The 114,577-nt window shown below is 65.5% G+C and carries 104 protein-coding genes (2 of these 104 running past the window's edge); 26 read left to right on the forward strand and 78 right to left on the reverse strand.

Features of this window, described 5'->3' with window-relative positions:
* The 3 genes from glpK to FDN03_RS03345 all read right to left on the reverse strand — a co-directional run.
* Positions 1 to 1,421: the 5' portion of a glycerol kinase GlpK gene (glpK, locus tag FDN03_RS03335; protein WP_138174057.1), read on the reverse strand. 103 nt of this gene lie to the left of the window's left edge; only the first 1,421 of its 1,524 coding nucleotides appear in the window; the start codon lies at positions 1,419 to 1,421; its stop codon lies beyond the left edge, outside the window.
* Between the two features lie 154 nt (positions 1,422 to 1,575).
* Positions 1,576 to 2,304 carry an MIP/aquaporin family protein gene (locus FDN03_RS03340; protein WP_138174281.1) on the reverse strand — a complete coding sequence of 243 codons (729 nt, stop codon included), beginning with the start codon at positions 2,302 to 2,304 and terminating at the stop codon, positions 1,576 to 1,578.
* Between the two features lie 51 nt (positions 2,305 to 2,355).
* Positions 2,356 to 4,035 carry a glycerol-3-phosphate dehydrogenase/oxidase gene (locus FDN03_RS03345; protein WP_138174283.1) on the reverse strand — a complete coding sequence of 560 codons (1,680 nt, stop codon included), beginning with the start codon at positions 4,033 to 4,035 and terminating at the stop codon, positions 2,356 to 2,358.
* Positions 4,036 to 4,204: 169 nt separating this feature from the next.
* On the opposite strand from FDN03_RS03345, the gene FDN03_RS03350 reads away from it, so the two are divergent.
* Both FDN03_RS03350 and FDN03_RS03355 read left to right on the forward strand, forming a co-directional pair.
* Entirely contained in the window at positions 4,205 to 5,152 is a 948-nt protein-coding gene (locus tag FDN03_RS03350; protein WP_349291704.1) for a sugar-binding domain-containing protein, read from the forward strand.
* Positions 5,153 to 5,161: 9 nt separating this feature from the next.
* Positions 5,162 to 6,028, forward strand: a complete 867-nt coding sequence (locus tag FDN03_RS03355; RefSeq protein WP_138174059.1) for an alpha/beta hydrolase — start codon at positions 5,162 to 5,164, stop codon at positions 6,026 to 6,028.
* A gap of 27 nt (positions 6,029 to 6,055) precedes the next feature.
* Here the strand turns inward: FDN03_RS03355 and FDN03_RS03360 are convergent, their stop codons facing one another.
* The 27 genes from FDN03_RS03360 to FDN03_RS03490 all read right to left on the reverse strand — a co-directional run bounded on the left by FDN03_RS03360 (position 6,056) and on the right by FDN03_RS03490 (position 34,036).
* Positions 6,056 to 8,020, reverse strand: a complete 1,965-nt coding sequence (locus FDN03_RS03360; RefSeq protein ID WP_138174061.1) for a primosomal protein PriA — start codon at positions 8,018 to 8,020, stop codon at positions 6,056 to 6,058.
* A gap of 12 nt (positions 8,021 to 8,032) precedes the next feature.
* The gene (metK, locus tag FDN03_RS03365; protein ID WP_138174063.1) at positions 8,033 to 9,238 is read right to left on the reverse strand and encodes a methionine adenosyltransferase; all 1,206 of its coding nucleotides are present in this window, start codon (positions 9,236 to 9,238) and stop codon (positions 8,033 to 8,035) included.
* Positions 9,239 to 9,339: 101 nt separating this feature from the next.
* The gene (gene coaBC / locus FDN03_RS03370; protein ID WP_138174065.1) at positions 9,340 to 10,542 is read right to left on the reverse strand and encodes a bifunctional phosphopantothenoylcysteine decarboxylase/phosphopantothenate--cysteine ligase CoaBC; all 1,203 of its coding nucleotides are present in this window, start codon (positions 10,540 to 10,542) and stop codon (positions 9,340 to 9,342) included.
* 99 nt (positions 10,543 to 10,641) lie between these two features.
* Positions 10,642 to 10,899, reverse strand: a complete 258-nt coding sequence (gene rpoZ / locus FDN03_RS03375) for a DNA-directed RNA polymerase subunit omega (RefSeq protein WP_054821784.1) — start codon at positions 10,897 to 10,899, stop codon at positions 10,642 to 10,644.
* Positions 10,900 to 10,909: 10 nt separating this feature from the next.
* Entirely contained in the window at positions 10,910 to 11,473 is a 564-nt protein-coding gene (gene gmk / locus FDN03_RS03380; RefSeq protein ID WP_054821783.1) for a guanylate kinase, read from the reverse strand.
* 3 nt (positions 11,474 to 11,476) lie between these two features.
* Positions 11,477 to 11,812 (reverse strand): integration host factor, actinobacterial type, encoded by a 336-nt coding sequence (mihF, locus tag FDN03_RS03385; RefSeq protein WP_054821782.1) that lies wholly within the window; start codon positions 11,810 to 11,812, stop codon positions 11,477 to 11,479.
* Positions 11,813 to 11,945: 133 nt separating this feature from the next.
* Complete coding sequence (gene pyrF, locus FDN03_RS03390; protein WP_138174287.1) at positions 11,946 to 12,779, reverse strand: orotidine-5'-phosphate decarboxylase; 834 nt, start codon at positions 12,777 to 12,779, stop codon at positions 11,946 to 11,948.
* Positions 12,780 to 12,816: 37 nt separating this feature from the next.
* Positions 12,817 to 16,095 carry a carbamoyl-phosphate synthase large subunit gene (gene carB / locus FDN03_RS03395; RefSeq protein ID WP_138174067.1) on the reverse strand — a complete coding sequence of 1,093 codons (3,279 nt, stop codon included), beginning with the start codon at positions 16,093 to 16,095 and terminating at the stop codon, positions 12,817 to 12,819.
* Positions 16,095 to 17,264 carry a glutamine-hydrolyzing carbamoyl-phosphate synthase small subunit gene (carA, locus tag FDN03_RS03400; RefSeq protein ID WP_138174069.1) on the reverse strand — a complete coding sequence of 390 codons (1,170 nt, stop codon included), beginning with the start codon at positions 17,262 to 17,264 and terminating at the stop codon, positions 16,095 to 16,097. The genes carB and carA overlap by 1 nt, the downstream gene beginning before the upstream one ends.
* Positions 17,264 to 17,776 (reverse strand): hypothetical protein, encoded by a 513-nt coding sequence (locus FDN03_RS03405; protein ID WP_249354255.1) that lies wholly within the window; start codon positions 17,774 to 17,776, stop codon positions 17,264 to 17,266. Before FDN03_RS03405 ends, carA begins: the two co-directional genes overlap by 1 nt.
* Positions 17,773 to 19,074 carry a dihydroorotase gene (locus FDN03_RS03410; RefSeq protein WP_138174071.1) on the reverse strand — a complete coding sequence of 434 codons (1,302 nt, stop codon included), beginning with the start codon at positions 19,072 to 19,074 and terminating at the stop codon, positions 17,773 to 17,775. The genes FDN03_RS03405 and FDN03_RS03410 overlap by 4 nt, the downstream gene beginning before the upstream one ends.
* 4 nt (positions 19,075 to 19,078) lie before the next feature.
* Positions 19,079 to 20,050 carry an aspartate carbamoyltransferase catalytic subunit gene (locus tag FDN03_RS03415; RefSeq protein ID WP_138174073.1) on the reverse strand — a complete coding sequence of 324 codons (972 nt, stop codon included), beginning with the start codon at positions 20,048 to 20,050 and terminating at the stop codon, positions 19,079 to 19,081.
* Positions 20,047 to 20,619, reverse strand: coding sequence for a bifunctional pyr operon transcriptional regulator/uracil phosphoribosyltransferase PyrR (gene pyrR, locus FDN03_RS03420; RefSeq protein WP_138174075.1), 573 nt, complete (start codon positions 20,617 to 20,619; stop codon positions 20,047 to 20,049). The genes FDN03_RS03415 and pyrR overlap by 4 nt, the downstream gene beginning before the upstream one ends.
* Before the next feature lie 383 nt (positions 20,620 to 21,002).
* On the reverse strand, positions 21,003 to 21,413 hold the full coding sequence (gene nusB, locus FDN03_RS03425; RefSeq protein ID WP_138174077.1) for a transcription antitermination factor NusB: 411 nt from the start codon (positions 21,411 to 21,413) through the stop codon (positions 21,003 to 21,005).
* A complete protein-coding gene (gene efp, locus FDN03_RS03430) occupies positions 21,413 to 21,973 on the reverse strand; it encodes an elongation factor P (protein ID WP_138174079.1) in 561 nt (186 codons plus the stop codon). The genes nusB and efp overlap by 1 nt, the downstream gene beginning before the upstream one ends.
* Positions 21,974 to 22,064: 91 nt before the next feature.
* Entirely contained in the window at positions 22,065 to 22,607 is a 543-nt protein-coding gene (locus FDN03_RS03435) for a hypothetical protein (protein WP_054821479.1), read from the reverse strand.
* Between the two features lie 3 nt (positions 22,608 to 22,610).
* Positions 22,611 to 23,702 carry a 3-dehydroquinate synthase gene (gene aroB / locus FDN03_RS03440; protein ID WP_138174081.1) on the reverse strand — a complete coding sequence of 364 codons (1,092 nt, stop codon included), beginning with the start codon at positions 23,700 to 23,702 and terminating at the stop codon, positions 22,611 to 22,613.
* A 61-nt stretch (positions 23,703 to 23,763) separates the two neighbouring features.
* Positions 23,764 to 24,261 (reverse strand): shikimate kinase, encoded by a 498-nt coding sequence (locus tag FDN03_RS03445; protein ID WP_138174083.1) that lies wholly within the window; start codon positions 24,259 to 24,261, stop codon positions 23,764 to 23,766.
* A complete protein-coding gene (aroC, locus tag FDN03_RS03450) occupies positions 24,262 to 25,461 on the reverse strand; it encodes a chorismate synthase (protein WP_138174085.1) in 1,200 nt (399 codons plus the stop codon). It lies immediately after the preceding gene.
* A gap of 29 nt (positions 25,462 to 25,490) precedes the next feature.
* Positions 25,491 to 26,303, reverse strand: coding sequence for a shikimate dehydrogenase (locus tag FDN03_RS03455; RefSeq protein WP_138174087.1), 813 nt, complete (start codon positions 26,301 to 26,303; stop codon positions 25,491 to 25,493).
* A 51-nt stretch (positions 26,304 to 26,354) separates the two neighbouring features.
* The gene (mltG, locus tag FDN03_RS03460) at positions 26,355 to 27,779 is read right to left on the reverse strand and encodes an endolytic transglycosylase MltG (RefSeq protein WP_138174089.1); all 1,425 of its coding nucleotides are present in this window, start codon (positions 27,777 to 27,779) and stop codon (positions 26,355 to 26,357) included.
* 35 nt (positions 27,780 to 27,814) lie between these two features.
* A complete protein-coding gene (gene ruvX / locus FDN03_RS03465) occupies positions 27,815 to 28,366 on the reverse strand; it encodes a Holliday junction resolvase RuvX (RefSeq protein ID WP_138174091.1) in 552 nt (183 codons plus the stop codon).
* Positions 28,359 to 31,049: an alanine--tRNA ligase gene (gene alaS / locus FDN03_RS03470; protein ID WP_138174093.1), complete on the reverse strand. Its 2,691-nt coding sequence runs from the start codon at positions 31,047 to 31,049 to the stop codon at positions 28,359 to 28,361. Before alaS ends, ruvX begins: the two co-directional genes overlap by 8 nt.
* Positions 31,046 to 31,279, reverse strand: a complete 234-nt coding sequence (locus tag FDN03_RS03475; RefSeq protein WP_054821640.1) for a hypothetical protein — start codon at positions 31,277 to 31,279, stop codon at positions 31,046 to 31,048. The genes alaS and FDN03_RS03475 overlap by 4 nt, the downstream gene beginning before the upstream one ends.
* Before the next feature lie 9 nt (positions 31,280 to 31,288).
* A complete protein-coding gene (locus FDN03_RS03480) occupies positions 31,289 to 31,660 on the reverse strand; it encodes a DUF948 domain-containing protein (protein WP_054821639.1) in 372 nt (123 codons plus the stop codon).
* Between the two features lie 133 nt (positions 31,661 to 31,793).
* Entirely contained in the window at positions 31,794 to 32,417 is a 624-nt protein-coding gene (gene rpsD / locus FDN03_RS03485; protein ID WP_138174096.1) for a 30S ribosomal protein S4, read from the reverse strand.
* Positions 32,418 to 32,674: 257 nt separating this feature from the next.
* Positions 32,675 to 34,036: a replication-associated recombination protein A gene (locus FDN03_RS03490; RefSeq protein WP_249354257.1), complete on the reverse strand. Its 1,362-nt coding sequence runs from the start codon at positions 34,034 to 34,036 to the stop codon at positions 32,675 to 32,677.
* Positions 34,037 to 34,186: 150 nt separating this feature from the next.
* Here FDN03_RS03490 and dtd point away from each other — a divergent pair, with 150 nt between their 5' ends.
* Positions 34,187 to 34,624 (forward strand): D-aminoacyl-tRNA deacylase, encoded by a 438-nt coding sequence (dtd, locus tag FDN03_RS03495; RefSeq protein WP_138174099.1) that lies wholly within the window; start codon positions 34,187 to 34,189, stop codon positions 34,622 to 34,624.
* A gap of 240 nt (positions 34,625 to 34,864) precedes the next feature.
* Positions 34,865 to 36,628 carry an HNH endonuclease signature motif containing protein gene (locus FDN03_RS03500; protein ID WP_138174102.1) on the forward strand — a complete coding sequence of 588 codons (1,764 nt, stop codon included), beginning with the start codon at positions 34,865 to 34,867 and terminating at the stop codon, positions 36,626 to 36,628.
* Between the two features lie 72 nt (positions 36,629 to 36,700).
* On the opposite strand, the gene FDN03_RS03505 is transcribed toward FDN03_RS03500, so the two are convergent.
* The 4 genes from FDN03_RS03505 to hisS all read right to left on the reverse strand — a co-directional run bounded on the left by FDN03_RS03505 (position 36,701) and on the right by hisS (position 41,460).
* Positions 36,701 to 37,069 (reverse strand): PadR family transcriptional regulator, encoded by a 369-nt coding sequence (locus tag FDN03_RS03505; RefSeq protein ID WP_138174105.1) that lies wholly within the window; start codon positions 37,067 to 37,069, stop codon positions 36,701 to 36,703.
* Positions 37,062 to 38,216, reverse strand: a complete 1,155-nt coding sequence (locus FDN03_RS03510; protein WP_138174108.1) for a hypothetical protein — start codon at positions 38,214 to 38,216, stop codon at positions 37,062 to 37,064. The genes FDN03_RS03505 and FDN03_RS03510 overlap by 8 nt, the downstream gene beginning before the upstream one ends.
* Positions 38,217 to 38,248: 32 nt before the next feature.
* A complete protein-coding gene (aspS, locus tag FDN03_RS03515; protein WP_171021114.1) occupies positions 38,249 to 40,021 on the reverse strand; it encodes an aspartate--tRNA ligase in 1,773 nt (590 codons plus the stop codon).
* A gap of 110 nt (positions 40,022 to 40,131) precedes the next feature.
* Positions 40,132 to 41,460, reverse strand: coding sequence for a histidine--tRNA ligase (gene hisS / locus FDN03_RS03520; protein ID WP_138174111.1), 1,329 nt, complete (start codon positions 41,458 to 41,460; stop codon positions 40,132 to 40,134).
* A gap of 142 nt (positions 41,461 to 41,602) precedes the next feature.
* On the opposite strand from hisS, the gene FDN03_RS03525 reads away from it, so the two are divergent.
* On the forward strand, positions 41,603 to 43,021 hold the full coding sequence (locus FDN03_RS03525; protein ID WP_138174114.1) for a DUF349 domain-containing protein: 1,419 nt from the start codon (positions 41,603 to 41,605) through the stop codon (positions 43,019 to 43,021).
* A 162-nt stretch (positions 43,022 to 43,183) separates the two neighbouring features.
* A complete protein-coding gene (locus tag FDN03_RS03530) occupies positions 43,184 to 43,789 on the forward strand; it encodes a hypothetical protein (RefSeq protein ID WP_138174116.1) in 606 nt (201 codons plus the stop codon).
* A gap of 40 nt (positions 43,790 to 43,829) precedes the next feature.
* Here the strand turns inward: FDN03_RS03530 and FDN03_RS03535 are convergent, their stop codons facing one another.
* From FDN03_RS03535 to pdxT, 9 genes are all read right to left on the reverse strand, one after another.
* Positions 43,830 to 46,094 (reverse strand): bifunctional (p)ppGpp synthetase/guanosine-3',5'-bis(diphosphate) 3'-pyrophosphohydrolase, encoded by a 2,265-nt coding sequence (locus tag FDN03_RS03535; RefSeq protein WP_138174118.1) that lies wholly within the window; start codon positions 46,092 to 46,094, stop codon positions 43,830 to 43,832.
* A 227-nt stretch (positions 46,095 to 46,321) separates the two neighbouring features.
* Complete coding sequence (gene secF / locus FDN03_RS03540) at positions 46,322 to 47,293, reverse strand: protein translocase subunit SecF (protein ID WP_138174120.1); 972 nt, start codon at positions 47,291 to 47,293, stop codon at positions 46,322 to 46,324.
* Positions 47,286 to 48,983 (reverse strand): protein translocase subunit SecD, encoded by a 1,698-nt coding sequence (gene secD, locus FDN03_RS03545; RefSeq protein WP_138174122.1) that lies wholly within the window; start codon positions 48,981 to 48,983, stop codon positions 47,286 to 47,288. Before secD ends, secF begins: the two co-directional genes overlap by 8 nt.
* Positions 48,984 to 49,041: 58 nt before the next feature.
* Positions 49,042 to 49,422 (reverse strand): preprotein translocase subunit YajC, encoded by a 381-nt coding sequence (gene yajC, locus FDN03_RS03550; protein ID WP_171021115.1) that lies wholly within the window; start codon positions 49,420 to 49,422, stop codon positions 49,042 to 49,044.
* A gap of 139 nt (positions 49,423 to 49,561) precedes the next feature.
* Positions 49,562 to 50,611 carry a Holliday junction branch migration DNA helicase RuvB gene (ruvB, locus tag FDN03_RS03555; protein WP_138174126.1) on the reverse strand — a complete coding sequence of 350 codons (1,050 nt, stop codon included), beginning with the start codon at positions 50,609 to 50,611 and terminating at the stop codon, positions 49,562 to 49,564.
* 21 nt (positions 50,612 to 50,632) lie between these two features.
* Positions 50,633 to 51,253 (reverse strand): Holliday junction branch migration protein RuvA, encoded by a 621-nt coding sequence (gene ruvA, locus FDN03_RS03560; protein ID WP_138174128.1) that lies wholly within the window; start codon positions 51,251 to 51,253, stop codon positions 50,633 to 50,635.
* Positions 51,254 to 51,314: 61 nt separating this feature from the next.
* Positions 51,315 to 51,911 carry a crossover junction endodeoxyribonuclease RuvC gene (ruvC, locus tag FDN03_RS03565; RefSeq protein WP_138174130.1) on the reverse strand — a complete coding sequence of 199 codons (597 nt, stop codon included), beginning with the start codon at positions 51,909 to 51,911 and terminating at the stop codon, positions 51,315 to 51,317.
* A 14-nt stretch (positions 51,912 to 51,925) separates the two neighbouring features.
* On the reverse strand, positions 51,926 to 52,684 hold the full coding sequence (locus tag FDN03_RS03570; protein ID WP_138174132.1) for a YebC/PmpR family DNA-binding transcriptional regulator: 759 nt from the start codon (positions 52,682 to 52,684) through the stop codon (positions 51,926 to 51,928).
* Between the two features lie 4 nt (positions 52,685 to 52,688).
* Complete coding sequence (gene pdxT, locus FDN03_RS03575; RefSeq protein ID WP_138174134.1) at positions 52,689 to 53,300, reverse strand: pyridoxal 5'-phosphate synthase glutaminase subunit PdxT; 612 nt, start codon at positions 53,298 to 53,300, stop codon at positions 52,689 to 52,691.
* A gap of 239 nt (positions 53,301 to 53,539) precedes the next feature.
* Between pdxT and FDN03_RS03580 the strand changes: the two genes are divergently transcribed.
* A complete protein-coding gene (locus FDN03_RS03580) occupies positions 53,540 to 54,382 on the forward strand; it encodes an aldo/keto reductase (protein WP_138174136.1) in 843 nt (280 codons plus the stop codon).
* Positions 54,383 to 54,514: 132 nt separating this feature from the next.
* Here FDN03_RS03580 and FDN03_RS03585 read toward each other — a convergent pair whose 3' ends face one another.
* Positions 54,515 to 55,684 carry a CapA family protein gene (locus FDN03_RS03585; RefSeq protein WP_138174138.1) on the reverse strand — a complete coding sequence of 390 codons (1,170 nt, stop codon included), beginning with the start codon at positions 55,682 to 55,684 and terminating at the stop codon, positions 54,515 to 54,517.
* 89 nt (positions 55,685 to 55,773) lie between these two features.
* Here FDN03_RS03585 and FDN03_RS03590 point away from each other — a divergent pair, with 89 nt between their 5' ends.
* Together FDN03_RS03590 and FDN03_RS03595 are read left to right on the forward strand one after the other, a co-directional pair.
* Positions 55,774 to 57,786 carry a M3 family metallopeptidase gene (locus FDN03_RS03590; RefSeq protein WP_138174140.1) on the forward strand — a complete coding sequence of 671 codons (2,013 nt, stop codon included), beginning with the start codon at positions 55,774 to 55,776 and terminating at the stop codon, positions 57,784 to 57,786.
* Positions 57,787 to 57,788: 2 nt separating this feature from the next.
* The gene (locus FDN03_RS03595) at positions 57,789 to 58,550 is read left to right on the forward strand and encodes a GNAT family N-acetyltransferase (RefSeq protein ID WP_138174142.1); all 762 of its coding nucleotides are present in this window, start codon (positions 57,789 to 57,791) and stop codon (positions 58,548 to 58,550) included.
* 54 nt (positions 58,551 to 58,604) lie between these two features.
* Here FDN03_RS03595 and FDN03_RS03600 read toward each other — a convergent pair whose 3' ends face one another.
* Entirely contained in the window at positions 58,605 to 59,162 is a 558-nt protein-coding gene (locus FDN03_RS03600) for a dihydrofolate reductase family protein (protein WP_138174144.1), read from the reverse strand.
* Positions 59,163 to 59,980: 818 nt separating this feature from the next.
* On the opposite strand from FDN03_RS03600, the gene FDN03_RS16725 reads away from it, so the two are divergent.
* The gene (locus FDN03_RS16725) at positions 59,981 to 60,229 is read left to right on the forward strand and encodes an alpha/beta hydrolase (RefSeq protein ID WP_249354259.1); all 249 of its coding nucleotides are present in this window, start codon (positions 59,981 to 59,983) and stop codon (positions 60,227 to 60,229) included.
* Positions 60,230 to 60,975: 746 nt separating this feature from the next.
* Here FDN03_RS16725 and pdxS read toward each other — a convergent pair.
* From pdxS to FDN03_RS03625, 4 genes are all read right to left on the reverse strand, one after another.
* Entirely contained in the window at positions 60,976 to 61,884 is a 909-nt protein-coding gene (gene pdxS, locus FDN03_RS03610) for a pyridoxal 5'-phosphate synthase lyase subunit PdxS (RefSeq protein ID WP_138174148.1), read from the reverse strand.
* Positions 61,885 to 62,238: 354 nt separating this feature from the next.
* The gene (locus FDN03_RS03615; protein ID WP_138174150.1) at positions 62,239 to 62,796 is read right to left on the reverse strand and encodes an HIT domain-containing protein; all 558 of its coding nucleotides are present in this window, start codon (positions 62,794 to 62,796) and stop codon (positions 62,239 to 62,241) included.
* 117 nt (positions 62,797 to 62,913) lie between these two features.
* Positions 62,914 to 64,926 (reverse strand): threonine--tRNA ligase, encoded by a 2,013-nt coding sequence (gene thrS / locus FDN03_RS03620; protein WP_138174152.1) that lies wholly within the window; start codon positions 64,924 to 64,926, stop codon positions 62,914 to 62,916.
* Between the two features lie 108 nt (positions 64,927 to 65,034).
* On the reverse strand, positions 65,035 to 65,682 hold the full coding sequence (locus FDN03_RS03625; protein ID WP_138174154.1) for a helix-turn-helix domain-containing protein: 648 nt from the start codon (positions 65,680 to 65,682) through the stop codon (positions 65,035 to 65,037).
* A 79-nt stretch (positions 65,683 to 65,761) separates the two neighbouring features.
* Between FDN03_RS03625 and FDN03_RS03630 the strand changes: the two genes are divergently transcribed.
* Together FDN03_RS03630 and FDN03_RS03635 are read left to right on the forward strand one after the other, a co-directional pair.
* Positions 65,762 to 67,240 carry an MFS transporter gene (locus FDN03_RS03630; RefSeq protein WP_138174156.1) on the forward strand — a complete coding sequence of 493 codons (1,479 nt, stop codon included), beginning with the start codon at positions 65,762 to 65,764 and terminating at the stop codon, positions 67,238 to 67,240.
* Between the two features lie 282 nt (positions 67,241 to 67,522).
* Positions 67,523 to 67,963, forward strand: a complete 441-nt coding sequence (locus FDN03_RS03635) for a VOC family protein (protein ID WP_138174158.1) — start codon at positions 67,523 to 67,525, stop codon at positions 67,961 to 67,963.
* Positions 67,964 to 68,087: 124 nt separating this feature from the next.
* Here FDN03_RS03635 and FDN03_RS03640 read toward each other — a convergent pair whose 3' ends face one another.
* Positions 68,088 to 68,474 carry a hypothetical protein gene (locus FDN03_RS03640; RefSeq protein ID WP_138174160.1) on the reverse strand — a complete coding sequence of 129 codons (387 nt, stop codon included), beginning with the start codon at positions 68,472 to 68,474 and terminating at the stop codon, positions 68,088 to 68,090.
* A 620-nt stretch (positions 68,475 to 69,094) separates the two neighbouring features.
* Here FDN03_RS03640 and FDN03_RS03650 point away from each other — a divergent pair.
* Positions 69,095 to 69,781: an HAD family hydrolase gene (locus FDN03_RS03650; RefSeq protein ID WP_138174162.1), complete on the forward strand. Its 687-nt coding sequence runs from the start codon at positions 69,095 to 69,097 to the stop codon at positions 69,779 to 69,781.
* Positions 69,782 to 69,823: 42 nt separating this feature from the next.
* On the opposite strand, the gene dnaE is transcribed toward FDN03_RS03650, so the two are convergent.
* The 11 genes from dnaE to FDN03_RS03705 form a co-directional block, all read right to left on the reverse strand.
* Positions 69,824 to 73,267 (reverse strand): DNA polymerase III subunit alpha, encoded by a 3,444-nt coding sequence (dnaE, locus tag FDN03_RS03655; protein ID WP_138174164.1) that lies wholly within the window; start codon positions 73,265 to 73,267, stop codon positions 69,824 to 69,826.
* Between the two features lie 103 nt (positions 73,268 to 73,370).
* On the reverse strand, positions 73,371 to 73,679 hold the full coding sequence (locus tag FDN03_RS03660) for a DUF6504 family protein (RefSeq protein ID WP_246049871.1): 309 nt from the start codon (positions 73,677 to 73,679) through the stop codon (positions 73,371 to 73,373).
* Positions 73,680 to 73,849: 170 nt separating this feature from the next.
* Complete coding sequence (locus tag FDN03_RS03665) at positions 73,850 to 75,208, reverse strand: MFS transporter (RefSeq protein WP_138174166.1); 1,359 nt, start codon at positions 75,206 to 75,208, stop codon at positions 73,850 to 73,852.
* Between the two features lie 293 nt (positions 75,209 to 75,501).
* Complete coding sequence (locus FDN03_RS03670) at positions 75,502 to 77,295, reverse strand: FAD-dependent oxidoreductase (RefSeq protein WP_249354261.1); 1,794 nt, start codon at positions 77,293 to 77,295, stop codon at positions 75,502 to 75,504.
* 61 nt (positions 77,296 to 77,356) lie between these two features.
* The gene (locus FDN03_RS03675) at positions 77,357 to 78,166 is read right to left on the reverse strand and encodes an aldo/keto reductase (RefSeq protein WP_249354263.1); all 810 of its coding nucleotides are present in this window, start codon (positions 78,164 to 78,166) and stop codon (positions 77,357 to 77,359) included.
* A 48-nt stretch (positions 78,167 to 78,214) separates the two neighbouring features.
* Positions 78,215 to 79,054, reverse strand: coding sequence for a TIM barrel protein (locus FDN03_RS03680; protein WP_212743858.1), 840 nt, complete (start codon positions 79,052 to 79,054; stop codon positions 78,215 to 78,217).
* 32 nt (positions 79,055 to 79,086) lie between these two features.
* Entirely contained in the window at positions 79,087 to 80,226 is a 1,140-nt protein-coding gene (locus FDN03_RS03685) for a Gfo/Idh/MocA family oxidoreductase (protein ID WP_138174170.1), read from the reverse strand.
* 82 nt (positions 80,227 to 80,308) lie between these two features.
* Complete coding sequence (locus FDN03_RS03690; RefSeq protein ID WP_138174172.1) at positions 80,309 to 81,205, reverse strand: shikimate dehydrogenase; 897 nt, start codon at positions 81,203 to 81,205, stop codon at positions 80,309 to 80,311.
* Positions 81,205 to 82,566, reverse strand: coding sequence for an MFS transporter (locus FDN03_RS03695; RefSeq protein WP_212743859.1), 1,362 nt, complete (start codon positions 82,564 to 82,566; stop codon positions 81,205 to 81,207). Before FDN03_RS03695 ends, FDN03_RS03690 begins: the two co-directional genes overlap by 1 nt.
* Positions 82,567 to 82,673: 107 nt before the next feature.
* Positions 82,674 to 83,567 carry a LysR family transcriptional regulator gene (locus FDN03_RS03700; RefSeq protein ID WP_138174174.1) on the reverse strand — a complete coding sequence of 298 codons (894 nt, stop codon included), beginning with the start codon at positions 83,565 to 83,567 and terminating at the stop codon, positions 82,674 to 82,676.
* Positions 83,568 to 83,594: 27 nt separating this feature from the next.
* Entirely contained in the window at positions 83,595 to 85,361 is a 1,767-nt protein-coding gene (locus FDN03_RS03705) for an FAD-dependent oxidoreductase (RefSeq protein WP_138174176.1), read from the reverse strand.
* A gap of 329 nt (positions 85,362 to 85,690) precedes the next feature.
* Here FDN03_RS03705 and FDN03_RS03710 point away from each other — a divergent pair, with 329 nt between their 5' ends.
* The 4 genes from FDN03_RS03710 (at position 85,691) to FDN03_RS03725 (ending at position 88,452) form a co-directional block, all read left to right on the forward strand.
* Positions 85,691 to 86,131 (forward strand): hypothetical protein, encoded by a 441-nt coding sequence (locus FDN03_RS03710; protein WP_138174178.1) that lies wholly within the window; start codon positions 85,691 to 85,693, stop codon positions 86,129 to 86,131.
* Positions 86,132 to 86,310: 179 nt separating this feature from the next.
* Positions 86,311 to 87,396: an S-(hydroxymethyl)mycothiol dehydrogenase gene (locus FDN03_RS03715; protein WP_138174180.1), complete on the forward strand. Its 1,086-nt coding sequence runs from the start codon at positions 86,311 to 86,313 to the stop codon at positions 87,394 to 87,396.
* A complete protein-coding gene (locus FDN03_RS03720; protein ID WP_138174182.1) occupies positions 87,396 to 88,025 on the forward strand; it encodes an MBL fold metallo-hydrolase in 630 nt (209 codons plus the stop codon). Before FDN03_RS03715 ends, FDN03_RS03720 begins: the two co-directional genes overlap by 1 nt.
* Before the next feature lie 151 nt (positions 88,026 to 88,176).
* Positions 88,177 to 88,452 (forward strand): hypothetical protein, encoded by a 276-nt coding sequence (locus FDN03_RS03725; protein WP_138174184.1) that lies wholly within the window; start codon positions 88,177 to 88,179, stop codon positions 88,450 to 88,452.
* 40 nt (positions 88,453 to 88,492) lie between these two features.
* Here FDN03_RS03725 and FDN03_RS03730 read toward each other — a convergent pair whose 3' ends face one another.
* Complete coding sequence (locus FDN03_RS03730) at positions 88,493 to 89,224, reverse strand: SOS response-associated peptidase (protein WP_138174186.1); 732 nt, start codon at positions 89,222 to 89,224, stop codon at positions 88,493 to 88,495.
* Between the two features lie 1,510 nt (positions 89,225 to 90,734).
* Here FDN03_RS03730 and FDN03_RS03740 point away from each other — a divergent pair.
* Positions 90,735 to 91,238, forward strand: coding sequence for a hypothetical protein (locus FDN03_RS03740; protein WP_138174190.1), 504 nt, complete (start codon positions 90,735 to 90,737; stop codon positions 91,236 to 91,238).
* A 754-nt stretch (positions 91,239 to 91,992) separates the two neighbouring features.
* Positions 91,993 to 92,265, forward strand: a complete 273-nt coding sequence (locus FDN03_RS03745) for a mycoredoxin (RefSeq protein WP_138174192.1) — start codon at positions 91,993 to 91,995, stop codon at positions 92,263 to 92,265.
* Positions 92,266 to 92,375: 110 nt separating this feature from the next.
* Here FDN03_RS03745 and FDN03_RS03750 read toward each other — a convergent pair whose 3' ends face one another.
* Positions 92,376 to 93,131, reverse strand: a complete 756-nt coding sequence (locus tag FDN03_RS03750) for a lipoate--protein ligase family protein (RefSeq protein ID WP_246049462.1) — start codon at positions 93,129 to 93,131, stop codon at positions 92,376 to 92,378.
* Positions 93,132 to 93,233: 102 nt separating this feature from the next.
* Between FDN03_RS03750 and FDN03_RS03755 the strand changes: the two genes are divergently transcribed.
* Positions 93,234 to 93,857, forward strand: a complete 624-nt coding sequence (locus FDN03_RS03755; RefSeq protein ID WP_138174194.1) for a uridine kinase — start codon at positions 93,234 to 93,236, stop codon at positions 93,855 to 93,857.
* Here the strand turns inward: FDN03_RS03755 and FDN03_RS03760 are convergent.
* Positions 93,854 to 94,672: a thioesterase family protein gene (locus tag FDN03_RS03760; RefSeq protein ID WP_138174196.1), complete on the reverse strand. Its 819-nt coding sequence runs from the start codon at positions 94,670 to 94,672 to the stop codon at positions 93,854 to 93,856. The two genes, FDN03_RS03755 and FDN03_RS03760, sit on opposite strands and share 4 nt — an antisense overlap.
* Positions 94,673 to 94,737: 65 nt before the next feature.
* Entirely contained in the window at positions 94,738 to 95,316 is a 579-nt protein-coding gene (locus FDN03_RS03765) for an XRE family transcriptional regulator (protein ID WP_138174198.1), read from the reverse strand.
* Positions 95,317 to 95,397: 81 nt separating this feature from the next.
* On the opposite strand from FDN03_RS03765, the gene FDN03_RS03770 reads away from it, so the two are divergent.
* Both FDN03_RS03770 and FDN03_RS03775 read left to right on the forward strand, forming a co-directional pair.
* Positions 95,398 to 96,342, forward strand: a complete 945-nt coding sequence (locus FDN03_RS03770; RefSeq protein ID WP_138174200.1) for an NAD(P)/FAD-dependent oxidoreductase — start codon at positions 95,398 to 95,400, stop codon at positions 96,340 to 96,342.
* A 659-nt stretch (positions 96,343 to 97,001) separates the two neighbouring features.
* The gene (locus FDN03_RS03775) at positions 97,002 to 97,205 is read left to right on the forward strand and encodes a cold-shock protein (RefSeq protein ID WP_138174202.1); all 204 of its coding nucleotides are present in this window, start codon (positions 97,002 to 97,004) and stop codon (positions 97,203 to 97,205) included.
* A 49-nt stretch (positions 97,206 to 97,254) separates the two neighbouring features.
* On the opposite strand, the gene FDN03_RS03780 is transcribed toward FDN03_RS03775, so the two are convergent.
* The 11 genes from FDN03_RS03780 to FDN03_RS03830 form a co-directional block, all read right to left on the reverse strand.
* The gene (locus FDN03_RS03780) at positions 97,255 to 98,487 is read right to left on the reverse strand and encodes an FAD-dependent oxidoreductase (protein ID WP_138174203.1); all 1,233 of its coding nucleotides are present in this window, start codon (positions 98,485 to 98,487) and stop codon (positions 97,255 to 97,257) included.
* A 90-nt stretch (positions 98,488 to 98,577) separates the two neighbouring features.
* On the reverse strand, positions 98,578 to 99,822 hold the full coding sequence (locus FDN03_RS03785) for an MFS transporter (RefSeq protein WP_249354265.1): 1,245 nt from the start codon (positions 99,820 to 99,822) through the stop codon (positions 98,578 to 98,580).
* Positions 99,823 to 100,154: 332 nt separating this feature from the next.
* Positions 100,155 to 101,129 (reverse strand): class 1b ribonucleoside-diphosphate reductase subunit beta, encoded by a 975-nt coding sequence (gene nrdF, locus FDN03_RS03790; protein ID WP_138174207.1) that lies wholly within the window; start codon positions 101,127 to 101,129, stop codon positions 100,155 to 100,157.
* Positions 101,130 to 101,318: 189 nt separating this feature from the next.
* A complete protein-coding gene (nrdE, locus tag FDN03_RS03795) occupies positions 101,319 to 103,457 on the reverse strand; it encodes a class 1b ribonucleoside-diphosphate reductase subunit alpha (RefSeq protein ID WP_138174209.1) in 2,139 nt (712 codons plus the stop codon).
* On the reverse strand, positions 103,457 to 103,906 hold the full coding sequence (nrdI, locus tag FDN03_RS03800) for a class Ib ribonucleoside-diphosphate reductase assembly flavoprotein NrdI (protein WP_246049467.1): 450 nt from the start codon (positions 103,904 to 103,906) through the stop codon (positions 103,457 to 103,459). The genes nrdE and nrdI overlap by 1 nt, the downstream gene beginning before the upstream one ends.
* A gap of 96 nt (positions 103,907 to 104,002) precedes the next feature.
* The gene (gene nrdH / locus FDN03_RS03805; RefSeq protein WP_054820723.1) at positions 104,003 to 104,233 is read right to left on the reverse strand and encodes a glutaredoxin-like protein NrdH; all 231 of its coding nucleotides are present in this window, start codon (positions 104,231 to 104,233) and stop codon (positions 104,003 to 104,005) included.
* Between the two features lie 612 nt (positions 104,234 to 104,845).
* A complete protein-coding gene (locus FDN03_RS03810; RefSeq protein ID WP_138174211.1) occupies positions 104,846 to 105,646 on the reverse strand; it encodes a PfkB family carbohydrate kinase in 801 nt (266 codons plus the stop codon).
* Positions 105,643 to 106,395 carry a YggS family pyridoxal phosphate-dependent enzyme gene (locus FDN03_RS03815; RefSeq protein WP_138174213.1) on the reverse strand — a complete coding sequence of 251 codons (753 nt, stop codon included), beginning with the start codon at positions 106,393 to 106,395 and terminating at the stop codon, positions 105,643 to 105,645. The genes FDN03_RS03810 and FDN03_RS03815 overlap by 4 nt, the downstream gene beginning before the upstream one ends.
* 108 nt (positions 106,396 to 106,503) lie before the next feature.
* Positions 106,504 to 107,739 (reverse strand): NAD(P)/FAD-dependent oxidoreductase, encoded by a 1,236-nt coding sequence (locus FDN03_RS03820; RefSeq protein WP_138174215.1) that lies wholly within the window; start codon positions 107,737 to 107,739, stop codon positions 106,504 to 106,506.
* A gap of 51 nt (positions 107,740 to 107,790) precedes the next feature.
* Positions 107,791 to 109,515, reverse strand: a complete 1,725-nt coding sequence (gene poxB, locus FDN03_RS03825) for a ubiquinone-dependent pyruvate dehydrogenase (protein ID WP_138174217.1) — start codon at positions 109,513 to 109,515, stop codon at positions 107,791 to 107,793.
* 165 nt (positions 109,516 to 109,680) lie between these two features.
* Positions 109,681 to 110,460 (reverse strand): YggS family pyridoxal phosphate-dependent enzyme, encoded by a 780-nt coding sequence (locus FDN03_RS03830; protein ID WP_138174219.1) that lies wholly within the window; start codon positions 110,458 to 110,460, stop codon positions 109,681 to 109,683.
* Positions 110,461 to 110,636: 176 nt separating this feature from the next.
* On the opposite strand from FDN03_RS03830, the gene FDN03_RS03835 reads away from it, so the two are divergent.
* Positions 110,637 to 111,242 carry a DUF2249 domain-containing protein gene (locus tag FDN03_RS03835; RefSeq protein WP_249354267.1) on the forward strand — a complete coding sequence of 202 codons (606 nt, stop codon included), beginning with the start codon at positions 110,637 to 110,639 and terminating at the stop codon, positions 111,240 to 111,242.
* Between the two features lie 24 nt (positions 111,243 to 111,266).
* On the opposite strand, the gene FDN03_RS03840 is transcribed toward FDN03_RS03835, so the two are convergent.
* Positions 111,267 to 112,355: a PLP-dependent cysteine synthase family protein gene (locus FDN03_RS03840; protein WP_138174223.1), complete on the reverse strand. Its 1,089-nt coding sequence runs from the start codon at positions 112,353 to 112,355 to the stop codon at positions 111,267 to 111,269.
* Positions 112,356 to 112,486: 131 nt separating this feature from the next.
* Here FDN03_RS03840 and FDN03_RS03845 point away from each other — a divergent pair, with 131 nt between their 5' ends.
* Positions 112,487 to 113,284, forward strand: a complete 798-nt coding sequence (locus FDN03_RS03845) for a hypothetical protein (RefSeq protein WP_138174225.1) — start codon at positions 112,487 to 112,489, stop codon at positions 113,282 to 113,284.
* Between the two features lie 204 nt (positions 113,285 to 113,488).
* A complete protein-coding gene (locus FDN03_RS03850) occupies positions 113,489 to 113,845 on the forward strand; it encodes a hypothetical protein (protein WP_054820735.1) in 357 nt (118 codons plus the stop codon).
* 59 nt (positions 113,846 to 113,904) lie between these two features.
* On the opposite strand, the gene FDN03_RS03855 is transcribed toward FDN03_RS03850, so the two are convergent.
* Positions 113,905 to 114,144, reverse strand: coding sequence for an AsnC family protein (locus FDN03_RS03855; protein WP_138174227.1), 240 nt, complete (start codon positions 114,142 to 114,144; stop codon positions 113,905 to 113,907).
* A gap of 175 nt (positions 114,145 to 114,319) precedes the next feature.
* Between FDN03_RS03855 and FDN03_RS03860 the strand changes: the two genes are divergently transcribed.
* On the forward strand, positions 114,320 to 114,577 hold the 5' end (the start) of the coding sequence (locus FDN03_RS03860; RefSeq protein ID WP_138174229.1) for an ATP-binding cassette domain-containing protein. Its footprint extends 1,425 nt past the window's final position; only the first 258 of its 1,683 coding nucleotides appear in the window; the start codon lies at positions 114,320 to 114,322; its stop codon lies off the right edge, out of view.

The raw sequence follows: 114,577 nt of genomic DNA on the forward strand, positions 1-114,577 counted from the left end.
TCCCAGCGCTTGTCCTCGGACCAGTTCGACTCCAGCTCGCCCAGGTCCTTCCAGTAGCCCACGGCCAGCCCGGCCGCGTAGGCGGCACCCAGGGCGGTGGTTTCGGTGACCTTTGGACGCACCACCGGCACCCCGAGGATGTCGGCCTGGAACTGCATCAGGTTCTCGTTGGCGACCATCCCGCCATCGACCTTCAGCTCGGTCAGCGGGTCCGCGGCGTCGGCGTTCACCGCGTCCAGCACCTCACGGGTCTGGAAGGCGGTGGACTCCAGGGCCGCGCGGGCCAGGTGGTGCTTGTTTGCGTAGCGGGTCAGGCCCACGATCGCCCCACGGGCCTCGGAGCGCCAGTAGGGGGCGAACAGCCCGGAGAACGCCGGGACAATGTAGACCCCGCCGTTGTCCTCGACCTGGGCGGCCAAATCCTCGATCTCGGCGCTGGTGGCGATCATCCCGATGTTGTCGCGCAGCCACTGCACCAGCGAGCCGGCCACCGCGATGGAGCCTTCCAGCGCGTACACCGGCTCGGCGTCGCCCAGCTGGTAGGCCATGGTGGTCAGCAGCCCGTTGGAGGACTTGACGATCTCATTGCCGGTGTTGAAGATCAGGAAGCAGCCGGTGCCGTAGGTGTTCTTCGCCGAGCCGGGGGTGAAGGCGGCCTGCCCGAAGGTGGCGGCCTGCTGGTCGCCCAAGATGCCGGCCACCGGGGTTTCGCGCAACAGCTGGTTGGTGTGCACGGTGCCGTAGACCTCGGAGGAGGAGCGGATCTCGGGCAGCATCGAGGCCGGGACCCCGAAGTCGGCCAGGATCTGCTCATCCCAGGCGCGGGTGCGCAGGTCCATGAACAGGGTGCGTGAGGCGTTGGTGACGTCGGTGACGTGCACGCCGCCGTCGGTGCCGCCGGTCAGGTTCCACAGCACCCAGGTGTCGGTGGTGCCAAAGAGCAGGTCCCCGGCCTCGGCGCGCTGGCGGGCGTTGTCCACGTTGTCCAGGATCCACTTGATCTTGGTGCCGGCGAAGTAGGTGGCCAGGGGCAGGCCGACCTTGTCCTTGTAGCGGTCCACTCCCCCGTCGGCGGCCAGGTCGTCGACGATCTGCTGGGTGCGGGTGTCCTGCCAGACGATCGCGTTGTACACCGGCTCACCGGTGTTCTTGTCCCACACCACGGTGGTTTCACGCTGGTTGGTGATGCCCACCGCCTCGATGTCGTGGCGGGTCAGGTTCGCCTTGGACAGGGCCTGGCCGATCACTTCGCGCACGTTGTTCCAGATTTCGGCGGCGTCGTGCTCCACCCATCCGGCCTGCGGGAAGATCTGCTCGTGTTCCAGCTGGCCCACGGAGATGACCTCACCGGCGTGGTTGAACACGATCGCCCGGGAACTGGTGGTTCCCTGGTCGATGGCGATGACGTACTTCGAGCTCATGGTTCACTCTCTTTTCGCTAAAAAAACTACGTTGTTCTTTCCTCGATGCCCGGCCCCCTCGGGTGAGGGGGCCGGGCAGTGGGGTCACGGCCGCGGCCGGTGCGGGCACCTGCCTGAGACCAGCTTGTGTGATCCCCGCTAATAGCTCAAGGTTCTAGAACAGCGCGGCGGCACCAAGACCGCCCAGGACACCGCCGATGAGCGGTCCGGCAACCGGGACCCAGGAGTAGGCCCAGTCCGATGATCCCTTGCCCGGGATCGGCAGCAGGGCGTGCGCCAGGCGCGGACCGAGGTCACGCGCCGGGTTGATCGCGTACCCGGTGGGCCCGCCCAGCGAGGCGCCGATGGCGACCACGATCAGCGCGACCGCCAGCGGGCCCAGCCCGTGGGGTGTCTTGCCGAAGCCGTTGATCACGAACACCAGCACGAAGGTGGCGATGATCTCGGTGACCATGTTCCAGGGGTAGGAGCGGATGGCCCCTCCGGTGGCGAAGACGCCCAGCTTGCTGCCGCCGTCGACGGGTTCATCGAAGTGCTTCTTGTAGGCCAGCCAGGTGCCCACGGCGCCGAGCACGGCACCGATCATCTGGGCGGCGAAGTACAGCAGCATGTTCGCCACGGTCTTGTCCACGCCCGGTGCCAGCTCGGTGGCATCGGCGTTGACCATCAAACCGACGGTGACCGCCGGGTTCAGGTGGGCGCCGGAAGCGGCGGCCACCCAGACACCGGCGAAGACCGCCAGTCCCCAACCGAAACAGATCGTCAGCCAGCCCGCGGCGTGGCCCAACGTCCCCTTCAGATTCACATTGGCCACCACGCCGGTGCCCAATAGCAGCAGAATGAATGTGCCGGTGAGTTCGGCAAGAAATATATTCGGAGTCAACACTGACCTTCCTGGGGTGGACGCCGGCGGCCCACTGCCGCCGGCCACTGATTAGGTGAGAATCACCTCGTGGTGGGTTCGCAGCACCGAGAGCGCATGATTGATCTCGGCGTCGGTTTGGACCCCATCCCAGCCCATGGGCACGGCGAGGCTGCTTGCCACCTCGTGCACCAATTCATTGGTCACCAGGCCGCGGAAGGCCAGGTTGGTGCGGCGGATGAACACGTCGATCAGGCGACCGACCTGCTCCTGCTCGGCCAGGTAGGCCAGCTCCTCGTGGGAGAGCTGGTCGCTGTGCTCCAGCAGGTGCTCATCCTCGCCGACGATGTCCAGCACCGCGTCGGCGCGGGTGCCGTAGCGTTCGAGCAGCACGCGCAGCCGTTCGCGTCCGGCCCGGTGCTCGCGGGCGGCGTACCAGGCATCCAGTTCGCCCTCGTTCATCGGGAAGTTCCGTCCGCCGCCGATCGGCACCCCGACGGTGCTCTGGCGCTGCTCGGCGCGCAGGAAGTTCAGCACCTTGCCGCCCAGGTTCTCACCCAGCGCGCGGAAGGTGGTCCACTTCCCGCCGATCAGCGAGAGCATCATGGTCTTGTCGGTCAGGCGGGTTTCCTTCACCTGGTAGTCGCGCGAGACGAACCCGGGGGCGGTGTCATCGTGGTTCGGCAGCGGGCGCACCCCGGAGAAGCGGTAGACGATGTCCTGGCGGTCGACCTTGATGTTCGGGAAGACGTGGTGGATCAGTTCGAAGAAATAGTCCACTTCCTCCTCGGTGCACACCGCCGGTTCACGCATGTCGTGCTCCAGGTCGGTGGTGCCCACCAGCACGCGGCCAAGCATCGGGTAGATCAGCACGATGCGCCCGTCTTCGTGTTCGAAGAAGATTTCCCGGCCCCCGGTGGCGGCCAGCAGCTCGGGGTGGTCCAGCACGATGTGCGAGCCCTTGGTGCCGCCGGTCCACTTGGTCTCCCGGCCCAGGTCCTCGTTGGTCAGGTCCACCCAGGCGCCGGTGGCGTTCACGAGCACGTCGGCCTCGAACTCGAACTGCTCCCCGCTCAGCTCGTCGCGCAGCTGCGCCTTGCCGTCCTTGAAGCCGGTCAGCGAGGTGTAGTTGGTGGCGCGGGCCTGCGGGTTGGCGGCCAGCCCGTCGCGCAGCACGTCCAGGGTCAGGCGCTCGGGGTTGTGCACCGAGGCGTCAAAGTAGGTGGCGGTGTACTTCACGTCCTGGCGCAGCGCCGGCAGGTCCTTGCGCGCGTTGCGTCCGGCCTTGAAGCTGTGCCACGGGGTGTTGCGTCCGCCGATGCCGGCGAACACGTCGTACATGATCAGCCCGGCCTTGATCAGCGCCGCACCGCGTTCGGTGGGCTTGCCCGACTTGTGGGTCAGGAAGCGCATCGGCGCGGAGAGGATGCCGGAGAAGGTGGAGAAGATCGGGATGGTGGTCTGCAGCGGCTTGACGTAGTGGGGGGCGATCTGCAGCAGCGAGTTGCGTTCCTGCACGGACTCGTGCACCAGGCGGAACTCCCCGTTTTCCAGGTAGCGGATGCCGCCGTGGATCATGTGCGAGCTGGCGCCGGAGGCGCCCTGGCTGTAGTCCCCGCGCTCGATCAGCGCAACGTCGATTCCCTGCATGGCAAGGTAGCGGAACGTCGCCACCCCGTTGATGCCTCCGCCGACCACCAGTACCTGCGCATTCGGCCGTTGGCGCAGTAGTTTCAGCTGGTCCCGTTGCACGGTCACCGCCCCCTTGTATCTCAACCTTTGGTCTTTATACGGTTAGTCTTGTCACGCAGGAACAAACAGGTCAAATGATTTGCACAAGTGTGCGAAAAAGGTGGTTTCGATGCAGGAATCGGTGCGCGGCACGGCACGGGCACGGCCCAAATCTGACACATCCGTGCAAGTGGACCCAAAGTCCCGCGATGCCCTGCGGGCCGCGCACCTGTATTACGTGCAGGATATGAAGATGGAGAGCATCGCCCGGGAGCTGGGCACCTCGCGCTCCACCGTCTCCCGGCTGCTCTCCTTCGCCAAGCGCACCGGCATGGTCTCGGTGGAGATCAACCCGGCGGCGAACATGTCGGTGATGGCCGCCGCCCAGCTCTCGGACCTGTATGGGATCTCGGTGCAGGTCGTGCCCACCGACGGGTCCCTGGATGACACCCAGGTGCTGCAGCGGGTCTCCGCGCACGCCGCCTACGTGCTGGGCAACATGGTCTCCTCCTCCATGACCGTGGGGGTGGCGTGGGGTTCGACGATGCAGGCGCTCTCCGCGGCGCTGGGCAGCCACCCCACCCATGACACGGTGATCGTGCAGCTGAACGGGGCGGCGAACCCGAACACCAGCGGGGTCGGCTACGCCAGCGAGATCCTCACCCGCTTCGGCCAGGCGTTCACCGCCCGGGTCGAGCAGTTCCCGGTCCCGGCGTTCTTTGACCGCGCCGCCACCCGGGAGGCGATGTGGCAGGAGACCTCGGTGCGCCGGGTGCTGAAGGTGCAAAGCGAAATGAAACTGGCGGTCTTCTCCCTGGGTGCGGCCAACGCCGCGGTCGCCTCCCAGGTGTACCGCGGCGGCTATCTCAGCGAGGCGGAGAACGCCCAGCTGCGCGAAATCGGGGTGGTCGGGGACGTGGCCACCGTGTTCTTCGACGCCGCCGGGCGCAGCCAGGACATTGAGATCAACAACCGCTCCACCGGCCCCAGCCTGGCCGCGCTGCGCGCGGTGCCGCGCCGGTTGTGCGTGGTGGCCGGACGCAGCAAGATTCCGGCGGTGCGCGGGGCTTTGGCCGGTGGCTTAATCACCGACCTGATCATCGATGAGGGAGCGGCCCTGGCCCTGCTCGGTGGGTAGCATTAACCCATGCGCCTTCGTGATGAACTGATCTCCACCCACCACCATTGGCACTCCACCATGAAGGTCTTCACCTACCCGGCCAGCACCGACACCCCGGCCGGGGTGATCCTGGCGGTGCACGGCTTCCGCGGGGACCACCACGGCCTGGCCCGGATCACCGAGCTGCTGCCCGAGTACACGTTCATCGTCCCGGACCTGCCCGGGTTCGGGGCCTCCAGCCCCATGGACACCGAACACGACGTGGAGGGCTACGCCCGGGTGCTCGATGACTTGGCCAGCGAGCTGCAGCTGGGCGGGCACGTGATCCTGCTGGGGCATTCCTTCGGATCCCTGGTGGCCGCGAAGCTGGCCACGCTGCGGGTCTTTTCCTCGCTGATCCTGCTCAACCCGATCTCCGAGCCGCCCCTGGAGTCCTCCCAGCGGCTGATCGCCGCCGGTGCCGGGGTCTTCTACGAGGCCTGCGCGAAGCTGCCGGCCGGGGTGGGTGAGCGGATCCTGCGCTCGGGGCTGATCACCGATGCGATGAGCTGGTTCATGACCAAGAGCCGGGATCCGCAGCTGCGCCGCTATGTGCGGGACCAGCACCGCGCCTACTTCTCCGGCTTCCACAACCGCCAAACCCTCTCCCAGGCCTACCGGGCCTCGATCAGCCACACGGTGCAGCAGTGGGCGCCGCGGATCGCCGAACCGGTGCTGATGGTCGGCGGGGAGGACGATGAGATGGGCAGCCCCGACACCCAGGAGCAGCTGCGCGCCAGCTTCCCGCAGGCGGTGCTGGTGATGCTGGAGAACGTGGGACACCTGATCCACTACGAAAAGCCGGAGGAGACCGCCTGGGCGATCCGCGAATTCCTCGCCGGGCGGCTGCGCTAACCGCACCGGCCCACAGGCCAGGCGGGTTTAGAGCACTTCGTCCGGGTCCACCCGGACGGTGACCAGCGGGTCCTTCGCCGCGGACATGCTCGCGCGCAGGCCCCGCAGCGCGGCGGTCACCGCCGGGCCCTGGGCGTAGGAGAAGAACAGCACGTAGCGGTGTTCGCGGGTCTGCTCATCAATGCTCGGCCCGTGCACGGTCACCGGCAGCTGCAGCTGCCCGATGAAGCGTTCGGCGCCCGGACCGGTGACGATCGCCGAGCGCACCGCCGGGGGCAGGCCGATCTCATGGCGTTCGGCCAGCTCGCGTTCGGCAAAGCCGGCCGGGTCCCACCGCACCAGCGCGTTGCCGGCCGGGCTCGGGTTGCCGGTGAGCACCACCACCCCGTCGGGCCGGGCCAGCGCGGCGGCGGTGAACCAGCGGCTGATCACCTCCTCGGCGTTGCGCAGGGAATCGTGGGCCAGCATCTTATCCGCATCCAGCAGCAGCACCGCACCGTAGCCTGCGGCGGCGACCGGCTCCACCCCGGGGGTGGCGACCACCAGGGCCGGCTTGTCCGGGACCTGGCGCACCGGCTTGGCGCCGGTGGAGGAGATCACCGGCACCTTCGCGAACGCCTGGCCCAGCTCCTCGGCGGTGCGTTCGGCCCCGATCGATACCGCCCGCAGCCGCGGTGAGCCGCAGTTCGCGCAGCGGTGGTCGCGGTAGTAGGTGCCGCACCAGCGGCAGTTGACCGCGCCACCGGCCCCGCCCAGCTGCAGCGGGCCCTGGCAGTGCGGGCAGCGGGCGAAGCTGCGGCAGTCCTGGCAGGCCAGCGCCGGCATGAACCCGGTGCGGGCCACCTGCACCAGCACCGGCGCGCTTTCCAGGGCCCGGCTGGCCTCCCGCCAGGCCAGCGACGGGATGCGGGCGCGGGCCAGCACCGGGTCCCGCTCGAGCTCGAAGTCGGTGGTGGTCGCCGCGACCCGGGCCACCTGGCGGCGCAGCAGGTCGCGCGGCAGCTTCAGCTCCTGCGCCCAGCCGGTGTCCACCAGGCGCTGGGCCTCCACGGAGCGCGACGGGGAGGCGATCAGCAGCGAACACCCGGTGTGCTGGCTGCGCAGCAGCGCCACCTCCCGGCTGTGCTGGTAGGGGGCGCGCAGTTCGCGGTGGGACTGGTCCCCGTCCTGCCACAGGATCACCAGCTCCAGGTCCGGGATGTGGCACAGCGCCGCGGAGCGGGTGCCGATCACCACCGGCACGCGCCCGCAAATGGCGCGCAGGAAGTTGCGGTAGCGCGGGGTGGGCCCGTCCTCGGCCTGCAGCCGGGCATAGAACTCGGGCCCGATCGTCTCGTCCAGGTAGGTGCCCAGCCGCTCCAGGTCGGCCGCGTCCGGCACGATCACCAGCACCCGCTTGCCGCGCTGCAGCACCGGGCGGGCGGCATCGAGCAGGAAGCCGGGCCAGGAGCCGGGGAAGTTCGGCACCCAGGTGGCCACCGCCCGGTACAGGCTGCCCTCGCCCCAGTCGCTGAGCGCCTGCGCTCCCCCGGTGTAGTGGGAGAGCTGGTTCACCGGCACCTCGGGCAGGGTGAGCTGCCCGGCGGCCAGGGCGTCGGAGGCCAGGTCCTCCTTCTCCACCCGCGCCGCGCGCGGGGGCACGGCCTGGCGCACCACGTCCCACAACGTGCCGGCGTAGCGTTCGGCCACCAGTTCGGCGGTGGCCAGCACCTCGGGGTAGAGCACCCGGGTTTCGGAGATGAGCTTGCCCAGTTCCCGCACCTTGAACCCGGGGTCCGCGTCCGGGATCAGCTCGGTGATGAACCCGTCCAGCTGGCGCCCGCCAAAGGGCACCTTGACCCGCATCCCGGGCTGCACCCTGTCGCGCAGCGAGGCCGGCACGCTGTAGTCAAAGGGCCGGTCCAGGTGCGGGACGGGGGAATCAATCAGCACCCGGGCCAGCAGCGGTATGCGCTGCGGCTCGGGTGCTGATATCAGGGCTTCTTGTTCCACGGGGCCTGCGGGCTACGCGTTGAACCAGGAGCGCAGCGCATCCACCTTGTCGGTGCGCTCCCAGGTGAAGTCCATGTCGTCGCGGCCGAAGTGGCCGTGTGCGGCGGTCTTCTGGTAGATCGGGCGCTTCAGGTCCAGGTCCTCGATGATGCCCAGCGGACGCAGGTCGAAGATCTCGCGGATGGCCCGGGTGATTTCGGCCGGGTCCACGGTCTCGGTGCCGAAGGTTTCCACGTACAGGCCCACCGGGGTGGCCACGCCGATGGCGTAGGCGACCTGGACCTCGGCGCGCCGGGCCAGGCCCGCGGCGACGATGTTCTTGGCCACCCAGCGCATGGCGTACGCGGCCGAGCGGTCCACCTTGGACGGGTCCTTGCCGGAGAACGCGCCGCCGCCGTGGCGGGCGAAGCCGCCGTAGGTGTCCACGATGATCTTGCGTCCCGTCAGCCCGGCGTCCCCGACCGGCCCGCCGATGATGAAGGGCCCGGAGGGGTTCAGGATGATCTCGGTGCTGGAGGTGTCCAGCCCGGACTTGGAGATCACCGGGGTGACCACCTCCTCCAGCAGGTCGGCCTTCAGGGTTTCCAGCTCGTATTCGGCCGCGTGCTGGCTGGAGACGACCACGGTGTCGATCGACACCGGCTTGTCCCCGTCGTAGCCGATGGTCACCTGGGTCTTGCCGTCGGGGCGCAGCAGCGGCAGCCGGGCGTTCTTGCGCACCTGGGTGAGCCGCTCGGAGAGGCGGTGGGCCAGGAAGATCGGGGTGGGCATCAGCGACTCGGTTTCATCCGAGGCGTAGCCGAACATCAGCCCCTGGTCCCCGGCGCCCTGCATGTCGCGCGGGTCCTTGGCGGTGCCCTGGCGGGACTCCAGGGAGTTGAACACCCCGTCGTGGATTTCCTGGGACTGCTGGCCGATGGAGACCGACACCCCGCAGCGGGCCCCGTCAAAGCCGTTGGCCGAGGAGTCGTAGCCGATGTCCAGGATGGTGCGGCGCACGATCTCCGGGATTTCCACGTACCCGTTGGTGGTCACCTCGCCGGCCACGTGGACCAGCCCGGTGGTGGTCAGGGTTTCCACCGCCACCTTCGAGTTCGGGTCCTGGGCGAGCATGGCATCCAGGATCGCGTCGGAGATCTGGTCGCAGATCTTGTCCGGGTGTCCCTCGGTCACTGATTCCGAGGTAAACAGGCGTAGTTCAGGGGTTGTTGAAGTCACCTTGTTACTCTATCTGGTCGTGTCGACCCTTTGTCCTTCGTTGCGTCCTTGGGTGAATGGCTGTGACATGGTGCTGGTCACCATGTGACGGGCCGATGACGCTATATTGCGCCGGCCAGCTGTTCGATGACGCGCCGCGCCACCTCCAGCTTGCTTCCGGCGGCGGAAACCGCCTCGCGCCCGTCGGCGAACAGGATTGTGGCCTCGTTCGTCTCCGCGCCAAACGTCTTGCTCTGCCCGACCTCGTTGACCACCAGCATCTCGCAGCCCTTCTTGGCCAGCTTGGTCCGGCCGTAGTCCAGCACGCTGCCCTGCTCGTCCCCGGTTTCGGCGGCGAAGCCGACCACGGTGCGCGGCAGCGTCTGGTCCTGGGCGCGGGCGGCGACCAGTTCGGCCAGGATGTCCGGGTTGCGCACCAGTTCGATCACCGGCGCCGAATGCTCGTCGCGCTTCTTGATCTTGGCCGCCTCCACGCTGGCCGGGCGGAAGTCGGCGACCGCCGCGTTCATGATCAGCGCGTCCTTGCCCGGGGCGTGGGCGAACACCGCCTCGCGCAGCTCCAGCGCGCTGGAGGCGTGCACCACCTGCACCCCGTGCGGGGCGGGGACCTCCAGGTGGGTGGCGATCAGGGTGACGTTTGCCCCGGCGTCGCGGGCCGCGGCCGCCAGCGCCACGCCCTGGCGGCCCGAGGAGCGGTTGCCCAGGAAGCGGACCGGGTCCAGCGGTTCGCGGGTGCCCCCGGCGGTGATCAGCACGCTGCGCCCGGCCAGTAGCGGCTCGCCCAGGTGCACCTGCAGCGCCTGGAAGATCTCCTCCGGCTCGGGCAGGCGGCCCGGGCCGCTGTCCTTGCCGGTCAGCCGCCCCACGGCCGGGTCGATCACGTGCACCCCGCGCTGGCGCAGCGTGGCGACGTTGGCCACGGTCGCCGGGTGCTGCCACATTTCGGTGTGCATGGCCGGGGCCATCACCACCGGGGCGCGGGTGGCCAGCAGGGTGCCGGTGAGCAGGTCGTTGGCGATCCCGGCGGCCGCCTTGGCCAGCAGGTCGGCGGTGGCCGGAACGACGACCACCAGGTCGGCCTCCTGGCCCAGGCGCACGTGGTTCACGGTGTCCACGGCGTCGAACACGTTCGAGGTAACCGGGTTGCCGCTGAGGGCCTCAAAGGTGGCGTTGCCCACGAACTGGGCGACGTTGCCGGTGGGAATCACATCGACGTGGTGCCCGGCCTCGCGCAGCAGGCGCAGCAGCAGGACGGACTTGTAGGCGGCGATCCCGGCGGAGACCCCGAGCACGATTCTCTTCAACTTCTACCTCACAATGTGGGACTGGGTGGCGGCCTGCGGGCTTAAACAGCGAATGGCGCCACCGGTGCTAACTGGGGCGCCATCCGTTGAAGTGTTGACTTACTCGGCGTCGGCCGGGGTGACCTTCAGCAGGCCCTCGTTCAGTTCACGCAGGGCGATGGTCAGCGGCTTCTCGTTGAGCTTGGTTTCCACCAGCGGGCCAACGTACTCGAACAGGCCTTCGTTCAGCTGCGCGTAGTAGGCGTTGATCTGGCGGGCGCGCTTGGCCGAATTCAGCACCAGCGCGTACTTGGACTCATCGGTCTTCAGCAACGAGTCGATTGAAGGGTTGATGATTCCTTCAAGGTTTTCGGTCACAGGACTCCCCTTATTTTTCGTCTAGCCCCATGAGGGACACAAGCTCTTCGGCGGCCCGCGACACACTGTCGTTGACAATGGTCACGTCGAATTCCGGTTCGGCCGCAAGTTCCAGTTTAGCGGTTTCCAGCCGGCGCTGCTGTTCCTCGCTCGATTCGGTGCCGCGGCCCACAAGCCGGCGCACCAGTTCATCCCAGGAGGGCGGGGCCAGGAACACGAATTGTGCCTCCGGCATCGACTCCTTGACCTGGCGTGCGCCCTGCAGGTCGATTTCCAGCAGCACCTTCTTGCCCTCGGCCACGGCCTGTTCCACGGTGGAGCGGATGGTGCCGTAGCTGTTCTGCCCGTGCACGACCGCCCATTCAAGCATTTGGCCGGATTCGACCAGCTCCCCAAAGCGCTTGGGCCCAACGAAGTAGTAGTGGACCCCTTCCACCTCCCCCGGGCGCGGATCGCGGGTGGTGGCCGAAACCGACAACCAGACCTGCGGATAGTTCTCACGGATGTAGGTGGAGACGGTGCCCTTGCCTACGGCCGTGGGGCCGGCCAGAACCGTTACCGACGCTGGGGTCATTTACTACGCTTTCGTCTTGGGCGGAGATTGCTTGAAGTGTTCAGTGATCGCCACCCGCTGCTTGCGTCCCAGGCCGCGCAGGCGGCGGGACGGGGAGATCCCCAGGCGTTCGAGCAGGTTCGCGGCGCGGACCTCGCCGACGCCGGGCACTGATTCGAGCAGGTCCATCACACGCATGCGACCGACTGCCTCATCTTCGTACACCAAGTCTAGTACCTCAGTGATGGAGATTTTTCCGCTACTGAACTGGGACTTGATCTCAGCCCGACGGGTGCGGGCGGCCAGGGCCTTGGCACGGGCGCGGATCCGGTCTTCGTCTGAAAGTTCTCGCAGTACCATCGTTCAGCCATCCTTCATCAGTTGTGGACTAAGGCCATGTTGTGAACATAACCACCAAACGCGGCATTTGCAAGAGTAATCGCGCTGTGGCTACTAGAAACCTTAGTATCCACAGCGCGATCCGACTACTTTACTAACCGGCGGCGAGCAGTTCGTCGCGTACCATGCGGGCCTTGTCCCGAAGCGCCTGGACCCCGGGTCCGGCGCGCAGGATGTCCCGGCTGCTGCTGGCCAGCACCTGGCGGTGGCTGCTGGCGAAGCTGTTGGCAAGATCACCCGCGGTGGCGCCCTGCGCCCCGAGCCCGGGGGTCAGCAGCGCCGCCTTCGTCGCGGACAGGTCGATGCCCAGCCGCTGCGGGGCATCCCCGACGGTGGCGCCGATGACCAGGCCCACATGGCCCAGGTCCGCGGCGTGCGCGTTCTCCTGCGCGACCGCGTCGATGATCCGCTTGGCCACCGAGGCCGCTCCCCCCACGTGCTGCACGCTTTGGCCCTCCGGGTTGGAGGTCAGCCCGAGCACGAACACCCCGCGCCCGGTCTGCCCGGCCAAGTCGATGGCCGGGCGCAGCGACTCGTAGCCCAGGTAGGGGCTGAGGGTCACCGCGTCGGCGGCCAGCGGCGAACCGTCGGCCAGCCAGGCGTTGGCGTAGGCGGCCATCGTGGAGCCGATGTCCCCGCGCTTGGCGTCGGCCAGGGTCAGCACCCCGGCATCGCGCGCCGCGGCCAGGGTTTCCTCCAGGGCCGCGAAGCCGGCCGAGCCGAAGCGCTCGTACAGCGCCACCTGCGGCTTGAGGATCGCCGCGGTGCCGGCGACCGCCTCGATGACGCCCAGCGAGAAGCGGCGCACCGCGTCGGCGCTGTCATCCAGCCCCCAGGAGGCCAGCAGGCTGGGGTGCGGGTCGATGCCCACGCACAACGGCCCGTTCGCCTCCATCGCCACCCGCAGCCGGTTGCCGAAATGATCCATTTCGGTGTTCCCGGCCGCGGCGTGTCCCGCCCCGGCGCTAGCCACGGCCGCCTGCCGAGACCAGGTCCGGGTGCTCCTGCAGGCTGGTCACATCCCAGCTGTAGTGGCGCAGCGCGTCGATGGCCTGCACCGCGGCACCGAACTCGGCCACGGTGGTGATGATCGGGGTGCCCACGCTGGTGGCAGCCGCGCGGATCTCGTAGCCGTCCCCGCGCGCCTCCGAACCCGAGGGGGTGTTCAGGATCAGCCCGATCTGGCCTTCGGTGATCATGTCCACAATGGTTTCCCCGCCCTCGTGGACCTTGTTGACCACGGTGGTGGGGATCCCGTTGCGGCGCAGCACCTGGGCGGTGCCGCCGGTGGAGACGATCTCAAACCCGTTGTCGGACAGGTGCTTGACCGGCAGCACGATCGAGCGCTTGTCCCGGTTGGTGACCGAGACGAACACCTTCCCGGCGGTGGGCAGCGGGTTGTTCGCCGCGGCCTGGGACTTGGCGAAGGCGGTGTCGAAGTACTTGTCGATGCCCATCACCTCGCCGGTGGAGCGCATTTCCGGTCCGAGCAGCGAGTCGACGACCTTGCCCTGCGGGGTGCGGAAGCGGCTGAAGGGCAGCACGGCCTCCTTCACCGCCACCGGGGCGGTTTCCGGCAGGTGGGTGCCATCGCCCTGGGCCGGCAGGATGTCCCCGCGCAGCTGGGCAATGCTGCGGCCCACCCCGATCATCGCCGCGGCCTTGGCCAGCTGCACGCCGGTGGCCTTGGAGGTGAACGGCACGGTGCGCGACGCGCGCGGGTTCGCCTCGATGACGTAGAGGATGTCCCCGGCCAGCGCGAACTGGATGTTGATCAGCCCGCGCACGCCCACGCCCTCGGCGATCGCGCGGGTCGCGGCGGCCACCTTTTCACGCACGTCGTGGCCCAGGGTGATGGGCGGCAGCACGCAGGCCGAGTCGCCGGAGTGGATGCCGGCCTCCTCGATGTGCTCCATGATCCCGCCCATGTACAGTTCGGTGCCGTCAAACAGCGCGTCCACGTCGATCTCGATCGCGTCCTCCAGGAAGCGGTCCACCAGCACCGGGTGGTCCACGGTGATCTCGGTGGCGTTTTCGATGTAGCGCGAGAGGTTCGCCTCGTCGTAGACGATCTCCATGCCGCGCCCGCCCAGCACGTAGCTGGGGCGCACCAGCACCGGGTAGCCGATCTCGTCGGCGATCCGCTTGGCGTCCTTGAAGGACACGGCGGTGCCGTTCTTCGGGGCCACCAGCCCGGCGGCGTCCAGCACCTGCTGGAACGCGCCGCGGTGCTCGGCCAGGTCGATCGCCTCCGGGGAGGTGCCCAGGATCGGCACGCCGGCGGCCTTCAGCTCGGCGGCCAGCTTCAGCGGGGTCTGCCCGCCCAGCTGCACGAACACGCCCAGCACGCCGCCGGAGGCCTGTTCGGCGTGGATGATCTCCAGCACGTCCTCCAGGCTCAGCGGCTCGAAGTACAGCCGGTCGGAGATGTCGTAGTCGGTGGAGACGGTCTCCGGGTTGCAGTTGACCATCACGGTCTCGTATCCGGCCTCGCGCAGCGCCATCACCGCGTGCACGCACGAGTAGTCGAACTCGATGCCCTGCCCGATCCGGTTCGGGCCCGAGCCCAGGATGATCACCGAGGGCTTCTCATGGGCCGGCACCTCGGTTTCCTGGTCGTAGGAGGAGTACAGGTAGGGGGTGTACGCCTCGAACTCGGCCGCGCAGGTGTCCACGGTCTTGTAGACCGGGCGGATCTCCAGCGCGTGGCGCACCCCGCGCACCACGGCCTCGGCGTTGCCGGTGAGCTTGGCGATCTGCGCGTCGGAGAACCCGTGGCGCTTGGCCTCGCGCAGCATCTGCTCATCCAGGTTCGCCGACGCGGCGATCATCGCCGCGGTCTCGTTGATCAGCGCCAGCTGGTCCAGGAACCACGGGTCGATGCCGGTGGCCTCATAGAGCCGCTCGATCGACACCCCGGAGAGCAGGGCGCGCTGCACCAGGGCCAGGCGCTCGGTGGAGCCGACCTTGATCTGCTCCAGCACGTGCGGGATCTGCTCCTGCTCCAGCGGCTCGAAGGACAGCTCCGCGCCCTTCTGCTCCAGGGAGCGCAGCGCCTTCTGCAGCGCCTCGGTGAAGTTGCGTCCCAGGCTCATCGCCTCGCCCACCGACTTCATGGTGGTGGTCAGCGTGGCGTCGGCGGCAGGGAACTTCTCAAAGGCGAAGCGCGGGACCTTGACCACCACGTAGTCCAGGGCCGGTTCGAAGGAGGCCGGTGTCTTCTTGGTGATGTCGTTCTGGATCTCATCCAGGGTGTAGCCCAGGGAGACCTTGGTGGCGATCTTGGCGATCGCGAACCCGGTGGCCTTGGAGGCCAGGGCGGAGGAGCGCGAGACGCGCGGGTTCATTTCGATCACGACCACCCGCCCGGTGTCCGGTTCGATGGCGAACTGGATGTTGCACCCGCCGGTGTCCACGCCCACCTCGCGGATCACCGCGATGGAGATGTCGCGCAGCTTCTGGTATTCGCGGTCGGTCAGGGTCATCGCCGGGGCGACGGTGATCGAGTCGCCAGTGTGCACGCCCACCGGGTCGAAGTTCTCGATGGAGCACACGACCACGACGTTGTCGTTCTTGTCGCGCATCATCTCCAGCTCGTATTCCTTCCACCCCAGGATGGACTCCTCCAGGAGCACCTCGGTGGTCGGCGAGTACTGCAGGCCCGCCCCGGCGATGCGGCGCAGGTCCTCCGCGTTGTAGGCCATGCCCGAACCGAGCCCGCCCATGGTGAAGGAGGGGCGCACCACGACCGGGTACTTCAGCTCCTCGACGGCGGCGAAGGCCTCCTCCATGGAGTGCACGATGATCGACTTGGCCGATTCGGCGCCGCAGCGCTCCACCACGCCCTTGAACTTCTCGCGGTCCTCACCCAGCTCGATGGCCTCGATGTTCGCGCCGATCAGCTCCACGTCGTACTTGTCCAGTACGCCGTTCTTGTCCAGCGCGATCGCGGTGTTCAGCGCGGTCTGCCCGCCCAGGGTCGGCAGCACCGCGTCCGGGCGCTCCTTGGCGATGATCTGCTCGACCACCTCGGGGGTGATCGGCTCCACGTAGGTGGCGTCGGCGAACTGCGGGTCGGTCATGATGGTGGCCGGGTTGGAGTTGACCAGGATGACCCGCAGGCCCTCCTCCTTCAGCACGCGCAGCGCCTGGGTGCCGGAGTAGTCGAATTCCGCCGCCTGGCCGATGACGATGGGGCCGGAACCGATGACGAGAACTGATTTCAGATCGGTGCGCTTTGGCATTACTTGTTGTCCTTATCTGCGGTGCTGTCCAGCACGTCGGCGAAACGGTCGAAGAGGTTGGCGGCGTCGTGCGGCCCGGAGGCGGCCTCCGGATGGTACTGCACGGAGAATGCCGGGATGTCCAGGCAGCGCAGCCCCTCCACCACCTGGTCGTTCAGCGAGAAGTGGGAGACCTCCACCTGGCCGAAGCGCTCCACCGGGGCGGTGAAGCTGCCCTGCAGCGGGGCCTGGACGGCGAAGCCGTGGTTCTGGCTGGTGATTTCCACCTTGCCGGTGTCCTTGACCATCACCGGCTGGTTGATGCCGCGGTGCCCGAAGCGCAGCTTGTAGGTGTCCAGCCCCAGCGCCCGGCCCAGGATCTGGTTGCCGAAGCAGATCCCGAAGTACGGGATGCCGGCGTCCAGCACCTGGCGCACCAGTTCGATCTGTTCGGTGGCGGTGGCCGGGTCGCCCGGGCCGTTGGAGAAGAACACGCCCGAGGCGCCCGAGGCCTTGATGTCCTCAAGGGTCGCGTCGTGGGGCAGCACGTGCACGCGCATGCCGCGTTCGGCCAGGCGCACCGGGGTCATCGCCTTGATGCCCAGGTCGATCGCGGCCACGGTGTGGCGTACTTCCCCGCTCCAGCCGTGGTCGGCCGGTTCCACGAAGTAGGGTTCGTCCACCGAGACCTCGGCGGAGATCTTGCGTCCGGCCATCGCCGGCTGATCCTTGACCTGCTCCACCAGCTCCTGAATCGGGCGGGCGGCGGCCGCACCGGAGAAGATCCCGGCCTTCATGGCCCCGGCCTCACGAAGGTGGCGGGTCAGTGCGCGGGTGTCGATGCGTTCGATGCCCACCACGTCGTGGGCGATCAGGTCCTCTTCCAGGGTGCGCACGCTGCGCCAGTTGCTGGGGCGGCGCGAGCCTTCGCGCACCACGTAGCCGGCGGCCCAGATGCGGGTGGATTCGGGGTCCTCGTCGTTCACGCCGGTGTTGCCGATGTGCGGGAAGGTCTGCACCACGATCTGGTGGGCGTAGGACGGGTCGGTCAGGGTTTCCTGGTAGCCGGTCATGCCGGTGGTGAATACCGCTTCACCCAGGGTGGTGCCGACCTTGCCGTAGGCGCGGCCGGGGAAGACGGTGCCGTCCTCCAGGACCAGCACTGCGTCGGGGGTGCTTTGAGTGTTCACTAGTTTGTCTCCTGATCTGCCGCATCGTCCAAGTGCGATGCCAGCATCTGATAAATCTTTGCGTTGTCCGCGTGGTAGCGGGGGCGGAAGCCGGTGTCGAAGTCGAAGTCATCCTTGACCCACCCGGTGATCACCAGGCCGTTGTCCTCCACGAACTTCCCGGCCATCCCCGAGGCCCGGTTCACCCGGGTCAGCGCCGCGAAGGGCACGTGCACCGCGCGGGCCCCGGCCCGCATGAAGTGCACCCCACGCTCACCGATCACCAGGTCCGCGTTGGTGCGCACGCCCAGCTGGTGCACGGCGATCCGGTCCAGCCAGTCCTCCCCGCGGGTGGTGGCCACGTACATGCCCTCGAAGCGGGCGACCTCGGTGTCGGCAAAGTCCTGGAACGGGGCCGGCACGCCGGACTGTCGTCGCTTGCGGTTGCGCCAGCCCACCGCGATGAGCAGCAGCAGCACCAGGATGATGCCCAGCGTCCAGGCGATCGGGACGAAGTACGGGCTATCGATCACTGGGCCACCCGGGCGCTGGCCAGGGCGCCGTCCAGGACCGTGGGGTGGCCGTGGAAGAAGGTGGCGCGCACCGCGCCGGGCAGCTGCATGCCGGCGAACGGGGAGTTGCGGCCCTTGGTCTCCATGGCGTAGGGGTCCACCGTCCAGCGGGCCTCGGGGTCCACCAGCACCAGGTTGGCCGGCTCGCCCTCGGCGACCGGGCGGCCCTGGTCCTCCAGCCGGCCCAGGCGGGCCGCGGCGCCGGAGGTGATCCGCGCGACGTCCGGCCAGCCGATCAGCCCGGTGTCCACCAGGGTGTGCTGCACGATGGACAGGGCGGTTTCCAGCCCGGTCATGCCCATCGCGGCGGCCCCCCATTCGCAGTCCTTGGATTCGGCCGGGTGCGGGGCGTGGTCGGTGCCGATCATGTCGATGGTGCCATCGGCCACCCCGGCGCGCAGCGCCATGACGTCCGCTTCGCGGCGCAGCGGCGGGTTGACCTTGTAGACCGGGTCGAAGCTGCGCACCTTCTCATCGGTGAGCAGCAGGTGGTGCGGGGTGACCTCCGCGGTGACCTGGATGCCGCGGGCCTTGGCCCAGCGGATGATTTCCACGCTGCCGGCGGTGGAGACGTGGCACACGTGCAAGCGGGCGCCGACGTGTTCGGCCAGCAGCACGTCGCGGGCGATGATCGACTCCTCGGCCACGGCCGGCCAGCCAGCCAGGCCAAGCACGGCCGAGACTTCGCCCTCGTTCATCTGGGCGCCCTCGGTCAGCCGCGGTTCCTGGGCGTGCTGGGCGATCACCCCGTCGAAGGCCTTGACGTATTCCAGGGCCCGGCGCATCAGCAGCGGGTCAAACACGCAGATCCCGTCATCGGAGAACATGCGCACCTTCGCCCGGGAGTCGGCCATCGCGCCGATCTCGCTCAGCTGCTTGCCGGCCAGCCCGACGGTGACGGCCCCGACCGGGCGCACGTCCACCCAGCCGGCCTTGCGGCCCAGCTCGTAGACCTGCTCCACCACGCCGGCCGTATCGGCGACCGGGGTTGAGTTGGCCATGGCGTGCACCGCGGTGAACCCGCCCTTGGCGGCGGCGCGAGTGCCGGTTTCCACGGTCTCGGCGTCCTCCCGGCCCGGCTCACGCAGGTGGGTGTGCGGGTCGACCAGGCCCGGCAGCAGGATCTGGCCGGTGGCGTCGATGACGGTGGCGTCCCCGGCCTGCAGGCCCTGGCCGATCTGTGCGATCATCCCGTCGGAGACCAGCACGTCGGCGGTGCCCCCGCCCAGAATGCTGGCGTTGTGAATCAGATACTTCATGGACCTAGCTTTCCTTGATCAAGTCGCCGGAGAGGAGCATGTAGAGGCTGGCCATGCGCACGGCCACGCCGTTGGTCACCTGGTCCAGCACGGTGGAGCGTGGGGAGTCGGCGGCGGCCGAGGAGATTTCCAGGCCGCGGTTCATCGGGCCCGGGTGCATGATCAGCGTTTCCTCGCCGGAGGCGTCCAGCGCCTTCAGCCGGGCGTCGTCCAGGCCCCAGTAGCGGGAGTATTCACGCGGGTTCGGGAAGTAGGCGGCATGCATCCGCTCCCCCTGCACGCGCAGCATCATCAGCGCGTCCACCCCGGAGGCGATGACCTCGTCCAGGTCATAGCTGATGGTGCACGGCCAGGCGTCGGCCCCCACCGGCAGCAGGGTGGGCGGGGCGACCATGGTCACCTCGGCGCCCAGGGAGTTCAGCAGCCACAGGTTCGAGCGGGCCACCCGGGAGTGCAGGATGTCCCCGACGATGGCGACCTTCAGCCCGTCCAGGCCCTTGCCGTGCGGGGCGGTGCCCTCGCGCAGGCTGACCTGGCGGCGCAGCGTGAACGCGTCCAGCAGCGCCTGGGTGGGGTGTTCGTGCATGCCGTCCCCGGCGTTGACGATCGGCAACCCGATCCAGTCGGTGGCCGCCAGGCGAGCCGGTGCACCCGAGTCGGGGTGCCGGATCACCACGGCGTCGGCGCCGATGGCCAGCAGGGTTTGGGCGGTGTCCTTCAGCGATTCGCCCTTGGACACGGAGGAGCCCTTGGCGGAGAAGTTGATCACGTCCGCGCTCAGGCGCTTGGCGGCGGCCTCGAAGGAGATGCGGGTGCGGGTGGAATCCTCGAAGAAGAGGTTCACCACGGTGCGTCCGCGCAGCGCCGGCAGCTTCTTGACTTCCCGGGTGCCGAACTCGCGCATTTCCTCGGCGATGTCCAGGATCCGGATGGCTTCTTCGCGGGTGACGTCCGCGGTGGAGATCAGGTGTTTCATGCGCCGGCCTCGATGATCACTTCGTTGTCCTGGTCGGTTTCCGCCAGGTGCACGCGCACCTTTTCGCTCTTGGCGGTGGGCAGGTTCTTGCCCACGTGGTCGGCGCGGATCGGCAGTTCGCGGTGCCCGCGGTCCACCAGCACGGCCAGGCGCACGATGCGCGGGCGGCCCCAGTCGGACAGGGCGTCCAGGGCGGCGCGGATGGTGCGTCCGGAGTAGAGCACGTCATCGACCAGCACCACGACCTTGTCGTCGATCCCGCCGGCGGGCAGCCGCGTGGGTGCCGGGGTGCGGGTGGTGGAGGTGCGCAGGTCGTCGCGGTACATGGTGATGTCCAGCTGCCCGACCAGCGATTCGGGGTTGATGGCGCCGGAGGTGGTGGCGGCGATGCGTTCGGCCAGGCGTTGGGCCAGCGGATAGCCGCGGCGCGGGATGCCCAGCAGCACCAGGTCCTCGGTGCCCTTATTGGCCTCAATGATTTCAAAGGCGATGCGCGTCAGCACGCGTTCGATGTCGTCCGAGGACAGCACCGTGCGGGCGCCAGGCGTTGCCGGCGATTTCTCGCTCATGCGTTGCATCTCTCCCTTCTCCGCCTCACGGGACGGTTCTTAAAGGAATATTGCTCCTATGAAATTATCACGCCCCGGCACCACTTCCCCACCGAAAGGCTATACATGACCATGAATGATGCGTTAGTTCGGTCACAGACGGCGTCGTTGATGCTGTCTCCGTGCGCGCCGCAGCGTCACTTCCCGCCCGCGACGCGGTTGCAGGCAGCCGCAATGTTCACTTGGCCACACTGCGCGCCACCGCCGAAACATTGCGCCGCATAGTTAGGCGTGAGGGCGCCGCCGCCGCTGCCCCCGGGGACGTGGGCGCAAGGGTGGTTAAACGCCGCAAGCCGGAACCACGAATCGGGTTCCGGCTTGCGCGGGGACAGGCAGGGTGAGGATCAGTCGACCAGGGTGTCCTTGATTTGCTGGATGCGGCCGAGCACGCCGTTGACGAATTCCGGGGAGTCGTCGGTGGACAGCTCACGCACGTTGGCCACGGCCTCGGCGACGGCGACGGCGTCGGGCACGTCGTCGTTGTACAGCAGTTCCCACACGCCGATGCGCAGGGCGATGCGGTCCACCGACGGCATGCGTTCCAGGGTCCAGCCGCGCACGTAGCTTTCCAGGATCTCATCGATGCGCTGCTGCTGGGCGGTGACGCCCTCGATGATCTGGATGGAGTACTCGTTGATCACGATCTCGGAGTTCTCCCGGCGTCCGACGGCCACGGCCAGCGGCTCGGCGCCGCGTTGTTCGGCTTCGAAGAGGAATTCCAGGGCCCGGCGGCGGGTCTTGGCACGGGCACTCACTAGGAGACACGTCCCAGGTAGTCACCGTTGCGGGTATCGACCTTGACCTTGGTGTTCTGCTCGACGAACAGCGGCACCTGAATGATCTTGCCGGTTTCCAGGGTGGCCGGCTTGGTGCCTGCCGAGGAGCGGTCGCCCTGCAGGCCCGGCTCGGTGTAGGTGATTTCCAGGATGACCGACGGCGGCATTTCCACGTACAGCGGGTTGCCGTCGTACATGGCGATGGTCAGTTCCTGGTTTTCCAGCATGTAGTCGGCGGCGTCGCCCACGGTGGCGCCGGAGACGGTGACCTGGTCGTAGTCGTCCAGGTTCATGAAGACGTAGTCTTCCCCGTCCTGGTAGAGGTACTGGTAGTCGCGGCGGTCAACGTTGGCGGTTTCGATCTTCGCCCCGGCGTTGTAGGTCTTGTCCTGGACGCGTCCGGTGACGACGTTGCGCATCTTGGTGCGCACGAACGCCCCACCCTTGCCCGGCTTCACGTGCTGGAAGTCAATGATGGTCCACAGCTGGCCGTCAATCTTGATGACCTGACCGTTTTTGATGTCAGTCGTATCTGCCACGAGTCCTCAATCCTCATATTCAGCCGGCTCACGCCGGCCCTTTGTCAAAAAACCATGTCCTAGTCTAGCGCATCGATCCGCAGGCGCCGTGTTAGGCGCTGGCCTGCAGGCGCTGTTCGGCCATTTGCAGGCAGATGCGCGAGGCGTCCACCAGGTGCTTGGGCGCGTTGATCGCCTGACGCTGTTCCAGGGCCAGGGTGAAGCGGGTCACCGCCGCACGGTAGTCCCGGGTTTCGTAGAACGCCATGCCCAAATGGTGCTGCATCAGCGGCTCGTACTCGGTGTCGGCGAACTCCTCGGCCAGCTTGCGCAGCCGGTTGATGGCCCGCTGGGTGTCCCCCTGCATGCGGGTCAGCTCGGTGTCCAGTACCCGCAGGTGCGCGTTCATCGGGTCCAGCAGGCGCTGCTCGGTGATCATCTCCCCCGCCTGGGCCAGTTCGCCGCGGGCCAGGTGGATGACCACCTGGTCGGTGGGCGAACCGACCTGCATGGAGCGTTCCGCGGCGGCTTCATCGGCCACGTAGGCGCGCATCGTTTCGGGGTTGATCAGGATTCCGTCAATGGAGGTGTCCACACCTTCACGGTTGACGGAGGCGACTTCGAAGGACACCGCGTTGTGTCGTGCCTCAGTCATTTCTTACTCACCAATCTCCTGGTAGGCCGCGAACAACAGCGAGTTATCCGGAACTTCATAGATCCGCGGCTTGCCAATATCTTCCAGGACCACGAAGCGCAGCTGGTCGCCTCGGGCCTTCTTGTCCCGCTTCATCCCATCCAGCAGCGACGCCCAGCGGTCGTTGCGGTAGGTGGTGGGCAGTCCCAGCGAGGATAGGATCGCGGCGTGGCGTTCGGCCACCGCATCCGGGGTGTAGCCCACCGAGCGGCCCAGTTCCGCGGCGAAGCACAGTCCAATGGACACCGCCGCGCCGTGGCGCATCTGGTAGCGTTCGGCCAGCTCGATGGCATGGCCCAGGGTGTGCCCGTAGTTCAGGTATTCGCGGTCCCCGGATTCCTTCAGGTCCCGGGAGACCACATCGACCTTCACCGCGATGGTGCGTTCGATGATTTCACGCAGCCGGTCGCTGGTGGGATCCATGGCCTCTTCGGGGTTTTCCTCGATGAGCTCCAGGATCCGCTCGTCCTTGATGAAACCGCACTTGACCGCTTCGGCCAGCCCGGTGACCAGTTCGTTCTTCGGCAAGGTGGCCAGGGCGTCCAGGTCCACCAGCACGCCGGCCGGCGGGTGGAAGGAGCCGACCAAGTTCTTGCCCTCGGCGGTGTTGATGCCGGTCTTGCCGCCCACGGCGGCGTCCACCATGCCCAGCACGGAGGTGGGCACGTGCACGACCTTCACCCCGCGCAGCCAGGTGGCGGCCACGAAGCCGGCCACGTCCGAGACGGCGCCGCCGCCCACGGAGATGACCGCGTCCGAGCGGGTGAAGTCGTTCTTGCCCAGGACCTCCCAGCAGAAGGCGGCGACCTGGATGTGCTTGCCTTCCTCGGCGTCCGGGATTTCGGCGGTGATCGCCGAGTAGCCCTTGGTATCGAGTTCATCCTTGACCAGGTCCCCGGTGGTGCGCAGGGCCCGCGGGTGGATGATCAAAATCTTCTTGACACTTGGTCCAAGCAGTTCGGGAAGCTGTCCCAGCAAACCATTACCGACCAGAACCGGATAGTTCTGCTCCGGTGATGCTCCGGTGACCTGAAGTGTGGTGGGTGCTAAAGGCATCCGTAGAGATCCTCCTGTGGTGCTGATCTTTCCAGAGTACGCGCGGGATTCGCGAATAGCCCTATCTCGTGGCACTAATCACATGGCCCTGGATGAGCGTGACCAGCTCGTTCACGCTCTTGCCCTCGACCGTGACGGTCAGGTCCGCCAGGTCCTCGTAGATGTCCCGGCGCGCGGCAAACAGCTGCCGCCAGCGCTGCAGCACCCCGTCCTCGCCGGCCAGCAGCGGACGGTCCTGGCTGCGGGCCAGGCGCCGGGCGGCGGTGTCCTCATCCATCTGCAGGTAGACCACGGTGCCGCGGCGCAGCACCTCCCGGTTTTCCGGGCGCAGCACCGCTCCCCCGCCGGTGGCCAGCACCCCGGCCTGGGTGGCGCGCAGGGTCGCCACCTCCAGGTCGCGGAAGTGCTCTTCGCCGTGCTCGGCGAAGATCTGCGGGATCGAGCCGTGGCTCATCACGATCACTTCGTCGGTGTCCAGGAACGTGGTGTCCAGGGCCTTGGCCAGCGCCTTGCCCACGGTGGACTTGCCGCTGGCCATCGGCCCGATCAGGTAGATCATCTAGACCCCGGTGGATTCCAGGTTCTCGGGGATCGCGGCCAGGTAGCTGGCGATGTTCCGCTTGGTCTCGGCCACCGAGTCCCCGCCGAACTTCTCCAGCACCGCCTGGGCCAGCACCAGGGCGACCATCGCCTCGGCGACGACCCCGGCCGCCGGCACCGCGCACACGTCCGAACGCTGGTGGTGGGCCTTGGTGTCCTCACCGGTGGCGGTGTCCACGGTGCGCAGCGCGCGCGGGACGGTGGCGATCGGCTTCATGGCCGCGCGCACGCGCAGCACCTCGCCGATGGACATGCCCCCCTCGATCCCGCCGGCCCGGTTGGTGGCCCGCTCGATGCGCCCGTCGGCGGCATGCTGGATCTCATCGTGGGCGGCCGAGCCGCGCCGGGCGGCGGTGGCGAAGCCGTCGCCGACCTCCACCCCCTTGATCGCCTGGATGCCCATCAGCGCCCCGGCCAGCCGGGCGTCCAGCCGGCGGTCCCAGTGCACGTAGGAGCCCAGACCCGGGGGCAGGTTGTAGGCCAGCACCTCCACGACCCCGCCCAGGGTTTCCCCGGCCTTGTGGGCGTCGTCGACCTCGGCGACCATGGCGGCGGAGGTTTCGGCGTCAAAGCAGCGCAGCGGATCCGCGTCCAGCGCCGGGACGTCGGCCCGGGTGGGCAGCGCGGCGTCATCGGGGACCTCGGCGGTGCCCACGGCGGTGGTGTGCGCGACCAGTTCGATGCCCAGTTCGGCCAGGAACGCGTCGGCCACCGAGCCCAGGGCGACGCGGGCCGCGGTTTCCCGGGCGCTGGCGCGCTCGAGCACCGGGCGGGCGTCGTCGAACCCGTACTTCTGCATGCCGGTGAAGTCGGCGTGGCCCGGGCGCGGGCGGGTGAGCGGCGCATTGCGGGCCAGGGACTCCAGTTCGCCGGGATCCACCGGGTCCGCGTTCATCACGCGTTCCCACTTGGGCCATTCGGTGTTGCCGATTTCAATGGCGACCGGTCCGCCCTGGGTGGCGCCGTGGCGCACCCCGCCCAGGAAGCTGACCTGGTCCTTTTCAAACTTCATGCGGGCCCCGCGGCCATAGCCAAGCCGCCGGCGCGCCAGCGCCGAACGGACGAGCTCACTGTCCACCGGGACCCCGGCGGGTAGACCTTCAAGAATTCCAACGAGTGCCGGGCCGTGCGATTCGCCCGCGGTTAACCAACGCAACATGCACTACATTTTGCCATGTGCCCGCGCTTTTACCGACCTCGATGAAGCGCCACGGCCGCAAACATGGTGTTTGTGACATTTTCGCGCTCCTCCTGCGCCAGATCCAGCCCGGTGAACAGGCGCACCTGCTCCACCGCCTGGTGCACCAGCATCGCCAGCCCGTTGATGACCGGCCCCCGCCAGGCGGCGGCCAGGGCCGAGGGCCACGGGTCGTAGGCCACATCCAGCAGCGTCCCGGTGCCCGCGCCCAGGGTGGGCACCCAGGCGTCGGCGGCGGAGGGGGGCAGGGTGGAAACCACCACCGGGTCCCCGGTGATCTCCTGCACCTCGCTGACCTCGGTGGCCATGCCCAGCGCGGCGGCCAGGGCGGTGACCCGCCCGGCGCGGGCCGGATCGCGCACCACGAAGCGCACCCGTTCGGCGCCCATCTGGTGCAGCGCCTGCACGGCGGCCAGCGCCGTGTTCCCGGCCCCCAGGATGGTGCCGGTGCCGGTGTGCCCGATCCCGGCGTCGGCGAAGGCCCGCACGATCCCGTACACGTCGGTGTTTTGCCCGTGCAGGGTCCCGTCCGGGTGCACCACGATGGTGTTCAGCGCCCCGGTGGTGGTGACCAGGTCGGTGACGCTGTCCATGTGGCCGATGAACACGTCCTTCAGCGGCATGGTGACCGAGCAGCCGGCCCAGCCGCCGGCGCGCAGCCCGGCGGCGAAGTCCGGCGCGTCGGCCGGGTCCAGTTCCAGGCGCTGGTAGTCCAGGTCCACGCCGAGCAGCCGGTAGGCGGCGCGGTGCAGCTGCGGGGACTTGGAGTGGCTGATGGGCTTGCCCAGGACTGCGGCCTTCACGGTTACCTCACTGTCGGTGGCTTGCGCGTTGTTCTTCGGTGGCGATGGAGCCTAGCACTGCCCCGGGTTGGCCTGGCACCAGTCGCGGAACTCCTGCTGGTAGCGCTGGTGCTCCTGGTAGGTGCGGGCGAACTTGGTTTCCCCGGTGGCGATGTTCACCGTCACCCAGTAGTAGAAGTCGTTCTCCTGCGGGTTCACGGCCGCGGCGATCGCCGAGTCGGCCGGGGAGCCGATCGGGGTGGGCGGCAGCCCGCGGTGCACATAGGTGTTGTACGGGTTGGACTTATCGGCCTTCTCCTGCTTGGAGAACTGCAGGGTGTAGCGGTCCAGCCCGTAGATCACCGCGGAGTCCACCTGCAGCAGCCCATGGGTCTGGTCGTTCTGCTCGGACAGCCGGTTGTTCAGTGCGCCGGCGACCACCGCGTAGTCCTTCGGCTGGGCCTCGGCCTGCAGGATCGAGGCGATCTTCAGCACCCGGTAGCCCTGGGCCGGGTCGTCCACCCCGTGCTCGGCCAGGGTGGCGGTGGTGGAGTCCACCAGCTGGCGCAGCACCTCTTCGGCGCTGGTGTCCAGGGCGAAGCGGTATTCGCCCGGGTGCAGGTAGCCCTCCAGGTTCTTCGCCTCCCCGGGCAGCCCGAAGCGTTCGGGGTCGTTGGCCAGCTCGGTCAGTTCCTTCAGCTCCAGCCCCGAGCCCTTGGCGATTTCCTCCAGGGCCGCGTTCAGGCGCATGTTCTGCTTCAGGCCCACGTAGAAGACCTTGTCCGGGCGGTTGTCCACCATCAGGTCCACGGCCTCGGCGGCCGGCAGCTGCTTTTGCAGCACATAGGTGCCCGGGTGGATGACCTTGTTCCCGGCCGCGGAGGCGTCCATGGCTTTGACGAACAGCTTGTCGTCGGAGACGACGTCCAGCTCCTCGAGCTTGCGGGAGATGATCCCCACTCCCCAGCCGTCCTCCACGACGAATTCGACCTGCGCCCCGCCGGGGCCGGGATAGTCATCGGGGTTGAACGCCTTGTAGATGCCGCGCACGGTGAACCCGGCGCCGGCCACGACCAGCGCGAAGATCAGCACGGTGGCGGCCATCACCAGGTTGCGCCGGCGCTTGCTGCGCTGGCGCCGGGCCCTCACCTGGGATTCGGGTTCCTCCTGGTACAGGTGCGCGGCCGCGACCGGTGCGCTGATCCCGGCGGCCGGCTCCCCGGCCGGCTGCGCCTCGTCCCGGCGCACGTGGTGCCCGTGGTGGGGGGTCTGCCACAGCGCCGGCTCGGCGGCGTCGAACTGGGTGGTGTTCGCCGCGGCCAGGGCCAGCTCGTCGGCGGAGGTGTGTTCCTCGCTCAGGGCGGGGGCGGGCAGGGAGGCGCCGATGATTTCCGGCTGCCCCGGGGTCGGCAGCCCGCCGTGGGCGCCGTCCAGGAACCGCTGGTGCAGTTCCTGGCGTGCCTGGCGTTGTGCTTCCCGTCGAGATTCGTCTCGCATTGGGCTCTCTCCTGCGTCGGATGGGGGCTCGGGCATCAGCGGATGACGACCCGGCTGGCCTGGATGGGCACCTGGTTGTGCTTGCGGTCCAGGACCTGTTGCAGTATTTCCACGGCGGCCGCCTGGTCCACCACCTCGCGGTGGCTGCGGGACTTGCGTCCGGCCTCATGCAGCGCCCGGTGCGCGCTGACCGTGCTCAGCCGTTCGTCGATCAGCCACACGCCGAGCTCGATCCCCGCCTCGTGGGCCTCCTCGGCCAGCGAGATGGCGTAGTCACGGGCCATTTTCGTGGATTCGGTGGCGTTGCCGGACAGCGACTTCGGCTCCCCAATGTACACGTCGGTAACTTGGCGATCAAGCACCATTTTCAGCAGGATCCGCCGATCCGAGTTCTTCTTCACATCCCGGCGCAGCGTGGACACCGGCAGCGCCAGCCCGGAATCGGCCTGGGCGACGGCCACCCCCACCCGGGCCGCGCCCACGTCCACGCCCAGCAGCGCGCCGGGGCAGGCCCCCGCCGGTTTCCCGGCGGGGGCCTGCTGGCCGGCGGCGTGCCCCGGCCCGGGCACCTGGTGCGGATCAGGCATTGGCCACGGCCGAACGGATCGCCTCCAGGGCCGGGCCGATCTTCGACGCGTCCTTGCCCCCGCCCTGGGCCATGTCGTCCTTGCCGCCGCCACCGCCGCCAAGTACCCCGGTCGCGGTGCGCACCAGCGCGCCGGCCTTGTGCCCGGCCGCGCGGGCGGCCTCATTCGTGGCGGCCAGCACCAGCGGGCGTCCGCCGGCCACGCCGATCAGCACGATCACCGCCGGCTCGCTGCCCAGCTTGCCGCGCAGATCCAGGGCCAGGGTGCGCAGCGCATCGGCCGAATCCACGGCGCCGGCGTCGTGGGCCAGCAGCTTCACGCCGCCCAGCTGCTGCACCGAGTCCAGCAGCCCCTGGGCCTGGGCCAGCAGCGCGGCGGCCTTCAGCTCGGAGATCTGCTTCTCGGCGGCCTTCAGCTTCGCCACGGTCTCGTTCACGCGCTCGGTGACCTGCCCGGAGGGCACCTTGAACATCGTGGACAGCTCGTTGACCAGGGCGCGCTCGGCGGCCCCGTGCTTGAACGCCTCCATGCCCACCAGCGCCTCGACGCGGCGGTTGCCCGAACCGACCGAGGCCTCCGAAAGCAGGGTCAGCTGCCCGATGGTGGCGGTGGAGCCCACGTGGGTGCCGCCGCACAGTTCGCGCGACCAGTCCCCGTTCATCTCCACCACGCGCACCTGATTGCCGTACTTCTCCCCGAACAGCCCGATCGCGCCGCGGGCCTTGGCCTCGGACAGGGCCATCTCGTTGGTGATCACGTTGTGGTTGGCCAGGATCGCCAGGTTCACCACTTCCTCGATCTCCAGGCGGGCCTCGGCCGAAAGCTGCTCGGCCCAGGAGAAGTCAAAGCGCAGGTAGCCGGCCTTGTTGAACGACCCGGCCTGGGTGGCTTCCTGACCCAGCAGCTGGCGCAGCGCGGCGTGCACCAGGTGGGTGGCCGAGTGGGCCTGCTCCCCGGAGTGGCGGCGGATCGCGTCGACCTGGGTGCGCACCAGCGCCTCGGCCGGCAGCTCGCCCTCGCGCACCACGGCCTTGTGCACGTTCAGGCCCTTGAGCGGGGCCTGCACGTCGGTGACCTCCAGCACGAAGCCGTCACCGGTGATCAGCCCCACGTCCCCGGCCTGGCCGCCGGCCTCGGCGTAGAACGGGGTCTCATCGAGCACCAGGTCGATCTGCTGGCCCTGCTCGGCGAACGGCACCAGCTGCCCGTCGCGCACGATCCCGCGGATCTTGGATTCACCCTCCAGGGTGTCGTAGCCGGTGAAGTGCACCGAACCGGCCTCGGCCAGCTTGTTGTACAGCGACAAATCCGCGTGCCCGGACTTCTTGGCCTTCGCGTCCTTCTGCGCCCGGGTGCGCTGTTCGCTCATCAGCTCGCGGAAACGGGACTCGTCCACCGCCAGCCCGGCCTCGGAGGCGATCTCCAGGGTCAAGTCGATCGGGAAGCCGTAGGTGTCGTGCAGCGCGAACGCCTCGTCCCCGGACAGGTTGGCGCCCTCGGCCTTGGCGTGGGCCAGGGCCTCATCCAGCCGGGTGGTGCCCGAGGCGATGGTGCGGCGGAAGGCGCGCTCCTCGGCGTAGGCGATCCGGGCGATGCGCTCGAAGTCGGCCTCCACCTCCGGGTAGACGCCCTTCATCGCGTCGCGGGAGACCGGCAGCAGCTGGGGCAGCACCTCGGATTCGACGCCCATCAGGCGCATGGCGCGCACCGCGCGGCGGATCAGGCGGCGCAGCACGTAGCCGCGGCCCTCGTTGCCCGGGGTGACCCCGTCGGAGATCAGCATCAGGGCGCTGCGGATGTGGTCGGCGATCATGCGCAGGCGCACGTCGTTGGCGTGGTTCGGGTCCGCCGGGTCCTCGGTGGAGGTGTAGCGCACCTGGGCCAGGGCGGCGGCGCGGTCCAGCACCGGGCGCACCTGGTCGGTCTCGTACATGTTCTCCACGCCCTGCAGGATCATCGCCAGGCGCTCCAGGCCCAGCCCGGTGTCGATGTTGCGCTTGGGCAGCTCACCGGCCACGTCGAAGTCGGTCTTTGAGCGCACCGCCGAAAGCCGGTACTGCATGAACACCAGGTTCCAGATCTCGATGTAGCGGGTCTCGTCGACCGCCGGGCCGCCCTCCATGCCGTATTCGGGGCCGCGGTCGTAGTAGATCTCCGAGCAGGGGCCGCCGGGGCCGGGCTGGCCGGTGTTCCAGTAGTTGTCTTCCTTGCCGGTGCCCACGACCCGCTCGCGCGGCAGGCCGATCTTCTCTTCCCAGATGCGCCGGGCTTCCTCGTCGCGCTCCTCGCCGTCCTCGTAGACGGTGACCCACAGCCGCTGCGGGTCCAGCCCGTAGCCGCCCTCGGCGACCGGGTTGGTCAGCAGCTCCCAGGCGAAGGTGATCGCCTCTTCCTTGAAGTAGTCCCCGAAGGAGAAGTTGCCGCACATCTGGAAGAAGGTGCCGTGGCGCACGGTCTTGCCGACCTCTTCGATGTCCGCGGTGCGGATGCACTTCTGCACGGAAGTGGCGCGGCTGTAGGGCGGTTCCTCAACGGCGGTCAGGTAGGGGATGAACGGGACCATGCCGGCCACCGTGAACAGCAGTGACGGGTCGGTGGAGACCAGCGAGGCGCTGGGAACCGCGGTGTGACCCTTCGAAACGAAAAAGTCGATCCAGCGGCGGGCAATTTCCTGCGTTTTCATCGTGCTGAGGACGATCCCTTCATAGTGTTCTCTTCCACGCCCAACGCGGAGCGCAGTTCCTGTTCGCGGCTGTGCATGCCCTCACGGAAGGCGGCGGCCACATCCGCGATGTTGTCGGCGTACTTGCCCACCTGCCGGTTCAGCGCGCTGCCGGAGGAGATGTCGGTGTACTTCCGGGTGGCCAGGATGCCCACGCCGACACCAATGGCGACCCACATCAGCTTCTTCATGCCTGACTCCTAACGGCTGCGGCGGCCGGTGCCGCGCGGCTTGGTGTTCATCGCGGCCTTCACCCCGGAGGTGAAGGCGGCGACCTTGATCAGCGGCTTGCCCAGGGTGGCGGCCGCCAGCGAGGACAGCGCCGAGGCGTTCGCGGTGGCGTCCGAAACGTTGGAGGTGATCGCGTCGACCTTCTTCAGCTGGTCGTTCGTGGTGGCCACGGTGTTGGCCACTTCCCCGATCAGCGGGGTGGTGCCGTCGGACAGGTCCTTGATCGAGTCGCGCAGCTCATCGAAAACCTTTCCCAACTTGATGATGGGGACCGCCAGCAACGCCACCAGGATGGCGAAGACGCCGGCGGCGATGAGACCTGCAATATCCGAACCCGACATGAGCTTCCTCTTCTGCTGTTGTTCTTCGGTGCCAGTCCACCTTATCGAACCGATTGGCCGAACAGGTAGTTAAGGACCGATGGCCCGCAACCGTGGACGGTTGCGGGCCATCGGCGCACACGTGGCGGGTGGCCTAGCGTGCGTAGTACTCGACCACGAGGTTCTCTTCGCAGGTCACCGGGATCTCCGAGCGCTCGGGCAGGCGCACGTAGGTGGCCTGCAGCGATTCCAGCTTCACGTCCAGGTAGCCCGGAACGGCCGGCAGCACCTGTGCGTGCTCGCCAGCGGCGGCCATCTGGAACGGAACCATCTTCTCGCTCTTCTCGTGAACGTGGATCACCTGACCCGGCTTCACCTTGAACGAGGGGCGGTCCACACGCTGGCCGTTGACCATGATGTGGCGGTGCACGACCAGCTGGCGGGCCTGCTGGATGGTGCGGGCGAAGCCGGCACGCAGCACCAGGGCGTCCAGGCGGGACTCGAGCAGGGCCAGCAGGTTGCCGCCGGTCTCCCCGCCAAGGCGCTTGGCTTCCTTGAAGGCGTTGAGCATCTGGACTTCGCGGATGCCGTACTGGGCGCGCAGACGCTGCTTCTCGCGCAGACGCACTGCGTAGTCGCTGTCCTGCTTCTTGCGGGCACGACCATGCTGACCGGGGCCGTACGGACGGCGCTCCATGTACTTCTCAGCCTTCGGGGTCAGTGCAATGCCAAGTGCGCGCGACAGGCGCACGGTACGGCGGGCACGGGCGTTAGCCATAAATGTGTCCTCTTCTGTTTAGCGACGGATGGTAACTGGCCTCCAGGGTGGAGAGTGGTGGGGCGTCGCATCCCGGTGAGCACTGCAACCACGCCCGGGGGCGCGGCTTGCCAGCCAAGGATCAAGTTTACACCCTTCACCCCGGCCCGTGGGCATCGCTGCGGATCGGGCCGACGGGGTGTAAGCAAGCTCGCATCCGCGCGCGGCCGGGACGCGGTTGGACTGCGGGCCCGGGGTTCGGTGGGCTCCGGGCCGGTTCAGCGCTTGCCGCGGATGATCGCCCGCAGCCGGGCCAGCCGGTCGGCGATCGGCTTCTCCGCGCCGTTGGCGGTGGGCGTGTAGTAGTTCACCCCGGCCAGGTCATCGGGGGCGTACTGCTGGGTGGCGATCGAATGCGGGGCGTCGTGGGAGTAGATGTAGCCCACCCCGTGCCCCAGCGCCTTGGCCCCCGGGTAGTGGGCGTCGCGCAGGTGGTCGGGCACCTTCGCGCCCTTGCCGGCCTGCACGTCGGCCAGCGCCTGGTTGATGGCCAGGTAGGAGGCGTTGGACTTCGGGGCGGTGGCCAGGTGCACGGTCGCCTGCCCGAGCATGATCCGCGCCTCGGGCATCCCGGTCAGCTGCACCGACTGGGCGGCGGCCACCGCCAGCGGCAGCGCGGTGGGATCGGCCATCCCGATGTCCTCGCTGGCGCTGATCATCAGCCGCCGGGCGATGAAGCGCGGGTCCTCTCCCGCATGCAGCATCCGGGCCAGGTAGTGCAGCGCCGCGTCCACGTCCGAGCCGCGGATCGACTTGATGAACGCGCTGATGATGTCGTAGTGCTGGTCCCCGTCCCGGTCGTAGCGGGCCACCGCCTGGTCCATGGCCAGGTGCACGTGCCCCTGCTCGATCACCACCGGCGGCTGCGGGTTCGGCCCGGCCGCGTTCCAGGCCACCGCGGCGGCCGCCTCCAGCACGGTCAGCGCGCGGCGGGCATCGCCCTGGGCCAGGCGCACGATCGTCTCCCGCTGCTCATCGGGCAGCGCCACCTCATTATTGAACCCGCGCTCATCGGCCACCGCGCGGGTGAGCAGGGCGGTGATGTCCCCCTCCTCCAGCGGACGCAGGGTCAGCAGCAGCGAGCGCGAAAGCAGCGGGGAAATCACCGAGAACGACGGGTTTTCGGTGGTCGCGGCCACCAGCACCACCTGGCGGTTCTCCACCCCGGGCAGCAGCGCATCCTGCTGGGCCTTGTTGAAGCGGTGGATCTCATCGAGGAACAGGACCGTGGTCATCCCGCGCAGGTCCCGGTCGTCCTTGGCCTGCTCCATCACCCGGCGCACATCCTTCACCCCGGCGGTGATCGCCGAAAGCTCCACGAACTTGCGGTCCGTGGCCCGGGCGATCACGTGCGCGATGGTGGTCTTGCCGATCCCCGGCGGGCCGTAGAGGATCACGCTGGCCGGACCGGAGGGCCCGGTGGACGGGGACTCGGCCAGCTGGCGCAGCGGGGAGCCGGGACCGAGCAGGTGCTGCTGGCCGACCAGCTCATCCAGGGTGCGCGGGCGCATCCGCACCGCCAGCGGGGGCCGCGGGCGTTTGACCGGTTCATCGTTCAGCCCATCGAGCAAATCGTTCACCACTCCACCCTACCGATACTCTGGTACGGGCAGCCACCGGGGCCCACCCGCCCCGGCCGCCGCGGATCACCCGCGCGGCCTGCCCGCAGCTCAGCCGCGGAATCAGCGGTGGAACCAGCCGTCAGAAGCAGTACCAAGCGAAGGGACAGTATGCGCGCCGTTGTGCAGGTAGCCAGCCAGGCCAAGGTCGAGGTGGAGGGGGCGGTGGTCGGTGAACTGGGCGCCCCGGGACTGGTGGTGCTGCTGGGCATCACCCACGAGGACGACCAGGCCACCGCGCGCAAGGTCGCCGAGAAAATCTACCGGCTGCGCATCCTGGAGGGGGAAACCAGCGCCGAGTCCCAGAACGCGCCGCTGCTGGTGATCAGCCAGTTCACGCTCTACGGCTCGGTGCGCAAGGGCCGGCGCCCATCCTGGACGCAGGCCGCCGGCGGGGCGCACAGCGAACCGCTGTACGACTACTTCGTCTCCTACCTGCGCGAGCTGGGCGCAGAGGTCGCCACCGGGCGCTTCGGGGCGATGATGGAGGTTTCGCTGACCAACTCCGGTCCGGTGACCCTGCTGGTGGATTCTGCCGACCTGCCCTAGCCTCCGGCTCCCGGCACTGCCCGGGCCATGTCCAGGCCTGGTTCGTGCAGCGCTGGACGGACCGTACGGGGCAGGCCTGCTCGGCCGACTCCAGTGGGCGGGCTCGTGTGGGCAGGTACCCAGGAACGGACTCATGGGGCGGGCACTCGTGGGTGGGTAGGCGGGGGACCCCACAAATAGTTGTCCACAATTTTCAGGCCACCACCCCGCAGCGTGCCCGCAGCGGGCACGCTGGGAGGCATGAACACGCAATCACTGGCCACGGCGCTTGCCACGCTGCGCCGCGCCTCCACCGAGCTGGGCAGCCGGCTCTCGGCGGGCATGATCCTGGAACTGGGTCGCCTGTGCCTTGCGCTGTTCACCGCCCTGGGCCGTCTGGTGCACTGCCACCACGATCCGCGCCTGGTGCTGGCCCACGCCAAGCTCGTTGAACAGTTCGCCTGGCTGATCCACGGTGAGCAGCTGGAAGTGGCGCTGGACGCCGAACTGGCCGGCGCGCACTCGCTGACTTTGCAGGAGTACGACGCCCTGGCCGCGGGCACCACCAACTTCCAGTCCCCGGCCCAACGGGTGCGCGGGCGCACCTGCTACAAGGACACCGCGAACCTGCTGGCCGCGTGGCTGAACATCGACTATCACGAGGCGGCCGGACGCATCGCCGACGCTCACCGGCTGGTGGGGCGGCGGACCATGGAGGGCACCCGCTGCAATCCGCGCTTCGAACGGCTGGCCGGGGTGTACCGCGACCCGTCGATCGACCGGCGGCAGGTGGCGCAGGCAGCCCGCGCTCTGGAGAGGCTTGAGGCCCCCGATGAAATCTTCAACGGGCACGCGGCCGCGATCCTGCGCGCTGAGGAGCAGCGCACCGCGAAGAAGAAGCTCGGCGCCCTGGTCACCGAGTACCGGGAAGCCAACGGGGAGAACATCCCGCCGGAGCTGGGCCTGTTTGTGCGGCCCACCCGCCACGGGGTGCAGGAGTTTGTGATCCGCGCCGTGGGAGCGGACGCCGAACGCATTCGCTCGCTGATCGCGCAGGCCGATAACTGGCGTACCCAGGCCGGAACCGCGGCCCGTATCGCCGCCGACGGTGCCGCCGCGCAGGCCAGCGGCACCGGTTCGGCCAAGGACCGGGGCATGACGGGGAAGGAACTGGATTCCTGCAACCAGCCGGCACCATCGGCCCCCGGTGGCCCCAGCGAGGCGAAAGGCAGTGCAGCATCCCCGGCGGCCACACCAGCCAATGGGTCAACCGGAGCGGACGGGGCAGCGGATCCTGCTCCCCTGGTCCCGGATCCGGACTGGCTGCGCGCCGACCAGCCACCGCCGCAGTGGGCCGTTGACCCCGACGCCGGTCCCCCAGCTGCAAGCGATCCGGCTCAAGCTCCCCCGGCACCGGCAGCAGCCCAAACACCGGAACCGGACTTCACGGCGCCGGAGGTCAGCGCCGCACGCCGCCGACTGAACGCCCTGGTGGCCCTGCTGTCGCAAAGCATGGACGGAACCGGCAAGACCAAGACCGTCACCCCCGAAGTGGTGGTGCACCTGGACTATGACAGCCTGCTGAATCTGGCTCAAGCCAAGGGCGTCACCGCCCACGGCCAGCGGATCGGGGCCACGGAACTGCGCCTCCTGTTGTGCCAGGCACGCCTGATCCCGATGATGTTCAACTCCCTGGGGCAGGTGCTGGACGTTGGCAGATCCCAAAGGCTGTACAACACGGTGCAGCGCAAGATCATCATCGCCAGGGACGGGGGCTGCATTGTGCCCGGATGCACGGTGCCCCCGGAACTGGTGGAGGCCCACCACTACGAGGATGGGGGCTGGGCCGGATGCTGTCCAACCAGTGTGGACAAGGGCGCCGGCGCCTGCAAGGGACACCACGCCGATGTGCATGCCGGATTGTTCAAGATCATCCGGTACAAGGGACTGCCCCATGTGCTGTATCCCAAGCACATCGACCCATTGCAGATTCCGCGGCGCAACACCTATTGGAAGGCTGCCTAAGCCGGCGTTCACCGTCCCCCCGGGCCGGTCACCAAGCCCCGCGCATCAGGCATCTATGGACCGGCCAGCCGCTCAGCCCGACTGCCCCTGTTCCTGCGCACGGTGTGCCTCTGGTACCTGCACCGCGACGATGCGGGTCAGGCGGTCGAAGGCCAGCAGGTAGTGCGCCAGCGCTTCGCGTCCCCGGGAGGTCAGCTCGTAGACCTTGCGGCCGGGCCCACCGCTGCCCTCCTCCCAGGAAGCCGCAACCTCCCCGCGCTCCTCGAGCTTGGCCAACGCCGGATACAGGGTGGCCCCCTTGACCGGATCCAGGCCACGCTGCTGCAGCGCCTTGCCCAGCGCGTAGCCGTGGCGTCGGCCCTGCTGCAGCTCGCTCAGCAGCAGCAGGGGCAGGACAGCGCGTTGCCAGGAGCCCGGCAGCTCGGGGCGCGCCTCAGTCATCGTGCCCGCCCAGTGCTCGTTCCTGGGCGGCGGCGTCCTGGCGTCGCCGCCTCGCCATGCTGGCAATGGCCTGCTGGCGGCGGTGCGGCATCAGGTCGCGCAGCATCAGGATCAACACCATCAGCCAGGCGGCGCTCATGACCCAGGCGCCAAAGCCGGGCCCCTCATCGAACCACGTGGTGAGGATGACCCAGCCGTAGAACACCAGCGTCACGATCAGCGCCAGGCTGCGCAGCCGCAGCTGCCGCACGATCGAGGACCGGCAGGTGGCTGCCAGGATCGTGGCGTAGCCGGCGACCGGCCCAAATTCCCGTCGCGCGCCGCCCTCGGCACGCCTGCTCATTGGCGGCTCGTCCTTACCCTCGGCATCCTGCTGCTGCAGGTGGGCGCGCAGCTGCGCCACTTCGGCGCGTGCCTGGGCGCGGGTGAAGAGGTAGCGTCCGCGCAGGATTCGCTCCAGGGCGGTGAACCACTGCTCGTCGCCGAGCACCGGATCGTCCTGCGCCGCCGGTTCGCGCCGCGGCAGCACGGCGGTGAGCACGATCATCCCGGCCGCCCCGAGGCCCACCACCAGGTTCGCCACGGGAAGGACCCGCTCGGTGTCCAGCACCGAGACCAGCCAGCCAAAGGCCACCAGGGCGATCGCCGCACCGGTCCAGCAGGCGGCGGCGGTGCGCAGCCTGCCCATCCGGAAACTGATCCACCCCCACAAGCCAAGCGCCGCACACCACGGGACAACCAGGAAGCACAAGCCCTGCCACAGCTGCCAACTGTGGTGCAGCCATCCGTCGCGGAACCCCAGGAACACCGCGGCCAGCACGAACAGCCCGAAGCACAGGTAGGAGATGATCCGCAGCAGCTGGCTCCCCCGGAAGACCGGCAGGTCGCGTTCCAGGCGCTGGGTCTGATCCAGCAGGCTCGCAGCCCGCTGCTGCCCGAACCGGTTCGGTTCCCCCAGCAGCCCCGCGGGGTCCTCACCGCTGTCGCGCACGGCCTGCAGCTGGCGCTCCAGCTCCGCGGCGGCCTGCGCGTCATCCAACCCGCCCCACACCAGCCGGAAGTGGAACTGGCTGACCCAGTCGCGGTAGGCCGCGGGCCATTGCTCCAACACCGCATCGCTGGCGGTGCGTCGAATCTTGCGGGCCACGGGCATCCTCCCTCAGTAGGTCAATTTCCAACCTAGTTGATAATTCGGAGTATGGCCAGCCCTCCACCCGGGAGCCGGCGGGCAGGTGCGGGGACAGGAAAACCCGGGGCGGCGGTCAGCGGGTCGAAGCCGCCACCGGTCTTCGGGAAGGCGATGACGTCGCGGATCGACTCCGAACCGGTCAGCAGCTGCAGCACGCGGTCCCAGCCGAAGGCGATGCCGCCGTGCGGCGGGGCGCCGTACTTGAAGCCCTCCAGCAGGAAGCCGAACTGGGTCTGCGCCTGCTCCTGGGAAACGCCCATGACCTTGAAGACGCGTTCCTGCACCTCGCGGTCGTGGATACGGATCGAACCGCCGCCGATCTCGTTGCCGTTGCAGACGATGTCGTAGGCGTAGGACAGGGCCGAACCCGGGTCGGTGTCGAAGGTGTCCATGAACTCGGGCTTCGGGCTGGTGAAGGCGTGGTGCACCGCAGTCCAGGCACCGGCGCCCACGGCCACATCCCCGGAGGCCACGGCGGCGGAGGCCGGCTCGAACATCGGCGCGTCCACGACCCACACGAACGCCCAGTCCCCGTCCTTGATCAGGCCGGTGCGGTGACCGATTTCCACGCGCACCGCGCCGAGCAGGGCGCGCGCTTCGGCCTTGTCCCCGGCGGAGAAGAAGATGCAGTCCCCGGCCTTCGCGCCGGTGGCCTCGGCCAGGCCCGCCTTCTCCTCATCGGACAGGTTCTTGGCCACCGGGCCGGCCAGCTCCCCGTCTTCCTTGATCAGCACGTAGGCCAGGCCCTTGGCGCCGCGCTGCTTGGCGAATTCCTGCCAGGCATCCAGGGTGCGGCGCGGCTGGGAGGCCCCGCCGGGCATGACCACGGCGCCGACGTAGTCCGCCTGGAACACCTTGAAGCTGGTGTTGGCGAAGTACTCGGTCATCTCGCTCAGCTCCAGGCCGAAACGCAGGTCCGGCTTGTCGCTGCCGTACTTGGCCATCGCCTCGGCGTAGGACATGCGGCGGATCGGGGTCGGGATCTGCACGTCGATCAGCGCCCACAGTTCCTTGACCAGCGCCTCACCCAGCGCGATGATGTCGTCTTCCTCGACGAACGAGGCCTCGATGTCCAGCTGGGTGAACTCCGGCTGGCGGTCCGCGCGGAAGTCCTCATCGCGGTAGCAGCGGGCGATCTGGTAGTACTTCTCAAAGCCGCCGACCTGCAGCAGCTGCTTGAACAGCTGCGGGGACTGCGGCAGGGCGTACCAGCTGCCCGGGGACAGGCGGGCCGGGACCACGAAGTCGCGGGCGCCTTCCGGGGTGGAGCGGGTCAGCGTCGGGGTTTCGATCTCCACATAGCCCTGGTCGTGCAGCAGGTTGCGGGCGATCCGGTTCGCTTCCGAACGCAGGCGCAGCGCCTTGGCCGGGCCCGGGCGGCGCAGGTCAAGGTAGCGGTGGCGCAGACGCGCCTCCTCGCCGACCTCGACGTGCTCGTCGATCTGGAACGGCAGCGGCGCGGAGGTGTTCAGCACCTCAACCTCATCGGCCAGGACTTCGATCTCACCGGTCGGGATGGCCGGGTTCTCATTGCCCTCGGGGCGGCGTTCGACCTTACCGGTCACCTTCAGCACGAACTCATTGCGCAGCGGGTGGAAGTCCTCCTCGTCGCGCACCACGACCTGGGCGATGCCCGAGGCGTCGCGCAGATCCAGGAACGCGACACCGCCGTGATCGCGACGACGTGCGACCCAGCCGGTGAGGGTGACCTGCTGTCCAATGTGCTCGGCGCTTAGTTCGCCCAGCTGATGAGTGCGTAGCACTACGGTCCTTTCAGTCGAAAAAGGGGAAATCCTGTGAAGCAGGGTGGCCGGCGGGGATATTGTCGCCAGCCACCCGTGGGGTTTTCTACGTGTGAGTTTAGTGCACGGCGCTAGCTGACAACATTTGTCAGGTCCTCGGCCGGCGGGGTCCAGCTGGCCGGGTCGGCGCTGAGCTGCTCGCCGGAGCGGATGTCCTTCACCTCGTGGGTGCCATCGGCGTGGGTGAACCACACGAAGGGAATCCCGCGGCGATCAGCGTACTTGATCTGCTTGCCGAACTTTTCGGCGCTGGCCGCCACCTCGCAGGCGATCCCGCGCTCACGCAGCGCCGCGGCCACGTCCTGGGCCTCGTGCCACGCCTCGTCGTTGGCCAAGGTCACATAAACCACCGACGGCACCGAGCGGGCCGCGGTGACCAGCTCCTCGGCCAGGATGCGCGAAACCAGGCGGGTCACCCCGATGGACAGGCCCACCCCCGGGTAGGTCTTCTTGCCCTTGGAGGCCAGCGACTCGTAGCGTCCGCCGGAGCAGATCGAGCCCAGGGACTCGTGGCCCACCAGCACGGTCTCGTACACGGTGCCGGTGTAGTAATCCAGGCCGCGGGCGATGGACAGGTCGGCGACGACGTTGCCCGGGGCGCGCCTGGAGGCGGCGGCAATCACCTGGGAGAGCTCGTCCAGCCCGGTTTCCAGCAGCTCGTGCTCCACGCCCAGGGCGCGCACCTGCTCCACGAAGGAGGTGTCCGCGGTGCAGATCCCGGCCAGGTCCAGGGCGGCCTGCGCCTGGGCCGCGGTGGCGCCCACCTCGGTGGTCAGGATTTCGGCGACCTTCTCGGCCCCGATCTTCTCCAGCTTGTCGATTGCCCGCAGCACCGCGTCCGGATCCTCCAGGCCCAGGCCGCGGTAGAAGCCCTCGGCCAGCTTGCGGTTGTTCACCCGCAGCCGGAAGTCCCCGATCGGCAGCGCGGAGAGGGCATCGGCGATCGTCAGCGCCAGCTCCACGTCGTAGCTGAACGGCAGCGACCCGTCGCCGACCACGTCAATGTCCGCCTGGGTGAACTCGCGGAAGCGTCCGTCCTGCGGGCGTTCCCCGCGCCAGACCTTCTGCATCTGGTAGCGGCGGAACGGGAAGGCCAGGTGGCCGGCGTTCTCCACCACGTAGCGGGCAAAGGGCACGGTCAAGTCGAAGTGCAGGGCCAGCGCGTTGGGGTCGTTCTTCTCCTCCTCCGGGTCCGCGGCCAGGCGGGAGAGGCCGTAGACCTCCTTGTCGATCTCGCCCTTGCGCAGCAGCTGCGCCCGGGTTTCGACCGCACGGGTCTCGATGTTCGCAAAACCGTGCAGTTCGAAAACCCGGCGCAGGGTGTCCAGCACATGCTGTTCAACCACGCGTTCGGCGGGAAGCCATTCGGGAAAACCGGACAATGAGGCCTTGCGTGCCATGAAACTCCTTAGTTCGTTTGCGGCCAAGTCCTATTTTAGGCCGCAATAGAACAGAATACTGCGCGTATCCGCTTACAAAGAAAGCGGGGCCACGGGTAGAGTTACTAGAAGCAAGTGCTCAGTTAGTGAAAGAGTTTCAGCGGTGACCACCAGTCAGAAATCCGACGACAACCAGATAACCCCGACCCCGCAGGCCGTGGCACCCGCCGCGAAGCCTGTCGGTGCGCCCGCGGCCAAGCCCGCCGTAGCCCCGGCGGCCCCGGCCCCGGCCCCGGCCCCGGCCCCGGCCCCGGCCGACCACTCCACTCCCCTGGATGAGGCGCGCAAGTTTGCCCGCGTCACCGAGGACGGCCACGTGTTCGTCATCATCGACGGCACCGAACACCCGGTGGGCCAGTACCCGGATGCCACCGAGGATGAGGCGCTGGCCTACTTCGTGCGCAAGTACGACGACGTGGTCTCGCAGATGATGCTGCTCGAGCAGCGCGTCGCGGCCAAGGCGCCCAGCGGCGACATGGCCAAGACCATCGACTCCATCGCCGCCCTGGTCTCCGAACGCGCCATGGTCGGCGACATCGCCGCCCTGGAGACCCGCCTGGAAACCCTGCGCACCGCCGTGGAGTCCCTGGGCAAGGAGCAGCGCCGCGCCACCGAGCAGGCCCGGGCCGAGCAGCAGAAGATCCGTGAGGGCATCGTCGTGCAGGCCGAGGAGCTGGCGGGGAAGAACCCGGAGCAGATCCAGTGGAAGACCGCCTCGCAGACCATGAACGGCCTGTTCGACGCGTGGAAGGAAGCCCAGCGCTCCTCCGTGCGCCTGCCGCGCTCCACCGAGGACGCGCTGTGGAAGCGCTTCCGTGCCGCCCGCACCACCTTTGACCGCCACCGCCGCGCCTACTTCTCGCAGCTTGATGCGCAGAACGCCGAGGCGAAGAAGGTCAAGGAGGCGCTGATCGAGCGCGCCGAGGCGCTGCAGAATTCCACCGACTGGGCCGGCACCGCCGCCGAGTACCGCAAGCTGATGGACGAGTGGAAGAAGTCGCGCCGCGCTTCGCGCAAGGACGACGACGCACTGTGGGGCCGCTTCCGCGCCGCGCAGGACGTGTTCTTCCAGGCCCGTGCCGAGCAGAACGCGAAGGTCGACGCCAGTTTCCGGGAGAACCTGGTGGTCAAGGAGGCGCTGCTGGAGGAAGCCCGCGCACTGCTGCCGATCAAGGACCTGAACGCCGCGAAGAAGTCCCTGGAATCCATCCGCGACCGCTGGGAAGCCGCCGGCAAGGTGCCGCGCGGGGACCTGCAGCGGGTGGAGGCGGCGCTGCGCCACGTGGAGGACGCGGTGCGCAATGCCGAGGACGAGCAGTGGCGCCGTTCCAACCCGGAAACCAAGGCCCGTTCCAACTCGATGCTCTCCCAGCTGCAGGACACCATTGCCCAGTTGGAGGAGGACCTGGAGCAGGCCAAGAAGAAGGGCAACGAGAAGAAGATCGCCGCGGCCCAGGAGGCGCTGGACGCCCGCCGCATGTGGCTGAACACCCTGGAGAAGTCGGCCGCCGACTTCCAGTAGGCTGCCAGCAGCCTTGAACCGCCCACCGCAGGCAGCACCTGCGGTGGGCGGTTCGCGTTTACTCCCCTTGTTCTTTCCGGCGCGCTGCGCTGGCCTGTCCCGGTAATCCACAGCCGGGCACTTCACCTGCCACAGCGGCGGGCAATCTGTTTCAGTAGCAGCATGGAAAAAACTACTAGGCAGCGCCCGGCGGCGCTGCGCATCCCCGAAGACCTGTTCGTTATTGGCCAGCCCTTTACCCGCAACGAGCTGGGGGCGATGGTCTCACGCGGCTACCTGCGCGAAACCCTGCCCGGGCACTACCTGGATGTCAGCCACCGCTACGACGCGAGCGTTCGGGCGCAGATCGCCCACTTTGTCGCCGGGCGGCGGCTGCGGCCCGGGGAGGTGTTCTGCCGCTCCGCGGCCGGGTGGATCCATGGCCTGGTTCCCTCCCCGACCAGCATGGGCATCAGCAGCCCGGTCTACCGCCGGCCGGTGCCCTCCAGTTTCGGGTTGCCCTATGAGTTCATGCAGCTGCAGCTGGAGCCCGATGAGGTGCTGGTGCGCGGCCCGGTCCCGGTGACCAGCCTGCTGCGCACCGTGTGCGACATGGCCTGCCACGACCCGCTGCCGATCGTGGTCGAGGCGCTGGATCGCATCCAGCGCCTGCAGGACCCGTACCTGCACCTTCAGGCGGTGCTGCAGCGCCTGAACCGCATGCCGGGCAGTTCCCCGGTGCAGCGCGGGCTGCGCCTGGTGGAGTCGATGCAGCCCCAGGCCGCCTGAGGGCCGGTGTGTGGGCTGCAGCGGCCCGTGGCGGGGCCCTTTAGCGCCGGGAGCTGGCAGTGGTGCGGTACACGTCGTACACCCCGTCGATGCGCCGCACCTGGTTCAGCACGTGGGTGAGGAACTTGGGGTCGCCCATTTCGAAGGAGAAGCGGGAGATCGCCACCCGCTCCCGCGTGGTCTGCACGCTGGCCGAGAGGATGCTCAGGTGGTTTTCGGCCAGGATCCGGGTGACGTCGGAAAGCAGCGACTTGCGGTCCAGCGCCTCCACGATGATCTCCACCCGGAACACCCCCGAATGCTTGTCCGCCCAGGACACCGCCACGATCCGGTCGGTCTGCTCCTTCAGCTGCGCCAGGTTCAGGCAGTCGGAGCGGTGCACGGAGATTCCCGAGCCGCGGGTGACGAACCCGGTGATCTCATCCGGTGGGACCGGTGAGCAGCAGCGGGCCAGCTTGACCAGCACATCGCCCAGCCCTTCGACCACCACGCCGGCATCGTTGCCGGTGGTGGGTTTGGAGACCACGGGGGCGACCGGGGCCTCCTCCTCCACCTGCTCGGACTCCGGCGGGCCGATCAGCGCGGTGAGGTGCTCGATGACGTTCTGGGCGCTGGTGTGCCCGTCGCCCACCGACTGGTAGAGCGCCGAGATGTCCTGGTGGTGCAGCCCGGTGGCCACCGCGGTGAGCAGCTCGTGGGTCATCATCTTCTGCAGCGGCAGCTGGTTGCGCCGCAGCTCCTTGGTCAGCAGCTCCTTGCCCTTTTCGATGGCCTCCTCACGCCGTTCCTTGGAGAAGAACTGGCGGATCTTGGCCTTGGCGCGGGCGGACTGCACGAAGTTCTGCCAGTCCTGGGAGGGTCCGGCCCCCTCGGCCTTGGAGGTGAACACCTCCACCACGTCCCCCTGCTTCAGCTCGGTGTGCAGCGGCACGAGTTTGCCGTTGACCCGGGAGCCGATGGTGCGGTGCCCGACGTCGGTGTGCACCGAGTAGGCGAAGTCCACCGGGGTGGATCCGGCTGGCAGCGACATGATGTCGCCCTTGGGGGTGAAGACGTAGACCTCGTTGGAGGAGATCGAATAGCGCAGCCCGTCCAGGAACTCCTCGGAGTCCTCGGTGTCGGCCTGCCACTCCATGAGCGAACGCAGCCAGTCCATGTTCTGCTCGGGTGAGAGTGCGGAGTTGTCGGCGTTGCCGTGCTTGTACTGGAAGTGGGCGGCCACACCGTATTCGGCGCGCACGTGCATCTGGTGGGTGCGGATCTGGATCTCCACCGGCTTGCCGTCCGGGCCCATCACCGTGGTGTGCAGCGACTGGTAGAGGTTCAGCTTGGGCATCGCGATGTAGTCCTTGAAGCGGCCCGGCAGTGGGTTCCACTCGGTGTGCACCACGCCCAGCGCCCCGTAGCAGTCCTTGACCGAGTCCACCAGGATGCGCACGCCCATCAGGTCGTGGATGTCATCGAAGTCCTTGCCGCGCACGATCATCTTCTGGTAGATCGAGTAGTAGTGCTTCGGACGGCCCGAGACCTCGGCCTGGATGCCCTGGGTGGTCAGCTCGTTGGCCAGCATGGCGCGCACGTTGCCCAGGTACTTCTCCCGCTCCGGGGTGCGGTCCCCCACCATCCGCACGATCTCCTGGTACACCTTGGGGTGCAGCGCGGCGAAGGAGAGGTCCTCCAGCTCCCACTTCACGGTGTTCATGCCCAGCCGGTGGGCCAGCGGGGCGAAGATCTCCAGGGTTTCCTTCGCCTTGCGCGAGCTGGACTCCGGGGAGACGTAGCGCCAGGTGCGCGCGTTGTGCAGCCGGTCGGCCAGCTTGATCAGCAGCACCCGGATGTCGCGGGACATGGCGATGACCATCTTGCGCACCGTTTCGGCCGGGGCGGCCTCCCCGTAGGTGACCTTGTCCAGCTTGGTGACCCCGTCGACCAGCATCGCGATTTCCTCGGAGAAGTCCTTGGTGACCTGCTCCAGGGAGTAGTCGGTGTCCTCCACCGTGTCGTGCAGCAGCGCCGCGGCCAGGATCGCCCCGGTCATGCCCATTTCGGCCAGGATGGTGGCCACCGCCACCGGGTGGGTGATGTACGGGTCCCCGCTCTTGCGTTTCTGGCCCTCGTGGTATTTCTCGGCGACCTGGTAGGCGCGCACCAGCAGGTCCAGGTCCGCCTTGGGGTGCTTGGACTTGACCGTGCGCAGCAGCGGTTCCAGGGTTGGTGAGGTGTTCGCGGTGGTGCCCCGTCCCGGGAAGCGCACCAGACGTGAGATGGAACGTCGCCTTGAATTGTTGAGGTTAGCTGATGCCATGCCCAACTCCTTCCCGTCCGGTAGCGGCCCTGCCCGGGAAGCGTCCGGCCGGCAGGTGGTTAACCGCGAGTGCGCCAGTGCGGGGTCTTGCACCGGCGTGACACGTTGTGCTTAATCCATTGTTTATAGCACGTTCGCGCGGTGACAACTAATTATGCTCCCCTTGCCTGGAAACGCGAAACGCCGCCGATTCACGCGAATCGGCGGCGTTTCTTACGGGTGCGGGGTTAGCGGGAGGCCAGCAGCCGTTCGCGCTGGGCGATGACTTCGGGCTCGTTGCGCCGCAGCCAGGAGTACATCGGGGCCTGCACGAACAGCGTGGACAGCGCCGAGACGATCAGGCCGATGAACAGCGCCAGCGACAGGTCCTTGAGCGTACCGGCACCCAGCAGGTAGGAGCCGATGAACAGGATCGCCGCGACCGGCAGCACCGCCACCACCGAGGTGTTGATCGAACGCACCAGGGTCTGGTTTACCGCCAGGTTCACCAGCTCGTTGAACGTGCGCTGGTCCTCCTTGGCGAAGTTCAGCGTGTTTTCCCTAACCTTGTCGAAGACCACCACCGTGTCATAGAGGCAGTAGCTCATGATGGTCAGGAAGCCGATGATCGCGCTCGGGGTGATCTCAAAGCCGGAGAGCCCGTAGATCCCGGCGGTCACCACAATCACGGTCATCAGCCCGATCACCGCGGCGATCGACATCTTCCAGGTGCGGAAGTACGCGGCCATCAGCAGCGTCACCAGCACCACGAACGCGACCAGCCCGAACAGGGCCTGGCGTGAGACGTCCTGGCCCCAGGTGGGGCCGATGAACGTGCTGGTCACGTGGTCCGCGTTCACCCCGTAGGCCTCGGCCAGCTGCCCGCCGATGGCCAGGGTCTGGTCATCGCTGAGCCGGTCGGTCTGCACCCGGATGGTGCCCGGGGCGATGTTGGTGACCGTCGCCTCCTGGCCCGGGACGGCGGCGGAGACCGCGTCCTCCCCGAGCTTCACGTCGGTGTTCTGCACCGCCGAGACGGTGAACTCCGAACCACCGCGGAAGTCGATGCCCAGGTTGAACCCGCCCTTGACCACGGGCACCAGGATGGAGAGCACCATCAGCACGACGGCGATGGAGAACCACAGCTTGCGCTTGGCCACGAACGGGTAGGAGCGCTTGCCGGTGTAGAGTTCGTTGCCCCATTGAGCGAGCTTATTCATTGTTCTCCTCCCGGTTCGCTTCGGCGGCCCGGCGTTCGGCGATCGTCATCCTGCGGGTGGCCTCGGCGGCGGCCTTCGTGTTCTTCTTGCCGCGCGCCGTGGTGACGTTCTCGTTGAACCGGCGGACCTGCCCGGCCCCGCGGTACAGCGGCACCGCGCCCAGCAGCGACGGGTCCAGCCCGGACCAGCGGTGGCCCTCGGCGAAGAACTTGGTGCGCGAGAGCACCACCAGCAGCGGGTGGGTCAGCCCGTAGACGATGATCAGGTCGATCACCGCGGTCAGGCCCAGGGTGAACGCGAAGCCGCGCACGTTGCCCACCGCCACGATGTACAGCACCACCGCGGCCAGCAGGTTTACGGCCTTGGAGACCAGGATGGTGCGCCGGGCCCGTCCCCAGCCCACGTCGATGGCCCCCGCCAGCGGACGGCCCTCGCGCAGCTCATCGCGCACGCGTTCGAAGTAGACGATGAACGAGTCGGCGATCAAGCCGATCGCCACGATCAAGCCGGCCACGCCGGCCAGCGAGAGCCGGTAGTTCATCGTCCAGCCCAGCAGCAGCAGCGCCAGGTAGGTCAGCACACCGGAGGCCAGCAGCGACAGGATGGTGACCAGGCCCAGGGCGCGGTACTGGAAGAGCGAGTAGATGAACACCAGCACCAGGCCGATGACGCCGGCGATCAACCCGCCGCGCAGCTGATCAGCGCCCAGGGTGGCGGAGATCTGCTGTTCGGACTGGATCTCGAAGCTGATTGGCAGTGCGCCGTACTTCAGCTGCTCGGCCAGCGCCTGGGCGGACTCCTCGGTGAAGCCGCCGGTGATCTGCGGGCGCCCGTCGCTGATGACGGCGTTGGTGGTCGGCGCGGAGATCACGGTGCCGTCCAGCACGATCGCGAACTGGTTGCGCGAACCCTGCAGCGAGACCAGACGCTGGGTGGTGTCCGAGAAGGTCTTGGTGCCTTCGCTGTTGAACTCGATGACCACGGCCCAGTCGCCGGTCACCGCGCCCTGTGCGCCGCGGGTCATCTGCGCGTAGGCGTCGGAGATGTCCTGGCCGGGGATTTCCACCGGGCCCAGGATGTACTTCGCGCCCATCCGGGGGTCGCACGAAATCATCGGCTCATCCGGGTCGTGGGTGGTCGATTCGCGCTTGTCCAGCTCGCTGGGGCAGTCGTAGGCCTCGAAGTCCTTGTAGAGCTGCGGGCTGATCCAGTTGGTGTCCGAGGCGTTCTCCGGCTTGCCCTCGGGCTTGGGGATCTCCGCTTCCGGGGTGCGTTCTTCCTTCGGGGTGGCCTCGAAGGCGCCGGTGATCAGCACCGGGCGGAACTCCATGTTGGCCGAGGCCTGGATCAGTTCGCGGGTCTTGGTGTCCGGCACGCCGGGCATCGAGACGACCACGTTGCTGCCGGACTGGGTGGTGATCTCCGCCTCGGAGACGCCGCTGCCGTCCACGCGCTGGCGGATGATCTCCACCGCCTGGTCCAGCTGGTCCTGGTCGATGCTTTCATCGCCCTGGACCCGCGGGGCCAGGATCATCTGGGTGCCGCCTTCCAGGTCCAGTGCGAGTTTGGGGGCGAAGCTGGTCTTGCCGGTGGCGACGCCGGCGACAAGGATGCCGGTGGCGATGATCGTCAACGCCAGCAGCCAGATCAACGCCCGGTGCGCCTGTTTTACAGGTCCAATTGATGACATCTAGAGTGCTTTCTCATCGAGGAGACTTCGGTGAGCCCACAAAACGGGGCCAAGGGGATTAGGCGTTGCGCTCGTCCTTGCCCTCGTCGTCCAGGCGACGCAGGGTCTCTTCCGCGGTCTCGGTGCCGGCGGCCGGGGCCTCGGTCTGCACCTCGGGCTCGATGAACTGGGCGATGGCCTGGCGGTGCACGGTCAGCACGGTGCCCGGGGCGACCTCTAGTTCAACCCGGTCCTGCTCGTCGATGCGCACAACGGTGCCGAAGATCCCGGAGTTGGTCATCACCTTGGCGCCGGGAACGGTCTTCTCCTTCAGCGTCTCCTGCTGCTTGCTGACCTTTTTGCGTCCACGGATCATCATGATGATCAGCACGGCGAACAGGCCGACCATCAGGATCATCGAAGGGTTGAAACCGCCCGCGGCGGCCGTTGCAAACGTCACGGAGTACACGAATATACCTGCTAACAAATCGACAAAAAGAGCGTGTGGCCCGGCATACCGCGGTTTCGCGGTCATGGCACGGGCCACTTCAGTCTAGTCGCTGAAGCCAGCGGGGTAACACATTTACGCCTGCAGAGGACTAATCCTCATCGGATTCATAGTTTTGCGCCCCGGCGAACAGGGCGTCCTTCGGCACGGCCAGGCCCAGGTGCTCCCACGCCTCGGGCATTGCGATGCGTCCGCGCGGGGTGCGTCCCATCAGGCCCTCGCGCACCAGGTAGGGTTCGGCCACGGTTTCCACCGTTTCGGTTTCCTCCCCCACCGCGATCGCCAGCGTGGACAGGCCCACCGGTCCCCCGCCGAACTTCTGGCACAGGGCCTGCAGCACGGAGCGGTCCAGCCGGTCCAGGCCCTTGACGTCGACCTCGTACATGTCCAGCGCCGCGGCCGCGGCCCGCTGGTCGATCTGCTCCAGGCGGTTGACCAGCGCCCAGTCCCGCACCCGGCGCAGCAGCCGGTTGGCGATGCGCGGGGTGCCGCGCGAGCGGGAGGCGATTTCGGTGAACGCGGTGGAGGTGACGGCCAAATCCAGCATCATCGCCGAGCGGCGCAGCACCAGTTCCAGTTCGTCGACCGCGTAGAACTCCAGGTGCCCGGTGAACCCGAACCGGTCGCGCAGCGGCCCGGGCAGCAGCCCGGCGCGGGTGGTCGCCCCCACCAGGGTGAACGGCGGCAGCTCCAGCGGAATGGAGGTGGCCCCGGCCCCCTTGCCCACGATGATGTCCACGCGGAAGTCCTCCATGGCCATGTACAGCATTTCCTCGGCCGGGCGGGACATGCGGTGGATCTCGTCCAGGAACAGCACCTCCCCCTCGGTCAGCGAGGAGAGGATCGCGGCCAGATCCCCGGCGTGCTGGATGGCCGGGCCGGAGGAGATGCGCAGCGGGGCGTTCATTTCCGAGGCGATGATCATCGACAAGGTGGTCTTGCCCAGCCCCGGGGGGCCGGAGAGCAGCACGTGGTCTGCGGTGCGTTCGCGGATGCGGGCGGCCTCCAGCACCATGGACAGCTGCTGGCGCACCCGCGACTGCCCGACGAAGTCGTCGAAGTTGCGCGGGCGCAGTGCCGCCTCCAGGGTGCGTTCCTCGGCACCGCTGGAGGCGTCGGTGAGTTTGGTGGAATCGTTCACGCCATGTTCCTAGCTGTATTCCTATCGGGCGCGGGCGCCGGTGGACATGCTGCGCAGGGCCGCGCGCAGGATTTCGGGCACGTTGCCGGTTTCCACGATTTCCGGGGAGGCCTTGGCCAGCTTGCCCAGGGTGTTCTTCGCGTCCTTCTCGGTCCAGCCCAGACCGGTGAGCGCCTCGATGACCTGCGGTTCCCACACCCCGGCGGTGCCCGGTGCGGCGCCGTTGGCCGCGGCCGCGCCGGTGGGCACCAGTTTCCCGTTCAGCTCCAGCACGATCCGGCTGGCACCCTTGGGGCCGATGCCCGAGACCTTGGTGAACGCGGCGGTGTCCTTCGTGTTGGCCGCCACGCGCACCTGCTCGGGGCTGTGCACGGCCAGGATCGCCAATCCGGTGCGCGGGCCGATCCCGGACACGGAGGTGAGCACCTCGAAGACCTCGCGCTCCTCGGCCGAGGCGAAGCCGTAGAGGGTCATCGAGTCCTCACGGACCACCAGGGAGGTGTAGACGGTGGCCTGGCTGCCGACCTGCAGGCCCGAGAGCGTTTGGGGGGTGGCGTTGATGAGCATCCCGAACCCGTTGACGTTGATGACCGCGTTGTTCAGGGCCACGGCCTCAACCCGGCCGGACAGTGAGCTGATCATGCCACTCCTTTGCATACCTTGTCGACATCCCCAGCATATCGAAGATATGTACGAATATCGATTAGCGTCCGGTGCCGCGGCGCTTGGCCGAGGCCTCCGCGGCGATCCAGGCCTGCTGGGCGGTGGTCAGCTGGGTGGAGCCGACCCGCCCGGCGGAGGCCGAGGCGTTGGAGCCGACCGCCGCGCCGCGCCAGGCGTGGGCGATGGCCAGGGCCACCGCGTCCGCCGCGTCGGCGGGCTTGGGCGGGGAATCCAGCCGGCAGATCTTCGCGACCATCTTGCCCACCGAGTTCTTGTTCGCCTGCCCGCTGCCGGTGACCGCGGCCTTGACCTCGGTCGGGGTGTGCATCGCCACCGGAATCCCGCGCCGGGCGGCAGCGGTGATCACCACCCCAGAGGCCTGGGCGGTGCCGATCACGGTGGTCACGCTGACCGCGGAGAACACCCGTTCGATGGCCAGCACGTCCGGGCGGTGCTGTTCCAGCCAGGCGTCGATCGCCTCAGCGATCGTCAGCAGCCGGCGGTCCAGCGGGGTGCCCGGCGGGGTGCCGGCGACCGACACGTCCACCAGGGTGACCTTGCGGTTGGGTTCGACGTCGACCACGGCCAGCCCGCAACGGGTCAGGCCGGGGTCGATGCCGACTACGCGGAGCGTCAAGTGACTGCCGGCCCCTACTCGTCCTCGGCCAGGGCGGCCTGGACCTCGTCGGACAGGTCCGCGTTGGTGTATACGTTCTGCACGTCGTCCAGTTCCTCCAGGGCGTCGAACAGGCGCACGAACTTCTTCGCGGCCTCCACGTCCAGCTCCACCTTCATGGAGGGCAGGAACTCAACCTCGTCGGACTCGTACTCGATCTCGGCCTCGTCTAGGGCGGTGGCCACCGCACGCAGGTCCGCGGCCTCGGAGATCACCTCAAAGTTGCCGTCGGCCTCCTGCACCTCTTCGGCGCCGGCGTCCAGCACGGCCATCAGCACGTCGTCCTCGCTCAGCTCCCCGACCGGCAGGCGCACTACGCCCTTGCGGGAGAACAGGTAGTTCACGCTGCCCGGGTCGGCGATGGTCCCGCCGTTGCGGGTGATCGCCACGCGCACCTCGGAGGCGGCGCGGTTCTTGTTGTCGGTCAGGCATTCGACCAGCAGCGCCGAACCCTGCGGGCCGCGCGCTTCGTAGATGATCTCGGTGTAGTCGATGACCTCACCGGTCAGCCCGGCACCACGCTTGATGGCGCGGTCGATGTTGTCATTGGGCACGGAGTTCTTCTTGGCCTTGGAGACGGCCAGTTCCAGCGCCGGGTTGCCGGCGGGGTCGGGGCCACCAGTGCGGGCTGCAACTTCGATGCCCTTGATGTACTTGGCGAAGGCCTTGGCGCGCTTGGCGTCAATCGCAGCCTTCTTGTGCTTGGTGGTTGCCCATTTGGAGTGGCCTGCCATGGTGTTAAGCGTCTCCTTGCGTCATGTGGATGAAAAACTCGTGGATGGCATTGCTGCCGGTGACCTCGGGATGAAATGAGGTCGCCAATAAATTTTCCTGTCGTACCGCAACAATTCTATCGTGAACTGCCCGATTCTGGCCGGGGACGGTGGACAGGACCTGCACGGCGGGGCCGACCTGCACCGCTTCGGGGGCGCGGATGAACACCGCCTCGAAGCTGTGTCCGGCAAATTCCAGCACCGACTCGAAGGAGTCGACCTGGCGGCCAAACGCGTTGCGCCGCACCGTCATGTCGATCCCGCCAAAGCTGCGCTGCGCCTGCCCGGTGGCCGAGATGGCCGGGTTCTCGATCCGGTCGGCCAGCATGATCATCCCGGCGCAGGAGCCGTACACGGGCAGGCCGGAGGAAATCAGCGTCCGGATCGGCTCGGCCAGGCCGTAGTTGCGCGAGAGCCGGTCGATGACCGAGGACTCTCCGCCGGGGATGACCAGCCCGTCCAGGTGCTCCAGGTCCTGCGGGGTGCGCACCGGCAGCGCCGCGGCTCCCAGCCGGATCAGCGCCTGCAGGTGTTCGCGGAAATCGCCTTGCAGCGCCAGTACCCCAATGCGGGTCATCTGCCTGCCTTCCTGCGGTGGTGTGGTGCGCGCACCGGCGGGTGCGCGCACATCAGGTTAAGCCCGCGCCGGGGCGGCAGGCGTTTTTTCCTCGGCGTGTCGCACCGGGTTTCCGCCCCATTTGCCCTGCATTTCGGGGCGCTTGGGCGCCGGCTGGTTGCTGATTGGCGCGGGCCGGCAATCTTGGTAGGTTCGCAGGGACAGCTACGCCCAGGTGAGAAGAGCGGGGAGTTTTGACCATGACCGATGCCACGAACCATTCCACAACCCATTTCCAGCTGCCCGGCGACGTGATGATGCCGGCGATCGCCCTGGGCACCTACCCGATGCAGGGCGCGGAGGCCGCCCACGCGGTGGAGGGGGCGCTGCGGCTGGGCTACCGGCACGTGGACACCGCGGAGAACTACCACAACGAGGAGGGGGTCGGCGAGGGGATCCGGCGCTCCGGGCTGCCGCGCGAGGAGGTGTTCATCACCACCAAGTTCAACAGGCAATGGCACAGCATCGATGGGGTGCGTCAGGCGTTCGAGAACTCGGTGCAGCGTCTGGGGGTGGACTACCTGGACCTGTTCCTGATCCATTGGCCCAACCCGGAGCAGGGCACGTTCGTGGAGGCGTTCGAAGGCCTGGCCCGGCTGCAGACCGAGGGGAAGGTGCGGGCGATCGGCGTGTCGAACTTCAAGCCGAAGCACCTGCAGCAGCTGTTCGACGCCGGCCTGGCCCCGGCGGTGAACCAGATCCAGCTGGACCCGGAATACCGCAACTCGCAGGCCCAGCAGTTCCACCGGGAGCACGGGATCCGCACCGAGGCGTACACGCCGCTGGGACGCGGCGGCGCGTTCCTGCACAACCCGGCCCTGACCGAGCCGGCGCAGAAGTACGGCAAGACCCCGGCCCAGGTGACGCTGCGCTGGCACGTACAGCAGGGCATCGCCGCCGCCCCGAAGTCCGCGCACCCCCAGCGGCAGCAGCAGAACCTGGACATCTTCGACTTCGAGCTGACTGGCGCGGAGATCGCGCGGATCAATTCGCTGGACACCGGCAAGCACGCCCGCCAGGATTCGGAGAGCTTCGGGCACTAGGGTCCACCAGGGCCCACCAACGCCCACCTGGGCCATGCGGGCCGACGAGGGCAACGCCGCGGATCGGATAGTCCCCCGCCCGGTGAGTGCCGCTGGCGGGATGGGGCGCAGTTCCCTGGCGCCGCCGGGTTGCTACCTGGTGCCGGCCGGTTCCCAGGGCACCAGTCCGTCCTTGAACGCCCCGTAGGCGTCCACGGTCTTGGTGCTGCGTTCCCGGCTGGCTTCGGCCTGCCCGTCCCCCACGCACCGGTTGGCCTCGGCGACCTGGCACCAGCGCACCGGGTCCTCGGTCAAGAAGTGCGGCACCCAGGCCAGTTCGCTCACCGACCAGTCATCGTCCTGCTGCCGGGTGAACGTGGCCTTGACGCTGATGCCCTCCCGGTTCAGCACGGTCGGGGTGGCGTGCTTGGCCACCGAGTTGCCCAGCCCATACACGATCCAGGTGCCCTTGTGCTTTTCGATGGGCAGCACCGAGTGGGTGTGGTGCATGTAGATGAAGTCGAACTCACCGGAGGCGGCCAACGCCCGGCCGAGCTTGCGCTGCTCGGCGGTGGGGCGGTTGGTGTACTCCGCGCCGTCGTGCACGGCGGCCACCACGACCTGCGCCCCCGCCTCGCGGGCATCCTTGGCCCGCTGGATCAGGGAAGCCGCGGAGATGTCGGTGTCCACCCGCCAGTCGGTGTCCGCACTCATCCCGTTCAGCGAATAGGTGCCGGCGATGACCCCGAGCTTGACCCCGTCGACCTCCATGATCGGCGGGGCCTCGGCCTCCGCGGCGGTGCGGTAGGAGCCGGTGGAGAACATCCCGGCCTGCTCCAGGGTGTCGATGGTGCGCTTGACCCCGGCGGTGCCGGCGTCCACCGTGTGGTTGGTGGCGGTGGTGCACCCGTCATAGCCGACCTGCTTCAGGTCGGTGACGATCTGCGCCGGGACGGTGAACATTGGATAGCCGCTGTAGGGCGGGACCCCGATCGGGGTTTCCAGGTTGCACAGCGCCGCGTCCGCGTCCTGGATGTACGGCTCCAGCCCGGCCAGCAGCGGGGAGAAATCGTACTTTTGCCCTCCGGTGTTCGCCTCGCGCAGCAGCCGCGGGTGCAGCAGCACGTCGCCGGTCAACGCCAGGGAGAAGGACTGCGGTTCGGCGCTGGGCTCCGGCTCGGTTTCCTGCGGCGTCCCGGTTGCGGTGGTGGGGGCAGGCGCCGTGCCGGCACCGGAGGGGGCGGGGGTGCCGGGATCGGGAACGGTGGCGCAACCGGCCAGCAGGGCCGCGCCGGCCAGCAGGCTCAGGGCTCGAAGCTTCATGCCTCTTAGCGTACGCAATCAGCCAGGACGCCTTGGACCGCTTCGCGTAAATGCCCGCGAATGGGCGGTGAATATGACAACCTTTGATTATGGTGAACCCCCTCTTGCAACGCAGCGAACTGCCCTACCAGTGGCCTGACTTTTCCGCGCTGGGCGCCGACGACTACCTGGAGGCGGCCAGGATCGGCGCTACCGTCCAGATCGAGGAGATCGAGGTGATCCTGTCCAACGCGGACCCGGCAACCTTCGAGAACACCTTCCTGGCCCTGGAGCGCAGCGGGCAGATCCTGCGCCGGGCCCTGATGACCTACTTCAGCGTGCTCTCGGCCCACGGCACCGAGGAAATCCGTGCCGTCCAGCAGGAAATCACCGGACTCTACACCCGCCAAGAGGACGAGATCCAGCTCAACGGCCCCCTCTACGAACGGCTGAACCAGCTCGATGTTGAACAGCTGGAGGGTGAGGACCGGCGTCTGGCCACCGAAACCCTGACCCGCTTCCGATTGGCCGGGGCCACCCTGTCCGGGACGGACAAGGAACGGCTCAAGCAGCTGAACGCCCAGATCTCCGATCTGTCCACCCGGTTCTCCGCCGCCGCCCTGGAGGCGCAGAACGCCCACGCCGTGCTGTTCGAGGACGCCGCCGAGCTGGCCGGGCTGGATGAGGCCGCGATCGCCGCCGCCCGGCAGGCGGCCACCGAGGCCGGACACGAGCAGGGGTACCTGATCCCGCTGCTCTCCCCCACCCAGCAGCCGGTGATGGCGCAGCTGCAACTCGCCGCCTCCCGGCGCAAGGTCTTTGAAGCCTCGCTCACCCGCGGGCTGGACACCCCCTACACCCTGGAACTGGCCCGGGACATGGCGGTGCTGCGTGCCGAGCGGGCCCAACTGCTGGGCTTTGCCACGCACGCGGACGCGGTGCTGGCCGACGCGACCGCACCGAGCACCGCCGCAGTCAGCGAGCGGCTGGCCGACCTGAGCGCGGCGGCCACCGCCAACGCCCGCCGCGAGGCCCAGGCCCTGGCCGAGGTCGCCGGGGTGGATCGCATCGACGCGTGGGACTGGAGCTACTACTCGCAGGCCGTGCTGCGCGAACGCTACGCGCTGGATTCGGCCGCGCTGCGCCCCTACTTTGAGCTGGAGCGGGTGCTGCGCGACGGCGTGTTCGCCACCGCCACGAAGCTGTACGGCATCACGTTCGCCGAACGCACCGATTTGCCGGCCTACCACCCGGACCTGCGGGTGTGGGAGGTTTCCAACGCCGACGGCAGCGCGCTGGGACTGTTCACCGGGGACTTCTTCGCCCGGGAGACGAAGAAGGGCGGGGCGTGGATGACCTCGCTGCGCGATGCGGCCAGCGACCTGGACGAGCTGCCGGTGGTGACCAACACGCTGAACATCACCAAGCCGGCCGCCGGGCAGCCGGCCCTGCTGACCCTGGATGAGACCCGCACCCTCTTCCACGAGTTCGGCCACGCGCTGCACGGGCTGTTCTCCAACGGCAAGTACGCCTCGCTCTCAGGCACCTCGGTGCCCCGCGACTTCGTCGAATTCCCCTCCCAGGTCAACGAAATGTGGGTGCTGCACCCGGAGGTGATCAGCAACTACGCCCGGCACCACGAAACCGGGCAGCCGCTGCCGGCGGAGCTGATCGAGAAGATCCGCGCCGCCGAGCTGTGGGGCGAGGGCTTTGCCACCACCGAGTACCTGGCCGCCAGTGTCCTGGACTGGGCCTGGCACACCCTGCCGGCCGGCCAGCAGGTGGGCGACCCGCAGGAATTTGAGCGCCAGGCGCTCACCAACGCCGGCTTCGACCCGGATTTGATCCCGCCGCGCTACCGCACCGGGTACTTCCAGCACATTTTCGCCAACGGCTACTCCGCCGGGTACTACTCCTACATCTGGAGCGAGGTGCTCGATGCCGACACCGTGGAGTGGTTCACCGAAAATGGCGGGCTCATGCGCGAAAATGGAGAGAGGTTCCGCGCCGAGCTGCTCAGCCGGGGAAACACGCGCGAACCGCTTGAATCCTACGAAAACTTCCGTGGCCGCGCCGCGCGGGTTGAGCCGCTGCTGCGCCGTCGAGGCTTGGTGAACGCATAAATATGACGACAATTGCTTCCGCCCAGGACGCTCTGACCCACTGGCACCAGGCGTTGGCCGTTGCCACCGGGGGAAAGATCTTTACCACCCATGGCTGTTCATGGGTGTGGCAGCCGGTGCGCAAGCGCCTGCTGCTGCTCTTCCCCGAACACCCTGAACCGGCGGGCCTGCGTCCGGGATTGGCCGAGGGGCGCCGGCTTGGTGCCCGCCGCGTGGAGGCCTGGCTGAATTCCGGGGCCCCGTCCGAGCACCTGCTCGACGCCGGGTTCACCGACAACGCGCAGGTTTCCTGGCACGCCGGCTACCTGGCAATCCCCCACGAACAATGGAAGGGCAAGATCCGCCTGGGTCCGAACGTACCCGAGGCCAGCGGCGCCGACGCCAAGGAACTGGAGGTAACCAGCCTATGGCGGAACCTGGAAACCGGGCTGAGCTCCGGGCACCCGGCGTTGCGCCGCATCGAACACGCGGTGGCGCGCACCGAGGAGAATGAGATCGTTGGCCGCGGTTTCGTCCAGCAGGGCCTGGAGGGCCAGCTGATGGTGCATTCGCTGGCGGTGGCGCCCAGCCACCAGCGCCAGGGGGTGGGCACCGCGCTGCTGCACGGGCTCTCCCGGTCGATGATCAACCCGCTGAACCCGATGGACGACACCGAACCGGTGGAGCTGCTGGCCGCCGCGACCCCGCGCAGCGCCGAGTTCTTCACCCACAACGGGTTGCGGCTGCTGGGCCGCGGTCGCCACCTGATCATGCGCACCTGGTAACCAGCCAGGATGGCCTGCCGCGGTGCCTGGTGCCCCGCGGCAGGCCGAGACCCGCTAAGCGGAACGGACCTCGTAGACGAGCCGCGCGAATGGGCCGGCCGGTTTCGCCTCCATGAGGCGCAACCGGTCGGCCTTGATGTTTCTGGGCAGCACCGGGGCGCCTGCGGCCAGCGCTGCCGGGGCAATGGTCAACGCGATCCGGTCCAGGGCGCCGGCATCGAAAAATTGTCCGGCCAGCTCCCCGCCGCCAAGCACCCAGATGTCCCCGCCGTTCGCGGCGGCCCGGATCTGCTCCAGGTGCTCCTGCACCGGGCCATTGACCAGCCGCACATCGGCCCCCTCGGGAATTGGTAGCTGACGGCTGGTGAAGACGAAGGTCGGCTTCTGCCCGTAGAGCTGTTGCCAGCGTTCGGGGTTCTCCAGCAGTTCCTCCTGCTCCAGCATCCATAGGTAGGTGCTTGATCCCTCGACGTGGAGTGCCGCATCCGAGGGGAACAGTGAGGGGTCCGGCTCCTGGGCACCAGGCACCTCAAAGAGCCACTGCAGGGAATGATGACGGTCGGCGATATACCCGTTCAGGCTCATGGCCAGGTCGTAAATGATCGATGACATGTTCTCAGCGTAGACAGGCAGAGCGTTGACGGCCAACGGGGCCGAAGGAGCCGGCCGCGCGCCTGGAGGCATTAAATTGGGAGATCTTGAGCGGATTCTACTACTTTCGTAGTGGCTCGCGGCGTACACTTGGCCTACTACATCGCTTGCCGCCAAGGGAGGCGCGTCATGGCCCTGACAATAACATCCAGACCGGCCCTGCCGGAAGTTTCCGGGGTGGAGCACCAGTACGTGGATCTGCCTGACGGCCGAATGCATATCGCAAGCGCCGGGCACGGGCAGCCGGTACTGCTGCTCTCCGGGTTCGGACAGTCCTGGTGGGAATGGCGCGAGGTCATGCCGGCGTTGGCCGCGAACGGGTACCAGGCGATTGCGCCGGATCTGCGGGGAGAAGGCTGGAGTGAGCTGCCCACCAAGTCAATGAACCGCACTCGGCGCGCCGAGGACATCCTGTTCCTGCTAGATCGGCTGGGTCTGGACCCAGTCAGGCTGGTCAGCCACGACCTGGGGGCCATCAGCGCATATCATCTGACGCTGGATCACCCCGAACGCTTCTGCGCCCAGATTCTCTTCTCAGTTCCGCCGCCGCAGATGCGGTTCACCGCCGACCTGCTGCCGGGCATGCGGCATCTGTGGCACCAGGAAGTCCTGGCGATACCGGGCCTGGGGCCAGCCCTGCTACGTGGAAACTACTTGCCGCGATGGCTGTTCTCGCATTTTGCCGCTCAGCCCTTGGCGCCGGAAGTCGTTGAATTCTATGTATCGCTGCTGCGTGATTCAGAATTCTCGCGGGGCGCACTCCCCTGTGCCAGAGAATCGTGTTGCCCGAGCTGGCGCGGATTACCCGCGGGGCATACCGCCAGCAGCGCTTTGCCATGCCAACACTCTTTGTGTTCGGCACCAAAGATGTCGGCTTCCCGCCGCACGTCGTCGACAAGCTCTTCGCGGATCCAAGCACGCTTGGTCGGGACGTACGTGTGGCGGCTGTTCCAAACGCCGGTCACTACGTGGTGGATGAGGCGCCCAACGCGACCATCAAACTCATCATGGACTTCTTCGGAGAATAGGCACCGTGAACCGTTGCCATGTAGGCGGTGTCGAGGCGTGATGGGTAAGAGGTTAGCTGTCCTTGTTGCGCTTTCGCCCCGTTACCGAAAATTGCCAGCTCGAAAAAACAATGGCGATCATCAGTCCGAGCATTGACAATAAGACCATATATAGACCCCACGGATCAGGTATACGCTCGTTCCACGCAAGGACCATGGAAAGTACGAGCGCGATACCCATTACTAATGTCCAGGTTTGATTCTTCTTCATCCCGAACCACGCTACCCCATCACTTCCGCTCACGAGGATTATCAGGTGGCTGCTAGAAATGAACTGCCCTTCAGTTCAATGACTCCGAAGGCCAGACGCGAAGGACATGGCCCGTAGCGGTCTCAGCTCCTACCCCGCCGTAACGATAGCGACGCGCCGCTTGCATTTTGCCACTACCGGCGTCCGACAAAACATGCTCATAGAAGGCTAAAGCTCGCAGTAATTCCAACAACTTTTACGAAATGGACCATAGTGCCCTGCACCGTCTCCTCCCCGCTAAAGATGTTGTACAGGCGATTCCGGATCTCCCGTCAAAAGGAAAGACTTCCGGTCGTTTTCATTCCGGACGCGTCGAATGGTGCCACCATGGTGAGGAGCGATGAGCACATTACCTCAGCCCTTTAAATTATCAAATAAGTACCTGGGTCAAAATACGCCACGGAGCCCATACTTTCCGGTTTCGGCAGCGTGGGCTCCGTGGCGTCGTTGTTGGTGCTTACCAACCGCGCTCGGAGAGGCGGTGCGGTACCGGCACGTCGGCAACGTTGATGCCGACCATGGCCTCGCCCAGACCGCGGGAGATCTTGGCCAGTTCATCCGGGTTGTCGTAGAAGGTGGTGGCCTTCACGATGGCCTCGGCACGCTGGGCCGGGTTGCCGGACTTGAAGATGCCCGAGCCGACGAACACGCCGTCCGCGCCCAGCTGCATCATCATCGCGGCGTCGGCCGGGGTGGCGATGCCACCGGCGGTGAACAGCACGACCGGCAGCTTGCCGGTGGTGGCCACCTCCTTGACCAGGTCGTAGGGGGCCTGCAGCTCCTTGGCGGCCACGTACAGCTCGTCCTCCGGCAGCGCGCGCAGCTTGGCGATCTCGGTGCGGATCTTGCGCATGTGCCCGGTGGCGTTGGAGACATCGCCGGTGCCGGCCTCACCCTTGGAGCGGATCATGGCAGCGCCCTCGTTGATCCGGCGCAGCGCCTCCCCCAGGTTGGTGGCGCCGCAGACGAACGGCACGGTGAAGGGCCACTTGTCGATGTGGTTCTCGTAGTCGGCCGGGGACAGCACCTCGGACTCGTCGATGTAGTCAACGCCCAGGGACTGCAGGATCTGCGCCTCGACGAAGTGGCCGATGCGGGCCTTGGCCATCACCGGGATCGAAACGGTTTCGATGATCCCGTCGATCATGTCCGGGTCGCTCATGCGCGAGACCCCGCCCTGGGCGCGGATGTCGGCCGGAACGCGTTCCAGTGCCATGACGGCCACGGCGCCTGCGTCCTCGGCGATGCGGGCCTGCTCGGGGGTGACTACGTCCATGATGACCCCGCCCTTGAGCATTTCGGCCATGCCGCGCTTCACGCGGTCCGAACCGGTCTGGGCCGACGGGGTCTGATCTGGGTTAGACATTCTGGCGTTTTCCTTTCCAACACTGAACGCACTTCTGAGCTACGCCAGTAATCGTAGGATGACGCGTAACATTTCCCTCCGGTGTTGCGTCACATTCGCCAACCCGTAGATTTATCTCCCGATTCGCCTAGGTGACGTAACAATTCACTCGTGGAAAAAACGCAGGTCAGATTCGCTTTGCCGCCTGGCGCGGGAAAGGGCGCAGAAGCAAGTCCAGATCCCCTTCGCAGGTTCCGCGGGGCGTCGATCGTGCGCCGGGAACACCGCGGGCCCGGAACCGCCAACTGGTGGTTGGTGGCTCCGGGCCCGCGGGTATGCGTTCGCGTGTGAGGCGGTCTGCGCGGCGCGGTGCGTCTAGACCTGGTCCCAGGCGTTGGCGACCTCGCTGCGCACCTCGCCCAGGGTGGCGGAGATGGCCTTGGAGTTGGCGATGATCGGGAAGAAGTTCCCGTCCCCGCCCCAGCGCGGCACCACGTGCTGGTGCAGGTGCGCGCTGATGCCCGCTCCCCCGGCCAGGCCCTGGTTCATGCCCAGGTTGAAGCCCTTGGCGTTGGAGACCTGACGCAGCACCCGCATCGAATGCTGGGCCAGGGCGCCCATTTCCGCGGTCTCCTCGGCGGTGATGTCATCGTAGTTCGGCACGTGGCGGTACGGGCAGATCAGCAGGTGCCCGGGGTTGTACGGGTAGAGGTTCAGCAGCACGAAGCAGCCCTGGCCGCGGTGCACGATCAGGGACTGCTCGTCGCTGCGGGTCGGGGCGGCGCAGAACGGGCAGTCGTCCTTGTCCTGGAACTGGTGCTGCCCGCCCTTGACGTAGGCCATCCGGTAGGGGGTCCACAGCCGCTGGAACGAATCCGGCACCCCGGCCAGCTCGAAATCGTCGGTGACCTTTTCATCGTCCGGATACTGCATCCCGTGGGACCCCTTCCCTCACCCGGCTGGCAGCGCTGCCCGGGCGGCAGGCACGGTGGCCTGCCAGCGCCCGGGCAACGTGGCCCGCACGGGTTGCGTGCGTGTTGAAACGGCGTGCTAGTTGTTGTTCTCGCGGTTGGCGATGGCGTTGACGATGCGGGAGACCGCCTCATCGACGGACACCCCGTTGTCCTGGCTGCCGTCGCGGAAGCGGAAGGAGACCGCCCCGGCCTCGGCGTCCTCGCCGCCGGCGATGAGCACGAACGGGATCTTTTCCTTGGACGCGTTGCGGATCTTCTTCGGGAAGCGGTCCGAGGAGTCATCCAGTTCCACGCGCACGCCATGGGACTTCAGCTTGGCCACGACCTCACCCAGGTAGTCGTTGAACGCCTCGGCGACCGGGATCGCGCGCACCTGCACCGGCGCCAGCCAGGCCGGGAAGGCGCCGGCGTAGTGCTCGGTGAGCACGCCCAGGAAGCGTTCGATGGAGCCGAACTTCGCGGCGTGGATCATCACCGGTTCCTGGCGCGAGCCGTCGGCGGCCTGGTACTCCAGCCCGAAGCGGGCCGGCTGGTTGAAGTCGTACTGCACGGTGCCCATCTGCCAGGTGCGCCCGATGGCGTCCTTGGCCTGGACCGAGATCTTCGGCCCGTAGTAGGCCGCGCCGCCCGGGTCCGGGACCAGCTCGACGCCGGTGGCGGTGGCGACCTTCTCCAGCACGGCGGTCGCCTCGGCCCACTGTTCGTCGGAGCCGATGAACTTGTCGCTGTCATCGCGGGTGGACAGCTCCAGGTAGAAGTCCTCCATCCCGAAATCGCGCAGCAGCGAGAGCATGAAGTTCAGCAGGTGCTCGACCTCGGCCGGGGCCTGCTCCTTGGTGACGTAGGAGTGCGAGTCGTCCTGCGCGAAGCCGCGCACGCGGGTCAGCCCGTGCACCACGCCGGACTTCTCGTAGCGGTAGACGTGCCCGAACTCGAACAAACGCAGCGGCAGTTCGCGGTAGCTGCGTCCGCGGGAGCGGAAGATCAGGTTGTGCATCGGGCAGTTCATCGCCTTCAGGCGGTACTCCTGGCCCTGGCGGGTGATGTTGCCGTCCTCGTCGCGCTCCTCGTCGATCTGCAGCGGCGGGAACATGGTGTCGGCGTAGTACGGCAGGTGCCCGGAGGTGTGGAACAGCCCGTCCTTGGAGATGTGCGGGGTGCCCACGTACTGGAAGCCCTCTTCGATGTGGCGGTCGCGCACGTAGTCTTCCATCTCGCGCTTGATGATCCCGCCCTTGGGGTGGAAGACCGGCAGGCCCGAGCCTAGCTCATCGGGGAAGGAGAACAGGTCCAGTTCGGCGCCCAGCTTGCGGTGGTCGCGGCGCTCGGCCTCGGCCAGGCGCTCCTGGTAGGCCTTCAGGTCCTCCTTGGTGGGCCAGGCGGTGCCGTAGATGCGCTGCAGCTGCTTGTTCTTCTCGCTGCCCAGCCAGTAGGCGGCGGCCGAGCGGGTCAGCGCGAACGCGTTCTTGATCAGCTTGGTGTTCGGCAGGTGCGGGCCGCGGCACAGGTCCTTCCAGAGCGTTTCCCCGCTCTTGCGGTCCACGTTGTCGTAGATGGTGGTTTCCCCGGCGCCGACCTCCACCGAGACCCCTTCGCCGGTGGTGTCATCGGCGTCGGCCTTGGCCAGCAGCTCGCACTTGTAGGGCTCGTCGGCCATTTCGGCCTTGGCCTCCGCGGGGGTGACCACGCGGCGTTCGAAGCGCTGGTTCTGGTTGACGATCTTGAGCATCATCTTTTCCAGCTGCTTCAGGTCCTCGGGGGTGAAGGGCTCCTCCACGTCGAAGTCGAAGTAGAACCCGTCGGTGATGTAGGGCCCGATGCCCAGCTTGGCGTCGGGGCGCAGCTGCTGCACGGCCTGGGCCATCACGTGGGCGGTGGAGTGGCGCAGCACCTCCAGGCCTTCGGGATCGGCGATGGTCACGCGGGTGACGGTGGTGCCTTCGTGCAGTTCGCGGGACAGGTCGCGCAGTTCGCCGTCGACGTGCATGACCACCACGTCTTTTTGGTCGGCGTAGTACTGGGCACCGGTCGTCCCCGCGTCCACCTGTACCTGCTCGCCGTCGATGGTGAGAGTCAGCTGCTCGCTCATGAGATCGGGTTCTACCTTTCGTAACGAAAATGGCTTCATAGCTTGCGGCATACCTTGGCCACAGCCAGCCACGACCCAGTTTAGTTCAGCCGGCCGGCGGCGTCCTGCTCACTTCGGGGTTTGTGGCGAATCGGGGCCCTGATGTGACTTGTTCAACAGTTCATCGGCCGAGAGCAGGGCGGAGAAGTGCCACAGTTCGCGCGTCGGCTCGGGTTGGGCGCTGGGGATCCTGCCGGTCTTCAGATCCTGGCGGAAGGCCGGGATCAGCGCCTCGATGCGGCGCACCAGCTCATCGGCCTCGTCGCGGGTGAGCATCAGGTTGCTGGTGCTCAGCAGCGCCTTGGCCTCGATGTCGCCGTCGGAGGCGTAGTGCTGCTGGGCGTGGGCCAGCGCGGCGGCCAGGCGGCGCTGCTCGTCGTGGGCGATCTGGCCGAGGTAGGCGTTCATGGCGCTGGTGGATCCGGTGCCCGCATGCTCGGCGGGTTCGCCGGTGGTGTAGGCGTCCCCCGCCGGGCGCCAGACCCGGTCGCGTTTGTCGCGGGCCAGCTCCGGGGCCTCGGCGATCATCCCGGCCTTGGCCAGTTCGCGCAGGTGGAAGCTGATCTTGTTGGCGGCCACCCCCAGCGCCTCGGCCAGGTCGGCGGCGCGGGCCGATTCCATGGCGGCCAGCGTGTCGAAGATCTGCCGGCGCAGCGGGTTGGCCATGGCCTTGAGCATCGGGGTGGTCAGGGTGACGTTGCGTGGGGCCTCGCTCATGGCAACAGCATAGCAATCCCCCAAATAATATTGCGCAAATTCTATTGCGCAATATTATTTGCGAGCCTATGGTGGTGTCATGACCTCGACCCCAGCCCCGGCCGCCGGCACCACCGCCGGTGAGCCACTGCCCCCTTCCCCGGACCCCGGCGCGCGGCCCGGGACCGTGCGGGCGCCGGAGAACGCCGCGCCGGCCCTGCCGCCGCTGCGCCGCCAGGGCCCCTACCGCCACTGGTGGGCGGCGGACACCTCCGCCCTGCTGGCCGGATCGGTGTACCAGTTCGTGATCCCGCTGCTGCTGCTGGCCGTGACCGGCTCCCCCGCCCAGGCCGGACTGCTGGCCGCCCTGGGCATGGCCGCCCGGGTGGGGCTGACCCTGTGGGGCGGGTCCCTGGCCGACCGGATGAACCGGGCCACGCTGATCGTGCTCGGCGGGTTGACCGGGGCCGGGCTGACCGCCGCGCTGGGCCTGCTGGCCGCGGGCGAATCACTGGGCGTCGCGGCACTGTGCATCGGGCACATCGTGCTGGAACTGCGCGGCGGGCTCTTTGGCACCGCCACCAACGCGGCGCTGAAGGACGTGGTCCATCCGCTGCAGCTGGGCCGGGCGATGGCCGCGAACCAGGGCCGGGATGCGGCGCTGAGCCTGGGCGGGGCGCCGCTGGGCGGGCTGCTGCTGGGGCTCGGGGCCGGGCCGGCGCTTGGATTCGTCGCCGTGTTCCAGCTGCTCTCGGCCGGCTTCGGGCGGCTGATCGCCCCCAGCGTGAAGGCCGCCGAAGAGCACGCCGCCGCCGATCCGGCCCAGGCGCCCAGCACGCAGGGGGTGCTGGGGGGTCTGCGCTGGTGCTTTGCCCGCCCGCAGTTGCGGATCATGCTCTGGCTGATCGTGGCGGTGAACCTGGGCACGAACGGTTCGGTGACCACCCTGGTCTACGGGTTGCGCGACCGCGGGCAGTCCCCGGTGAGCATCGGGCTGGTCAGCGCCTGCATGGGGGTGGGGCTGCTGCTGGGGTCGGTGTTCGCCACCTGGCTGATCGACCGGGTGCCCACCGGGTGGCTCTCCTGCCTGTCGCTCAGCGCCCTGGGACTGTTCCTGGCGCTCATCTCCGCCCACGCCGGCCTGTGGTGGATCGGCGGGATGCTGGCGGCCGCGTTCGTGGGGGTGCCGGCCCTGAACGCGGCGGTTGGCGGCTACTTCATGGCGATCGCCCCGCGGGACATGGCCGGGCGGGCGAACGCGGTGATGCTGTTCATGGCGCTGCTGGCCATGCCGCTGGGGCCGCTGCTGGCCGGGGCCGGGGTGCAGCTGGCCGGGATGGCGCCCACGATCCGCTTCTTCGCCGCCATCGTGCTGCTGGCCGCCCTTGGCGCCTGGCTCAGCCCGCACATCCGCTCCATCCCCGGGCCCGAGCACTGGCAGCACTCGGGCCAGGACACCGCACCGACCGGCGCCTCGGCGAGCGCGAAGGCCAAGCGTCCTGCATCGGGTGGGCGGCCGGCGAGCGCCGCTGGGCGCGGACGCGGCCTGGATCCCCATGGACAGTGGATCTACCTCTAGATCCCCAGGGGGCGTTCGGCGCTGCGGCGCAGGATAGAAGCCTCATCGGATCGAAAGCGCAGGGAGCCAGCGATGCCCCGGCCTCGGGTTCCCCCCAGGGGAGATGCCGGCACCGGGCCTCACCGGTGGATGTGCGCCACCGGGTTTGGTGCGCCGATCCAGCGGCGCTCCAGCGGGTTCTGGTCGCTAGCCGTCGGCAATGTCGGGACCTGCGGTGCGACCCTTCCCCGGCAGGGGTCAGTGGCTCTTCCGCCCCGGGGTTCGCTTGCCTACTGTGGGGGTATGAACAAGCCTGCCCCGCCAACCATCAGCGCCATTACCCTCGGGGTGCGTGATGTGGGTGTCTCCCTGAAGTTCTACACCGAGGGCCTGGGCTTTGAGCTGGTGCAGCCGGCCCATGAGCAGATCGCGTTCGTGCGGGCCGGGCACGGGCTGATGCTGGCGCTGTGGGATGTGGCGCAAATGCCCAGCGAGTACGGGCAGGTGGGGCATTCGCAGTTGGCTCCCCCGGTGTCGCTGGGTCACAACGTGGGGTCGGACCGGGAGGTGGAGGCGCATTACCGGCGAGCGCTAAAGGCCGGGGCCAGCCCGGTCAATGCCCCGGCGAAGCAGCCCTGGGGTGGGATGAGCGCCTGCGTGGCGGACCCGGACGGGTTCCGCTGGGACTTCGTGCACAACCCGACGTTCGTGGTGGAGGCCGACGGGCGGATCTCCGCGGTGTAATAGCGATTATGCCTGTCTGCTCATCTGGGTGGTTTCACCGGTCACCACAGGTACTCAAATAAGAAGAGCACGCGACTAGGAAGTCTAAACTCGCCCCCTAGAGATCCCAAGGCATCCGATCCCCCTATCGGCGGAAAGTATTGTGCGTCGACTTAACTTGTCGAATCCAGAATTCCTCCTTCGAGTCTCCCTTACGCAGTAGGCCCTTCTGCTTAGCGAGGTTGTAGAAGCCCATTCCGGCGTTGTTTTCATTTAGATAGACGACGAGTGAAGAGATCATTAAGTTTGGGTGATCCTCCTGGTCTAGGTCCACAATACGACCCAAGAGATATCCCATAGCTGCTCGTTCCATCTCTTGACTAAAGTCGAAACCATGTAGTCCTGTACGTCGTTGTAGGACGGCATTCATTTCCGTATAGCTCGTGGTTTTGCCTTGTCGCGCTACTGCTTTAAGAAACTCATAGCCAGATGCAATGAGTTCATCCCATTCTTCGACACTGCGACCGTACATTGACTCTCCTTTGTTCAGACGCTATAGGCTTAGAACTCACTTAATCACAGGCCACGCTGAAACACAGCGGTTCTTCCGATTGGTAACGGCAGCTTTGTCTCTCGCTATGCTCTAGCAGGCAACTGTCATCTCAAAGATAATCTCGCGGGCCCTACAAAGTTGCTCAATCTAGTTATCAGGGTTTGAAATAGTGCCATGTGCGTACCACGAGTGGTCGTGCGAAAGAGCGCCGATGCTCTTCTTCGCGCGGCGCCCTGCTGCAGTTCCCTATGTCCCAGAATGGGCGCTTGGTTGCATACGCAAATCAACTTCGCTGGTCATGGTTAGCGTTTCCATGAGCAGCTGGCTCCTCTAGTGTCGTAGAGTCACACGTGGCTCCGGGGCCAGCCCGGTCAATGCCCCGGCGAAGCAGCCCTGGGGTGGGATGAGCGCCTGTGTGGCGGACCCGGATGGGTTCCGCTGGGACTTCGTGCACAACCCGACGTTCGTGGTGGAGGCCGGCGGGCGGATCTCCGCGGTCTGAGCGGCAGCTGGCCTATGCTGGGGGTTTAGCCCCGTGTGCCCACTCCCTGCCCGGGGCCTCCCGTGGGGGCGGGAGCACGGCTTTGCAGGAAGGACCCATGCCCTCCCACGTCTACTTCGACTTCTTTGGCACCCTGGTCGACTATGACCCCTCCATCCACCCGGCCGGGTACAACGCGCCGTTCGAGTTCGCGCGGCGGGCCGGGGCCGGGGTCAACGCCCGGGACTGTGACCGGCTGTGGGACCGGGCCTGGGCGGAGCTGGACGGGCAGGCCCAGCGCAGCGAACGCGAATGCTCAATGCAGCAGATCGCCACCCGCTACTGGCAGCTGCTCGGCACCCCGGGGATTGCCGAGGGTGAGATCTCCCGCCTGGTCGAGGAGTACCTGCAGGCCTGGAGCGCGCGGATCGTCCCGGCGCCCGCGGTGGGCGAGTGCCTGGCGCAGCTGAGCACCGCAGGGCATCACCTGGCGGTGGTCAGCAACACCCACCACCGCCCGCTGGTGCCCCGCCTGCTGGCCCGGTTCGGGCTGGATGAGCACATCAGCGACGTGTTCACCTCCATCGAGCTGGGCTGGCGCAAGCCCAATGCGCGGATTTTCCAGGCGGCGCTGGACCGGCATGGCATCACCCCGGCCGAGGCGGCGTTCGTCGGGGACAACTGGGTGGCGGACATCGAAGGTCCCCGCAGACTGGGGATGGCCGCGTTCTATGTGGGCCCGGCCACGGCCCGGCGTCCGGCCATCACCCTGGCGCAGCTGCCCAGGCTGCTGCGCCACAGCTAGGCGCCCGGTCCCCTTCGGGGGGATCGCCGGGCGGTTCCTCCCCTAGGCTCCGCGCTGGTCCAGCCCCTCGGCCTGCATGCGCCGGGCCAGCTGCCCCACGGTTTCGGTGACCGGTTCGGCCGGTCGCATCCCGCGGGCGCGGGGCCGCTGCGGGTCCTGCAGGTAGCCGGCCGGAGGCCAGGTGTCCGGCTGGTGCAGGTCCCAGGCGTTCAGGGCCTGCACGGAGATGCCGCGCGGGCCGGTGCGCCGGGTGGTGCCGTGGATCAGCAGCATCCGGGTGTTGAACAGCAGCGGGCCGGTGCGCTGCTGCACGTCGTCGAAGAAGGTCGCGTCGATGCAGCCGGTGCCGTCGTCCACCGAGATGAACACCACCCGCTTGCTCCCGCGCATCGGCGGGGTCTGGGTGGCCACGCGCACCCCGGCGACCAGCACCTCCGACCCGTTGCGCAGCTCCAGCAGCTCCACCGCCCGGGTCATCGGCAGGTGGGCCAGGGCCTGGTTGTAGGAGTCGATGAGGTGTTCGCTCACGTCCAGGTGCATCAGGTCCAGTTCGGTGCGCACCTTCTGGCTGGGGCTCAGCTCGGTGCCGGTGGCGCGGATCGGCTCCAGCTCCCCCAGCGGCAGGGCCAGCTGCCCGGGGCCGGGACGGTACTTGGCCGGCAGGGTGCTGTGCGCCATGGACTGGGTGTGGGCGATGGTGTCGGCCCGGGTGGTGCCAGCCAGCAGGGAGTCGAACACCCCCAGCGCGGCCAGGTTCTGGTAGGTGCGCCGGGAAAGCCCGGCCCGGTGGCGCACATCGGCCAGCGACTCGTAGGGCTGGCCGGCGACCAGGCGCTGCACCTCGCGTTCGCTCATCTGGTGGATGTCGCGGAAGGCCAGGCGCACCCCGTACTGTCCGGGGCGCACCGTGCCGGCGGCGCGCGGAACCACCGGGGCGGTGCGCGCACCCCCGTCGTAGATGCGTTCGACCCGGTAGTGCCCGGTGGAGCGGTTCACGTCCAGCGGCAGGATCGGGATGTTCATCCGCCGGGCCTCGGAGACCAGCAGCCGCTTGGGGTACATGCCCGGGTCGTGTTCCCAGATGCCGGCCAGGAACGCCTCGGGGTGATGCGCCTTCAGCCAGGCCGAATGGTAGGTGGGCACCGCGAACGCGGCCCCGTGCGCCTTGCAGAAGCCGAAGGAGCCGAACCCGGCCAGCACCGCCCACACCTCGTCGATGGTCTGCTGGCCGTAGCCGCGCTGGGTGGCCGCGGTGCGGAAGAAGCGTTCGACCTCCGGTTCGCGCTGCGGGTTGCCCAGGTGGCGGCGGTAGACGTCGGCCATCCCCAGGTCGCAGCCGGTCATCACGTTCAGGATGCGCAGCACCTGTTCGTGGAAGACGGTCACCCCGTGGGTTTCGGCCAGCGCCGGCACCAGGTCCGGGTGCAGGTACTGGGCCGGGGCGAAGCCGTGGCGGTGCTCCAGGTAGGGCTTGACCATGTTCGACTGCATCGGCCCGGGCCGGAAGAGCGAGATGTCGATGATCAGGTCGTTGAATTCGCGCGGGGCCAGCTTGCCGATCAGTTCGCGCTGGCCCGGGGATTCGATCTGGAAGCAGCCCAGGGTGTGGGTGGAGCGGATCAGCTCGAAGGTGATCTCATCATCCAGGGGCACCTTGGTGAAGTCGATGTGCCCGTCCTGCTGGATGTACTCCTCGTTCCGGTGCCCGCCGGCGCGGGCCACGGCCTGCCGGTTGGGGTGCAGGCGCTTGATCTCCTCCAGGGTGTAGGCGATCGCCGACTGCATGCGCACCCCGAGCACGTCGAGCTTGATCAGCCCCATCAAATCCATGTCGTGCTTGTCGAACTGGCTCATCGGCAGCCCGATGCCCGAGGGCTGCACGGCGGTGCGTTCCAGCAGCGTGGCATCGGAGAGGATCACCCCGCACGGGTGCATGGAAATGTGCCGTGGCAGCCTGTCCAGCCGTTCGGTGACGTCCACCAGCTGGTCCAGCTGCCGGTTGCCGCTGATTCGCCCGGCCAGGGCCGCCAGTTCGGGTTTCTCGGCCAGCGCCTCGCGGAAGGAGGAGGCGGAAAAGCGCCACAGCTGCTTGGCGATCTCATCGACCTGCTCCTGCTCAATGCCCAGCGCCGCCCCGGCATCACGCACCGCACCGCGGGCGCGGTAGGCGTTTTGCATGCTCATCAGGCTCACCCGTTCGGCGCCGAAGGTGTCAAAGATCTTGTGGTAGATCTCGTGGCGGCGCGCGGATTCCACGTCGATGTCGATATCGGGCAGGGTGGTGCGGGTATCGGAGAGGAAGCGCTCAAAGACCAGGTCGTGCTGCAGCGGGTTGACGTGGCTGATGCCCAGCAGGAAGTTCACCAGCGAGGAGGCCCCGGAGCCGCGGGCCGAGACCCGCACCCCCATGTCGGTGATCAGCCGCACGGTCTCGGCGACGGTCAGGAAGTAGCCGGCGAACCCCAGCCGGGAGATCACCCCCAGCTCCAATTCCAGCCGGGACTCGATGACCCCTTGATCGGTGTGCGGCAGCATCCGGGGCACCGCGGCGTGCACCCGCTGGCGCAGCTGGTGCTGGGCGTCCCCGGTGATCCCGATGATCCGGTGCTCGGGGATCACCGGCCGCTTCCATCCCAGGTCCTGGCCGGGATCCAGGGCGGCCCAGGCGGCCACCTGCTCGGTGGCGTGCAGCAGCCGGGAAGCCCAGCCGCGCTCGGTGGCCCGGGCGATGTCCCCGGCCAGGCGGTGCATCTCCTGCGGGGTTTTCAGCCAGCCCTGCCCGGTGGGCTGCAGGTCATCAAGCGCATCCAGGCTGTGCAGCACCCGGGCCGAATCCAGGATGTCGGCGGTGACCGCCCCGTCCGGGCCGGCATAGCGCACGGCATTGCTCAGCACCGGGGTGATGCCCAGCTCCCCGGCCAGGCGCACCAGCTTGCTGGCATGGCCCAGGCAGTAGCGCTGCCCCTCGGCCGACAGGTGGGTGGTGACCTCCACGCGCAGCAGCCTGCCGGCCAGTTTCCGCCACTGGGCCAGCAGCTGGCGGGCGGCGGTGTAGTTGCGGGCCTCGATGGCCTTGCCCACCTCGGATTCGGCGCCCAGCAGCACCATCAGGTTGCCGCCGGCCAGGTGCTCGCGCAGCTGGGTGCGGTTCAGTCCCACGCTCTTGCGGTGGGTGTGGGCGGCGCTGACCGCCCGGCACAGGGCCGCGTACCCGGCGCCCCGGCTGTTGCCCCGCGCCAGCAGCAGGATGCGTCCACTGGCGCGTCCCTGCCGGTCAAGAACCGCCAGGTTGACCCCCAGGATCGGCCTCAGCCCGTGCTCCAGGCAGGCGCCCACGTGCTTCACCGCGCCATAGAGCCCGTCCCGGTCGCACAACCCCAGCGCCCAGGCGCCATCGGCCTTGGCCTGGGCGGCCAGCAGCGCCGGGGTGTCGACCCCGTAGTGGGCGCTGTAGGCCGAGACGACGTTCAGGTGGGTGAAACTCATGGGCGGGCATTCCTTCAAAACTTTCCAGACCCCTATTAGAACAAAGTTTCGAACAGTTGGCACACGCCCTACTCAGCCGCCCCTCCCGAAGGCGCCACGACCCCTAAGCGCTCAGCGGCAGCTCCTGGTGCACCCGGATCAATCGCCAGCGCGCCGATTGCGGGTCAAAGCTGACATCGATGGTCCGCCCCTGGCTGCGGGAGGAGCCCAGTGCGATCTGCAGCCGCCAAATCTCGTAGTCAACCACCCCGGCGCCGGTGCCGCGCGGAACGCGCATACCCTCGTCCCACCACTTGCGGCGCTCGAACCAGCGATGCGGTTCGGCCACCAGGCGATACTCATGCCCCTTCCAGCGCACCCGCAACGGCACCCCGGCCGGAGTGCACGCAACCTCGATCGCCTCGGTGAACATGCCCACGGTTGACTCCTAACTGCTGCTCCATCAATTGTATTCGAACACGTGTTCGATCAGTAGCGACAGTAGTCAGCGCCCCGGACAGTTTGGGTCGGCCGCCCATGCTCACACAAAAAGCCGGCCTGCGCCCATCCAAAGGCTCAGGCCGGCTTCATGCCCCTCAACGATTAATCCACGGGGTTGCCCAGTTCGCTCAATGGCGTCTTGTAGGTTTCCCGCGCCCAGATCGCGCCGATGGCCGCGACGATGGACGAACCAGCCACAATCCATGCCGCGGGGCCATAGTTGGAGGGAACCTGACCAACCAGCGCGGTGGCGAGCATTGGAGTAAATCCCGCGCAGAGGATGCCAACCTGCAGACCAATTGCCACTCCCGAGTAGCGCACCTTGACGTTGAACAACTCGGAGAACCAGGCCGGGTAGACGGCATTGGACACTGCGTAGCTACCAGCGGTGATCGCGATACTGGTCACAAAGATCAACGCAATATTGGCGGTGGAAATCGACCAGAAGTACACCCAGATCAACAGCCCCGAAGCCATAATGCCGGCAATGAAGATCGGCCGACGACCAAAGCGATCCGAAAGATACGCACTAAAGGGCTGGGAGAAGATGGCAATGATATTTCCCGCGATGCTTACCACCAGCATGGTGGCCGCGGGAATACCAACACTCACCGCATAGGCCAGACCGAAAGCCTGCATCAAAGTATTGGTCACACACTGGAAGGACATCAGGGAGATCTGCACGAACTGCGCCGGGTGGGTCTTAAGCATGACCAGGAAGGGAGCCTTTTCCTTCTCTTTCCCTGAGGCCTGAGCCTTGACTTCATCCTCAAAGACTTCCGGCTCCTCCAAGGAGCGGCGCACGAGCATCGCCACGACCATGACAACCACCGACAGCAAGAAGGGGATACGCCAGCCCCATGCAAAGCGGGCCGCCTCATCCATGGCAGCCACCGGGATGAACACCAAGGAAGCCAGCACGATCCCCGCAGAAATGCCGCTCATCGCGAACGAAGGGAAAAATCCGCGCCGTCCCACCGGAGATTCCTCCATGGTCAGCGTCGACGACCCAGCAGTTTCGGCACCCGCCGACAGTCCCTGCAGGAGGCGAAGAAGCACCAGCAACCCCGGCGCGATATAACCCACCTGACCGAATGTAGGCAGTAGACCAATGCTGAAGGTCGCCCCGCCCATCAGCATCAAGGTCAGCACCAAGGTGTTTTTGCGCCCCAGGCGATCCCCGAGATGACCGAAGACCACAGCACCAAAGGGCCGAGCGACATAGGCCACGCCAAAGGTGGCAAATGAAGCCATCAGTGACACAGTCGCGTTTCCCTCGGGGAAGAAGATATGCGAGAAAACCAGCGATGCGGCCGTGGCATAGATAAAGAAGTCGTAGTACTCCAGCATGCCTCCCAAGAATGCCGCCAGCGCAGCTTTCTTGGCACGCTTCAGGCGGTAACTCTCATCTAGCCGCGCGCCCTGCGGGACCTTGGTGAGGTTAGGGATATCGGTCGCCATTTGAACCCTCCGTGATGCGAAAATCAATTTGTGCGCATTGCGTACAGTAGTACGTATTGCGCACGGTTAAAGCATAAGCGATGTGAGCCGCGACACCAATAGTTTTTAGCGGGTCATATTTTCTGTAACCAACTACTCACGGAAATGGCCCGCTAACCCCCACGTCAGTGAGGGTTAGCGGACAAAGGAGAGACGCGAAAAGCGTGATAACAGTTTGGAAACATGACCAACGCTGGTAGAAAGTGGCATTCTTCTTCGGCAGCTACCTTCGTCCTGGTCGTTACAAATTCGTTCTACTCGGCGTTACCCGCCGGCAACGGCAGTTCACCCAATTCGTCTTCGTATTCCGTGACCTCAGCTGCATCGCGAGCGGCAACATAACCAAACGTCAGTGCCGGGCCGAGATTGATGCCTCCGGCAGGATAGTGTCCACCCATGACGCTCACCTGGTCATTGCCTACCGCATAAAGCCCCTGGATCACCGCGCCATCCTCTGAAAGCACACGTGCTCGGGCGTCCACGTCAATTCCGGCAAAGGTTCCGAAAGACCCCGGAACCACCTTCACTGCATAGAAGGGGCCCTTTTCAAGTGGAGCCAAAGAGGGATTGGGGGTTACAGCTGCATCGCCGCCGTACCGGTTAAAAGATGTCTCACCGCGTCCAAATTCTGGGTCCAGACCCTCGCGGGCGTTCGCGTTGAACTCAGCTACGGTTCGCTCTAGGTTTGTTGCATCAATTCCACACTTTTCGGCCAGCTCCGAGAGGGTTCTTCCCTTCACGAGGTAACCCGTGCGCAAGTATGGAGTTAGCGGTACCGGAAGAGGTTTGGCCATCCCCAAGGGGTAGCGGCGCACATAACGGGCATCGGCAATCTGCCAGGAAGCAACTTCCGCACCTTCCGGTGTCGCCTTAATCATGGCATCAACATAGTCGTAGTATCCGTTGGCTTCATTGACGAATCGTCTGCCGTTGGCCAGAACACCGATGCTGCCGGGCTTAGCTCGGTCCATAATGTGCGGGAAAGTGCCGGTGGTGCCGTTGGGGTAGCGCACCAACGAGACTGGACACCAGGCGGCGGGAGAAGCCACGGCAGTATTAAACTTCGCTCCTACGGCTAAGGCCATGTCCAGTCCCGAACCATTACATTCCGGCGGGGTCAGGGTCCAGTGTTCCGTGCCGTGCGGAGTCTTGGGAAACAACTCAGCCCGGCGAGCAATATTCTGCGGGAAACCGCCCGTGGCCAGGATAACTCCACGGCGAGCGCTGACCTCATACTCACCGTTTGTTCCTTTTAGCCTTGCTCCCGTCACTCGTCCGTCGTCGTCGGTCAGCAGTTCTTCAGCAGCGGTGTCCACTTGGATCTGAACTCCCAGGTTATCGGCGGATGCCAACAGGCGGGCCGTCAATGCGGTGCCGTTGACTAGTTGCATGTTGCGCCGGTGGATCGCCAGGTCGAAAAGGTGAGTTGTGAAGCGCTTGGCAGCATGTAGCAACCCCGGGATTGAGCCTTGAGATGCGGCTAGGAACTTCCCTAGATCGTCCCCCGCCATGATCCCCATGCCAAGGAAACTGGTGGCATACAGTTGATGGCGCATCTTCGCCCGCAGTTCTGGACGAACCTTGCGTGCATCAAAGGGGGCTGGTCCCACTGAACGGTGGCCTGTCCCTGCTCCGGGCGTATCACCGTAAATATCATTGATCTTCTTACCGGGGGTGAACTGCAGCGAAGTGTGTTCCTGGAAGAAACCGACCATGTGCGGTACTGCTTCCAGGAAGGCTTCGACTCTTTCGGAATCGTAATTATCCCCCAGACGCCCGCGCAGATAACTACGGAACAACTCACGGTCTTCGTCCACTCCGTCGGCCTTCGCTAAGGGGTTACCCGGCGTCCAAGCCCAGCCTCCCGAAAAGGAGGTCGCACCACCGCAGACTGTAGCTTTCTCCACAACTAACACTTTTAGCCCGTGGTAGGCGGCAGTCACTGCCGCTGCCATCCCACCCGCACCAGAGCCAATAACCAACACATCAACTTGTTGCTCAGGACTGGTAGGGATAGAGGAAACGTTGTTCATCGTGTTGCGTTCCATTTCGTGCTTGGTTCCGTTTCTTACTAATCGTTGCCCGGTACATGTATCCAGCTGACGGGAGCTAATGCCCGTATTCGTCAGAGTCCAGACGCGGCCCGGCACCGGTATCCAGGGAATCGATTCCCCGCAGTTCTGTTTGACTGAGCGCAAAGTCGAAAACGTTCAGGTTCTCTCGTTGACGGGTCTCATTGGCGGATTTGGGGAGGGCAATGCGTCCGGAGTCTAGGTGCCATCGCAGCACAATTTGTGCCGGGGTCTTTCCGTGCCGGGCAGCAGGTATGGTAATTGCCGGATGCTCCAAGAAACTTCCGCCCCGGCCCAGCGGGCTGTACGCCGCGGTGAGAAGGTTCAGTTCGTCATGATGGGCCAGCAATCCAGCCTGCAAGTGATGCGGATCGACCTGCACCTGGTTCAGTACGGGACGAAGACCGGCCCCATAAACAGCCTGCAAGTGACTAGCCTTAAAGTTCGATACTCCCCATGCGCGTAGCTGCCCGCTATCCACCAGCTCCTGCAGTTCTTGACAAGCCTCGACGTAGTGCCCGAGATCAGGATTGGGCCAATGCACCAGAAACAAATCGAGGTAATCCAACCGGAGGCGGCCCAGTGCGTGCTCGTATGCCTGCCTTACTCCGGCGCGCGAGTGGTTAGCACGGTTGAATTTGCTCGTCACCCACAGTTCATCGCGAGGGAGCCCGGCATCGGCAATTCCCTGTCCGACGGCTTCTTCATTCTCGTAGTTCCGCGCTGTATCTACGTGCCGGTACCCATTACTCAGTGCCCTGCTCACCGTTTCGCTAGCGGTCTTACCAGTCAGTGGCCAAGTGCCCAGGCCAATGGCTGGAACGTGCAGATCGTTGGCAAGTCTCACAGTAGTTTGCATATCGTTACTAGGCACCATTGCTCCTCTCCCCTTCACTTAGTGCTGTAATTGCGTGGCAGTCCGAAGTGCTGCAGCTTCTCGTACCACTTGCTGGGCTCCCCGTAGCAACTGTCGAACCCACGCTGCTTCTCCGATGCTGGCTACGGCGGCTTGGGAAGGAGCTTCGACGCTCAATGGCATGGTTGGCGGCAGAGCTGACACCAGGGACGCGAGGGCAAATTCTCCGCTGCCTGGCGCCCCGCGGTCACTGCGGGATTCGTGGACCAATCCTTCACGATCCCGAGGTGCCGCGGCCGGCCCATCACACAGCTGCATCATTGGAATCAGAGCAGCATGTTCGTAAAGCTGCTCTGGAGTCGCTTGCACCCGGCTCAGGTGCAAGGTGTCGGCAACGATCTGGCATCCTGCTTCCCGGGCAATACGAGCGGCTTGCGGCAGTGAATTCACTTTTTGGTAGGAAATAACTTCTAACGTGGGCACGATTCCAAACTCGGCACCGTCTTGGGTCATCTGTCCGAGCAGGTCGGTGAGCTGGTTTTCCTCCGCTACGGCAGAGGCCACTGTGAGAGTACCGGCACCCAATGCTTGACCAGCACGCATCATTTCTAGCCAGACGCTGCGCTGGTCCGTGCCATCGAGCAACAGGAATTCAACATCGCGAACATTCAGTCCGGTTTCGTTCATCGCCTGCAAGGTTTCGGCCAGTAGCAAGGAGCCGGGTTGCAGATCAAAGGCTCGCTCTGTGGAAGTAACTGGTCGCACCCGCGCACCGATGAAATCAAAGCCTGCTTCAGCAGCCAAACGGATGAGTTGTGGCGCTGGGGTTCCAACAAGGGAAAGCTGGGCGAGACCTAGCGGGGTAACAGTAGATGGCATTGTGCTCCTCGAGATAAGAATAAGTTTGCAGGCTAGGCCAAGGCAGGATTGCCAAGACGGGCGACGACCTCGTCACTGGCCATGGGGGCAGTATGCGGAAACTCTGCAAAACGCACCGGAACCCCGGTACGAGCCGAGGAGTAGACTGCCAGCAAAATCCGCAAAGCATTACTCGCATCCGCGCCGCTAACCAACGGCTCCTTGTCCGCACGCACTGCATGAACAAATTGTTCGATTTGCGCCCGATGGTGCGGCATCAGCCCTTGATTAATCATGGACAACTGCACATTCGGTGCTGTCTGAGGAGAATAAACCTCATCGACGCTAATCTGCTCCCCCTGAGCCAGCAGCGTTAGTCGCCCATCGCTGCCTTCCGGAAATTCACTAAGTTCTGCCGTGACCCCAGTGTTCCCCATAAGCCGGATCTGAACACCAAGTGAAGGATTAGCCGCGGTGGAGGCATTTAGTGTGGCCATGGCGCCGCTAGTGAACTTCAACAGGACGCTGGCTGAGTCCTCGACCTCGATGTTTTCACTGTGCTTGAACGTGTTAATGCTTCCGTACACCTCGGCCACCGGCCCCATGTACCACTGCAGTAGGTCGAGGTAGTGAATAGCCTGAGTCATCAAAACTCCGCCTCCATCGGTGTTCCACGTTCCACGCCATGCATCGGCCGAATAGTATTCGGGCTCACGGTGCAAAAGAACGCTCGCCTGGCCGAGCACTGGAGTTCCCAGGGTTCCGTCGTCAACCAATTCGCGCAGTTTCTGGGCTGCAGGCCAAAAGCGTCGTTGGAAGAGTACACCTAGCTTTACTCTGGCCACATCGCAGGCATGAATCATGCGCTCGGCACTGCTAACATCTACCGCAATCGGTTTTTCGCACAGGACATGTACGCCTGCAGCAGCTGCCTGGAGTACCACCTGTTCATGAGTGGGATGTGGAGTGCAAACCGAAACGATATCCAGATCTAGTTCCAGCAACTGTTGGACCGACTGAACGGCGTGGGGCACCTGCCATTGTCTGGCACTGGTCTTAGCACGGGCCAAATCCACGTCGCAAACACCGACTACTCGCACTCCCTCAATTCCGGCATAGGCTCTGGCGTGGTTGTTGCTAATGTTTCCACAGCCGACAATGCCGACCCGCAGTGACTTGTTCTCGTAGCTCATTTGGCTCACTTTCAATCTCTTGCTCTGCGAGGCGCTAGCGTTTACCTTGCCCCGCCCGTCCTTTGTTTTCTACGAACAGCAGCTAGAAGGCCTGCGTCGTCAACAGCACGTCAAGCTGCCGACGCATGCGCTCGCTGTCGGGCCGGATGTTGGTGAGCAGTTCGAACGTGTGCGCAGCTTGTTCAATGAACATTGCTGTTCCAGGTACGGTTTGGCATCCCAACGAACGAGCAGCGTTGAGCAGTTCAGTCTGTACAGGCCGGTAAATCACTTCAGCGACCCACTGCTCCGCGCGAAGCAGCGCGGTCTTAACCGCGCTCCCCGGCAGGTGTGCCATGCCCACCGGTGTAGCATTCACGACTCCATCGGCCTCCGAAACCCAGCTTTCTGCCTCGGAGGAAGCACCTATCTGAACGCTGGCTTGTGGGGCATTTGCCTTCAGCAATTTCTGCAACATGCTGAGCTTGGAATAGTCCGGATCGATGATGAAGAGGTTTTCAACACCGTAGTCGCACAGGGCATGCGCAACTGCTGCCCCGGCACCGCCAGCACCAAATTGCACAACACGCCTACGTGCCGAATCAACCGGCAATGTGCGGCGCAGTCCACCCAGGAACCCAGTGTGGTCCGTGTTATGCCCAATCCGTCGTCCCTCTTTGATGCTGACCACGTTGACAGCGCCCAAGGCCGAAGCCACCGGAGAGAGCTCATCGAGAAACGGAATGATCATCTGTTTATAGGGCTGAGTGACGTTGAATCCCGTGTACCCCTGGTTTTGCAGGTCACGCATGATTTCGCCTAGTTTCCGGTTGACGTCCTCAACGTCACCCAGATCTAAGCATTCATACGAAAAGTCATTCAGATTCAAGGCTGCGGCTTCAGCCTGATGAACGGCGGGGGAAAAAGAACTGCCGATCTGCTCGCCCAGTAGGGCCAAGCGGTGCCGCGTGATTTTCTGGGTCTTCGAGGAAGTCAACATTACTTCTGCTCCAATTTCTGATCCATCGCCGCGCGTTCAGCTTTGGTCAAACCCAGTAGCGCCGTCGGAATCTTATAGGTTTCGGGCCCAGTGGCGAAGGCGAGCGCCGAAATGGTGGCGAACGAGGCGCACATGATTGCTACCGGCAACCAGTTCGAAGTATCGCCAGCGGTCATCATGGTGCCGATCGCCGGAGTGAACCCTGAGACCAGGAGCCCAAGCATGAGTCCGATCGCCATTCCCGAATAGCGCACTCGTGCGGGAAACTGTTCGGGGAAGGAAGCCATATAGGAACCGTTCGGCGCAGCGTACAGGCCACCCATGAGGATGATCGAGCAGATGAAGATCAAGGTGACATTGCCAGTGCTGATGGCGTTGAAGAATGCGAACATCATTGCGCCGGCTCCCAGCGCGCCGCCGATGAAGACCGGTTTGCGCCCGATCTTATCCGCTAACAAACCGTAGAGCGGTTGAGTGAGCACCGCGGCGAAGTTGGCCACGGCAATGGCGGCGAGCATCGTGGCTCTTTCGATTCCGTTATGTTCTACAGCGTAGGCCAACGCGAATACATTGACGATGGTGTTGATCATCGCAAAGGTTGAAGAGAACATCACCCGTAGGACCGAAGCCCAGTGGTTCCGGAACAGCTCCACTAGGGGAACTTTAACCACTTCTTCTGCTTCCTGAACTTCTTGAAATGCCTCAGGCTCTTCCAGGCGACGCCGAATCCAGAATGCGACAAAGGTCAGCAGCACACTCACCAGGAAGGGAATGCGCCACCCCCAGCTCATGAGTTGATCGTCGGGAAGCGCTGATACCGGGATAAAGACCAAGGTAGCCAGCACGATCCCGAACATGATGCCACTCATGGTGAAGCTAGCAAAGAAGGAGCGACGATGCTCGGGAGCATGTTCCATGGACAAGGAGGCGGCACCAGGTGATTCTCCGCCCGCCGACAGTCCCTGGAAGAGACGCAGGACTACGAGCAGGATCGGTGCTGTCACCCCTGCCTGCTCGTAATTTGGCAGACACCCGATGAGGAAAGTGGAGACACCCATCAACAACAGACACGCCATCAATGTGTTTCGCCGTCCAAAGCGATCACCCAAATGACCCCACAACACGGCGCCCAGGGGCCGGGCTACATAAGCGACTCCCAGAGTGGAAATTGACAGCAGCACTGAGTTGGCGCCGTCGCCTGGGAAGAATACATGGGAGAAAACCAACGCTGCGGCAGAACCGTAGATGAAAAAGTCATAGTACTCCAGCGTGCTTCCCAAAAAACCTGAGATGGCAGCGCGCCGGGCCTGTTGAGACGCTTTGACCCGGGGCACCATTGGGGTTGTGGTCGAGGGGTTCATGGATGATCCTTTCTATCCTCAAGGAGGAACTTCATCCAGTGTGATACCCCACACTTATTATGTCCACGACCTAATTAGTCTTTGACAATGTGCATTTCGCACATAATCTACTCGGGTGTCGGCAATACTTCTTGGCTCAACTCCAAGAAAGCTTCACGAGCTTTGGAACCAGGCCTTTTTGACCAAGCCAGACCGTGATTCATGTAGTATTGCTTGCCATCAAGATGAACAAAACTCGTGCCGGGAGGCAGTACTGCAGCAATTCCCTCAGGAAGGAATGCCACACCCATTCCCGCAGTTACAAGCATCATGGTCATATAGGGATCGGTAATTTGTTGGGAAATGATCGGATGAAAACCCGCATCCGAGCAGGCTCGCATGGTGGAATCCAGCAAGGCAGAACCCGCGCCCAGCGGTGGGGTAATAAAGGGCTCCTGGGCGAAGTCTGCCAGTCGACGCGCCCCTCCTTGTGCCAGCGGATGGTCCTCAGGAACCACCATTCCAAAGGCTTCGCGAACCAACAATCGGGAATTCACACGTGTTGAATCCACTGGTAACCCAACGAAGGCTAGGTCGAGCGCTCCTGAATCAAGTTGTTGGACCGCATCCTGTGTCATAACGCGCCCCACCAGCGTGAGCTGGATATCGGGATAAACTCTGCGCAAGGCTCCGCTGAGCTGTGGAAGCGCCACGCCATTCAAGACCCCAGTGAACCCCATAACCAGGTTTCCATAGACCTTGCCTTGCGGTACGCGAACCGCCTGTGCTGCAGCATCAAGCTCTGCTAGGATTTGGCGTGCGTGGGGCAGGAAAGCATGACCGGCAGCAGTCAGCTCCACCGAGCGGGTGCTGCGAATGAACAGCTCTGTTCCTAGTGAGCGCTCCAATTTGCGGATGGTTTGGCTCAGCGGGGATTGCGCCATGCGCAACCTCACTGCCGCATTTCCGAAATGCAGCTCCTCGGCCACAGCTATGAACGCTTCCAGCCACCTGATTTCCATATTGATGAGTGATCCTACCTAGTTCGGCTATTCCACCCCCAGAGTACCGGCAGGAGAATTTATGGCGGCGGTCTCCCTTAATGCATGACGGGCAGCAGCCCACCCGAAGGTCAATCCCGAAGCCACTTGGACTCCCGCTCCGGGATACTCCGAGGCCATGACCGAAGTGGCGTCGTTGCCCGCTGCATACAATCCTGGCAGGGGCTCCCCCGATTCCGTCAGGGCCTGGCCGTGCTCATTTGTCTTCACGCCGTAGGCTGTGGCCAGTGGAGTGGGAACTACCGCAATCGCGTAATACGGCGATTTTTCTATTGGGCCGATAGTGGGGTTCGGTCCATGAGATGGATCCCCTGCTACTTGACCAAAGAGCAAGTTCCCTTTGCCAAAGTCTTCATCAACACCAGAGCGGGCAAAGCCGTTGTACCGTTCAATGGTCGCCTGCAGTCCTTTTGGACTCACGCCGATCTTTGAAGCGAGTTCCGCAACAGTTGCGCCTTCTTGCAAATAGCCGTTTTCAATGTAAGGACGCAGGGCGAATCGCGGCAGATGCGGCATGGTGATCATGCCCAATCCATATTTAGCCAAGGTTCTGGAGTCAACAATCAGCCAGGCTGGAATCGTACCGCTATCCTGCTTCGCAAACATTGCTCGAACGAACCGATGATAGGAGCACGATTCATCAACGAAGCGCCGACCATGACCATCAATCGCAATGACGCCCGGACGCGCCCGGTCCCAGATGTGTGGAAATACAGCTTGAGATCCGTCTTTTCGTCTCCCAATCGAGCTAGGGAACCACAAGGCATTCTCGCCATTGTCATTACCCAGGGCAGCACCAGCGTTTGCCGCCAGAGTTAATGTGTCACCCGTTGCCCCCTCAGCAGCACGTGAAAACTGCGGAGTCGGTTCTGGCATCAATTCGCGACGCATCTGCGGGCTCTGCGAGAAGCCACCTCCTGCAAGCACAACCCCGCTACGAGTCCTTACTCTTAGTATGCGGCCCTGATGTGACACGAGCGCGCCGGTGACTTTGCCACACTCGGTTATCAGGTCCGTCGTCTCGGCACCGAATAGGAATTGTGCACCTCGTTGCTGAGATTCATGAAAGAGCCGGGCGACCAACCCGTTACCCATGACTAACCGCGTGCCGCGCGGATACGACAGTCGATCGCAAGCCCAGCGCAAGCCCAATTTCGCTGCGAGCCCCAACGCTGATAGCCGCTCAAGAACAGTACCGGAGAAGACTTTTAGAAGACGGGCAACCTCAGGTCGACGTAACATGAGAGTACCGCCCATAAGCGCAAATTCAGGAACCGGTGGACGGACGCGGGCAAAATCGCTACGGCTTAGCAGACGCCCATCAAATGGCTCCGGTTCCAAAGCGCGGCCAGTTTGTCCCGTCTCCGGCAATTCTGAGTGGTAGTCGACTACGGCCGGTGACCGCTGAAACTTCACACCGAGCTCATGCATTTCGTTCAGCATCCGAGGTGCTGCGTCAAGATAGGCCAAACGTCCCGAACGCTCGGCCTTGTCACCGACAACAGCATCTAAATATCTGACAGCACGCTCGTAGTCATCGACGTTTCCGTCCTCAACCTGAAATCGGTTGTTGGGAACCCAGCACGTACCTGCGGAGTAGGCAGTAGTGCCACCAAGGTATTCCGTTTTCTCCAATGCCAGCACACGAGCCCCACGACTCGCGGCGGTCAGGGTGGCAGATAGCCCGGCCGCGCCCGTGCCCAGGACCAGCAGATCCACCGTTCGGTCCCACTGCTGTATTTGCACTTCACTCATGACGCTCCTTCGCATCGACCTTTTCACCTCAAGAGTTCTGCCCTCATTATGTGCCGCCCAACAATGTAGAGTCCACGATCAATCCAGTCATTAATTATGCCGAAAAGACACATAGTGGCAGTTGGCCTCTTCCCTACCCTCCCCGTTGCCAGACGTCCCGCAGAGATCCCTTGACGCCACCTGCTGGCAGGAAGACCGGGCGATTGCGCTTTCATCGTCGTGAAGATCTGCGCCTGGCCGTCAAGATGCTGGTCTGCAAACAGGAACTGTAGAGTCATTCTGAGACCACGGCGGGCTCGCCGCCTGGAGCAGAACATTCGAAAGGCCCCATGGGATTATTTGGACGCAAGAGCCGCACCGCGGCTGAGGAGCAACAGCAGCAGCAACTGGCCCAGGGTGAACCCCTGCTCGGCGACGGCTACACGCTGCGCGCCACCGGGCAGCTGGGCGGGGTGAGGAAACGCACCCCCATCACCGTCATGGAGCTGAGCACCCAGAGTCTCACCGGCTGGTTCCACATGGATGAGGCGCGCAGCTTCTTCACCGAACGCAGCGCCATCCTCGAATCCTGGAACAACAGCCCGGCGGAACTCTATCTGGCGACCGCCAAGGCGGCGGGCAATGGTTCCCCGGCCGCCGCTGCTCTAGCGGGCCTGGGCGAGGGCCAGGCGGCGCTGCTTCAGCCCACCGGCAGCGGGATGCAGGTTGCGCTGCTGCTGGAGCAGGGCGAACTGCAAAGGATCCGCGGCTGGATCGAGCAATTGCCCTAACCCTGCGCGCGGTCGTAACACTCTTACGCCCTGAACGGACAAGCACACCGCAGCTCTCGCGGCACCCCACGCCGGGACGCGGCAAACCTGGGCGCAATGGACACATCCTAGAAACCCGGGCGCGCGACCGATAGCATCGAGAAGACCTGCAACTTTTCAATCTAAGGGGACCAAAACACATGCCTCATAAGGTTAAAGCCGTTATTTCCCGCGTCAAGGATGCCCCTGTCGAGGTCGTGGACATCATCGTCCCGGATCCGGGGCCCGGTGAAGTCGTCGTCGACGTTCTGACCACCGGGGTGTGCCACACCGACCTGCACTACAAGTTGGGCGGGATTGGCGACGATTACCCGTACCTGCTGGGTCACGAATCCACTGCGGTGGTTTCCCAGATCGGGCAGAACGTCACCAACGTCAAGGTTGGCGACCGGGTCATCCTGAACTGGCGCGCGGTGTGCGGCCAGTGCCGCGCCTGCGAAAAGGGCGAACCGCAATACTGCTTCAACACCCACAACGCCACCCAGAAGATGACCCTGGAGGACGGCACCGAGCTGAGCGCCGCGCTGGGCATCGGCTCGTTCGCCGAGAAGACCCTGGTGGCTGCCGGGCAGTGCACCAAGGTCGACGAGGATGCCGACGCCGCCGCGGTGGGCCTGCTCGGCTGCGGGGTCATGGCCGGCATTGGCGCGGCCATCAACACCGGTGAGGTCAAGCGCGGTGAGTCCGTGGCCGTGATCGGCTGCGGCGGGGTGGGAGCCGCGGCCATCGCCGGCGCCCAGCTGGCCGGGGCGACCACCATCATCGCGGTGGACGTCAACCCGGACAAGCTCAAGACCGCTCAGAAGCTGGGTGCCACCCACACCGTGGACTCCAGCAAGCAGGACGCCGTGCAGGCGATCCAGGAACTGACCGGGGGCTTCGGCGCCGATGTAGTCATCGACGCGGTGGGCCGGCCCGAAACCTACAAGCAGGCCTTCTACGCCCGCGATCTGGCCGGACGCGTGGTGCTGGTGGGCGTGCCGACCCCGGAGATGACCCTGGAGCTGCCGCTGCTGGACGTGTTCGGCCGCGGCGGGGCGCTGAAGAGCTCCTGGTACGGGGACTGTCTGCCCAGCCGGGACTTCCCGATGCTGGTGGACCAGTACAAGCTCGGCCGCCTGGACTTGGACACCTTTGTCTCCGAACGCATCAAGCTGGACGAGATTGAGGCGGCCTTTGACAAGATGCACGAAGGAACCGTGCTGCGATCGGTGGTGGAACTCTAATGAACGCACAGATTGAAAACGTGATCACCTCGGGGACCTTCAGCCTCGATGGCGGAACCTGGGATGTGGACAACAACGTCTGGATCATCGGCGACGCCAAGGAGGTGCTGGTCATCGACCCGGCCCACGAGCCGGAGAAGATCCTCACCGCCCTGGGCGAGCGCAAGGTCAAGGCGGTGCTGCTCACCCACGGCCACGATGACCACATCCGCGCCGCCGGGGAGTTCGCCGACAAGGTCGGCGCCCCGCTGTACCTGAACCCGGAGGACTCGATGCTCTGGGACGCGGTCTACCCGGAGCGCAAGCCAGACGCGGAGATCAAGGACGGGGACCAGTTCTCCATCGCCGGGGTCACCCTGCATGCGATGCATACCCCCGGGCACTCGCCGGGCTCCACGTGCTTCCACGTGCCGGAGCTGGATGTGGTGTTCAGTGGTGACACCCTGTTCAGCGGGGGCCCTGGCGCCACCGGGCGCAGCTACTCCAGCTTCGAGACGATCATCGAATCGATCCGCGAACGCCTGCTGAACCTGCCGGAGAAGACCGTGGTCTACACCGGGCACGGGCCGAGCACCAGCATCGCGGCCGAGGCCCCGAACCTGGATGAGTGGATCGCCCGCGGCCACTAGGTCCTGGGGCAACCTTCCGCGCTAAACCTGCCGTCGCGCCATGGCTGACCCGCCATCGCCCGACGGCAGGTTTTTGCTTTGGTGACTCCCCAGTGGGTCCGGCCCGCGCGCCCGGCGCTGAAAGTGCGCGGGACCCGGTCATAATGACAATATGTCAACGAACCTTCCCGGTACGAAACCGCGGCCTCGCGGGGCCGCCATCCTGATGCTGAGCGGAGTCCTGTGCCTGATCGCCGGGCTGGTCATGAAGTGGTGGGATGCCCGCCAGCTGCGCGAATTCGGCTGGTTCGCCTACGCGCCGCTGAGTGAGACCACGTATTTTCCCGGCCCCACGCCGATGGCGGTGGCCGCCATGGTGCTGCTCTTTGCCGGGGTGGCGACATTCTTCCTGGGGCTGGGCATCCGGCTGGGCCGGCGCCGGCGCTAGCCACGGCCGCTGCCTCGGGCGCCCGCCGGGCCGGAATGGGCTAGAACAGCTGGGAGGTATTGGGTTCGACCAGTTCCGGTGAGTTGTTGCGGACGTTGCCCACGGCGGAGTCCACCTCATGCATGGCCCACTGGGAGGCAACGTCGAAGGCCTGCTCGCGCAGCTGCTCAATCAGCCCCGCCCCGTCCTCGTCCATGGGGGCCAGCCACCGGGCCATCATGTCCTTGTCCATGGGAATCGGCAGGCGGTCGTGCAGGCCAGCCAGTTCCCCCAGCACCCCGGGCTCCGATTCCTCGGGCGATTCCATGGTGAGGATGGAGGTGGACAGGATCCAGCTGCCGTCCTCGTCCTTCCACCACTCATACAGGCCGGCAAAGAAGATCAGGCTTCCGTCCCCGGTGTGCACGAAGTACGGTCGTTTCTTGCCCCCGGGCTCCTTCTTCCACTCGTAGTAGCCTTCCACGGGCACCGCGGCCCGGCGTTTCTTCACCGCGGCCCGAAAGGTCGGTTTGCTTTCGGCGGTCTCGCTGCGGGCGTTGAAGGCCCGCACCCCGACCGACAGGTCCTTGGCCCAGCCGGGAACCAGGCCCCACCGGGCCACGTGGACTTGTCGATGCAACTGCCCGTCGATCAGCCGCTCCAGGACGATCGGCACATCGGTGGTCGGCGCAACATTCCAGGACTGGCGCAATTCCAGGTTCGCATCCGCTTCGGCTTCCGCTTCGGCCACCAGATCCCCGATGGCCTTGGCCATGACGTATCTTCCGCACATGGGAACTTCCCTTCTTCGTGCCGTCCTAAAAGGTTCTACAGCCCCAGAATATCGGCTAAGTCGATGCCTGCCCGCACGAAGTCAGCAGTCGCTAGTGTAGCCACTGGTGTAGCCGCTTGCCTATTGGTGACCGACTGCGCCCAGCTGTAACTGTGACTACCCTAGCGCGACACCATCAAGTAGCGAACTAGGAGCAATTCGCGTCCGTCTTTGGGGGGGCCCTAGACTCAAATACAATCACTTGCACCACCGGAGCCACCATGAAGAAATCAATCATCACCACAGCCACCGCTGTGCTGGCTTCTCTCGCGCTCGCGGGCTGCTCCGCGGGCAATCAGTCAGCAGACCCTGCACCAAGGGTCACAGCGACGTCCAGCGCCCCAAAGGCAACGCCTACTCCAAATGCTTCCAGCTCGACAAGTGCGAGTCCGTCAAAAAGTCCGGTAGCCTACCCCACTGATTCGGATGGCGTGCAAGTCTTGCCGCCGGAGATTAGGGCGCAGAATGGGTACCTCGATAATAACGGTGCCAATAGCTTTGAAGGGTGGGCTAAAGGTACACCGCAACGCGCCACAATCACATGGGAGTCGGACGGGACAAACAGGATTAGGATCTCTGTTGCCGATGGTGATTGGAGCAAAACAGAACTGCCATCTTACGCGGATTCCGTGATGTCCGCCTATGGATGCAAAGAGGGAATCGATCGGGTAACGGTTCAGACGGAAGATTCCAGCCTGAGCGCGTCAAGCTCGGCCTGTTAACGCAAAGAACCGCCTCACCCTTTCATGAGGTGAGGCGGTTTTGTTGCTCCTGCACTTTCGCCCATAAATATACCCGCTAAGTTCTTATATCTGGAATCTTAGCGTATGTAATATTCATGTAAGGCAAACAAAGAAAGAAGGTAGCAACTATGGGAGACTTCGGAAAGCTGCTAACGGGGATAGGAACTCTATTAGTAGGAATCGCGGCACTCATAGCCGCATTCAAGCAGTCCGAAAGAGACAAGCTTGAACCGACTCTCAGCCCCGGCAAGGGCTGAAGGCTAGCCTCCCTCCTACTATTGCACACCATCATGAAATTGAAAACGCTAGTAGCCGTAACCGTGATTATCGCCCTCGTAAGCGTGCTCGTTCGACTGCCGCCACTCGCCCGGCTGCTGTTCGGAGTTGGCGCTCTCGCTTTCGGTAACGCGGCCATCGTTACGGCGGTTAGGAAACCCCGAAAGTGACTATCCGTTACTTGACCATCGCGGGCATCGCGAGCCGGCTCGGCATCTCACCCACGTCAGCGAAGAAGTATGCGGACGATGGACGGTTGCCTGAACCGGACGCGGTGACCGGCGACGGCCCCCGCGCAGTTCGCGGGTGGCTCCCCGAAACCATCGACGCTTGGAACGCCACCCGACCAGGCCACGGCGGCAGACCCCGCAAGACCGATCGCGAAGACTGACCAACTCGCGAACCGTCCACCGCGCCCCATACACTGGCCGCAAACCCACTTGGAGGAACCTGTGAAGAAACTCGTTACTGTGGGCACGCTGGTGGCCGCTCTCGCACTCGCCGGATGCACGGCAGGGAACGAGTCGGCAGAGTCTACGCCAAGCCCCACCGCTACGATCAGCGCGTCCGATACAACGTCGGCATCGCCTGATGAATCGTTTGAGGCTAGCGCAAAAAAGACTGCCACCCCTAACGATGGCAAAGCATGGGCTGACAAGATGATCAATCTGTTCTTGAACGGCAATAGCAAATCGAAGTTCTCAGACTTCAGCAAAGAAATTCCGCATCACTACATCACCGAATGGGGGCAGGAATCCAAGGGTGTTATGTCGGTGACTGTTTCCGGCAAGAACTGGAATCAGTGTGATCTGGATGAACTAGCGGTTACCGTCATGAGCACGGCAGGGCATGAAACCCCCGAGATGAAAAAAGTTGTTACTTACTCTGGAACAAAGGGGCTAGTCGGCGCTACAGGCCGCGACGGGATGAACTTCGGAACGCCTTCAAGTTGCTAGCTACTTAAGCGCGAAAATCGTCCCGCATGACCTAAAGATTATGCGGGGCGATTCCGGTTTTCTAGCGGCGCTTGTTCAGGTACTCCTGCCAAGCAGGGCTGGATGTTGATTTGGGGCATGACAGATATAGGTTCCCTCTGACGGAGCGGAGTTCGTAATCGTCCCGTGCCGCTTCGATGGCCACCTTGTTGAAGCCTTGCAGCTGCCATGACAGGCCAGCCGCGTACCCAACCTCACTGAAGACTAGACCTAGTAACGGTATGAGGTACGACTTCACGTGGTTCACTTGCCCGCTATAGGTGTTTGGGGCTACAATGCGCGGCACGATCTTTTCGAGCCACTAGGTGAGCCACTTTTCGACTGTCATGCTGGAGCTGGCAACGTCACCGTATTTGGCTACGGTGCCTTTCCATTCTTGCAGTTCTTGTCGTGCCCGCGTTTTGTTTTTGCAACGGACTTCTTTGCGTCTGCGTTTTCCGTCCAGCCCAGGCGGGAGTTCTACTGTAGCCGTCCAGAATCCTCGACCGTCCTAATATAGGCCGCCTTCACCTTTACCTTTACCTTTACCTCTAGCCATTTTTCCCCTATTGCAGGTGTGGCCATAGTGTAGCCATACCTAGTCATTATTAGTCATTTCCAGTCATGACACTAAGCGTTTTCCCGCATGATTATGCGGAAGTTCTGTTCTCCACCATTTTTTGACGTATCTTCCGCACATGGGAACAAGTCTGCCAGCAAAATGGTTCAATGAGGTATGAGCAACCCAGTAAATTATGACCAGTACATCCCGGAATCCGGGTCGGTAACCATGTTCACCACCAGCTGGTGCGGTTACTGCCGCAACCTCAAGCGCATGATGGACCAGAAGGGTGTGAAGTACACCGAGGTGAACATCGAAGAGGTGGAAGGCACCGCCCAGATCGTCGAGTCCTTCAATGGCGGCAACCAGACCGTGCCGACCCTGGTGTTCTCCGACGGCAGCGCAGCCACCAATCCGCGCATCGAAGAGGTCCTGGAACGCGCCTAACGGCGTCGGTGATTGATCAGAGAACTTAGCGCAATGCCCAGCAGCCCGCACCGCGGCCTGCTGGGCATTGCGTTATCCGACCGTAGCTGGCTGACCCCGGGTCGGCGTTGCTAACTAAGTGTCTTCTCCCCCACCTGGTCCAACTGGTATCTGGTGGAGTACTCCTTTAGTAGAGCTCGGGTGAAGTCCTCGACACTGAGCCCGGGAACCAGGTCATCAGCCGCCCCAATGGTCGATGGATCCATGGGGATCTGCATCCGCTGGTAGACCTCGTCGAGCACGGCACGGATGGGAGCCGATTCGCTGATGACGAAGACCGATGAAAAAAGCCACGCCCCGGCCACCACCCGTTGGGCCGTTCCGATGAGTTTCACCGGGGCGTCGACTCGTGCGCCTGGGCCGGGCACCCCGTGCACGGAGTGCTCTCCGGCACAGTATTCGCCAGCCAGTTCCCCCATTCGCGCCTGGACTCCCAGCCGCTGCAGCGCCCTGGCATACAGTTCCCCGAAATCGGTGAACCGGGCCTGGTGTCCCATCATTGCCTCGGCTTCGGCCTCAATGTGATCCACAATCAGCGTGCCGCGGTGGTAGGCCGCCGCCCGCCCACCGGCCTGGCGCACCACGGGCGTGAACCCATGACGTTGCGCCGCTTCCACGGCCGCCTGATAGCCCTCGAGCCGGACATCACGCTGCCCGAAGGCCAGGGTCGGATCGGGACGGTAGATGCGCAGCAGTGCGGGCATCTGACCGGCGCGCACCTCACGCAGCAGCTGCACCCCGCGCTCCAGGTCCGCAGCCGGATCCCCGCTCGGTTCCTCGATGAGCACACGCAGCCGTGCCGGCTGACCTTCGCTAGCTAAACCCATGATGTCGATTCTACTGCCAGCCCGCACTACCGATCCGGAGGTGACAAGGAATGCCCCGACCAGGACCGCATCGTTTACCGGTCGGTACGGTTCTGCGCGATAATGGTCAGCGTGCCTCTTTCAACAACCCCGGTGATACTTATTGGCGGAGCCTCCGGCTCGGGCAAGTCCTATCTGGCTTCCCGCTACGGCAGGCCGCACCTGCCCCTGGATTCCTTCTACCGCCAGATCAGCGAAGACGGCCAACCGGAAATCTTCCCCCGCACCCAGTACGGCGAAATCGACTGGGACCATCCGGGAACCTGGAACCGCGCAGCGGCACTGGAGGCGATCGGCGAGCTGCTGGAAACCGGGTCAACGAACGTGCCGGACTATTCGATCGCCACCTCCAGCTACAGCGGGTACCTGCGGATCACCGGGGCCGGACCAATTGTTGCCGAGGGGATCTTCCTGGCTGAACTACTGCAGCCGCTGCGGGAGATGGGGGTAAACGTACAGGCCTACTACGTAGATGAGCCGGCCCTGGTCACCGCCCTGCGCCGCTTCGTCCGCGACGTCTCCGAACGTCGAAAACCGGTGGGTTTCCTCATCAAGCGCGGCTACGCCCTTTACCGCTCCCACAGCGCCAACCGTGAGGCCTACCGGGCCCAGGGATTCACCCTGCTGCCCAAGCCCACGATCAAGCAGCTGCTAGCCGACCTGGCGCAGGACCCCTCACGCAGCTAAAGCGGGCGAACCGTGAGGATCTGTTCGCTGTGCCCGAAAGGGCCCTGCTCGTCATGCAGGACCGCGGAGGTCAGCCCGATCCCGTCGGCGCCGTAGCTCTGCTGAGCCTGCAGCCCCAGCCACTGGCCCACCGGTTCACGGTACATGTGGATCTGCAGGTCCACGTTCGGGAACATCCAGCTGTTCGGGCCGGGTTCGGATCGTGGCGCCACACCGTTGGCGGTGTCCACCATTCCCAGCAGCCGCACCATGTCCGGGGAGCTGACCCCGTCCACCAGGCTGAACGGATTGCGCAGCCAGACGATGCCCTTGCCCGGCCGGTGCCCGGCCGCCGCACGCATTTCAACTCCACGAATGTAGCCGCCAGGCCACTGGGATACCGCGTCGTAGGGCTCGCACTCCTGCGGGCCGGGCACCCGCGCGTCCTCGCTCCCGGCCACTGCCGAGGAATCCCCGGTAGCCAGGCGCCAGGCCCGGGCAACGATGCTGGTCCGCCCGTTGGTCACCATCTCGGCTTCAATCAGCTCAATCGTGCGTCCAGGACGAATCATGCGGGTATTGATTTCGAACTCACCGGCGTGGATCAGGCCGTGGATCTCCAGGCTCACCCGGGCCAGTCGCATGTCATCCCGGGGCTGGAAGTTCAGCATTTCATGCACCAGGACACCGGTGGCCGGGGCCATATGCTGCTCATGTTCATTCCAGGCGCCCTGGGCATGAATCGTAGAGCGGTATCGCCCCTCCCCCAGCGGTTCGTAGTAGAAGTCACCGGTAGCCAGGATTTGTTCGAGCTCTTCGCCGACCTGATGAGTCATCGCATTACCTCATTGAAATGTTCCGATACGTGCTGCAACTCACCCTACCCGAACCGGCTTCGGCGCTAGGCATCACCATGTGAGCAGTGAATTTGCTGCCCAGTGGTGTCAAGAATGCTCAGCAGCTCGGCCACCCCGCCCACCGCCCAAAACGAATGCGGCGTCATCGTGTCGAACTGGGCGGCCTGTCCCGCCTTGACGTGGTAAACGCGCTCGCCGAGTCGCAGCTTCACTTCGCCGCGCAGCACCGTGAACCAGTCCTTGCCCGGGTGAACGCGTGGTTCGGGTTCACTGCCGCCTTCTCGCGGGTCGATGCGCATCTTGACGACCATGGACCCGTGCAGGCCGTCGGGTTCGGACAAGCGCCAGGTTGTCAGGCCCGGAACACTGACCGGTTCGGGGCGAATGAGCGCGTCCTGCTCCGCCGGGGGCGCCACCAATTCATCAAGGGTGGTGTCCAGGGCCTGGGCAAGCGGCACCAACTGATCAAGGGCCATGCGGCGATTGCCGGTCTCCAGGCGGCTGAGGGTCGAGACGCTCATTTGTGCCCGGGTCGCCAAGGACTCCAGGGACCACCCCTTGGCTTTGCGGAGTCCCCGAATCCGAAGCCTGACGACAGAATCCACATCCATTTCTTGCGTCATAGGCAAAACTATATCCGATGAGAGCAAAAAATGGTTAGCGTGGCATTGTCCCGCTCCCCCACCTATAGAACGGATCAAACCATGGAACATTTCGATGTAGTGGTGATCGGCGGCGGAGCCGCCGGCTTGGCCGCCGCTTCAACCCTGGCCCGCTCACTACGCTCGGTGCTCGTCTGTGACGCCGGTGAACCGCGCAATGCAACATCGGCAGCAGCACACAACATCCTCGGACACGACGGCGCTTCACCGCAGCAGGTGCTGCAGCTGGCGCGAGACCAAGCGATCAATTATGGAGTGAAACTGAGCGGCTTAGCGGTCACGGGCCTGGAAGGATCCCTGAACCAGGGATTTACGGTACGCACCGAGTCCGAACACTTTGGCGCCCGCCGCATCGTCCTTGCCACCGGGCTACGGGACACTCTGCCAAAAATCCCGGGACTTGGGCAGGGCTGGGGAAGGAGCGTACTGCATTGCCCGTACTGCCATGGCTGGGAAGTGCGCGGACAACGGATCGCGATACTGGGTGTCAGCGTGATGAGCTCACATCAGGCCCAGCTCTTCTCCCAGCTCAGCAAGCACGTCACTTACTTGAATCATGATCCCTCGACACTCGCTGAAGATCAGCGGACCACGCTGGAAGCCTTGGGCATTGAGGTCGTCGATTCGGCGGTCCAGGCATTGGACGTCCACGATGATGGCGCGCTGCATGGGATTACGTTGTCCAACGGGATGGTTCTTGACGTAGATGCGGCGGTGGTGGCCAGCAGTATGCACGCAAATGCGGAACTCTACTTGAGGCTGGGCGGCCATTTGGCCCAGAATCCAATGGGCGAATACATTGCCACCGACCAGATGGGCGCCACTGATATTCCCGGCGTTTATGCCGCAGGCAATGTTGCCAACCTGGGCGCCATGATCCTGGCTTCAGCCGCCGCCGGAGTCAGTGCGGGCGCCGCAATCAATTTTGCGTTCATCCAGGAGGCCGCGGAAAAGGCACTCATTGAGCGCGGCCAGCTCTCAGGTTGAGCATGTTGAGCCTCACCCGCTGTTCGCCGGGCGACGAACAGCGGGCGAAGGCCAGCGGATCCCCTTCTCCAGCTACAGTCAGGCACTTCACAGCCTGCGTCGCGTAAGGCGCTGGCTTGGGGGTTCGCTGCTGACAACGCGCAAAGAAAGGTCCTTGAGGACTGCGGAATAACATCTGTGAAGAAATTACTGCTAAGCTTGGATGGTTATCCCGTGCATCGAGACTGTTCGACAGCTTCGAAGCACATGCGACTCGGCCCGGGGCACACCGCGGGTCAGGTACAGCAGCAGTTCAGTCCAACGTGTTCCACACATGTTCGGACCCTTAATTGAATCGAATCTTTAATCTCTTTTTCACCACTGTCTTTCGGGCCACCTCCTGCTAGTTCCCTGAACAAGGGTATTTCCGCGCAGCCCGCACCCTCTCACTTCGTGGTGGCAGACTACTTCAGAACCCAGATCAGATTCGGCAACCTCGCTTTCAAACGCGCTCCCCTGCGGTCATTGCTTCGTCCAAAGATCAGCAATCGATTACCGATGTTGGTGCCCTATGCACTATCTGCCGGGGTCGAGTCCAGGGATAATCCCCAAGTTTCGTGTCGCGGTCGCGGCACGGTTTCATCGGCCACGTTGGTGGCCAAAACACCTAAGGAAACAACATGGCCACTGGCACTGTGAAATGGTTCAACGCCGAAAAGGGCTTCGGCTTCATCGCTCCGGCTGACGGCTCCGCCGACGTCTTCGCCCACTACAGCGCAATCCAGAGCTTCGGTTTCCGCGCTCTGGAAGAAGGCCAGACCGTAGAGTACAGCGTTGAGCAGGGCCCGAAGGGCCTGCAGGCAACCAACATTCAGGCTCGCTAAAGCTTGAGCCGTGTGGGAGCCAGGAGTTCATCCTGGCTCCCACACTCATTTAAGTCTGCTGTCGTCCTGAAACGAGCGCAGGCTCCGGCGGTTTTTCGCGCAACAGACCAACGCCGATCAGACGCGCCGGAATCCTCGCCAACTGTGGAATTCTGCGCAGCACCCATCCTATGGCGCTTGGCAGTTCGACCTCGGAGTCACTGTCCAGGATCTGTACCAGGCCCCGGTGCAGAATACGCTGAACCGACTGCACCACCATCGTCGGCAGTTCTCGTCGGCGCTGAACTGCAGCCACGTCGCGATCGGTAATCCGGCCCGTTGCCAGCGGAACAGCAAGCCGCCGTGCGGCGCATACCGCATCCTGCACTGCCAAGTTCACCCCCACGCCTCCAACCGGACTCATCGCATGAGCTGAATCCCCGATGCACAATAATCCGCGCCTCCACCATTTATTGGCCCGGTTCAGCAGCACCTCCAACAGCTTCAGATCTTCAAGTTCCAGGTCCTGGACTGCGGATTCCAGGTCTGGAACGGCCGCAGTGACCTGACGACGGAACTCCTCAATGCCTTGACGCCGCAGCTTGGTGTCATCCCCCTTTTTGAGCAGCATCGCCGTTTGGACATAGTTTCCCCGGGGTATGAGCACGAAGACGCGATTGGGTGAGAACACTGGCAACAGCGTGTTGCTGGCCTGCATTGACCCCTTGATGCGGAACCACCAGACATCGACCGGTACTCGATATTCCCTTAAAGACAGTCCCGCTTGACGGCGCACGATAGACCAGCGTCCATCCGCGGCGATCGTGAGCAGCGCCCTGAGCTGCCCCTCCCCGGTCTCGCTGCGGTACTGGACTCCGACAACTTGGCCGGATTCAATCACCACGTCGGTCACTTCGCAATTCATACGCAGCTCGAAGTTCTCCTCCTGCTCCCCCGCACGGGCCAACAGGCTCAAAAAATCCCACTGCGGCGCCATGGCGATAAATGGGTAGGGATGCTTCAGCCCGGCAAGGTCAACCACCCTGACGTCGTGCCCCCGGCGATCCGGGATGCTGGCACCAAGGACCTTCGAATAGGGAATCTTCTCGAATTCGCCCATCAGACCCAGCTGATCCAGAAGTTCCAGGGTCGAGGGATGAATCGTGTCCCCCCGGAAGTCGCGCAGGAAATCACCGTGCTTCTCCAAAACGACGACCTTCACTCCGCAACGCGCCAGCAGGAGTCCGGCAACCATTCCCGCCGGACCGCCACCGACAATGATGCAGTCGGGATTTTCTGCCATAACCACTCCCTCGCCTCGCAGCCTGTTTCAACTCTCGCACCGAAAAGTGGCTCGCGGAAGCCCGGAAAGGTGCTTCCCTCCAGGGGAAGGTCAGCTCAGGGTCTGGCTGAAATGGCGGGGAATGTTAACCAGCAGCACTACCGCGACCAGGCCCAGCAACACGAGCCCCAGGCCGCCGAAACCGAGCCACACGAGGATGGGGCCTGCGACCAGTCCCCCGGCCGCACCGCTGAGGTTCATCAGCAAATCCGAGGTGCCCTGCAGCTGCGGGCGATGGGCAATGTCAACCGCCCCGCTTACCATGGCCGCGCCGGCCACGGTGGAAGCGCTCCATCCCAGGCCCAGGCAGACCAAAGCCGCGGTGATCAGCGCATAGCTCTCCATGCCGAACCACACCAGGATGCTCGCGGTAATGAAAAGCAGTTGGCCGGCATACACGACGGGGCGTGCGCCGACCCGGTCGGTCAACCAGCCGAAGACTGGGGAGAGCGCGTACATTCCGGCAACGTGGGCTGAAATGGTGACTCCTATCAGGGTCAGCGTTGAGCCGTGGTGCTGCAGGTGGATCGGGGTCATCGACATCAACGCAACCATGTGGGCATGGCTCATCGCGACCGTGATGACTGCTCCCCGGGCGGCCAGGGAGGTGCGCAGAATGGAGAACCCACTGGTTCGCGATACCGCTCCGGTTCCGGGGTTCCCCTCCCGGTGCTGGGCCACGAGCATCGGGTCGGGGCGCAGGCCAAACCAGTAGATCCCCAATCCCACCCCTTGGGCCACCATGGCGATGAGGAAGCCGCCGGTGAACTGCGGCAGATTCAGGGCCCGGGAGATCACTTCGCCCGGCTCAAACAAGTTCGGCCCGGTAACGGCACCAATCGTCGTCGCCCAGACAACCAGGGAGAGATCCCGTCCCCGAGTCCTGTCACTGGACAGGTCGGTGGCGGCGAACCGGGATTGCAGGTTGAGGGCGCTTCCGGTTCCCAGCACTCCCATCCCCAGTAACACCACCGGCCACCAGGCAAGAAGCGTTCCGGCCAGGATGGTCAGCACTCCCACGATGGCGATCAGTGCCCCGGTGGCCAATGAAACCCTGCGTCCCCGACGCTGGGCAAGAATGGCCAGGGGTATGGCCATCACAGCAGCCCCGATGGTGTTCATGGTTGCTGCCATGCCCGCCAGGGCGTCGGTTCCGGCAACGTCCACGATCAGCAGGGAACCGAGAGTCAGGGTGGCTCCGGCACCCAGACCGCCCAAGACCTGCCCCAGCGCGAGGACCGAGATTGAGCGGCGGCGCACAGCCTGAACCTGCTGTTCGGTCCATGTGATGCTCATAAGCCTCATTTCAGCACTGATGGTTCGGGGCCGATAGTAATACCTGTCATGATCCTAGCGGCCCCGGCGCCACCAGGAACACCGCTGTCGTTGTTGCGGGCGCATCGGTCGCGGTTGAAGCAGCCGTCCATGGACCTGTCCGGCTACACGGTGGCAGATCAGCCTGGGGGCCGTGCTATTGGCGGGCCCATTAAGCTGGGTTCGTCCTCCGCCCCTTTGAAAGCCAATGGCGTCGGTACACGCAAGGCCCGAAACCTCCCGATATTTTCGGGGGCCTCGGGCCCTGTTGCCGGTGCAGCTAGCCGCTGATCAGCTGGCTCGTTGTCTGGCTCCTAGAAGTCCCAGTCCTCATCCTCGGTGTTGACGGCCTTGCCGATCACATAGGAGGAACCGGAGCCGGAGAAGAAGTCGTGGTTCTCATCGGCGTTCGGGCTCAGTGCCGAGAGGATTGCCGGAGATACGCCGGTGACGGTGGCCGGGAACATGGCCTCGTAGCCCAGGTTCATCAGCGCCTTGTTCGCGTTGTAGTGCAGGAACTTCTTCACGTCCTCACTCAGACCGACCGGGTCGTAGAGGTCGTGGGTGTACTGCACTTCGTTTTCGTAGAGTTCGAAGAGCAGGTCGAAGGTGTAGTCCTTCAGTTCCTGGCGGCGCTGCTCGGTCTGCTGTTCCAAGCCCTTCTGGTACTTGTAGCCAATGTAGTAGCCGTGCACGGCTTCATCGCGGATGATGAGTCGGATCAAGTCCGCGGTGTTCGTCAGCTTTGCACGAGATGACCAGTGCATCGGCAGGTAGAAGCCCGAGTAGAACAGGAAGGACTCCAGCAGGGTCGAAGCGACCTTGCGCTTGAGCGGGTCATCACCGTGGTAGTAGCTCTCGATGATCCGCGCCTTCTTCTGCAGGTTCTGGTTCTCCGTGGACCAGCGGAAGGCCTCGTCAATTTCCTTGGTCGAAGCCAGGGTGGAGAAGATCGAGGAGTAGCTCTTGGCGTGCACCGACTCCATGAAGGCGATGTTGGTGTACACCGCTTCCTCGTGCGGGGTCAGCGCATCGGGAATCAGTGAGACCGCGCCGACGGTTCCCTGCAGGGTGTCCAGCAGGGTGAGCCCGGTGAACACCCGCATGGTCAGCAGTTTTTCGTCTTCGTTGAGGGTGGCCCAGGACTGGATGTCGTTGGACAGCGGCACCTTCTCGGGCAACCAGAAGTTGTTGACCAGCCGGTTCCAGACTTCAACGTCCTTCTCGTCCTGGATGCGGTTCCAGTTAATGGCTTCGACCTTGTTGGTGAGCTGAATCTTCTCGGTCATGGTTCCTCGTTGAAGAGTCGTGGTTTGGTGGTTTAAGTCTACCGCCGCAGGCGGATTCCGGTCTGGCTGGAGGGGGCACCTGTGGGTTCTCCGGTACTGTCTGGAAGCAAACGAGGCATCTGAAAACATTGCGGTCTTCAGATGCCTCGTTTGTTGCGCCCCTCGCGTTGCGAGTCGGGCCAGCTCAGGTTAGAGCATGCACGAGACGCAGTTGTCGACCTCGGTGCCTTCCAGGGCCAGCTGGCGCAGGCGGATGTAGTACAGGGTCTTGATGCCCTTGCGCCATGCGTAGATCTGGGCCTTGTTGATGTCGCGGGTGGTGATCGTGTCCTTGAAGAACAGGGTCAGCGACAGGCCCTGGTCCACGTGCTGGGTGGCAGCGGCGTAGGTGTCGATGATCTTCTCGTAGCCGATCTCATACGCGTCCTGGTAGTACTCCAAGTTCTCGTTGTTCATGAACGGCGCCGGGTAGTAGACGCGGCCGATCTTGCCTTCCTTGCGGATCTCGATCTTCGAGGCCACCGGATGGATGGAGGAAGTCGAGTTGTTGATGTAGGAGATCGATCCGGTCGGCGGGATCGCCTGCAGGTTCTGGTTGTAGATGCCGTGCTCCATGATGGAGGCCTTCAGCTTCTTCCAGTCTTCCTGGGTAGGGATCTGGATGTCGGCGAACAGCTCACGAACACGCTCGGTAGCCGGCTCCCACACCTGGTCGGTGTACTTGTCGAAGAACTCTCCCGAGGCGTACTTCGAGTTCTCGAAGCCGTCGAAGGTCTCGCCGCGCTCGATCGCGATTTTGTTCGAGGCGCTCAGGGCGTGGAACACCACGGTGTAGAAGTAGATGTTGGTGAAGTCCAAGCCTTCTTCGGAACCGTAGTGCACGTGCTCACGGGCCAGGTAGCCGTGCAGGTTCATCTGTCCCAGGCCGATGGCGTGAGAACGCGAGTTGCCGTCGGCAATGGAGGGAACCGAGTTGATGTCGGACATGTCCGAGACCGCGGTCAGCGCACGGATGGCGATGTCCACCGAGCCGGCCAAGTCCTTGCCGTCCATGGCCTTGGCGATGTTCATCGAGCCCAGGTTGCAGGAGATGTCCTTGCCGACACGGGCGTAGCTCAGGTCATCGTTGTATTCCGACGGCGAGGAGACCTGCAGGATTTCCGAGCACAGGTTGGACATGGTAATCCGTCCGGCGATCGGGTTGGCCCGGTTCACGGTGTCTTCGAACATCAGGTACGGGTACCCGGATTCGAACTGGATCTCGGCGATGGTGGTGAAGAAGTCGCGGGCGTTGATCTTCGTCTTCTTGATGCGCGAGTCATCAATCATCTCGTAGTACTTCTCGGTCACCGAGATTTCGCTGAACGGCACCCCGTAGACGCGCTGCACGTCGTAGGGGCTGAACAGGTACATGTCCTCGTTCTTGCGTGCCAGCTCAAAGGTGATGTCCGGAACGACCACGCCGAGCGAGAGGGTCTTGATGCGGATCTTCTCGTCCGCGTTCTCGCGCTTGGTGTCCAGGAAGCGCAGGATGTCCGGGTGGTGCGCGTTCAGGTAGACGGCACCGGCACCCTGGCGGGCACCGAGCTGGTTGGCGTAGGAGAAGGAGTCTTCCAGCAGCTTCATGACTGGAATGACGCCGGAGGACTGGTTCTCGATCTGCTTGATCGGGGCCCCGTACTCACGCAGGTTGGTCAGCGCCAGGGCGACACCGCCGCCGCGCTTGGACAGCTGCAGCGAAGAGTTCACCGCGCGGGCGATGGACTCCATGTTGTCTTCAATGCGCAGCAGGAAGCAGGAGACCAGTTCGCCGCGTTGCGCCTTGCCGGCGTTCAGGAAGGTGGGGGTTGCCGGCTGGAAACGGCCGGAGATGATCTCATCGACCAGCTTTTCGGCCAGCTGCTCATCCCCGCGGGCCAGATGCAGGGCCACCATGCACACGCGGTCTTCGTAGCGTTCCAGGTAACGCTTGCCGTCAAAGGTCTTCAGCGTGTAGGAGGTGTAGAACTTGAAAGCGCCCAGGAAGGTCTGGAAGCGGAACTTGTGGTTGTAGGCGCGCTTGTAGAGACCGCGGATGAAGTTCATCGAATACTGGTCGAGGGTTTCCCGCTCGTAGTAATCGTTCTTCACCAGGTATTCGAGCTTCTCATCCAGGTCGTGGAAGAACACGGTGTTGTTGTTGACGTGGTCCAGGAAGTACTGGCGCGCCGCGTAACGGTCGACCTCGAACTGGATCTTGCCATCGGGACCGTAGAGGTTCAGCATGGCGTTCAGGTCGTTGTAGCTCAGTCCCTGCAGGTTCGCAGGAAGCTCCTTGGCATCCTTCATCAGGTCCGCTTCTGAGACTTTAGTGTCCAAAAGGTATCAAGCCCTTCTTTGACTTTGTGGACGTCTTCCGATGTCCCCATCAATTCAAATGTGTATAGAACCGGCACCTGGCATTTGGCTGCGACGCGTTTAGCCGCCAGACAATATGTGGTGCCGAAGTTGGTGTTGCCCGAGCCGATGACTCCCTGAAGAAGCCGGCGGTTCTGTTCATTCCTCAAGAAATTCAGAATTTGCGGTAGAACTGCCCGTTTTCCGTTCTCTCCCCCATAAGTGGGAATCACCAGAACGTAGGGCTTGGTGGCAATGAGTTCTGGTTCGCGCGCAAACAAGGGGATGCGCGCCGAACCGATATTCAGTTTTTGAACAAACCGGTGCGTGTACTCCGACGCAGAAGAGAAGTAAATCAACTTCTGGTCGGTGTACTGCACGGCGTGGCTAGCCTCATCCAACTGCTGATTCTCGGCCAGCGCTGATGGTGGCAAGTCGATCGCCTCCGCTTACTAGTTGAGACGAGTAAAACCCGTGGTTGTTTCGAGTGGCTGAGCCTAGTTTGCCTGGGCCAGAGTCTCGATCTTGTCCGGGCGGAAGCCGGACCAGTGGTCGTTGTCGGTGATGACGACAGGGGCCTGCATGTAGCCCAGGTTGCGCACACGCTCCAGCGCCGCGGCGTCCTGGGAGATGTCGACCTTGTTGTACACGATGCCCTTCTTATCCAGGGCTCGATAAGTGGCGTTGCACTGCACGCAGGATGGCTTGGTGTATACCGTGACGGTCATGTCCCTGTTCCCCTTTGGAAAGTCCCTTTTTGGCTCTGCGACACCCTTCAAGGGTTCGTCACGCGGCCGCCTCTCAAATGCCCCGAAACCGTGTTATCGAGGTGTTTCCGGCGCCTAACGCGCCATCGGGTTCAATGCTACATCTTGTGTTGGCCCGTGCAAGCAGCCACAACATGATGTATTACAAGTATGTCATTCGGCCATTGTCAAGTCCACACGTCTTGTGGATAAGAGGCCCGGTTTAAACCGCGATTTCTCGGGGTCGGCCCCATCTTGTCCACAGCCGGTGGACGGCTCGATGTGCGTTAAAAATTCTTTGTGTGAGCCTCCTTTCGGCGTGTTGGGCGAGCCTGCGGCGGACACACTATCTAGTGCCGGGCGACGGCTGCCGGACCTATCCCTAGTGTCATCCCCGGCACCGACGTTTAGGCTTCGATATCGCCGAATGTGGGAAACTATTCCGCATCCGTTTTCGCCGCCGCAGACCGCCCGCCACCGACTGATCGGAGCCAACCTCCCTTGCCTGACACAGACTGATACCAGTGCACGAGAGTGTGCGGGCATGCGGAAGGCCGCGGGGCTCGAGACAAGTGTCCCCAGCCCGCGCGACCGCTAGAACAGCGGATGGTTACCGGAGAGCGCGCTCGAGGTTCCCAGCACCGCCTGTTCCACTGCCGGCAGCAGCTCGCTGCCGCGCAGCAGTTCACCGATCATCAACCCGGCGAAGCAGTCTCCCGCGCCCTTGGCGGTGCTGGTGACCCTGGCGGTGTCCACCTGCTCGAAATGCTCCTCGTCCAGGGCGATCAGGCACCCGATGAGGGACGGATCATCGGTGGGCGCGGAGGTGAGCACCACGTAGCGGCAGCCGGCCTCCATCAAGTCCAGGCAGGCGTTCGCCGCGTCCTGCTCGTCGTAGATCGGCTCCCCGCTGAACAGCGCCAGCTCAAAGCGGTTCGGGGTGCTCAGCCAGGCGATCGGCAGCAGGTGTTCCCGGTAGCCGTCGGCAACGTCCTGGTGGGTGTAGAGCCCCACATCGTCATCACCCATGGCCGGGTCCAGGATCAGCTTCAGCTGCGGGTAGAGCTCACGGGCCCGGAGATACCAGGCGGCGATGATCTCGGCCTGCCGGGCCTCACCCAGGTAGCCGACGAACACGTACTGGGTGTCATCGAGCACCTGGCGGGCCAGCAGGTCGTCAAGGAACCCGGTCAGCCAGGTCTCGGGCACCGGGCCCCCGGCCAGGCTCGGGTAGTGCGGCAGGTTGCTGAGCACCACGGTGGGCACCTGCACGCAGCGGTGCCCGGCCGCCTCGATCATCCGGGCCACGGTGTTGTTTCCCACCGCGCCGTAGGCCAGCTGGGATCCGATCACCACGGCCTTGACCGGGCGCCGGTCCAGTTCCAGCCCGCTCACTGCGCGGGCCGGTCCGGATAGTGGCGGGCGCCGAAGATTCCCTGGCCCACGCGCACCACGGTGGCGCCTTCGGCGATGGCCAGCTCGAAGTCCCCGCTCATGCCCATGGACAGCTGTGTGAAGCGTTCCGGGTTGGGCGCGGCATCGCGCACCGACTCGGCGCACTCGCGCAGCCGCCGGAAACTGGCCCGCACCATCGCCTGGTCGGTGGAGTGGGCCGCCATCGTCATCAGACCGCGCAGTTCCAGGCGGTCCAGGGGCTTTAGCGCGGCGGCCAGTTCGGCGGCCTCGTCGGCCTGGATCCCGGATTTGGTGTCCTCGCCGGACGTGTTGACCTGGATGTAGACCTCCAGGGTCCGCTCGGCGGCCTCCAATTGGCGCTGCAGGGTCTCGGCCAGGCGCAGCGAGTCCAGGGCGTGGAACTCGTGGGCGAAACGGGCCACGAACTTGGCCTTGTTGCGCTGCAGGGGCCCGATGATGGCGTAGCGCAGGTGGGTCAGGTCCGCCAGCTCCTCGCTCTTGGCCAGGGCCTCCTGCACCTTGTTCTCCCCCAGCGTGTCAACGCCGGCGGCAATGGCCAGGCGCAACCGCTGGGAGGGGATGGTCTTGGTTACCGGCAGCAGCCGTACGTCCTTCGGGTTCCGGCCGGCCGCGGTGGCCGCCGCGGCGATGCGCTGGTGAACCGCCTGCAGGTTGTGGGTGAAATCCTCGATGGTCGCGGCGTGCGCCGCAGCTGGTTGCGATGTCATGAAAGCGTACAGGCCTCTTCTTCAACGTAGTCGATCTGAACGTCCGCAAAACGTGGTGCCCCGGCGGGCACGGTCCTGCTTAAGCATAGGCTCCTACGGGCGTGGGCTTCACATTTGACGCAGCAGCTCACCGATGTCCGGGCGGGTGTCGATGATGCTGCGGATCGGGCCCAACACGGCGGCGACACTGGCCCGCCGGGTGAGCGCGTCGCGCACGGCGGCCCAGGCGGCGCTGCGCCGGAACATCAGCCGGGCCAGCCGGCGCGAGTTGTCCTGGGCGGCCAGCACGCGGGGCTTTGCGGCCTTCAGGTAGCCCGCGAGCAGCTGCGGCAGCGGGTAGCGGCCGTGTTCGGCCAGGGCGCCGGCCAGCAGCCAGGCCGAATCCAGGGCCATCCCGGCCCCGATCCCGGCGGTGGGCAGGAAGCCGGCGGCCGCGTCCCCGAGCAGCACCACCGGCCCGCTGACCCACCGGCTGGCCCGCACATCCTCCAGGTTCCAGTAGTAGGGGCGCTGCTGGGACATCAGCGTGTCCCCGACGGTGCGAAATTCCTGCGGGATGGCCCCGGTGTCGCGGTAGACGGTGTCCAGGAAGCCGGCCGGCCCGGCCTGGCACAGGGTGCTGGGCCCGCCCAGGAAGAAGCCGGTGGCGCCGGGAACCGGGTAGGCGCCCATGAAGTAGCCGTTGCCCCACAGTTCACTGCCGGTGGCTGGCGATTCGGGTTCAGCTGCCCCGCCGGGTTCAACGCTGCGCCGGCTTTCGGATTCCTCCCACACCACCCAGCCGCCCCAGCCGGTGTTCAGCCGTTGGGTGGGTACCCGCAGCAGGGTTCGGGTGGAGGAGTTCATGCCTTCGGCAACGATCACCAGGTCAAAGCGCTGGGTCCATTGCCGTTCGGGGTTCTGCAGCGTCACCGAGGCCTGCTCCCCCTGGGCTTGCAGGTCGGTGAGGATCGTGTTGTAGGAGGCCGGGACCGCCGCGGAGCGCAGCAGCTGCAGCAGCCCGGCGCGGCCGATGCCGCGGTAGCTGCCGGCGGCGCCCATTAGCTCGCCCAGCCGGTCCTCGCGCAGCAGTGCGCCGTGCCGGTCGTAGAGCCGGTAGTTGGCCAGCTCGATGCTGTGCCGCCGGTAGGCTTGGCTGAGCCCCAGGGCGTGGAAGAGGTCCTCGGCCAGCGGGAAGAGGGCGAGCATGTATCCGGCCGGGGCGTGGGCGCCGGCGCGTTCAATCAGGGTGACCCGGTGCCCGCTGCGCTGCAGCAGCCCGGCCACGGCGCTGCCGGCGATTCCCGCGCCGCAGACCAGCACGTCCAGTGGCGTGCTGGTCTGCGGCAGCTGGTGCTCGGTCATGGCGGTGCCGGTTGGGGCTACCGGGGATTGGTGCGGGTCATCGGCGGTGTCCTAGAACATTCGGCGCCAGTTCGTCTTGGCCAGATCCAGCAGTTCGTCGCCGCGACCGGACATCACGGTCTTGATGGCGAACAGGGCGAAGCCCTTGGCCTGTTCGAACTTGATGGTCGGCGGCATGCTCAGCTCCTGGCGGTCGGTGAGCACATCGAGCACCACGGGCCCGTCGTGGGCCAGCATCTGCTCGACCGCGTCGGGCAGGTCCGCCGAGTCGGTGACCCGGATGCCCTTGATGCCCATGGCCTCGGCCACGGCGGCGAAGTCCGGGTTCTCCAGCGTGGTGCCGTAGGTCAGGTAGCCGGCGGCCTTCATCTCCAGCTCCACGAAGTTCAGCGAGGAGTTGTTGAACACCACGGTCTTCACGTTCAGCCCGTTCTGCTTCACGGTCAAAAGCTCGCCGAGCAGCATCGTCAGCCCGCCGTCACCGGCCAGCGCGATGGACTGGCGATTGCGGTCCACGGCCTGCGCGCCGATGGCGTGCGAGAGCGCGTTGGCCATCGACCCGTGGTTGAAGGAGCCCAGCAGCCGGCGCTTGCCGTTCATGCTCAGGTAGCGCGCCGCCCACACGGTCGGTGAGCCGACGTCCGCGGTGAACACCGCGTCCTCGCTGGCGGCCTGGTCGACCAGGCGGGCCAGGTACTGCGGATGGATCGCGTCCCCGCGCTTGGAGGGGGTGGCCAGCTCGTCCAGCTTTTCGCGGGTCTTGGCGAAGTGCTTGGTCGACTCGTCCAGGTGCTTGCGGTGCTTGGAGCGCGGCAGCACCTCGGACAGGGCCCGGGCGGTGTCCTTCACGGTGCCCACCAGCGGGATGTCCACCTTGGTGCGCCGCCCGATTTGTTCACCGCGCAGGTCCACCTGGATGGTGGTGGCCTCCTCGGGCAGGAACTGCTGGTACGGGAAGTCGGTGCCCAGCATCAGCAGCACGTCGCAGTCCTCGATGGCGCGGTAGCCCGAGGCGAAGCCGATCAGCCCGGTCAGACCCACGTCGAACGGGTTGTCGTAGGAGATGTGGTCCTTGCCGCGCAGCGCGTGCACCACCGGGGCGGCGAGCTTGTCGGCCAGCTCCATCACCTCGGCGTGGGCTCCGGCGCTGCCGGCACCGGCCAGGATGGTGACCTTCTTGGAGCCGCCAAGCACCTGGGCGGCACGTTCGATTTCCGCCTCGCTGGGCAGCACCCGCGGTTCGGTCTTGGCGATCTTGCGCGGGGTGATGCGCGGCATGTCCTGCAGGGCCACGTCCCCGGCGATCACCAGGACCGCCACCCCGCGCTTTTCAATGGCCTCGCGCATCGCGATGTTCATGATGCGCGGCATCTGCGAGGCGTCGGAGACCTGCTCGACGTACACCGAGCATTCGCGGAACACGTCGGTGGGGTGGGTTTCCTGGAAGTAGTTGGAGCCGATTTCCTCGGTGGGGATGTGGGCGGCGATGGCCAGTACCGGCACGCGGGAGCGGTTGGCGTCGTACAGCCCGTTGATCAGGTGCAGGTTGCCCGGCCCGCAGGAGCCGACGCAGACGGCCAGCTCCCCGGTGATCTCGGCTTCGGCGGCGGCGGCGAACGCGGCGGCCTCCTCATGACGGGTGTGCACCCATTCGATGCGCCCGTTTTCCCGCAACGCGTCGGTCAGGCCGTTGAGCGAATCGCCGGGGATCCCGTACATCCGCTTCACGCCCTGGACTTCGAGCTGGCTAATGATGTTCTGCGCGACCGTAGGCATAGTGCCTCCTCATTTTCGCCGGCGGACGATTTCCACCGTTTGCCTCACTGCTGAGCCTACGACGCATGGCGCCCAGGTGCCATGTTTGGCCACAAATCTCACATCCCCGTGTGCATAAGGCCGCATGTCACCGGTGGAACCCCCGGGTCTGATCGGGGGTGGCGGCTAGCCGGCGAAGCCGGGCCAGTAGTGGCTGTCGGGCAGGGCGCGGGCCCCGAAGATCGCCTGGCCGACCCGCACCACGCTCGCGCCCTCGGCAATGGCCAGTTCAAAGTCCCCGCTCATCCCCATGGACAGTTCATCCAGGCCCACCGCGTCTGGGGCCTGCTGGCGCAGCCGCTCACGCAGTTCACGCAGGCGCACGAAGCAGGCGCGCACCCGTTCGGTGTCGCTGGAGAAGATCGCCAGGGTCATCAGCCCGCGCACCCGCAGCCGGTCAAAGGCCGGCAGCTGGGTGAGGAAAGGCGCGGTGTCCTCGGGCGCCAGTCCAAACTTGGATTCCTCGGCGGACGTGTTCACCTGGACGAACACATCCAGCGTCCGGTCCTCCAGTTCCAGCCGCCGCTGCAGGGCGGTGGCCTGGCGCAGGTTGTCCAGCGCCTGGAATTCGTGGGCGAAGCGGGCCACGTACTTGGCCTTGTTGGTTTGCAGGTGCCCGATGACCGAGAACTTCAGGTTCGGGATGTCGGCCAGGTTCTCCGCCTTGCGCGCGGCCTCCTGCACCTTGTTTTCCCCCAGGTAGTCCATGCCGGCGTCGATCGCGATGCGCAGGCGTTCCTCCGGCACGGTCTTGGACACCGGCAGCAGGCGCACCGAGCCCGGCTCGCGTCCGGCGGCGCGTTCGGCTTCGGCGATGCGTTCGCGCACCGAGGCCAGGTTGTGCTGGAAGTCCTGCAGGGTCTGCGCGTGCGCGGCGGCGCTGGAACCTGGCTGGGGTGCTGTCATGATGCGTGCTTCCTTCCCACGATGCTGGCCACGGTGCGGGCCCGGCGGACCCGCCCACTGCCCTTCAGTCTAGGCACTCCCGGCGAAGAACCGGTTCCCCAAGGTCGCGGGGCTAAGCTGTGGGAAGAACCGGAGGACCCTGCCGGCACACCCCAGGCCGTGAGATGGAGGAAGCCTTGTGCCCCAAAGACCCGCAGACCATCGATGTGCGCCAGATCCCCAAGCCGCAGCGCCACGCCCGGATTTTCGAGCTTTTCGCCCGGTTGCAGACCGGCGAACAGCTGGTGCTGCTGGCCGATCATGAACCGCAGAACCTGCGCCGCGAGTTCGAGCGGGACCAGCCCGGCGCCTTTGACTGGCAGGCCCGGGCCCTGGACCCCGGACAGTGGCGGGTGCTGCTCACCCGCCTGGCCGCCACACCGCTGCCCCGGGTGCTGGCCAGCACCACCGAGCTGGCCATGGCGCCCCAGGGCAGCGGGGCGATCTGGAAGCTGGAGCCCGAACAACGGGATCTGGATGCGAACATCATCGCGCTGGGCCCCGGGGAGCAGATCGGCGAACACCAGGGCCCGGACCTGGACGTGCTGATCCACGTGTTTTCCGGCTCCGGGGTGCTGTACACCGAAACCGGCAGCGTGCCGCTGGCGGTGGGCGACGTGCTCTACCTGCCCGCCCGGTCGCGGCGCCGCTTCGTGGCCGCGGATGCGGGACTACGCTACTTCTCGGTGCACCAGCGCAAGAAGACCCTGGGCCTGATGCCCGCCCTGCGCCCTTCGACGTAGCGGCGCCCCGGCGGGCGGAGCGGACTACTGGCCCGGATCCCACTGCCCGGTCTGCAAAAAGTGCTCCAGCACCGCGGTGTGGTGTCCGGGCTGCAGGTCATTGGCCTGCAGCCACGCGTCATCGTAGTAGGTGTTCTGGTAGCGCTCGCCCCTGTCGCAGATCAGCGTCACCACGCTGCCCTGCTCGCCGTTGCGCAGCATCCGGGCGATCACCTCGAAGGCGGCGTACAGGTTCGTGCCGGTGGAGGCCCCGGCCCAGTGCCGGGTCTTGGCCCGCAACAGGCGCATGGCGGCGATGGACCCGGCGTCGGGAACCTGCAGCATCTGGTCGATCACCCCGGGCACGAAGGACGGTTCGACCACCGGGCGCCCGATGCCCTCAATGCGTGAGCCAATGCCGGTGGCGTAGTTCATGTCCCGGCGCCGCCAGCCCTCATAGAAGGCCGAGTTCTCCGGGTCGGCGACGGCGACCTTCGTGGCGTGGCGCCGATAGCGCACATAGCGCCCGAAGGTGGCGCTGGTGCCGCCGGTGCCGGCGCTGATCACGATCCAGGAGGGAATCGGGTGGCGTTCGGCGGACATCTGGGAGAACACCGATTCGGCGATGTTGTTGTTGCCCCGCCAGTCGGTGGCCCGTTCGGCGTAGGAGAACTGGTCCAGGTAGTACCCGTTGCTATCCGCGGCCAGCTCACGGGCCGACTGGTAGACGGCCGCCGGTCCATCCACGAAGTGGCAGTGCCCGCCGTAGAACTCAATCAGCTCCACCTTTTCACTGCTGGTTCCGTGCGGCACCACGGCTATGAACGGCAGCCCCAGCATGCGGGCGAAGTAAGCCTCGGAGACCGCGGTGGACCCGCTGGAGGCCTCCACCAGGGTGGTGTCCTTCCCGATGTGGCCGTTGACCAAGCCGTAGAGGATCAGCGAACGGGCCAGGCGGTGCTTCAACGAACCCGTGGGGTGCACCGATTCGTCCTTCAGGTACAGGTCGATGCCCCACTGGGCGGGCAGCGGGAAGACGTGCAGGTGGGTGTCGGCGCTGCGGTTGGCGTCGGCGTCAAGCAGCGCAATGGCTTCGCGGACCCAGTGGGCGCCCTCGGAGAGTTCTTCGTTCACCTGATCAACACTAGCCGTTTGCCGCCAATCCGTCAGCGGCACGCCGTGTTTCGGCCCCGCGCCCACGCTGCGGTGGTATGTTGTGACAACCAGCTGCTCACTAGGCAGGATCTATTGAGGACAGGAACGTCTTGAGCACCAGCACCCCACAGGTTTCCACGACCCTGGCCCTGTGCTGCGCAGCGCTGGTTTTCGCCGGTGCCCTCTGGGCGCTGCTGGCCCACGGGCTGGCCTTTGCCACCCAGCTCGGCCCGCACGGCGTCGGCGTGCTCTATGCCCAGCATGGCGCCCCTGCCGCGTCGGCGGACTGGATCTGGGTTCCGCTGCTGCTGGGGCTCGGGCTGTATGCCCTGTACCAGTGCCGGGAGCCTCAGCGCCAGGCCCTGCTGCACTACCGGATCCGCTTCCTGGTCGCCGCAGCGGCCCTGCTGGCCGGGTTGTGGCTGCAGCTGCTGGATGCGCGGCAGTTCGGCGCGGCGCTGGCGATCGGGCTGCTGCTGCTGGCCGATCTGTTCCTGGTCCTGCGCCGGATCAGCCGCAAGGTGCTCTACACCTCGGCGGATCGGTGGATTACCCGGGCCACGATGGGACTGTTCTTCGGCACGACGCTGGTGATGGTCCTGACGAATTTCACCGCCTGGGTTCCCACGCTCGGTGTCGAGGCCCTGGCCCGGCCAGTGCATGCGGCCACCGCGTTGCTGGTACTACTCACCTGCCTGGCGGTCAGCGCGATGACGTTCTTTAACCCCATGGGGATCTATGTGAACCTCGGCGCCGCCTGGATGGCCCTATGGATTGCCGTGGCCGCCTATGACGGTCCTCGGGCCTCCGCCCCGGTCGCGATCTGCGCCACCATCGGCACCGCGCTGCTGCTGATTTGCCTGCTCAGCAGCGTGCGCATCCGGGTTCGTCAGCTCACCGGCGACTGAGCTTTCGCGCCTGCCGATCTGGCCCATGGCACACGGGCCTTGGTCTTCCCCCGGTGTTCGCCCACAGCGGGATTACTGGGAGTTTTCCATAATGAACCGGTGTTGCCTTGAGTCGGAACAACGCGCTGGCTAGGGTGTAATCAGTAGCTTTCGTGGTGTCCCCATCATGGAAGCGCTGGGGAATCCAAAGGAAAGAGGGAACGTATGTCCAAGACCAAGAAGAGCTTCAAAGAAGTCGAGAAGTCGCTGAAGAAGCTCGCCAAGAACGCGAAGACTGAAATCCCCCAGGAACTGAAGGAAAGCTGGAGCAAGGCCATTGCCGGTGTTGATGCTGGGGCCATCAGCGACGCAGGCGCCAATCTGGTCAGCAACGTGACCGGGAACTCCAAGGCTGCCAAGCGCACCCGCAGCTCCGTCGAGGATGCCGTGAACCGCGCGCAGAAGGCCTTGAACACCCAGAAGAAGGGCTCCAAGGGACGCAAGTTCCTGATGTTCCTTGTTGTGGCCGGTGTAGCCGTCGCCGCCGCCGTGGCCGCCAACAAGAAGACCGCCACCAGCTAATTCCCACGCCCAGTTTTGGCTCACGCCCCGGAACGCTCGTCGTTCCGGGGCGTTCGCGTCTACCCTCCGGGCCGGCGACGCAAAGTGTCCCGGGTCCCTACTTTCTTTCCGTACTTCCGATGTGCCGCCTGTCGGCTGATGCCCAAAACCGTCGCGATCCCTGCCCAGCTCATCCCCGCGGTGCGGGCGCTGCGAACCGCGGCGGCCTCACGACGGGCCAGCTCCTTTTTCTGGGCCACGATGTCACCCAGTTCCCGGATGGGGTCCCGTCCGTCATCCTGGCGCAGATCCGTTTTCATTTCCCTGTACCCTTCGACCAAGTTGTCAATTAAAGGTGGCACAGTTTGCCACGGCGGTCAATGGATGTTGACAACCGTACCCGATGGGCCCGAAGCGCCGACAATCAACTGGCGTTGGCACCGCTGGCAATGGCCGCATGAACGAAGGACGCCGACGCGTCGATAGGATGGAGCGGTGGCACACATCGACGTATCCGACATCCAGTACTTCCTTTCCGACGGCACACAACTCCTTGGCGGGGTCAGCTTCAAGGTCACCGAAGGTTCCAAAACGGCCCTGATCGGCCCCAACGGCACCGGCAAGACGACGCTGTTCAAGATCATCGCCGGAGACCTCAAAGCCGATGACGGCGCGGTCAGCCGTTCCGGAAGCCTGGGCATCATGCGTCAGTTCATCGGCCAAGTCCGCGACGAAAGCACCGTGCGGGATCTG

Source organism: Glutamicibacter sp. V16R2B1 (assembly GCF_005774635.1).
In the GTDB taxonomy this organism is placed as follows: Bacteria; Actinomycetota; Actinomycetes; order Actinomycetales; family Micrococcaceae; genus Glutamicibacter; species Glutamicibacter creatinolyticus.

Coding starts and splice junctions, on each gene's coding strand:
- aroB (WP_138174081.1), bottom strand. CDS start 23,702: ATGCCTTTAGCACCCACCACACTTCAGGTCACCGGAGCATCACCGGAG.
- FDN03_RS03500 (WP_138174102.1), top strand. CDS start 34,865: ATGAACACGCAATCACTGGCCACGGCGCTTGCCACGCTGCGCCGCGCC.
- FDN03_RS03660 (WP_246049871.1), bottom strand. CDS start 73,679: ATGTTCACCGAGGCGATCGAGGTTGCGTGCACTCCGGCCGGGGTGCCG.
- FDN03_RS03585 (WP_138174138.1), bottom strand. CDS start 55,684: ATGAAGCTTCGAGCCCTGAGCCTGCTGGCCGGCGCGGCCCTGCTGGCC.
- FDN03_RS03480 (WP_054821639.1), bottom strand. CDS start 31,660: ATGTCGGGTTCGGATATTGCAGGTCTCATCGCCGCCGGCGTCTTCGCC.
- FDN03_RS03850 (WP_054820735.1), top strand. CDS start 113,489: ATGTCCAAGACCAAGAAGAGCTTCAAAGAAGTCGAGAAGTCGCTGAAG.
- alaS (WP_138174093.1), bottom strand. CDS start 31,049: ATGAAAACGCAGGAAATTGCCCGCCGCTGGATCGACTTTTTCGTTTCG.
- FDN03_RS03685 (WP_138174170.1), bottom strand. CDS start 80,226: ATGAGCTACGAGAACAAGTCACTGCGGGTCGGCATTGTCGGCTGTGGA.
- FDN03_RS03725 (WP_138174184.1), top strand. CDS start 88,177: ATGTCAACGAACCTTCCCGGTACGAAACCGCGGCCTCGCGGGGCCGCC.
- FDN03_RS03475 (WP_054821640.1), bottom strand. CDS start 31,279: ATGAAGAAGCTGATGTGGGTCGCCATTGGTGTCGGCGTGGGCATCCTG.
- secD (WP_138174122.1), bottom strand. CDS start 48,983: ATGTCATCAATTGGACCTGTAAAACAGGCGCACCGGGCGTTGATCTGG.
- FDN03_RS03830 (WP_138174219.1), bottom strand. CDS start 110,460: ATGACAGCACCCCAGCCAGGTTCCAGCGCCGCCGCGCACGCGCAGACC.
- FDN03_RS03630 (WP_138174156.1), top strand. CDS start 65,762: ATGACCTCGACCCCAGCCCCGGCCGCCGGCACCACCGCCGGTGAGCCA.
- thrS (WP_138174152.1), bottom strand. CDS start 64,926: ATGAGCGAGCAGCTGACTCTCACCATCGACGGCGAGCAGGTACAGGTG.
- mltG (WP_138174089.1), bottom strand. CDS start 27,779: ATGCGAGACGAATCTCGACGGGAAGCACAACGCCAGGCACGCCAGGAA.
- nrdH (WP_054820723.1), bottom strand. CDS start 104,233: ATGACCGTCACGGTATACACCAAGCCATCCTGCGTGCAGTGCAACGCC.
- FDN03_RS03590 (WP_138174140.1), top strand. CDS start 55,774: ATGGTGAACCCCCTCTTGCAACGCAGCGAACTGCCCTACCAGTGGCCT.
- FDN03_RS03695 (WP_212743859.1), bottom strand. CDS start 82,566: ATGAACCCCTCGACCACAACCCCAATGGTGCCCCGGGTCAAAGCGTCT.
- FDN03_RS03730 (WP_138174186.1), bottom strand. CDS start 89,224: ATGTGCGGAAGATACGTCATGGCCAAGGCCATCGGGGATCTGGTGGCC.
- FDN03_RS03780 (WP_138174203.1), bottom strand. CDS start 98,487: ATGGCAGAAAATCCCGACTGCATCATTGTCGGTGGCGGTCCGGCGGGA.
- FDN03_RS03570 (WP_138174132.1), bottom strand. CDS start 52,684: ATGGCAGGCCACTCCAAATGGGCAACCACCAAGCACAAGAAGGCTGCG.
- ruvA (WP_138174128.1), bottom strand. CDS start 51,253: ATGATCAGCTCACTGTCCGGCCGGGTTGAGGCCGTGGCCCTGAACAAC.
- secF (WP_138174120.1), bottom strand. CDS start 47,293: ATGAATAAGCTCGCTCAATGGGGCAACGAACTCTACACCGGCAAGCGC.
- poxB (WP_138174217.1), bottom strand. CDS start 109,515: ATGCCTACGGTCGCGCAGAACATCATTAGCCAGCTCGAAGTCCAGGGC.
- FDN03_RS03680 (WP_212743858.1), bottom strand. CDS start 79,054: ATGCCATCTACTGTTACCCCGCTAGGTCTCGCCCAGCTTTCCCTTGTT.
- dtd (WP_138174099.1), top strand. CDS start 34,187: ATGCGCGCCGTTGTGCAGGTAGCCAGCCAGGCCAAGGTCGAGGTGGAG.
- FDN03_RS03640 (WP_138174160.1), bottom strand. CDS start 68,474: ATGTACGGTCGCAGTGTCGAAGAATGGGATGAACTCATTGCATCTGGC.
- FDN03_RS03720 (WP_138174182.1), top strand. CDS start 87,396: ATGAACGCACAGATTGAAAACGTGATCACCTCGGGGACCTTCAGCCTC.
- rpsD (WP_138174096.1), bottom strand. CDS start 32,417: ATGGCTAACGCCCGTGCCCGCCGTACCGTGCGCCTGTCGCGCGCACTT.
- nrdE (WP_138174209.1), bottom strand. CDS start 103,457: ATGAAGGATGCCAAGGAGCTTCCTGCGAACCTGCAGGGACTGAGCTAC.
- FDN03_RS03410 (WP_138174071.1), bottom strand. CDS start 19,074: ATGAAGTATCTGATTCACAACGCCAGCATTCTGGGCGGGGGCACCGCC.
- carB (WP_138174067.1), bottom strand. CDS start 16,095: ATGCCAAAGCGCACCGATCTGAAATCAGTTCTCGTCATCGGTTCCGGC.
- nrdF (WP_138174207.1), bottom strand. CDS start 101,129: ATGACCGAGAAGATTCAGCTCACCAACAAGGTCGAAGCCATTAACTGG.
- pdxS (WP_138174148.1), bottom strand. CDS start 61,884: ATGTCTAACCCAGATCAGACCCCGTCGGCCCAGACCGGTTCGGACCGC.
- FDN03_RS03775 (WP_138174202.1), top strand. CDS start 97,002: ATGGCCACTGGCACTGTGAAATGGTTCAACGCCGAAAAGGGCTTCGGC.
- FDN03_RS03665 (WP_138174166.1), bottom strand. CDS start 75,208: ATGGCGACCGATATCCCTAACCTCACCAAGGTCCCGCAGGGCGCGCGG.
- FDN03_RS03650 (WP_138174162.1), top strand. CDS start 69,095: ATGCCCTCCCACGTCTACTTCGACTTCTTTGGCACCCTGGTCGACTAT.
- pyrR (WP_138174075.1), bottom strand. CDS start 20,619: ATGAGCGAGAAATCGCCGGCAACGCCTGGCGCCCGCACGGTGCTGTCC.
- FDN03_RS03625 (WP_138174154.1), bottom strand. CDS start 65,682: ATGAGCGAGGCCCCACGCAACGTCACCCTGACCACCCCGATGCTCAAG.
- dnaE (WP_138174164.1), bottom strand. CDS start 73,267: ATGAGTTTCACCCACCTGAACGTCGTCTCGGCCTACAGCGCCCACTAC.
- FDN03_RS03745 (WP_138174192.1), top strand. CDS start 91,993: ATGAGCAACCCAGTAAATTATGACCAGTACATCCCGGAATCCGGGTCG.
- FDN03_RS03815 (WP_138174213.1), bottom strand. CDS start 106,395: ATGACATCGCAACCAGCTGCGGCGCACGCCGCGACCATCGAGGATTTC.
- FDN03_RS03760 (WP_138174196.1), bottom strand. CDS start 94,672: ATGACTCATCAGGTCGGCGAAGAGCTCGAACAAATCCTGGCTACCGGT.
- FDN03_RS03715 (WP_138174180.1), top strand. CDS start 86,311: ATGCCTCATAAGGTTAAAGCCGTTATTTCCCGCGTCAAGGATGCCCCT.
- FDN03_RS03785 (WP_249354265.1), bottom strand. CDS start 99,822: ATGAGCATCACATGGACCGAACAGCAGGTTCAGGCTGTGCGCCGCCGC.
- FDN03_RS03595 (WP_138174142.1), top strand. CDS start 57,789: ATGACGACAATTGCTTCCGCCCAGGACGCTCTGACCCACTGGCACCAG.
- FDN03_RS03755 (WP_138174194.1), top strand. CDS start 93,234: ATGGTCAGCGTGCCTCTTTCAACAACCCCGGTGATACTTATTGGCGGA.
- FDN03_RS03580 (WP_138174136.1), top strand. CDS start 53,540: ATGACCGATGCCACGAACCATTCCACAACCCATTTCCAGCTGCCCGGC.
- FDN03_RS03530 (WP_138174116.1), top strand. CDS start 43,184: ATGGAAAAAACTACTAGGCAGCGCCCGGCGGCGCTGCGCATCCCCGAA.
- FDN03_RS03445 (WP_138174083.1), bottom strand. CDS start 24,261: ATGATCTACCTGATCGGGCCGATGGCCAGCGGCAAGTCCACCGTGGGC.
- mihF (WP_054821782.1), bottom strand. CDS start 11,812: ATGGTACTGCGAGAACTTTCAGACGAAGACCGGATCCGCGCCCGTGCC.
- pyrF (WP_138174287.1), bottom strand. CDS start 12,779: ATGGATCATTTCGGCAACCGGCTGCGGGTGGCGATGGAGGCGAACGGG.
- aroC (WP_138174085.1), bottom strand. CDS start 25,461: ATGTTGCGTTGGTTAACCGCGGGCGAATCGCACGGCCCGGCACTCGTT.
- FDN03_RS03770 (WP_138174200.1), top strand. CDS start 95,398: ATGGAACATTTCGATGTAGTGGTGATCGGCGGCGGAGCCGCCGGCTTG.
- FDN03_RS03765 (WP_138174198.1), bottom strand. CDS start 95,316: ATGACGCAAGAAATGGATGTGGATTCTGTCGTCAGGCTTCGGATTCGG.
- FDN03_RS03710 (WP_138174178.1), top strand. CDS start 85,691: ATGGGATTATTTGGACGCAAGAGCCGCACCGCGGCTGAGGAGCAACAG.
- FDN03_RS03700 (WP_138174174.1), bottom strand. CDS start 83,567: ATGGAAATCAGGTGGCTGGAAGCGTTCATAGCTGTGGCCGAGGAGCTG.
- pdxT (WP_138174134.1), bottom strand. CDS start 53,300: ATGACCCGCATTGGGGTACTGGCGCTGCAAGGCGATTTCCGCGAACAC.
- FDN03_RS03415 (WP_138174073.1), bottom strand. CDS start 20,050: ATGAAACACCTGATCTCCACCGCGGACGTCACCCGCGAAGAAGCCATC.
- FDN03_RS03690 (WP_138174172.1), bottom strand. CDS start 81,205: ATGTTGACTTCCTCGAAGACCCAGAAAATCACGCGGCACCGCTTGGCC.
- FDN03_RS03355 (WP_138174059.1), top strand. CDS start 5,162: ATGCGCCTTCGTGATGAACTGATCTCCACCCACCACCATTGGCACTCC.
- FDN03_RS03820 (WP_138174215.1), bottom strand. CDS start 107,739: ATGACCGAGCACCAGCTGCCGCAGACCAGCACGCCACTGGACGTGCTG.
- FDN03_RS03750 (WP_246049462.1), bottom strand. CDS start 93,131: ATGGGTTTAGCTAGCGAAGGTCAGCCGGCACGGCTGCGTGTGCTCATC.
- FDN03_RS03615 (WP_138174150.1), bottom strand. CDS start 62,796: ATGCAGTATCCGGACGATGAAAAGGTCACCGACGATTTCGAGCTGGCC.
- hisS (WP_138174111.1), bottom strand. CDS start 41,460: ATGGCACGCAAGGCCTCATTGTCCGGTTTTCCCGAATGGCTTCCCGCC.
- FDN03_RS03435 (WP_054821479.1), bottom strand. CDS start 22,607: ATGACTGAGGCACGACACAACGCGGTGTCCTTCGAAGTCGCCTCCGTC.
- FDN03_RS03505 (WP_138174105.1), bottom strand. CDS start 37,069: ATGACTGAGGCGCGCCCCGAGCTGCCGGGCTCCTGGCAACGCGCTGTC.
- gmk (WP_054821783.1), bottom strand. CDS start 11,473: ATGACCCCAGCGTCGGTAACGGTTCTGGCCGGCCCCACGGCCGTAGGC.
- FDN03_RS03855 (WP_138174227.1), bottom strand. CDS start 114,144: ATGAAAACGGATCTGCGCCAGGATGACGGACGGGACCCCATCCGGGAA.
- FDN03_RS03600 (WP_138174144.1), bottom strand. CDS start 59,162: ATGTCATCGATCATTTACGACCTGGCCATGAGCCTGAACGGGTATATC.
- ruvX (WP_138174091.1), bottom strand. CDS start 28,366: ATGCCTGATCCGCACCAGGTGCCCGGGCCGGGGCACGCCGCCGGCCAG.
- FDN03_RS03670 (WP_249354261.1), bottom strand. CDS start 77,295: ATGGAACGCAACACGATGAACAACGTTTCCTCTATCCCTACCAGTCCT.
- FDN03_RS03535 (WP_138174118.1), bottom strand. CDS start 46,094: ATGGCATCAGCTAACCTCAACAATTCAAGGCGACGTTCCATCTCACGT.
- FDN03_RS03635 (WP_138174158.1), top strand. CDS start 67,523: ATGAACAAGCCTGCCCCGCCAACCATCAGCGCCATTACCCTCGGGGTG.
- FDN03_RS03705 (WP_138174176.1), bottom strand. CDS start 85,361: ATGAGTGAAGTGCAAATACAGCAGTGGGACCGAACGGTGGATCTGCTG.